The organism is Pseudoalteromonas porphyrae (assembly GCF_001298125.1).
Lineage (GTDB): Bacteria > Pseudomonadota > Gammaproteobacteria > Enterobacterales > Alteromonadaceae > Pseudoalteromonas > Pseudoalteromonas neustonica.
This window is the reverse complement of sequence record NZ_LHPH01000010.1, coordinates 1-115,343: the sequence shown is the minus strand read 5'-3', so window position 1 is coordinate 115,343 and position 115,343 is coordinate 1. Positions and strand designations below refer to the sequence as shown.

General features: G+C 40.2%; 85 protein-coding genes, 1 rRNA gene, 1 pseudogene and 1 riboswitch. Of the genes and pseudogenes, 46 read left to right on the top strand and 41 right to left on the bottom strand.

All coding sequences use genetic code 11. The features are described from left to right. The first annotated feature begins 823 nt into the window (after window positions 1-823). On the top strand, window positions 824-2,287 hold the full coding sequence (locus ADS77_RS10690) for a sensor domain-containing diguanylate cyclase (RefSeq protein WP_082355667.1): 1,464 nt from the start codon (window positions 824-826) through the stop codon (window positions 2,285-2,287). Window positions 2,288-2,301: 14 nt separating this feature from the next. Here ADS77_RS10690 and ylqF read toward each other — a convergent pair whose 3' ends face one another. After that, window positions 2,302-3,246 carry a ribosome biogenesis GTPase YlqF gene (gene ylqF / locus ADS77_RS10685; RefSeq protein WP_054205870.1) on the bottom strand — a complete coding sequence of 315 codons (945 nt, stop codon included), beginning with the start codon at window positions 3,244-3,246 and terminating at the stop codon, window positions 2,302-2,304. A gap of 90 nt (window positions 3,247-3,336) precedes the next feature. On the opposite strand from ylqF, the gene ADS77_RS10680 reads away from it, so the two are divergent. Together ADS77_RS10680 and ADS77_RS10675 are read left to right on the top strand one after the other, a co-directional pair. Next, entirely contained in the window at window positions 3,337-3,873 is a 537-nt protein-coding gene (locus ADS77_RS10680; RefSeq protein ID WP_054205869.1) for a YaeQ family protein, read from the top strand. A 22-nt stretch (window positions 3,874-3,895) separates the two neighbouring features. Next, a complete protein-coding gene (locus ADS77_RS10675; RefSeq protein WP_054454354.1) occupies window positions 3,896-4,492 on the top strand; it encodes an alpha/beta fold hydrolase in 597 nt (198 codons plus the stop codon). Here ADS77_RS10675 and ADS77_RS10670 read toward each other — a convergent pair. Beyond that, window positions 4,489-4,698, bottom strand: coding sequence for a hypothetical protein (locus ADS77_RS10670; protein WP_054205867.1), 210 nt, complete (start codon window positions 4,696-4,698; stop codon window positions 4,489-4,491). The genes ADS77_RS10675 and ADS77_RS10670 overlap by 4 nt on opposite strands. A gap of 357 nt (window positions 4,699-5,055) precedes the next feature. Here ADS77_RS10670 and ADS77_RS10665 point away from each other — a divergent pair, with 357 nt between their 5' ends. Next, window positions 5,056-5,529 (top strand): Dps family protein, encoded by a 474-nt coding sequence (locus ADS77_RS10665; protein ID WP_054454351.1) that lies wholly within the window; start codon window positions 5,056-5,058, stop codon window positions 5,527-5,529. A 231-nt stretch (window positions 5,530-5,760) separates the two neighbouring features. Here ADS77_RS10665 and ADS77_RS10660 read toward each other — a convergent pair whose 3' ends face one another. Further along, the gene (locus ADS77_RS10660) at window positions 5,761-8,625 is read right to left on the bottom strand and encodes a TonB-dependent receptor domain-containing protein (protein ID WP_054205865.1); all 2,865 of its coding nucleotides are present in this window, start codon (window positions 8,623-8,625) and stop codon (window positions 5,761-5,763) included. A gap of 241 nt (window positions 8,626-8,866) precedes the next feature. Between ADS77_RS10660 and ADS77_RS10655 the strand changes: the two genes are divergently transcribed. Continuing rightward, a complete protein-coding gene (locus tag ADS77_RS10655) occupies window positions 8,867-9,613 on the top strand; it encodes a LytR/AlgR family response regulator transcription factor (protein WP_054205864.1) in 747 nt (248 codons plus the stop codon). Here ADS77_RS10655 and ADS77_RS10650 read toward each other — a convergent pair whose 3' ends face one another. From ADS77_RS10650 to ADS77_RS10630, 5 genes are all read right to left on the bottom strand, one after another. Continuing rightward, window positions 9,614-10,012 (bottom strand): hypothetical protein, encoded by a 399-nt coding sequence (locus ADS77_RS10650; protein WP_054454348.1) that lies wholly within the window; start codon window positions 10,010-10,012, stop codon window positions 9,614-9,616. It lies immediately after the preceding gene. Between the two features lie 20 nt (window positions 10,013-10,032). Further along, window positions 10,033-12,111 (bottom strand): S9 family peptidase, encoded by a 2,079-nt coding sequence (locus ADS77_RS10645; RefSeq protein ID WP_054454391.1) that lies wholly within the window; start codon window positions 12,109-12,111, stop codon window positions 10,033-10,035. 102 nt (window positions 12,112-12,213) lie between these two features. Continuing rightward, a complete protein-coding gene (locus ADS77_RS10640) occupies window positions 12,214-12,780 on the bottom strand; it encodes a hypothetical protein (protein ID WP_054205862.1) in 567 nt (188 codons plus the stop codon). Window positions 12,781-12,898: 118 nt separating this feature from the next. Next, a riboswitch (cyclic di-GMP riboswitch) is annotated at window positions 12,899-12,991 on the bottom strand. Window positions 12,992-13,176: 185 nt separating this feature from the next. Further along, entirely contained in the window at window positions 13,177-16,350 is a 3,174-nt protein-coding gene (locus ADS77_RS10635) for an efflux RND transporter permease subunit (protein WP_054205861.1), read from the bottom strand. 15 nt (window positions 16,351-16,365) lie between these two features. Then, window positions 16,366-17,544, bottom strand: coding sequence for an efflux RND transporter periplasmic adaptor subunit (locus tag ADS77_RS10630; protein ID WP_054205860.1), 1,179 nt, complete (start codon window positions 17,542-17,544; stop codon window positions 16,366-16,368). A 290-nt stretch (window positions 17,545-17,834) separates the two neighbouring features. On the opposite strand from ADS77_RS10630, the gene ADS77_RS10625 reads away from it, so the two are divergent. The 7 genes from ADS77_RS10625 (at window position 17,835) to ADS77_RS10595 (ending at window position 30,054) form a co-directional block, all read left to right on the top strand. Continuing rightward, complete coding sequence (locus tag ADS77_RS10625; protein ID WP_054454345.1) at window positions 17,835-20,351, top strand: zinc-dependent metalloprotease; 2,517 nt, start codon at window positions 17,835-17,837, stop codon at window positions 20,349-20,351. A 148-nt stretch (window positions 20,352-20,499) separates the two neighbouring features. Beyond that, complete coding sequence (locus ADS77_RS10620; protein ID WP_082355666.1) at window positions 20,500-22,776, top strand: DUF5916 domain-containing protein; 2,277 nt, start codon at window positions 20,500-20,502, stop codon at window positions 22,774-22,776. Between the two features lie 218 nt (window positions 22,777-22,994). After that, a complete protein-coding gene (locus ADS77_RS10615; protein WP_054205857.1) occupies window positions 22,995-24,251 on the top strand; it encodes an HlyD family secretion protein in 1,257 nt (418 codons plus the stop codon). A 10-nt stretch (window positions 24,252-24,261) separates the two neighbouring features. Next, entirely contained in the window at window positions 24,262-24,954 is a 693-nt protein-coding gene (locus ADS77_RS10610; RefSeq protein ID WP_054205856.1) for an ABC transporter ATP-binding protein, read from the top strand. Further along, a complete protein-coding gene (locus ADS77_RS10605) occupies window positions 24,951-27,455 on the top strand; it encodes an ABC transporter permease (RefSeq protein WP_054454339.1) in 2,505 nt (834 codons plus the stop codon). Before ADS77_RS10610 ends, ADS77_RS10605 begins: the two co-directional genes overlap by 4 nt. A 12-nt stretch (window positions 27,456-27,467) precedes the next feature. Next, window positions 27,468-28,817: a sigma-54-dependent transcriptional regulator gene (locus tag ADS77_RS10600; protein WP_231659061.1), complete on the top strand. Its 1,350-nt coding sequence runs from the start codon at window positions 27,468-27,470 to the stop codon at window positions 28,815-28,817. Then, a complete protein-coding gene (locus tag ADS77_RS10595; protein WP_054454337.1) occupies window positions 28,810-30,054 on the top strand; it encodes a sensor histidine kinase in 1,245 nt (414 codons plus the stop codon). Before ADS77_RS10600 ends, ADS77_RS10595 begins: the two co-directional genes overlap by 8 nt. 16 nt (window positions 30,055-30,070) lie before the next feature. Here ADS77_RS10595 and ADS77_RS10590 read toward each other — a convergent pair whose 3' ends face one another. The 4 genes from ADS77_RS10590 to ADS77_RS10575 all read right to left on the bottom strand — a co-directional run bounded on the left by ADS77_RS10590 (window position 30,071) and on the right by ADS77_RS10575 (window position 32,893). After that, the gene (locus ADS77_RS10590) at window positions 30,071-30,859 is read right to left on the bottom strand and encodes a PhzF family phenazine biosynthesis protein (protein WP_054454334.1); all 789 of its coding nucleotides are present in this window, start codon (window positions 30,857-30,859) and stop codon (window positions 30,071-30,073) included. Window positions 30,860-30,883: 24 nt separating this feature from the next. Beyond that, the gene (locus tag ADS77_RS10585; protein ID WP_054205852.1) at window positions 30,884-31,369 is read right to left on the bottom strand and encodes a pilin; all 486 of its coding nucleotides are present in this window, start codon (window positions 31,367-31,369) and stop codon (window positions 30,884-30,886) included. Beyond that, entirely contained in the window at window positions 31,366-32,193 is an 828-nt protein-coding gene (locus ADS77_RS10580; protein ID WP_054454332.1) for a hypothetical protein, read from the bottom strand. The genes ADS77_RS10585 and ADS77_RS10580 overlap by 4 nt, the downstream gene beginning before the upstream one ends. An 85-nt stretch (window positions 32,194-32,278) precedes the next feature. Continuing rightward, window positions 32,279-32,893: a PQ-loop domain-containing transporter gene (locus ADS77_RS10575; protein WP_054205850.1), complete on the bottom strand. Its 615-nt coding sequence runs from the start codon at window positions 32,891-32,893 to the stop codon at window positions 32,279-32,281. Window positions 32,894-33,197: 304 nt separating this feature from the next. Here ADS77_RS10575 and ADS77_RS10570 point away from each other — a divergent pair, with 304 nt between their 5' ends. Both ADS77_RS10570 and ADS77_RS10565 read left to right on the top strand, forming a co-directional pair. After that, window positions 33,198-34,355 carry a tetratricopeptide repeat protein gene (locus ADS77_RS10570; RefSeq protein WP_054205849.1) on the top strand — a complete coding sequence of 386 codons (1,158 nt, stop codon included), beginning with the start codon at window positions 33,198-33,200 and terminating at the stop codon, window positions 34,353-34,355. A gap of 524 nt (window positions 34,356-34,879) precedes the next feature. Further along, window positions 34,880-36,016 carry a PepSY-associated TM helix domain-containing protein gene (locus ADS77_RS10565; RefSeq protein ID WP_054454328.1) on the top strand — a complete coding sequence of 379 codons (1,137 nt, stop codon included), beginning with the start codon at window positions 34,880-34,882 and terminating at the stop codon, window positions 36,014-36,016. Between the two features lie 44 nt (window positions 36,017-36,060). On the opposite strand, the gene ADS77_RS10560 is transcribed toward ADS77_RS10565, so the two are convergent. The 5 genes from ADS77_RS10560 to ADS77_RS10540 all read right to left on the bottom strand — a co-directional run bounded on the left by ADS77_RS10560 (window position 36,061) and on the right by ADS77_RS10540 (window position 42,358). Beyond that, window positions 36,061-38,904, bottom strand: coding sequence for a TolB family protein (locus ADS77_RS10560; protein WP_054454324.1), 2,844 nt, complete (start codon window positions 38,902-38,904; stop codon window positions 36,061-36,063). A gap of 95 nt (window positions 38,905-38,999) precedes the next feature. Then, on the bottom strand, window positions 39,000-39,242 hold the full coding sequence (locus ADS77_RS10555) for a hypothetical protein (protein WP_054205846.1): 243 nt from the start codon (window positions 39,240-39,242) through the stop codon (window positions 39,000-39,002). A gap of 98 nt (window positions 39,243-39,340) precedes the next feature. After that, the gene (locus ADS77_RS10550) at window positions 39,341-40,876 is read right to left on the bottom strand and encodes a PH domain-containing protein (protein WP_082355665.1); all 1,536 of its coding nucleotides are present in this window, start codon (window positions 40,874-40,876) and stop codon (window positions 39,341-39,343) included. Then, window positions 40,869-41,441, bottom strand: coding sequence for a PH domain-containing protein (locus tag ADS77_RS10545; RefSeq protein WP_054205898.1), 573 nt, complete (start codon window positions 41,439-41,441; stop codon window positions 40,869-40,871). Before ADS77_RS10545 ends, ADS77_RS10550 begins: the two co-directional genes overlap by 8 nt. Window positions 41,442-41,506: 65 nt before the next feature. Then, on the bottom strand, window positions 41,507-42,358 hold the full coding sequence (locus ADS77_RS10540) for a D-hexose-6-phosphate mutarotase (protein ID WP_054454319.1): 852 nt from the start codon (window positions 42,356-42,358) through the stop codon (window positions 41,507-41,509). A 336-nt stretch (window positions 42,359-42,694) separates the two neighbouring features. Between ADS77_RS10540 and ADS77_RS10535 the strand changes: the two genes are divergently transcribed. From ADS77_RS10535 to ADS77_RS10505, 7 genes and pseudogenes are all read left to right on the top strand, one after another. Further along, a complete protein-coding gene (locus tag ADS77_RS10535) occupies window positions 42,695-43,198 on the top strand; it encodes a MarR family winged helix-turn-helix transcriptional regulator (RefSeq protein ID WP_054205843.1) in 504 nt (167 codons plus the stop codon). A gap of 97 nt (window positions 43,199-43,295) precedes the next feature. Next, window positions 43,296-44,594: a porin gene (locus ADS77_RS10530; RefSeq protein WP_054205842.1), complete on the top strand. Its 1,299-nt coding sequence runs from the start codon at window positions 43,296-43,298 to the stop codon at window positions 44,592-44,594. Between the two features lie 190 nt (window positions 44,595-44,784). Continuing rightward, window positions 44,785-45,252, top strand: a complete 468-nt coding sequence (locus ADS77_RS10525; RefSeq protein WP_054205841.1) for an RNA polymerase sigma factor — start codon at window positions 44,785-44,787, stop codon at window positions 45,250-45,252. 16 nt (window positions 45,253-45,268) lie between these two features. Beyond that, window positions 45,269-46,213: a FecR family protein gene (locus ADS77_RS10520; RefSeq protein WP_054454317.1), complete on the top strand. Its 945-nt coding sequence runs from the start codon at window positions 45,269-45,271 to the stop codon at window positions 46,211-46,213. Between the two features lie 91 nt (window positions 46,214-46,304). Beyond that, window positions 46,305-48,932 carry a TonB-dependent receptor gene (locus ADS77_RS10515; protein ID WP_054454315.1) on the top strand — a complete coding sequence of 876 codons (2,628 nt, stop codon included), beginning with the start codon at window positions 46,305-46,307 and terminating at the stop codon, window positions 48,930-48,932. Window positions 48,933-49,023: 91 nt separating this feature from the next. Then, window positions 49,024-49,611, top strand: coding sequence for a biliverdin-producing heme oxygenase (locus tag ADS77_RS10510; protein ID WP_054205839.1), 588 nt, complete (start codon window positions 49,024-49,026; stop codon window positions 49,609-49,611). Continuing rightward, a pseudogene (locus ADS77_RS10505) lies at window positions 49,608-49,991 on the top strand (YbaN family protein); the annotation flags it as partial. The gene ADS77_RS10510 and the pseudogene ADS77_RS10505, both read left to right, overlap by 4 nt. 181 nt (window positions 49,992-50,172) lie before the next feature. Here ADS77_RS10505 and ADS77_RS10500 read toward each other — a convergent pair. Further along, the gene (locus tag ADS77_RS10500) at window positions 50,173-50,931 is read right to left on the bottom strand and encodes a transporter substrate-binding domain-containing protein (protein WP_054205838.1); all 759 of its coding nucleotides are present in this window, start codon (window positions 50,929-50,931) and stop codon (window positions 50,173-50,175) included. Window positions 50,932-51,113: 182 nt separating this feature from the next. Here ADS77_RS10500 and ADS77_RS10495 point away from each other — a divergent pair, with 182 nt between their 5' ends. The 8 genes from ADS77_RS10495 to ADS77_RS10460 all read left to right on the top strand — a co-directional run bounded on the left by ADS77_RS10495 (window position 51,114) and on the right by ADS77_RS10460 (window position 59,717). Continuing rightward, entirely contained in the window at window positions 51,114-51,746 is a 633-nt protein-coding gene (locus ADS77_RS10495) for a PepSY-associated TM helix domain-containing protein (protein ID WP_054205837.1), read from the top strand. Continuing rightward, window positions 51,746-52,255, top strand: a complete 510-nt coding sequence (locus ADS77_RS10490) for a DUF2271 domain-containing protein (RefSeq protein ID WP_054205836.1) — start codon at window positions 51,746-51,748, stop codon at window positions 52,253-52,255. Before ADS77_RS10495 ends, ADS77_RS10490 begins: the two co-directional genes overlap by 1 nt. Before the next feature lie 43 nt (window positions 52,256-52,298). Further along, window positions 52,299-53,141, top strand: a complete 843-nt coding sequence (locus ADS77_RS10485) for a DUF4198 domain-containing protein (RefSeq protein ID WP_054454313.1) — start codon at window positions 52,299-52,301, stop codon at window positions 53,139-53,141. 441 nt (window positions 53,142-53,582) lie between these two features. Continuing rightward, window positions 53,583-55,988, top strand: coding sequence for a PKD domain-containing protein (locus ADS77_RS10480; protein WP_054454311.1), 2,406 nt, complete (start codon window positions 53,583-53,585; stop codon window positions 55,986-55,988). Window positions 55,989-56,217: 229 nt separating this feature from the next. Continuing rightward, window positions 56,218-57,108 (top strand): DUF4097 family beta strand repeat protein, encoded by an 891-nt coding sequence (locus tag ADS77_RS10475; protein WP_054454309.1) that lies wholly within the window; start codon window positions 56,218-56,220, stop codon window positions 57,106-57,108. A 433-nt stretch (window positions 57,109-57,541) separates the two neighbouring features. Next, window positions 57,542-58,660 carry a serine hydrolase domain-containing protein gene (locus ADS77_RS10470; RefSeq protein WP_054205832.1) on the top strand — a complete coding sequence of 373 codons (1,119 nt, stop codon included), beginning with the start codon at window positions 57,542-57,544 and terminating at the stop codon, window positions 58,658-58,660. 251 nt (window positions 58,661-58,911) lie between these two features. Continuing rightward, on the top strand, window positions 58,912-59,355 hold the full coding sequence (gene nudB / locus ADS77_RS10465) for a dihydroneopterin triphosphate diphosphatase (RefSeq protein ID WP_054454306.1): 444 nt from the start codon (window positions 58,912-58,914) through the stop codon (window positions 59,353-59,355). A 116-nt stretch (window positions 59,356-59,471) separates the two neighbouring features. Continuing rightward, the gene (locus ADS77_RS10460) at window positions 59,472-59,717 is read left to right on the top strand and encodes a DUF3297 family protein (RefSeq protein WP_054205830.1); all 246 of its coding nucleotides are present in this window, start codon (window positions 59,472-59,474) and stop codon (window positions 59,715-59,717) included. Window positions 59,718-59,794: 77 nt separating this feature from the next. Here the strand turns inward: ADS77_RS10460 and ADS77_RS10455 are convergent, their stop codons facing one another. Next, entirely contained in the window at window positions 59,795-60,286 is a 492-nt protein-coding gene (locus ADS77_RS10455; RefSeq protein WP_235575761.1) for a fatty acid desaturase, read from the bottom strand. Window positions 60,287-60,477: 191 nt separating this feature from the next. Between ADS77_RS10455 and ADS77_RS10450 the strand changes: the two genes are divergently transcribed. After that, window positions 60,478-61,275: a response regulator gene (locus ADS77_RS10450; protein WP_054205829.1), complete on the top strand. Its 798-nt coding sequence runs from the start codon at window positions 60,478-60,480 to the stop codon at window positions 61,273-61,275. A 108-nt stretch (window positions 61,276-61,383) separates the two neighbouring features. Here the strand turns inward: ADS77_RS10450 and folE2 are convergent, their stop codons facing one another. Genes folE2 through ADS77_RS10430 form a run of 4 tightly spaced genes read right to left on the bottom strand, consistent with a single transcriptional unit; the run spans window position 61,384 to window position 64,559 of the window. Continuing rightward, window positions 61,384-62,298, bottom strand: a complete 915-nt coding sequence (gene folE2 / locus ADS77_RS10445) for a GTP cyclohydrolase FolE2 (RefSeq protein WP_054205828.1) — start codon at window positions 62,296-62,298, stop codon at window positions 61,384-61,386. A gap of 20 nt (window positions 62,299-62,318) precedes the next feature. Beyond that, window positions 62,319-63,647, bottom strand: a complete 1,329-nt coding sequence (locus ADS77_RS10440; protein WP_054205827.1) for a dihydroorotase — start codon at window positions 63,645-63,647, stop codon at window positions 62,319-62,321. Next, window positions 63,644-64,072 (bottom strand): MerC domain-containing protein, encoded by a 429-nt coding sequence (locus tag ADS77_RS10435; protein ID WP_054205826.1) that lies wholly within the window; start codon window positions 64,070-64,072, stop codon window positions 63,644-63,646. The genes ADS77_RS10440 and ADS77_RS10435 overlap by 4 nt, the downstream gene beginning before the upstream one ends. Before the next feature lie 10 nt (window positions 64,073-64,082). Then, window positions 64,083-64,559 (bottom strand): Fur family transcriptional regulator, encoded by a 477-nt coding sequence (locus tag ADS77_RS10430; protein WP_054205896.1) that lies wholly within the window; start codon window positions 64,557-64,559, stop codon window positions 64,083-64,085. A 178-nt stretch (window positions 64,560-64,737) separates the two neighbouring features. Between ADS77_RS10430 and ADS77_RS10425 the strand changes: the two genes are divergently transcribed. The 4 genes from ADS77_RS10425 (at window position 64,738) to ADS77_RS10410 (ending at window position 71,034) form a co-directional block, all read left to right on the top strand. Next, window positions 64,738-67,152 carry a TonB-dependent receptor gene (locus ADS77_RS10425; protein ID WP_054454304.1) on the top strand — a complete coding sequence of 805 codons (2,415 nt, stop codon included), beginning with the start codon at window positions 64,738-64,740 and terminating at the stop codon, window positions 67,150-67,152. A 36-nt stretch (window positions 67,153-67,188) separates the two neighbouring features. Continuing rightward, complete coding sequence (locus ADS77_RS10420; RefSeq protein WP_054454302.1) at window positions 67,189-68,586, top strand: hypothetical protein; 1,398 nt, start codon at window positions 67,189-67,191, stop codon at window positions 68,584-68,586. A gap of 203 nt (window positions 68,587-68,789) precedes the next feature. Continuing rightward, window positions 68,790-69,812 carry an AraC family transcriptional regulator gene (locus ADS77_RS10415; protein ID WP_054454300.1) on the top strand — a complete coding sequence of 341 codons (1,023 nt, stop codon included), beginning with the start codon at window positions 68,790-68,792 and terminating at the stop codon, window positions 69,810-69,812. A gap of 88 nt (window positions 69,813-69,900) precedes the next feature. Next, the gene (locus ADS77_RS10410) at window positions 69,901-71,034 is read left to right on the top strand and encodes a nuclear transport factor 2 family protein (RefSeq protein WP_054454298.1); all 1,134 of its coding nucleotides are present in this window, start codon (window positions 69,901-69,903) and stop codon (window positions 71,032-71,034) included. 67 nt (window positions 71,035-71,101) lie between these two features. Here the strand turns inward: ADS77_RS10410 and ADS77_RS10405 are convergent, their stop codons facing one another. The 3 genes from ADS77_RS10405 to ADS77_RS10395 form a co-directional block, all read right to left on the bottom strand. Then, on the bottom strand, window positions 71,102-72,406 hold the full coding sequence (locus tag ADS77_RS10405) for a DEAD/DEAH box helicase (RefSeq protein ID WP_054454296.1): 1,305 nt from the start codon (window positions 72,404-72,406) through the stop codon (window positions 71,102-71,104). Window positions 72,407-72,564: 158 nt separating this feature from the next. Continuing rightward, on the bottom strand, window positions 72,565-73,167 hold the full coding sequence (locus ADS77_RS10400) for a hypothetical protein (protein ID WP_054454293.1): 603 nt from the start codon (window positions 73,165-73,167) through the stop codon (window positions 72,565-72,567). A gap of 361 nt (window positions 73,168-73,528) precedes the next feature. Then, a complete protein-coding gene (locus ADS77_RS10395; RefSeq protein WP_054454291.1) occupies window positions 73,529-74,233 on the bottom strand; it encodes a type 1 glutamine amidotransferase in 705 nt (234 codons plus the stop codon). Window positions 74,234-74,330: 97 nt separating this feature from the next. Between ADS77_RS10395 and ADS77_RS10390 the strand changes: the two genes are divergently transcribed. Further along, window positions 74,331-75,125: a helix-turn-helix transcriptional regulator gene (locus ADS77_RS10390; protein ID WP_054205818.1), complete on the top strand. Its 795-nt coding sequence runs from the start codon at window positions 74,331-74,333 to the stop codon at window positions 75,123-75,125. Window positions 75,126-75,202: 77 nt separating this feature from the next. Here the strand turns inward: ADS77_RS10390 and ADS77_RS10385 are convergent, their stop codons facing one another. From ADS77_RS10385 to ADS77_RS10370, 4 genes are all read right to left on the bottom strand, one after another. Further along, window positions 75,203-76,393 (bottom strand): alpha/beta hydrolase-fold protein, encoded by a 1,191-nt coding sequence (locus ADS77_RS10385; protein WP_054454289.1) that lies wholly within the window; start codon window positions 76,391-76,393, stop codon window positions 75,203-75,205. Window positions 76,394-76,505: 112 nt separating this feature from the next. Next, a complete protein-coding gene (gene glmS, locus ADS77_RS10380) occupies window positions 76,506-78,326 on the bottom strand; it encodes a glutamine--fructose-6-phosphate transaminase (isomerizing) (protein WP_054454287.1) in 1,821 nt (606 codons plus the stop codon). 123 nt (window positions 78,327-78,449) lie between these two features. Further along, a complete protein-coding gene (locus ADS77_RS10375) occupies window positions 78,450-79,220 on the bottom strand; it encodes a DeoR/GlpR family DNA-binding transcription regulator (protein ID WP_054205815.1) in 771 nt (256 codons plus the stop codon). Window positions 79,221-79,376: 156 nt separating this feature from the next. Then, on the bottom strand, window positions 79,377-81,431 hold the full coding sequence (locus ADS77_RS10370) for a winged helix-turn-helix domain-containing protein (protein WP_054454285.1): 2,055 nt from the start codon (window positions 81,429-81,431) through the stop codon (window positions 79,377-79,379). A gap of 189 nt (window positions 81,432-81,620) precedes the next feature. Here ADS77_RS10370 and ADS77_RS10365 point away from each other — a divergent pair, with 189 nt between their 5' ends. From ADS77_RS10365 to ADS77_RS10350, 4 genes are all read left to right on the top strand, one after another. After that, window positions 81,621-82,847 carry an efflux RND transporter periplasmic adaptor subunit gene (locus ADS77_RS10365; protein ID WP_054454283.1) on the top strand — a complete coding sequence of 409 codons (1,227 nt, stop codon included), beginning with the start codon at window positions 81,621-81,623 and terminating at the stop codon, window positions 82,845-82,847. Between the two features lie 8 nt (window positions 82,848-82,855). After that, entirely contained in the window at window positions 82,856-83,560 is a 705-nt protein-coding gene (locus tag ADS77_RS10360; RefSeq protein ID WP_054454281.1) for an ABC transporter ATP-binding protein, read from the top strand. Next, on the top strand, window positions 83,554-85,947 hold the full coding sequence (locus ADS77_RS10355; protein WP_054454279.1) for an ABC transporter permease: 2,394 nt from the start codon (window positions 83,554-83,556) through the stop codon (window positions 85,945-85,947). The genes ADS77_RS10360 and ADS77_RS10355 overlap by 7 nt, the downstream gene beginning before the upstream one ends. 194 nt (window positions 85,948-86,141) lie before the next feature. Then, on the top strand, window positions 86,142-86,678 hold the full coding sequence (locus tag ADS77_RS10350; RefSeq protein ID WP_054454277.1) for a sugar O-acetyltransferase: 537 nt from the start codon (window positions 86,142-86,144) through the stop codon (window positions 86,676-86,678). Between the two features lie 180 nt (window positions 86,679-86,858). On the opposite strand, the gene ADS77_RS10345 is transcribed toward ADS77_RS10350, so the two are convergent. The 5 genes from ADS77_RS10345 to ADS77_RS10325 all read right to left on the bottom strand — a co-directional run bounded on the left by ADS77_RS10345 (window position 86,859) and on the right by ADS77_RS10325 (window position 96,216). After that, window positions 86,859-89,270 carry an ABC transporter permease gene (locus tag ADS77_RS10345; protein ID WP_054454275.1) on the bottom strand — a complete coding sequence of 804 codons (2,412 nt, stop codon included), beginning with the start codon at window positions 89,268-89,270 and terminating at the stop codon, window positions 86,859-86,861. Window positions 89,271-89,358: 88 nt separating this feature from the next. Then, complete coding sequence (locus tag ADS77_RS10340; protein WP_054454274.1) at window positions 89,359-91,755, bottom strand: ABC transporter permease; 2,397 nt, start codon at window positions 91,753-91,755, stop codon at window positions 89,359-89,361. A 93-nt stretch (window positions 91,756-91,848) separates the two neighbouring features. After that, complete coding sequence (locus ADS77_RS10335) at window positions 91,849-94,245, bottom strand: ABC transporter permease (RefSeq protein ID WP_054454273.1); 2,397 nt, start codon at window positions 94,243-94,245, stop codon at window positions 91,849-91,851. Between the two features lies 1 nt (window position 94,246). Further along, the gene (locus ADS77_RS10330; RefSeq protein WP_054454271.1) at window positions 94,247-94,951 is read right to left on the bottom strand and encodes an ABC transporter ATP-binding protein; all 705 of its coding nucleotides are present in this window, start codon (window positions 94,949-94,951) and stop codon (window positions 94,247-94,249) included. An 11-nt stretch (window positions 94,952-94,962) separates the two neighbouring features. Next, a complete protein-coding gene (locus ADS77_RS10325) occupies window positions 94,963-96,216 on the bottom strand; it encodes an efflux RND transporter periplasmic adaptor subunit (protein WP_054454268.1) in 1,254 nt (417 codons plus the stop codon). Window positions 96,217-96,443: 227 nt separating this feature from the next. Between ADS77_RS10325 and ADS77_RS10320 the strand changes: the two genes are divergently transcribed. The 5 genes from ADS77_RS10320 to ADS77_RS10295 all read left to right on the top strand — a co-directional run bounded on the left by ADS77_RS10320 (window position 96,444) and on the right by ADS77_RS10295 (window position 104,416). Further along, a complete protein-coding gene (locus ADS77_RS10320) occupies window positions 96,444-97,850 on the top strand; it encodes a sigma-54-dependent transcriptional regulator (protein WP_054454266.1) in 1,407 nt (468 codons plus the stop codon). A 2-nt stretch (window positions 97,851-97,852) separates the two neighbouring features. Continuing rightward, window positions 97,853-99,172, top strand: coding sequence for a sensor histidine kinase (locus ADS77_RS10315; protein ID WP_054454264.1), 1,320 nt, complete (start codon window positions 97,853-97,855; stop codon window positions 99,170-99,172). Window positions 99,173-99,438: 266 nt separating this feature from the next. After that, window positions 99,439-101,799: a TonB-dependent receptor gene (locus tag ADS77_RS10310; RefSeq protein WP_054454262.1), complete on the top strand. Its 2,361-nt coding sequence runs from the start codon at window positions 99,439-99,441 to the stop codon at window positions 101,797-101,799. A 773-nt stretch (window positions 101,800-102,572) separates the two neighbouring features. Next, window positions 102,573-102,842 (top strand): hypothetical protein, encoded by a 270-nt coding sequence (locus ADS77_RS10300; protein ID WP_054205799.1) that lies wholly within the window; start codon window positions 102,573-102,575, stop codon window positions 102,840-102,842. After that, window positions 102,839-104,416 (top strand): PepSY-associated TM helix domain-containing protein, encoded by a 1,578-nt coding sequence (locus ADS77_RS10295; RefSeq protein ID WP_054454260.1) that lies wholly within the window; start codon window positions 102,839-102,841, stop codon window positions 104,414-104,416. Before ADS77_RS10300 ends, ADS77_RS10295 begins: the two co-directional genes overlap by 4 nt. A 390-nt stretch (window positions 104,417-104,806) precedes the next feature. Here ADS77_RS10295 and ADS77_RS10290 read toward each other — a convergent pair whose 3' ends face one another. Continuing rightward, window positions 104,807-106,627 (bottom strand): choice-of-anchor I family protein, encoded by a 1,821-nt coding sequence (locus ADS77_RS10290; protein ID WP_054454258.1) that lies wholly within the window; start codon window positions 106,625-106,627, stop codon window positions 104,807-104,809. Between the two features lie 152 nt (window positions 106,628-106,779). Continuing rightward, window positions 106,780-108,057, bottom strand: a complete 1,278-nt coding sequence (locus tag ADS77_RS10285) for an acyltransferase family protein (RefSeq protein ID WP_082355661.1) — start codon at window positions 108,055-108,057, stop codon at window positions 106,780-106,782. Between the two features lie 197 nt (window positions 108,058-108,254). Between ADS77_RS10285 and ADS77_RS10280 the strand changes: the two genes are divergently transcribed. Together ADS77_RS10280 and ADS77_RS10275 are read left to right on the top strand one after the other, a co-directional pair. Further along, window positions 108,255-109,124 carry a LytR/AlgR family response regulator transcription factor gene (locus ADS77_RS10280; protein WP_054454256.1) on the top strand — a complete coding sequence of 290 codons (870 nt, stop codon included), beginning with the start codon at window positions 108,255-108,257 and terminating at the stop codon, window positions 109,122-109,124. Between the two features lie 431 nt (window positions 109,125-109,555). Further along, complete coding sequence (locus ADS77_RS10275) at window positions 109,556-110,827, top strand: LysM peptidoglycan-binding domain-containing protein (protein ID WP_054454253.1); 1,272 nt, start codon at window positions 109,556-109,558, stop codon at window positions 110,825-110,827. Between the two features lie 74 nt (window positions 110,828-110,901). On the opposite strand, the gene creD is transcribed toward ADS77_RS10275, so the two are convergent. From creD to rrf, 4 genes are all read right to left on the bottom strand, one after another. After that, window positions 110,902-112,209 carry a cell envelope integrity protein CreD gene (gene creD, locus ADS77_RS10270; protein WP_054205794.1) on the bottom strand — a complete coding sequence of 436 codons (1,308 nt, stop codon included), beginning with the start codon at window positions 112,207-112,209 and terminating at the stop codon, window positions 110,902-110,904. A 340-nt stretch (window positions 112,210-112,549) separates the two neighbouring features. Then, the gene (gene creC / locus ADS77_RS10265; protein ID WP_054205793.1) at window positions 112,550-114,031 is read right to left on the bottom strand and encodes a two-component system sensor histidine kinase CreC; all 1,482 of its coding nucleotides are present in this window, start codon (window positions 114,029-114,031) and stop codon (window positions 112,550-112,552) included. Then, on the bottom strand, window positions 114,018-114,698 hold the full coding sequence (locus ADS77_RS10260) for a response regulator (protein ID WP_054205792.1): 681 nt from the start codon (window positions 114,696-114,698) through the stop codon (window positions 114,018-114,020). The genes creC and ADS77_RS10260 overlap by 14 nt, the downstream gene beginning before the upstream one ends. 461 nt (window positions 114,699-115,159) lie before the next feature. Next, a 5S ribosomal RNA gene (gene rrf / locus ADS77_RS10255) occupies window positions 115,160-115,274 on the bottom strand. Between the last annotated feature and the right edge of the window lie 69 nt (window positions 115,275-115,343).

Below are 115,343 nucleotides of genomic sequence, written 5' to 3'. Positions count from 1 at the left end.
TTTATAGATCTAACTGATAATCAATATCAACAAGACGGCAAAGTACTACGACTTGTACGGAATAAACTGATTTGTTTCTCGACCCTGAAACACGTGTGGCGCACGTAAACAGCCAAGGTTACCTGTTGCTAACCGCAACGCCCCTTGATGTTGACGACAGATAACCGCCCTACTATTTTACTTGCTACATTGCTCATATCGGTGACGGTAGATATGATACTAAAAAGCCCTTACGGGCTTTTTTTATGCCTGAAATTCAACAGCAGCACAGCACCATAAACTCCCCGAAAACCTTCTTTTTTAATGTTAATTAAAATACCAACATGATAATGAGAATAATTTTCAATTAGGTGTTGACACTCATTTAAATCTAACTGATAATCAATATCAACAAGACGACAACGCACAACGACTTGTACAGAATAAACTGATTTGTTTCTCGACCCTGAAACACGTGTGGCGCACGTAAACAGCTAAGGTTATCTGTCACTAACCGCAACGCCCCTTGATGTTGGTGACAGATAACCGCCCTACTATTTTACTTGCTACATTGCTCATATCGGTGACGGTAGATATGATACTAAAAAAGCCCTAACGGGCTTTTTTTATGCCTGTTAATTAATAGCTTATTATCACAAAAGGTCGACACGCCCTAATAGCTTATTCAGCTTTGAATAATAAAATAAGCAAAATTATTTCTCGTTCTTCACTCCAATACTAAAATGGAGTAAACTCTGCCGCTATTGTTATTCATGGCGCTTATTACATTGAATAAATGAATTATTTAATTCGCTAAAATAGTCATATTCTAAATAGAATTAGTATGATTATCGACTCTAAGGTATGGATGCTTTTTATGTTACTGATGCGCAAAAAATACAATACCATCTTGCTCGGCTTCCTACTTTGCGGCTTTATACTTACCAGTTGGTTAAGTTTTAACCTCGCCCATAACTCAATTAGTAAAGAGACAGTCAACCCACTCTCCCTGACTCAAGATACTGTCTACTCTGAAATACAAGAAGATTTAATGCAGCCCATTTACGCTGCTAAAAATATGGCTAACAATACTTTTTTAAGGCGCTGGGCAGTCCAAGGGGAATCTAAACCTGAACTCTTAATTGAATACCTTAAGTACATAAAACAAGATATAAATATCGACATCAGCTTTTTTGCATCAAGCCAATCTGGGGTTTTTTATCATGATGGTGATGGTGTTATCAGTGGCTCTGAAAATTTCACTCAGCAACAATGGTTTATTGCCGCCATTAACTCCCCCCATGATTACGTTATTAACATTGATCAACATCATTTAACGCCCTCAAAATATACTTTGTTTATAAATTACAAAGTGGTTGATGCACACGAAAATATAATTGGTATTGCAGGCGTTGGGATCACACTTTCAAAACTAAAAAAAATCATTACCCAGTATCAGCGTCACTATCATCGTAAAATCTATTTTATTGATGAGCAAGGCTCTATAACACTCCAAGCGAGCTCTGAGCCGACAAAACTCAACAACATACATCAAAATGATGAGTTATTACCTTATCTAGATAATATATTTTTAAAGCAACAAACTGCATTTGAATTTGAATACAATTCACAGCCAGCCATTTTACATAGCCGCTGGGTGGAGCAATTAGGATGGTATTTAATTATAGAGCACCATAACAAAGGTACGTCGTCATTGGTAAGCCAAGAGATACTCTCCAGCTTATTACTAAGTGGGTCCCTCATTTTACTCGTGCTATGTTACGCCCATCGCACATTTGATAAGTATCAGCGACAAATAGAAGCGATAGCATCCTTTGACAAGCTTTCTAACGCACTAAATCGCCAAGCTTTTGATCCATTATTGACTCAACACGTCATACAAGCCCAACAAAAACAACAACGCCTAAGTTTAATACTGCTAGACATTGACCACTTTAAACATATTAATGATAGTTACGGACATTTAGCAGGAGATAAAATAATTCAGCAAGTTGCCCTTACTTGTCAACAAGTAGCGCAAGATAATGATGTGGTTTGTCGATGGGGTGGTGAAGAGTTTATTGTACTCCTACCGCACAGTGATCTCGCTAAAGCACAGCAAACAGCTGAGCAAATAAAACACCAGCTAAAAAACATGGTTCAAGTACAAGAAATTGCAGTGACAGTCAGCTTTGGTGTAGCGCAATATCAAATAAAGGAATCTGACGAGTCTTTTATTTCTCGTGCTGATAACGCCCTACTCCAAGCTAAAAGACTAGGGCGAAACCGTATTACGTTAGCAAGCTAACGCTTAACAACTAGTTAACGGCGATTTTTACGCGCACGCGCTCGACGTTGTTTTTTCTCTTCTTCTTTAGCCGCTTTTTTAGCTTCAGCTGCTGCACGCAAGCCTGCAACCATTATTTCTTCTTCTTCACGCATGGCTGGCGTTTCCATAGTGATACGACCAATAATGCCATCACGTAATTCATTAATTAGAATTTCAGACATCTTATAAGTATCTATTTGATTACCACCACGAATACAACCACGCTTTTTGCCAGCCATTTCAACAAATTCCCAATCACTCTCTGGTAATTCATCAATTTTATAGCGTGCTTTTAAAAGTGCCGGGTAAGCACGTAACAAGTACTCAGCCGTATAACTTGCCACTTCTTCATACTCAATCGCGGTATCACGAATAGCGCCAGTTGCGCCCAAACGGTAGCCCGAGTTTTCGTTTTCTACTTTTGGCCACAACATGCCTGGCGTGTCGTAAAGCATAATGCCATCTTCAAGCTTAATACGTTGCTGGGCTTTAGTAACTGCAGGCTCGTTACCTGTTTTTGCTACAATTCGACCTGCTAACACATTGATCAAGGTAGACTTACCAACGTTAGGTATACCCATAATCATGGCTTTAATTTGCTTATCAGCACCCACTTTATGCGGTACTAACTTTTTACACAGCTCGTTAATACGATGAACCTCAGCCGCTTTATCGTTACCAAACGCAATAGCCTTTACGCCATTTTCCTGCTCAAAATAATCCTTCCAAATTTGCGTCATTTTAGGATCTGCTAAATCGGCTTTGTTCAATATTTTGATAACCGGCTTGCCTTCACGCAACGTCGCCACCATCGGGTTTTCACTGCTGTAAGGAATGCGCGCATCAAGCACTTCAATGATCACATCCATTTGTGGCATTATTTCTTTAATTTCATTACGGGCTTTATTCATATGCCCAGGGAACCACTGGATAGCCATTTTAAACTCCTACAGATAATTTAGTGCTATTTTAACTGGCTCGGCGAGTAATTGCGCTATACTGGCGCAAATTTTTTCAAATAAACTGTTATGGCTCTTAAATCTACGATTATTAAAGCGCAATTATCGCTTAGCGATATGGACCGCCACCTTTACCAAGATTTTAATTTAACCTTGGCGCAGCACCCTTCTGAAAACGATCAACGCTTGATGGTTCGCTTACTTGCGTACGCACTTAATGCGTGTGATGGCCTTGAATTTACCAAGGGGCTATCGGCTGACGATGAGCCAGAAGTGTGGCATAAAAACTACAGTGACGAGATTGAGCTGTGGATTGAGCTCGGTTTACCTGATGAAAAACGCCTTAAAAAAGCCTGTAATAAAGCTAAAAAAGTGGTGCTGTATACATATGGTGAAAATAACCAAGCAATTTGGTGGCAAAAACACCAACCTAAGTTGTATGATTTTAAAAATTTAAGTATTTTTAGTTTAGATTTTACTGCCACGCAGGCGCTTGCAGCATTAGTTGATCGTAACATTTCGCTGACAATGACTGTTCAAGATGGCGAAGTATGGGTAAGTACCGATAATACAAATATCGAGATAAAACCACAGCAATTAATGTAAGCATTATTAAATAAGGGCGTATATGGCAATTCAACAAGTTGTAGTATTACATGGTTTGTACATGTCAGGCTTTGTAATGCGCCCGCTGTGCTCTCGTTTAAAAAAGTCAGGCCTAGATATTCTTAACCTGTCTTATAATACGCTCAGCCCTGATCGCGATGCTATTTTTGCTCAAATTGATACTTTTATAGATAATAAAAATACGGCACTGGTGTGCCATTCAATGGGTGGGTTAGTGGCGCGCGCTTATCTTGAAGCAAATTCGCACCAAAGCCAAAATGTGAAGAAGGTTATTACGCTGGGAACCCCGCATAAAGGCAGCCATATTGCAGAGCAAATGCAGCAAAAAGGGTTTGAAGCATTTTTAAAAAACAGCGTTGAGTTTTTACTCTCTAAAAATGGTGATTGGCCGTTTAATGCTAAACTTTATAGTATTGCTGGCGATCTGCCTATTGGGTTAATGCCGCTTATTGCTAAGGGCAGCCAATCAGATGGTACTGTATTGCTTGATGAAACTAAGCTCAATGGCATGGCAGAACATAAGGTGTTTCACTTAAGTCACACCGGTATGATCTACTCACGCCAAGTAATGAAATACATTGTTGGGTTGCTCATTTAATCTTCTGCACTCGCTGCTACTTTGTAAGCAACAAATGCGATAATCCCTAAAATCAACGGTGTTGGTGCTGCGATATAACCAAATGTATCAAAATTAGCAAAGCTAGCACCCGCTAAGTGGCCTACCACCCCGACAACAAATGCCAGTAAAGCGATACCCACAACAACCAATTCCATTTTGCTTTCTTTTTGTGTTTTAGCCTGCATGTGAAATCTCCTAGTAATTAATCTAGTTTGATTATGCGCCGACTGTAAATGCCGATTTTGACCTAAATCAAACTATTTACCTGCCTTATTACTCAGCAATATAAAGCTTGTTCTAGATCATCTTTTTGAGTTTATTTTAACCAATAAACGACTATTTAACTCCTGGGGTAGTTTTTCTTAAATAAGCCCCCAGTTCATTAATTAGGGTCGCTTTTATTGAATTTTCAATCAGCGCCACATTAATAGGTAAAAACTATCAACATTATCGATTTTAACCATTTTACAGATTACAAAAAATGGCTGATACTCTTTATCAACAGCTCGAAAGTATCTTATTAATTTGTTCAGGAGAAAAATATGTCACAGGTAAATGCTATTGGCCTTAACAGTGCAAAAAGTGAAGATATCGTAACGTCACTTAATACACTGCTAAGTAGTTACCAAATTCAGTATATGAATGCGCGTGGTTTTCACTGGAATATTAAAGGTCGTAATTTCTTTGAACTACATGTGAAATTTGAAGAAATTTATAATCTATTACTTTTAAAAGTAGACGAAATTGCAGAGCGTATTTTAACGCTTGATGGCGCACCACTTCATGCGTTTTCTGACTACCTTAAAATTAGTGAAATTAAAGAAGCTAAAAACATCAGTGATGGAGTAGCCGCGGTAGAAAACCTGCTAGCAGGTTACAGCACACTGATTAAAATGCAGCGCGATATATTAATCCAAGCTGGTGATGCTGGCGATGAAGGGACAGCGTCACTAATGGGCGATTACATTACCGAGCAAGAGAAACTTGTTTGGATGTTAAAAGCTTACTTAAATTAAGCCTTTTGCGGATGATAGATAAAAGCCCTCGTTAGAGGGCTCAAGTAGGGATAAATCGTTAAATAATAAGCGATTCAATTTGTATACTACCCTTTAACTAAATAACAACAACGCCACTGTTACCAGTGGCGTTTTTTTAGGTTTAAACGGCAAGCGTGTACGTAACCACTTATTCATAAATAACAAAAAGCCTCACAATAGTGAGGCTTTAGCTAAATCTTAAAAGTTAAATTAAAAGTCCTGTTTATAGTTCAAAAACCATGTTCCACCAGGAATATCATGAGCAGAATAGAATGAGTTAGCAAATGGATTTAAGGCAATTGGAGGCTCTTTTCTAAAGACATTACGCATACCTACACGCACACTTGCTTGCCAAGGTAGTGTATAGCTCGCTGATAAATCATGGTAAACAACACTTCCTATACGATTGAACCCAGCTTCATTTTCATCACCAGGATTGCCACGTTGATTACAAAGCTCCCGCGTTGCCAAGCCATCATCAACAAAATTATCAGGTATAGTGCAAGATTCTATCAAGTTACTGGTATATCGCATACCCCAAGTAACTGTTAAATCATCGTAACTCCATGTGGTATTAAAGGTACCACGCCAGCGTAAAATATCACTATTAATTGATGCAACTCGGTTATTAGCACTATTGATGTTTTCACCTACGCCTGCTGAGCGGTATTTATCTGTATATGAGCCATTTAAGCGAAACACAAAATTACCTAAATCTTGCGTATCAAAGCGGTAGTTAGCATTAAAGTCATACCCTTCAACTTCTAATTGATCTAAGTTAAATTGTGATGTGCGTACAGTCGCTATTCGGCCATCTTCACGGCGCTCAATGAAGCCACAAAACTCTTCTTCACCTTGAACATAACAGCGATCAAGCATTCCCCCTGCTGATATAGATGAGAGTGCGTCCTCTAACTCTATTTTGTAATAGTCGATAGTCATATCAAAACCATCAAGCCAACTTGGGTTATAAACAATACCGAATGTTTTAGTATTACCCTCTTCTGGTTTAAGTTCAGGGTTACCACCATTTAAAGCACGTAACTGGCCTGTAGGTTGAGTTGAACCTCCACTTGGTACATTATCCGCTAAGCAACGTGCTTGAACATCTGGTAACTGCAGCCCAAATTGCGTTGTATTACATGGATCTTGAACTGATGGAAAACCTTCGCCGCCACCTGCAAATAAGTTATCTACTGAAGGAGCTCTAAATGTATCTGAATAGTTACCGCGTAACATCAGATCATCATAGATCCGCCATGTAAAACCAACTTTAAAACTTTCGTTATCAAAATTTGAAGTTACTGGGTCAACACCTACAAACCCGCTATTTTCAAAATCAGCAAAACGCCCTGCAAGGCTAATATCCAGCTGTTGTACGCCAGGTAAATCAGCTAATAATGGTACTGCAAATTCAAAATAGGCTTCTTCAGCTGTTTGACTACCGTTGGTTGGTTCTCTGAAATTACTTGAACTTAAACCCGCAGCGATTAATGCATCAGGACTATCAACGAAAGTATTTGTACGTTTTTCTACTCCCGCTGCAAACCCTAACCAACCTGCTGGTAACTCAAATAACTCACCACTAATATTTGCAGCAAAGTTAGTCGTGCCAGTATTCACTTGATCATTCAATTCATAACCAATGTAATTAGCCATTTCGCTTGTAAAACCAGTTTCCCCATTAAAAATATTCAATGGTACACAACCCGCAATTGTATTATCAGCGGTACCGCACTGTGCAACACCATCTGCAATAAACGAGGGTCCCACTGCATTTCTTAAATTTTGTAAATTTACGTAGTTTTGACCTTTTACACTGCGGCTTGAGTCACCTCTGGACATTGACACATCCCAAAGCAATACTCGATCTGCAACTTCAAACTCACCTTCAAAACCGCCCGTAATAAAGTATGTATCGTAGTCTTGAATATTTGTACGCGGGCCAATTGGGAGCGTTCTAAAACCAAAGGACGCTAAATCTTCACCGAATGGGTTATAGATACTATCTTTGCTGAAAGGTATTTCCCACTGTGGCCCTGAAAAACCTGCGGTAAGCGGCACTGCTGCAATTTGCGTTACAGATTTTCGTTGGTTATATGTAAAATCAACAAAAGCTCTCAGCGAGTCTGAAAACTCGTGGTTAACCTTTGCGAAAACGTTAAACCTATCAGAAGGGGTTTTTAAATAGTTAGTTGGTGCAAAATTATAACGGTGCTTTGTCCCAAATGGTTCGAAATCATCGGCGGTGCGAATACCATCACCTTCTTTTGCTGGATCTAAAGATAAGTTTCCGTCTGAAGTACCAAAAATACCATAAAGACCAAAAGCACTACCAAAGCGCTCTGGTATATAAGCAACAGGATATTGTGATATTTCTCTATCGCCAGCGCCTATTTCTTTTTCTTCTGATTTTGAGATATTCAAAAATAACGAGGTATTACCTTTTATTGTACCAATCGAAATACCCGCTTGCTTGTATTCCCCATCACCTTCAAAGTTTGCACCTATGCTTGCATCTAAGCTAACACCTTCAAATCCATCTTTAGTAATTATATTTACTACACCTGCGATTGCATCAGTGCCATATACTGCAGACGCACCATCAGCCAAAATATCAACACGCTCTACAATCGCTATTGGGATTTGTGAAATATCGACTTGCCCACCACCTAAAGCTAAAAATCGACGACCATCGACTAAAACGAGTGTTCGGTTATCCCCTAGGTTTCGTAATGAAATAGTTTGCGAGCCATCATTACCATTAGTGTTATTCGTTAATTGTGTTAGTCCTGATAGATCGGCCTGAGCAACTGTTTGTAATAATTCACCAATGTTCTGAACCCCTGAAGACTCAATAGCTAAACGACCAATCGACGTAACTGGTGATGATCCTTCAATGTCCGCTCTTTTAATACGGGAGCCTGTAACCTCGATACGCTCGACTTTTTCAGCGGTCCTTGCCTCGGCCGCCACACCTTGAAATGATAAACCGCTAAATAAGGCTGCACTTAGCCCGATTGTTAATGACGATTTTTTAAATGCAACCGCATGAGCTTTGTTTGTTATTTTCATATTAATTCCCCTGAATTATCGTTTTTCTAAGTAACGAAAATGTTACTAAGCGATAACACTAAGGAAATAAAAAAATTCACTCTATCGTTATTACGTCAATCGCATAGTTGGTGGTGCAACAGGCGGGTTTGATGTGATCGAGCAATAAAACACATACAATAAAATTAACATTTTAAATTTAATATGAATGAAATTGGGATAATTCAGGTCTTCTTTGTTAAATATATAATGAGAATATCAAATGTTTACTGCTTACTTTAATGCCTTAACACTCGTTAACGATGAAGAATTCAATGCTCTGCTTGATATACAGCTTGATGGCAACAGGCATTTTTATTCCCATACATCAACAACCTTAGAGCAATTAGAGAAACTTGATACAAGCCAATTTAATGTAATATTGCTGCAACTATCCGAGGCACCACAACCGACCCTACTGATCCAACTTGTTGACCTGAGTAAAAACGCTAAATTAGTTATTATTGCTGACGATCCAAAGCTCGCGACTTTAGCTTTTGAGATAGGTGCCGTCGATTTTATTACTACACATAGCCCTATTTCACGGCTAAATAAGTGTTTTGAAAAACTTATCCATCTATGCCCTTTAGCAAGTGCGATGGAGCAAGCACATCAACTTACAAAACCATTGCTAAATTCACACCTAATAGTTAAAGATGTTGGGAAAGTGAGGCTCATTGAAATAGACGACATTATTTGGATTAATGGCGCAGGAAATTATGTCGAGCTGCATTTTTGGCAACAAGATGCCGCTGTATTACACCGTGAAACGATGAAAAATATTGAGCAACAGCTCGCCCCTGCGGGGTTTATCAGAGTTCATCGTTCAACACTGGTAAAGCAAGCTGTTATTTCTGAGCTGACAGCCACCGATAGTGGTGACTATAAGCTAAAACTAAAAAATGGCGTGCAACTCAATCTCTCAAGGCGTTATAAAAATAGCTTAGCGACGATATTACAAACCGCTTAATTAAAGCCAGTTTTTTACATAAATATGCTCTGGATATTGCTGCGTATATTGTTGCAAGCTAGCGTGATACCGTACATCCATACCACTTTCACGCCAAATGTTCTCAAGCAGGCTTTGAGCTATTAAGTTTGGTTGAATATAATCAACTTGCTTATAGCCTCGCGCTTTTACACCATGAAAATACGCCTGGGCGACCTCCAAGCTATCGGCCGTTACTAATTCAAAGTCTGCTAAATTAATGACGGCATGCTCTATTGAATTAGGTGGTAACTTGGCTAGGTCATCAAACACTTCTTTAGTGAACGCAATCACACCTTCACGATTAAAGCATCCACTGATTTTAATATAAATCATTGGAGGTTCAATGGAGTATTGCCAATTACCATGCGCGCCAAACATTTTAGTACCTCATATGGTAGTTAAATTTTAGCTAAGCTAATAAAAAATGCCATTTCCAGCGCTTTTTCTTCTAAGCTTTTAAAGCGTCCAGATGCACCACCATGGCCTGCATCCATATCCGTTTTAAATACTAAAATATTATCATCTGTTTTGTATTCTCGCATTTTAGCCACCCACTTCATTGGCTCCCAGTATTGAACCTGAGAATCATGCAATCCTGTCGTGACCAATATGTTTGGGTATGCTTGTGCCTTTATATTGTCATACGGTGAGTATTTATCAATCACATTATAATAGTCAAGGTCATTTGGATTTCCCCATTCATCGTATTCGTTGGTGGTCAAAGGGATTGATTCGTCAAGCATCGTTGTCAGCACATCTAAAAATGGCACGTGGCAACCAACCCCTAAGTAAAGCTCTGGTGCTTGATTAACGACGGATCCCATTAATAAACCACCTGCACTACCACCTGAGGCAAAAACCTTATCTTGTGCTCCATAACCTTGAGCTACCAATGCGTTAGTTGCATCAACAAAGTCATTAAAACTATTTTGCTTATGCTCTTTTTTACCTTGTTCATACCAATCTCGCCCCAGCATTTCGCTGCCACGCACATGGGCTATTGCATATACAAATCCACGATCTAGCAAACTAAGTGAAGTGCTCGAAAAGCTAGGATCTATGGTGTAACCATACGCACCATAACCATATTGAAAAAGTGGATTGGTTCCATCTTTATTAAATGTGTCTTTACGATACACTAGAGATATGGGTACTTTTACGCCATCACGTGCTGTTATCATTAATCGTTCTGAGGCGTAATTTTCAGGATCGAAGTCACCTAAAACTTGCTGTTGTTTTAATAAGGCCTTTTTACCGTTATTTAAATCGACTTCATACAGCGAACCCGGTGTTGTCAGGCTTGAATAATAAATACGTGCCACGTGCGAATCATGCTCTGGGTTCATTGCGATAGCGGCATAGTAACAAGGGTCATCAAATTCTAACGTCATTCGTTGCTGTTGTTTATTAATAACAATAAAACGCGTTTGTCCTTGCTCGCGCTCAGTCAGCACTAAAAAATCGTTAAATATTTCAACACCTTCTAAAAGTACCTCTGCACGATGGGGCGTGTGCTCAAGCCACTGCATCTTATCCGCAATAGTGGTGGCGGTTGCCGTCATTAAACGAAAGTTTTTTGCCTGCCAATTAGTAACAATATAAAATGTGTCATCAAGTTTATCGATATCAAATTCATGACTTTCTTCACGCGGCATCAACTGAGCAAATTCGCCCCAAGGCTGATTAGCATCTAACACCCACATATCATTAGTTTCAGTGGTCGCTAAATCAATAATAATTAAGCTTTCATCGCGGCTTTTACCTAACCCCATAAAAAAGCTGCGATCTTGTTCTTCATACACTAATACGTCGTCAGATTGTGGTGTACCTAATACATGGCGATAAACCTGATACCCCAACAGGGTTTTAAGATCTTTTTTAACATAAAAAACCGTCTTATTGTCGTTCGCCCAAACAACTTGGCCTTCGGTGTTTTCTAATACATCCTCAAGCAAACCATCGCTATCAATTTTTTTAAATTTAACCACATAAATACGACGACCATCGGTATCTTCAGAGTAAGCAAGTAGTTGTTCATTTGGGCTAATCGCCACCTCGCCTAACTCGTAAAATTCAAAACCTTCAGCAAGTAGGTTTACATCTAATAGCAATTGTTTATCTGCCGTAGTCATTGAACGACTACGGTAATGGCGAGAGTATTCGTCATCGCCACGTACTTCACTGTGGTACCAATACTCGCCATCTTTTACCGGGTAGGTATTGTCATCTTTAACAATTCGCCCTTTTAGCTCCTCAAACAATTGTGTTTGAAAAGGCTTAATTTTTGCGAGTTGCTGATCGCAATAATTATTTTCGGCTTCTAAATGTTTAAGTATCGCAGGCTCAGAGCGATCATCATCACGCATCCAATAGTAATCATCAATTCGTGTTTTTTGATGTGTTGTTAAAGTATGCGGCTGCTTATGTGCAACCGGCGCATTTGAAAGTACAGACAACGATAAGTTTGATTGAGCCACAGAAAAACCAATAAAAAATTTTGAGAATCTGAGTCTACCATAATTTTTAAATGCGCATAAAAAAGCCCACTCAATGAGTGGGCCAAAAAATGCCAAATAGCATTAGGGGGAAACTTGCTGCCAAGCTAAATTCCAACTTTGGCCAACACCAGGCTCATAAAGTGGGTTATTTTCTTCTTTAACTTTGCAAAATTGACTGAAAGGCCAAGGCTTACATTTATAAATTAAACCTGTTTTTGGCTGTAATACTTTAACGCCGGCATTATAGTCATTACTTTTTTCTGGGTAAACATAATCATATGCTGGTTTGTCTGTTTTTATGTCATCGCACTTTGCAATGCAATGAAACGTTATTTCAGCACGTTCAATTCCACACCCCTCAAGGGCGTAAATTTGATTTGACCGATAGGCAACGATTAGCCCTTGTTCGGTCATTTTACCTGCTTCAACTAGCGGTATATGTGTATTAATGTATTCGGCAATAAAACGCGGCCAACTGTGTGGCTCACCCTGCTCAGCGCTGGTGATTTGGTAGTTAAATGATAAACCGACTAGCTCTCCTTGCATGTCAAAAAAGGTTACCGTCACCCTATCACCCACAAATAATTGGGTATGGTGATTTAAGCAACCAATTGGCATCCATTTTCCGCAAGCCAATGACGTATGCATAAACAAAGCAACACCTTAAGAATCACTAATAGGTACTATCCATCATTTGACGGATAAAATAAATACTTTTTTATTACTTTTAGGACAAATGGCACACAGTGAGGGTGTAATAACGCCGTGCGACGGCTCCGCTATCTTAGTTTTAGCACGCTAAAACCTTAGACCGGAAACTTTGCGTCCTAACCTTTCGATTAGTTTGCCAATACAGGTGGATTATAAAGTGAGCTGCATCACAAATCAAACAAAAGAATGTAATCAAAATAAAAAACCAACCCTTAACACCTATAAAAATTAAAAACCGACTGTTAAAGGTGGCCTGAGTATCGATTTAAAAAGCAAAAAGCCAGTGCGTAATGCACTGGCTTTTATAACTCATTAGATTTGAGTTGTTTTTCTTTAGGCAAGTTGTTTCCTACGTGAAAATAGGCCTTTTATTTTTCTAAATAGGCCTCTAAATACGCCACCTACGTCACTCATTATAATGTACAAACACGGTACTAATAAGAGTGTAATCAGGGTTGCAAACATAACAGCAAAACCAAGAGCAACCGCCATTGGTATTACGAATTTAGCCTGTAAACTGGTTTCAAACATAATCGGTAATACACCAGCAAACGTAGTAATTGAAGTAAGTAAAATAGGCCTAAAGCGCGCACAACCCGCTTCAATTACAGCATCTTTAATACTCACTCCAGCACGACGCGCTTGGTTTACAAAGTCAGTCATAACCAATGAATCATTGATCACAACACCTGCGGCAGCAATTAAGCCAAAACCTGACATTAAGCTAATATCTAAACCAAACCAGTAATGACCCCAAATTGCTCCCGTTAAACTAAACGGAATAACCGACATTACGATAAGAGGCTGTGCGTAACTTTTTAGTGGAACCGCTAACAAAATATAAACTAAAAACATGCCTCCAATAAAGAACATGATCTGCTCATTAGCTTGTGCTTGTTGTTCCTCTATAGCACCACCTAGCTCAGACTTAACACTTGGGTATTCTTCTTTAAGCTGCGGTAGTAGGTTTTCTTTCACTTGCTTAACCACTTCGTTTGGCTCTATCACTTCTTCGTCGATGCTGCCATATATGTATACTGTACGGTAACCACCTTCGCGGCGAATATAGCTGATACCTGGCTTTTCTGTAAGCTCAACCACATCACCAAGTAATACTTCTCGGCCTTGCGGAGTTGTGATCACTGCATGCTTAAGCGATGAAAAAGCTTCACGAGTGAGTTTTGGGTAACGCACCATTACACGTACTTCTTCACCACCGCGAATAACACGCTGCGCTTCACCACCATAAAAACTCGCCCCAACCTGATTAGCAATCGATGCTAAATCCAAGCCTAAATCATAGGCAACTGGCTTTAAGCTCATTTGCACTTCTTTGCTCGCAGGGTCAATGGTTGAGCTGATATCAAACAATCCCTCTTGTTGTTGCAATAATTGAATAAAGCGACGCCCAGCTTCATTAAGAGTGTTGATATCAGAACCAAATAATAGATAACCAAACTCACCATCACCACCGCCACCATTAACGTCATCTTGGATTGTGAGTGATTTTACACCGGCAATATTTGGCATAGCATCACGCCAGCGACGTGAAAGCTCAAACGCATTGTATGGGCGTAAATCTTCTTCAACCAACGGTGCAAGTAACTGGGCTTCAGTACGACCTTGATTAAATACTAATACGTCACGAACAATCTTTTGGCCAAACTCACGCTCAGTTTGTTTATCAACTTCAAGTACCATGGCTTCGATTTCACGAATAGCAGTAATCGTTTGAATATCAGAAGCGTTATCGTTCATCTCTAGGTTAATTTGTGGAAAATCGTGCGGTACTTTTGGTGTAGGAACCATGCGTACTTGGTTTGATGAAATTAATCCAAAGGTAAAAATTAACATCCCGATAAAACCAAACAGTACCACCCAACGCCACTCAACACAGCGCACAACAAAGCGCTTATAAGGGCCATTTACAAAACCAAAAAAGCGATTATTAAAACGCGCTCGCCAACCATTCGGATCGATAGGCGGAAAGTTCGTGTGTGCAATATGCGCTGGCAATATTAGCTTTGATTCGATCAAACTAAATATTAAACATAAAATCACAATGACGGCGATACCATAAAAGAAAGCACTCTCAGGACCACTTGATAACGTAAACGGGGCAAATACTGCAATGGTTGTTAAAACGCCAAAAGTTGCAGGGGTCGCCACACGTTTTGCGCCGTTGACTACATTAACTACACCACCACCTTTTTTCTCTATTTCAGTGTAGGCACTTTCACCGATGACAATGGCGTCGTCCACCACAATCCCTAGCACCATTATAAAGGCAAAGAGTGAAATAATATTTATGGTCACACCAAATAATGGCATCATCATCATCGCGCCAAGGAAGCAAACTGGCAAACCAATCATTACCCATAACGCCAATTTAAAGCGCAAAAATATTGATAACATAATCGCGACCAATACCGCTCCTTGCAATAAATTGGATAGCATCATGTCTAGGCGGGCATTTAGGTAGTAGGTCATATCCATTAACGGTTCTAGTCGAACACCTAATGGAAGATTTTTATTTTTTTGATCAATATACGCTTTTACAGACTCTGCAACTGGGATCATATTTTGATCTTCGGTTGCCTTTACTGATAAGTAAACTGCATTTTCACCGTTAAACTTAAAGTAACGTTCGCCTTCAGTAAATTGGTCTTTTATTACTGCAATATCTTGCAGTAATACTTTAGCACCATTTTCACCTATTTTAACGGGGATCTGACGGAACTCTTCACCTGAATAAAATTGGTTTTCAACTCGTACTGAAATAACACCCGAGTCTGTTTTTAACTGCCCAGCTGAAAAATTAGCTGAATAACGACGTATCGCACCTGCGACGTCAGTTAACGTTAAATTATACTGGCGCAATGTGTCAGGTTCGATTTCAATCGCAATTTCATCAAGCGGTACATCATTAACAACCAACGACACATTTGATAACTGCAGTAATTCGCTTTCAATACGATTGGCAATCGGCTTAAGCTCGCTCAATGGTAAGTCAGCAACTAAAGTCATACCAATCACATCTTGGCGGAATTCTATTTGACTTATGGTGACCGGTTCCATTCCTGCAGGAAAAGTTGCAATACCATCTACGCGCAACTTAACTTTATCAAGCACCTCACTTAATTCAGCATCAGTATTTATTTCTAATTGCGCGCTACCGCCATTACGAAATGAGCGATAGACACCTTTTTTGATTTCGGTAATATCCTTTAAAGACTCTTCAATCTTAATTAAGATACTTTCTTCCATTTCCTGAGGTGACGCCCCCGGGTAATTAGCATTAATAGAAATATAATTGATTTCAACGTTTGGGAACATCTGGCGTTGCATCGTAAAAAAGCTTATAACACCCATCAAAATGATAAAAAACATCATTAAATTTGCCGCAACGGAGTTATTCGCAAAGTAGGCAATTATACCTGTTTGCTTCTCTTTGCTTACAGGATCAACACTTGGTTGATCTGAGCTGGGTAATTCAGTGTTATTCATAACGCAGTCACCCTTTTATAATTTTTCTGTGGCTGCACTATCTAGCGCATCACTTTTTTTAACGTCTGGAACACCCGCAACTTTTACTGCCATACCCTTTTGTGGGTACTCAGGTAAAGTAACAACAAGTTGATCATCCGCTTCTAATCCATCGCTGATATAAAAGTATTCACCCTCTTCGCGAATTACTTTCACTGTACGTGACTCTAATTGCTGCTCTTCATTTACAATCCATACAGTTTGATTATTAACCAGCTCTTGCGGTAAACGATAAATATTCTGCAACATCGTCCCTGCAAAATTTACTTGTACATAACTGCCAAATTTAATTGCTGGTTGTTTATTTGTAAGGCCATATGGGTCATCAATACGCACCACTAAACTACTCATACGCGTTGCGTTATCAATCACACCAAGATCTCGATCTATTACTGCTTGGCGAGTAAAACCATGTAAACCTGTTTTAATCACTGTTGCTGTAATACCTTTTACGCGCTCAGGTAAAAATACATTATCAAAACCAGCGATAGGAATGATGATTTCTGCTTGTTCGATATTATTTAATTCTCCAATTTGAGAACCCATATTAATATATTGGCCAACACCAATATCACGGCTAACAATAAGTGCGTCATAAGGGGCTGTTACATCACAATTATCTAAATCACGTTGCGCTCGCTTTAAACGAGCTTGAGCTGATTTAACAGATGCTTGGGCACTTAATACTTGTGGTTCACGTAAAAATAATGCGGTACGCACTTTACCAGGGAAACGCTTTGCTTCATCGCCAGCAACCTGAGCTTGCGCCTGCTCTTCAATTAGTTTCGATTGCGCTTGGGCCAGCTCTGCTTCAGCCTGTAATAAGGCTGCTTCGTAGTTATCTTTTTCGATACTAAACAATGTTTCACCGCGGGCAACTATGCCACCTGCAACAAAGTTTGGATGCCAACTCACCACTTCACCCGACACTTGTGCAGAAAGGCGTGTGCTTTCAAGTGGCTTAACTTCGCCATAGCTATTAATAACCACTTGGTGATTGTTAGCCGAGACAGGCTCAACTTTTACAGTGGGTCGTGTATCTACGATTTCTTTCTTATCTGGCTCTTGTGCGATTGCATTTATTCCCACAAAGCCGACAATACCTATGCCTAGTGCGACAAAAGGAAGTATCCATTTCAATATACCTGTACGCATTATTATTATTCCCCTTAAAATTTCACTGACAGTATAATAACAGAGCTAAATGAAACATTAACGTGACATTTGTAAGCAACTGTTACAATTTATGTACCAAAACAGGAACACTTATATTTTACTCTGTTTATCTTTTAGAAATCATTTTTTGAACATTTTGTTACAATAAAATAAATATTAAAATCAACACATTACATTGAACGCAACAGCATTCATCGCGGTTCTCTTTTTTCATTAATTTTATTCGGTACTATTACCTAAATTTTTTACAAGCTGAATGAAATATAAAAATGAAATTAACTACACTCACATTAGCACTGAGCTTAGCATTAGCAACCAGCGGCCACACATTAGCTGCCGATAAAAAAGATGACAAAAAAAGTAAAACTATTGCTGAATTAATTAAAAACAAAACTGAATTCGCTGGTATTTTTAGCTTATACCAAGACGAAAAAACTGGCGATCACTTAATGGTGATTAACGAGTCGCAACTTGATACGCCATTTGTGTATTTTGCACATACTGTTGATGGCGTGACTGATGCTGGGCATTTTCGTGGCGCATACCGTGAAACCAAGCTAATTGAATTTAGAAAGTACTTTGACCGTATTGATATTATTAGTAAAACACCGCGTTACCAGTTTGATGAAAACAGCGCAATTGCAAAAGCAGCCGATGCCAATATCAGTGAAGCGGTACTCGCTAGTATTAAAATTGAAAAACAAGAAGAAGGCAAAATCGCTTTTAATGTAGATAAGCTTTTTCTAAGCGAAGCGCTACATAAAGTATCGCCATGGCCAAACCCAAACGACAAAAACGCTAAAAAACGTTTTAAAGTCGGCAAATTAAGTGATAAAAAATCGCGCATTATAAAACAACGCCCTTATGCTAATAACTTAGATGTTGTTGTAGATTATGTATTTGAAAATGCTAACCCAAGTGTTCGTGGCTCAAGCGCCGTTAGCGACCCTCGCAATGTATCTGTAAAAGTACAACATTCATTTGTAGCTTTACCTGACAATAACTATCAACCGCGTATTGATGATGCTCGCATTGGTTACTTTACTAACCAATTTGATCAAATGACTTCGCCAGATTGGGCACCGTATAAAGATGTGATAAAACGCTGGGATTTACAGAAAAAAGATCCAAGCGCCGCATTATCAGAGCCAGTAAAACCGATCACATGGTGGATTGAAAATACCACACCAGTTGAATGGCGTGACACCATTGCAAAGGCAACGCTTGCATGGAATACATCGTTTGAAAAAGCGGGAATTAAAAATGCCATCGTAGTAAAAATACAACCAGATGATGCTGATTGGGATGCGGGCGATATAAATTATAACGTACTACGTTGGACTTCATCACCTAAGCCTCCATTTGGTGGTTACGGCCCTGCACTTGCAAACCCGTTAACCGGCGAAATCCTCGGCTCAGACATCATGCTTGAGTTTGTGTTTATGAAAAACCGCTGGATTTACGACACGCTCTTTACTCAAGGCACTATGAACCACAGTAATGAACATGCAAATACCGGTGAACTAAACTGCTCTCTTGGTCATGAAATTCAACAAAATATGATGCTTGCAAATAGCCTATCAACAGGTGCCAGCATTGAAGATAAAGAAATTTTGCGCCAGGGTCTTACACAGTTAGTTTTACATGAAGTCGGCCACACACTGGGCCTTAACCACAACATGAAGTCATCTATATTGTGGAATGAAAAAGACGTACATGACAAAACAAAAACGCAAGGGATCGTGACGGGTTCTGTTATGGATTATGCCCCAGCTAATATCGCACCAATTGGCATGACACAAGGTGACATTTTCCAAACTAAGCCTGGTCCTTACGATGATTGGGCCATAGAATTTGGTTACAGCCAAGCTAAACCAGACAATACTGCTGAACAACAACGTCTAGAAGCCATCTTAGCCCGTTCAACAGAACACAAACTTGCCTTTGGTAATGATGCTGATGATATGCGTGCGCCAGGTCGCCATATTGACCCACGCGTTATGATTGGTGATATGTCGTCTAATCCTGCAGCATATGGCGCAGACAGAATGGCACTAATCAATAAGCTGTTTACTGAACTTAAAGATAAAGCCCGTATTGAAGGTGAATCGCATCAACAACTGCTAATCTCGGCAAACAGCTTGTTTGGTCAATACAGAACACAAGCTAATGTGATTTCTCGTCAAATTGGTGGTGTGTATGTAGAGCGTGCTGTAGTAGGTGGGAATGAGGCGGTTGCACCTTATACACCAGTGCCACTTGAACGCCAACAGCAAGCGATGCAAATTTTAGCTAAAAACGTATTTGCACCGGACGTGCTAACTAGCATGAAGCCACTTTATAGCTACATGCAACAGCAGCGTCGTGGTTTTAATCATTACGGTAAAAATGAAGATCCTAAACCGCATAAAATGATTTTAGGCATGCAAAAATCAGTGTTATCGCAGCTGCTACACCCTGCTGTAATGCAGCGTATTTCAGACACCGCACTTTATGGTAACCAATACAGCCTTAGTCAATTTATGGAAGAGTTAACAGCCAGCATTTTTGTCGATAGTAAACGAGCGAACTCAATCAGCCACAATTTACAAATTGAATATGTAAATCAGCTAATTGCTATTGCCGGACTGGGCAAGACAAGCAAGCACGATAACCTAGCTAAAACAGCCGCACTTTATCAACTAACCCAAATTGCTGATCTCAGCACTGCGTGGGGAGCAGATACGGCAACTAAAGCACATAAAAAGTATATAGACCGCTTAATTAGTAAAGCACTAGAAGCATAAGTCGTTAGACCGTACTTTTATTATATGATCGTCTTGATCAATATAAAAAAGTACGGTCTTTTTATAACACCAAATTATTGCTATTTATGCGTAAATTAACCTAACAACATTACTTTCACTTACGCGCCAGTAAATACTCGGTAATTAAATGACAGGAATAGTTATGACTGGTTTGTCTCGGTTCCCCCAAACTTGGTTGCAAAAAAATAAAATTCATTTTAGCCTCGCCCCCTTAGCACTCGCCTGCTCTATTAGCCTTTTTTCTCAACACACTAGCGCAATGGAAGTTGACGGCCAATTAAATGAAGTGCAGTGGCAAACAGCGCACACATTAGTATTAGATAAAACAATTAGACCTTTTAGTCTTGCGGCTGCGCCAGTTGCCTCTGAAGTGAAATACTTTACGAGTGAAGAAGGCATTCACGTTGCAGTTATTGCTCAGCAACCTAAAACACAGCAAACAGCCATGCGTACAGCCCGCGATAGCAATCTTGAAAGTGACTATATTGAACTCATCATTGATTTTGACAACAGTAAAAATACCGCTTATGGCTTTATTCTTGGCAACGGCGGCTCAATGCGTGATGGCATTTGGCAAAACAATAATAGCTTTAAAAGCGACTGGGACGGTACGTGGTTTGGTAAAACCACACAAACTGATAACAGCTGGACTGCTGAATATTTAATCCCTTGGTCAGTTGCCCCCATGGCACAAGCAAGCAGCGCACAACGTCAGCTTGGCCTTTTTGTCCGTCGTCACGACGTCAAATCTGACAGTAGCTACAGCCAAGTGCCTACATCTCGTGAGCAACCTGATTTTATCCGCGAGTTTGGTACTGTTAGCGTTGATAATTTTGCCAGTTCATCACTGGAAATATTCGGCTCCGCAATGTATCAACGAGATATGTTGAACAGCAAAAATAGCAGCAATCTGAGTCTTGATATATTTTGGCGACCAGATGCGAGCCAGCAATTAAGCGTGGCGCTAAACCCTGATTTTGGCCAAGTTGAATCTGATAACCTCGTCGTTAACTTTTCACCATTTGAAACATTCTTTGCCGAACGTCGCTCTTTCTTCACTGAAAACCAGTCACTGTTCGACTTGCAAGGTAATGCAGGGTTGCGATTAGTGCATACACGGCGCATTGGTGTTGATGGCGATATTGATGCTGCAGTAAAATACACCCGCAATGGTCAAAACATAGATTTTGGCGCCATGATGGTTATCGAAGACGATACTCACAGCGGTTTAGACGCAAGTCGTTTTGCTACAGCCAGAGGTCAATATAAGTTCGCAAAAGCACAAGTTGGTTATTTAGCCACTTACGCAGATAGAGCCAGCGAAGGGCGAGAAGCGCAAGTACACACTATTGATTTTAGAACAGATGTCAGTGACAGCATACAAATACAAGGTCAGCTAAGCGGCAGTTTTATTGATAATGAACACGCGCAAGAGCCTGACACACAAGGCCAAGGCGCATGGTTTAATGTAGTGCATAAATTTAATGATAACTGGCAGCAACGACTTAATTTAACGCGCTACACTGATGATTATGACGTTAACGATCTAGGCTTTTTATCGCGCAATGATTTACAGCGTATTTACTACTCTAATGAGCGTTATTTTACAGACTTTAGTGCCGATGATTCATTAAAGCAGCGCCGTGTTGAACTTGCTGCGCGAGTTGATTACAACAGCCAAGGCGATCATCTAAAAAGCTTTATATTTCTCAGCGGTAATGAAGAATACAAAGATACCTCATTTTTGTTTTGGCGCGCTGAATATATCACCTCAGGTAAAGATGACCGTACTAGTCGTGGCAATGGTATATTCAATACCGAGTCAGGTTACGAATTTTTTACTGAATATAACTTTGGTAATCAAAACAAGTTTCGCCACCATATTGGTTTAGGGTATGAAGACACTTTTTCTGACGGTCAAGCCACCAGCTTACATTACCATCCCAGTTATTACTTCACTGATAATTATCGTATATCGTGGAGCTTGTGGGCAGAACAGGAAAAAGACAGTTTACTGTGGATAGATAATCAACTGGCTCGCTATAACTTTAAAGAGCTTAATAACAGCATTGATTTTGATGCCACTATTGATGATAAACAAGAACTAAGAGTACGCTTTCAGTGGATCAGTGCCACAGGTACAGATGGCCAAGCACAGCGTATTAATAGTAACGGCGACTTATACGCTAGCAATGCGGTAGCCAATGACTTCTCGCGCTCTACCACTCGCCTGCAAATTCGCTATCGTTATGAGCTGTCGCCACTATCAAATATATTTTTAGTCTACAGCCGAGGCGGACGTTCGGTGAATGACTTAAATCAGGCTAACTTGGAGTTATTTAGTGAAGGTTGGGGAGAGCGCACTGGCGATAATTTTGTCGCAAAAATCCGCTACCGCTTTTAAGCCTACTTAACTGACACTCTGATTACTCACCCCAAGCCTGTTAACTAAGCCTGGGGTGAGTAACGCGTATTCAAAACCGAACACAGCCGCGTTCGATATCGAACACACATCTACTAAAAAACACCATAAAAACAACCAAACCATTGAAATATAAATAAATTTAATTTTGGCATCAAACTTTCATTAACTACAGTATCAACCAAGATGATGAGTAGATAATGAATATCAATATTGACCAAAAAACAAAACCGAACACATTAAAAGTTGTGCTAATTATTGCAGCGCTTGTGGCTGTCACATGTATCGGTTATTTCACTATTAAACCGACCACACCACAGCTTAGCGCTAACACGCTCAATGTAGTTACTGTACAGCAAGGCGATATTGATATTATGACGCCAGTGTATGGTCAATACGCATCGCGCTATGAACGCCTGATCAGCGCACCAGCAACAGGGCAAGTGGGTGAGATTTATTTACGAGCAGGTGCTGATGTAGAAGCAACAACTATTATCGCGAAGTTAGTTAATCCTGATTTACAACAGCAATTGTTTGAATCACAGGCCAAACTTGAGCGTATGCATTCTGAATTTGCCTCATTTAAATTTCAAAAACAAAACGAGCAATTAACCTTCCAAGCCGAATTGGCTGATATTGATAGTCAGATACAAGGGGCTAAGTTAGATGTTGACGTAAACCAGCGCCTATCGGATCAAGGTATTGCTGCCAAAATTGATTTAGAGCGTGCCATTCTTAAACACAATCAACTTAAGAAACGCCTAGAATTTGCAAATTACCGCTTTGAAAAACAAAAAGAAATGCACAAGTTAGAACTTGAGCAACAGAAAATTCTATTAACACAGCAACAAAAACAAGTCGATTTAGTCAGCAACAAAGTTGCGGCATTAACTATCACCGCAGGGATTGCAGGCACCCTACAACGTTTAGATATTGAACTTGGAGAGCGGGTAAACCAAGGGCAAGCAATGGCGCGCGTTGGTTCAAAAACACAATTAATGGCAAGACTGAATATCCCACAACGTATTGCTGAACGTATTCAACTTGGTGCTACGGTTGAATTAAAGCATCCCAATGGCACGCTAAAAGGCACAGTTAAACAGCTGGCATCTGTAGTCGAAAATGGCTTTATTGTAGCCGAAGTACATCTGAGCGAACCACTACCTTCAAACCTACGCCCAGCACAACCAGTCAATGCATTGGTATTCGTTGAGCGCAAAGAGAATGCATTATATGTGAGCCAGCAACCCGGTTTAAAACCACTTGGCGCACAACGACTATACAAACAAATTCCCAACCAACCACAACTACAACAACAGCAAATCACCTTTGGCGAATTAACAGGCTCTGAGCTGTTAATTACCACCGGGGCTATTGCGGGTGAAAAAATTATCACAAATGATTTAAGCCAATGGCATACTTACACCCACTTGGCCCTAGATACTTCAAAACTTTAAGGAAAACCTCATGACAGCACTCGTAACAATTAACAATATCAATAAAGTGTACAGTAAAGGCCAAGTAAAAACACATGCCCTACAAGATGTATCTTTAACTATCAATAAAGGTGAATTCATCGCTATCTCAGGGGCTTCAGGTTGTGGAAAGTCAACCTTGCTCAGTATATTAGGCCTGCTAGATACGCCAACTGATGGCCATTATCAATTAGCCAATATTGATACACATAGCCTTAAAGTTGATCAACGCTCTAGCGTACGTAACAAGCATATTGGCTATGTATTTCAGTCATTCAATTTAATTGATAGCCTCACTGTATTTGAAAACGTGGCATTGCCATTGGAGCACCGCGGCACATCTAGCAAAGAAATAAAAACCGCAGTGGAGAAACAGCTAGCGGCGGTAAACATGAGTGCACGCTTAGATCATAAACCAAACCAGTTATCTGGCGGACAGCAGCAGCGCGTTGCAATCGCTCGCGCATTAGTAGGCAACCCTGACTTACTGCTAGTAGATGAACCAACCGGTAACTTAGATAGCCAAAACGGCGATGCTGTAATGCAACTGTTACTTGATTTAAACAAGCAAGGTGCCACCGTTGTTATGGTGACGCATGATGAACGTTACAGTCAAATGGCACAGCGTCAAATCCGTTTATTTGATGGTAAAGTATTGGTTGAACATCAGGAGGCCGTTGCATGAGTTTTTATCTACGCGCATTACGTCACGGTGTTTTACGGCTATTTACATTGCCACGCTTGTCACTGCCAATTCTACTTACGTTAAGTTTAACGTTGGCAGCGGTGCTTGCTGTTGTCGCCATGAGTAGCCATCTTATTTTTAAACCTTTACCTGATATAAAAGACGAAAACAGCCTGTATGTCATTAACCGTACCATGGCGGTTTCACAAGACATGCGTGTTTCTATGTTTACCGCTAAGCGCTTGGCACTATTAGCTGAGCAATACAAAAGATACGGCCGGTTTGCTGCATACCAAGCTGACGAAAGTGCGGTAAAAGTGCATGAAACGAATTACCCAGTGTCACGTTTTGATGCCAGTAATAACTTTATGACCATGGTCGGAGGAACCCTGCTACTAGGTGAACAACCAAACAAAGTAAATACTCAAAACTCTGTGTGGATCTCTGAGAGTTTATGGCAAAGCGCATTTCAAAAAAACGTAAATGCAATAGGTCAAACATTACAAATAGACGCCACATCGGTGCAAATTCGCGGAGTGGTCAGTGACTTTTCATCGTTTAATTCCGATAACGATGAAAAATATACTCAACAAGTTTGGCGTTATTATGATTTAGCCGAAAAAGCAGCAATGCCTACACAAATGACGATAGATGGCAGCCTGCAGCCCCTATTTCGCCAAACCGAACGTGCATTTACGGCCGATGACATGGAGAGTTTTTGGCAGCAGTATTATCTTGACCAAGGTGAACAGCTTGGCCCTATGAAACAAATGTTTGAGAGCATGGCCCCAGAAAGCACGGCAACCTTATATCGCGATAACCTGATGGAAGATCAGCAAACCATGCTGTTGTTTTTATTAGCAACTGTGGTCATCTTACTCGTAATGGCAAGCCTCAACCTACTAAACCTATTTATTGCCCATTACCAACAACGCGAACAAGAATTTGCCACACAGTTATGTATGGGCGCATCACGCAACAAATTATTAGTAATGAGCTTTTTAGAAAACCTGAGCACCTTTTTACTCGCCGCAGTATTAGGTTTGTTAGGTGCCGCTTGGCTGATTAGGCTATTACCTATCATCAGCGGTGGTAATATCGCGATGCTTGAACTAGTGCAAATTGATGCAATAACTATTGCTGTTGCGGTTGCAATTGTGCTGACGATAAATTTATTTTTTGCATTTTTATCAACCCGTCAGTTTGATCAAACACAACTAATTAGCAACCTTAATAACGGTAATAAGGGTGTCAATGCAGGTAAAGTGACCCGTCTTAGTCAAGTGTTATTTATTGCACAGTTAAGCTCCGCTGCGGTTATTTTAACGGGCACCGCTATGCTGGCAAATACCGCCTACGATAAGCTAAATATTCACTTAGGTTTTGAGCCAGGAAATACACTAATAGCCAATGTACGTCTACAAAGTAACGATGATCCGATTTTAGACAGTGCTGAAATTGAGGAAAAAGTAGCGCAAGTCGCACAAGATCCTGAGGCCGCAGAGCAAAAAACTAAGCAACACTATCAGGGGGCGCTCGAAATAAAAAATCAACTTGAGCAAGCAATCCTCCAAGTGCAGCCAAATATCACCCCACTACAAAGCCAAGGCGAACCCTTTAGTTTTAATACCGTCATAAATATGACTGAGGATGAGCAAACACAAGAGCGCTTTACCTATATGACGATTAATATTGCGCCTGATTATTTACAGACCTATAAGCTCAATTTGCTAGCAGGGCAGAATATGACTCAAACGCAGTATCTAAATTTAGAGCCTGTGGCATTGATCAACGAAACCTTTGCCAAGCAATTGTCCACAGATGGCACGATTGAATCGGTAATAGGTAAAAAAGTTTCTAATCGTCAAGTTATTGGAGTAATCGCAGACAATTACACCATGATGGCAAAAGATCAGGGCTATCCAACTATGCTTTACAGTTATTCGCACGATAATGCTAATTTTGGGATCAATATTGCTATGCAGCTACCACCAGGGCAGAGCTTTGACAAACATGCCATTATGCAAGCGATTCAATATGCTCACCCACAAGTGATTGAAGTAGATGCACGCACACTTGATGAGCGCTGGGCAGAACAAACAATGCCGCAGCGCGTACAGTTTTATTTTATCAGTGCGTTATCTCTATTAACTTTGCTACTTGCAGCCGTAGGTAGTAATGGTATGGCGATGAGCTTTACAGAATTAAAACGCTTTGAACTTGCAATACGCATGGCAACCGGCGCAAGCCGTATTAACCTAATGAAGCGAACATTAAAAAGTTTTAATGGCTTACTACTGAGTGCGCTAGCTATTGCTATTACCCTCGCCTGCGGTCTTTATTTAGCGCTACAAAAAGCAATTCCTATGTTGCCAGCATTTTCTTGGCAAGCACTAACAATATTCACTAGTTTATTGATTGCTATCGTCTTTATTGCCATTGTTTTGGTAGTATGGCGTATTATTAATGCTGACCCTATGCGTGCGCTTAGAGAGCAATAAACTTTTAAGGAGATGGCAGCATACGCTGCCATTACAACCACAATGACCCCACACACTATTTTAGTTGTTGATGACGACGATGACATTCGCTTTGCCTTATCACTACTTTTAGAGCAGGCAGGCTATCGTGTGGTTGAAGCTGATGGACCAAGCCAATGCATGCAATTGCTCTGTCGGTTAACGCCTGCGCTGGTGTTACTGGACATGAACTTCACCCGTGATACAACTTCAGGAAAGGAAGGTCTTGCACTACTAGAGCAAATCACGCCATTGGATATTCCCGTTATGCTAATGACTGCATGGGCAAATATTGAACTTGCAGTAACCGGGTTACAAACTGGCGCTAAAGATTTTATTGAAAAACCATGGCGAAAAGAAAAATTACTCAGCCAAATAGCTAATCACATTAAGCCTATTACTACGCAGCCGACACAAAGTGATTGGATAGCATACTCCAGCGCGATGCAATCGCTCAATACCCTAATAACACAGCTTGCACCAACCGATGCTAACTTATTAATTTTAGGAGAAAACGGCACGGGTAAATCACAACTAGCCAAGCGTATCCACCAATTAAGCGCACGCAGTGAAGCCCCCTTTGTGAGCCTAAATATGGGTGCTGTTGCAGAGTCTTTATTTGAAAGTGAGCTATTCGGTCATCATAAAGGCGCGTTTACCGACGCTAAGCAAGACCGCACTGGTGCGTTTAGCCGCGCCAAAAATGGCACCTTATTTATGGATGAAATAGGCACTTTACCGTTTCATTTACAGCCTAAATTATTGCAAGTACTCGAAACCGGTGAATTTACACCACTGGGCGCAAACAACAGTGAGCAGGTTAACGTACGCCTAATTGCAGCAACCAATCAAGACTTAGCCAGCGCGATTACAAACGGGCAATTTCGCCAAGATTTATATTATCGCTTAAACACCTTTGTGATCACGCTCCCAGCTCTGCGTGAACGAAAAGACGATATATTGCCACTCGCCGCACATTTTATTAATCAGTTTGCTGGTAAATATAACAAGTCGCCTTGCACATTATCCCAAAGCGTTGAAGAGCTGCTATGCAACCATAGCTGGCCCGGTAATATTCGTGAGCTAAGCCATGTAATAGAACGCGCTATGTTGATTTGCACGCAGAGTGTCATCGAATTAGCCCATATAATGCTGGATAGCCAAACAAGTAAAAGCCAATTAATTCCACAACTCACACTTGAAGAGCTTGAAAAACAAAGAATCACTGACGTACTACAACAGCATAACCAACAAATAACTGCGGCGGCAAAAAGTTTAGGTATTTCACGTAATGCGCTGTACCGACGGATGGAAAAATACCAACTAGAGGGGTTTGATGAGTAACTTTAAAGTGAGCCATAAAGCCAAGGTAATTAGCACGTTCACTGGTATTTTTTGCGCTATTATTGTGCCAAGTACAGGCTGGATTTACCAATTCAGCCAAGACGTACTGCTAACTACCACTTTGGCTATTTGCCTTAGTTATCTGCTTATTATGTGTATCTACAGGCTATTTAACGCTTATTTTTCGCCTGTTGCTCAGCTGCAAGCCTACATTGATGCAAAACAGCAAGGGCAAAGTAACCTTAGCTTAGGTTACAAAGATCCAAGCTCACCATGGACGGCTCTCGGTGCACAAATTGAAACGCTATTTAACAAGCCTGCACCACAATCAACGCATTTGATCGACGGGCTATTTCAACACTGGCCCCACCCAGTAGCCCTATTTAACGAGCAAGAGCAGCTTATTTTCTTCAATCATCCGATGTATCAGCAACTTAAAACGCCGCTACTACGGGGTATGAGTATGGCTGAATGCGGTTTTACAGTTAAAGATAAACAATGTAGTCATGCTAAATTAAATCAAAATTGGCAAGTGCAACGTATTGCGCTCAATGATACAAAACAAACACTTATTACCGCCAGTTATATTGGTCATCAACTGCAAGATGCAAAACGTCAATCCCAAGCTGATTTAATTCGTATTTTATCGCATGAGTTAAATAACTCGCTGACCCCCATGGCATCTATGACAGATACACTACTAAGCACAGAAACACTAAATGAAAAACAAACAAGACAAGTATTAACGCGAGTAAAATCACGCAGTGAATCACTGCTGCAGTTTATAAAAGCCTACTCAGAATTAAGCCGCTTGCCTGCAGCAAAGCCACACTACTTTGATTTACAAACCTTAGCAACACTCAACGCAGCCGAGCAAAACATTCAACTTAATTTTGCGGGCGAGTCGCAATGCTTTGCTGATAAGCTACTTATTGAGCAACTGTTAATTAATGTATTTAAAAATACATTTGAGGCCACTCACAGTCCTGCATGTATAACCTTACGTTGCTTTCACCAAGCCGGTATACAAATACTGCAACTGACCGACAACGGCCCAGGCTTTGCTAATCTAGAGCACGCAATCCAGCCTTTATACACCACTAAAAAAACCGGCAACGGGCTTGGACTCGCACTATGTAACGATATAATACAAAAGCACAACGGCCAGCTACAGTTAGCAAATACCGAACATGGCGCGCAAATCACCATTAAACTTCCGCAAGGCAGCACCAAATAGCAGTTATAAATATCAGTTATAAATAAATCGTGCCTTGCATATAGCGTACAGCCCGCCCTGTTAAAGTCACTGTATGATCACCTACATCACATTGCATATGTCCACCCCGGCTTGAAGCTTGATACGCGCTGAGTGACTTTTTACCTAATTGCTGCGCCCAGTAAGGCGCAAGACCCGTATGAATTGAGCCAGTTACAAAGTCTTCATCGCCACCACTTGCAGGCCAAAAATAACGTGAGATAAAATCATATTCTGTACTTTTAGCCGTCGCAACTACATCTAACGGATATAAGGTTTTGAGCAAACTAGAGTCTGTTTTAAGGTGAACGACATCTTCCTCATTTTCATAAATAACAAAGTAAGCCTGCTGATTTTTCAACACCTTAATTGGTTGTATAGACAAGCCATCAAACAACTCTGAAGGTATATTCTCAGCCTCACTCGGTGCTTGCTTCGGGAAGGTCATAGCAAAGCTAGCATCATTATTTTTATTGATAATTAGCTCACCTACCGCAGGTGCATGAAACGTTACTTGCTTTACATCATGCTGTTCACACAACACAAAAGCGGCGGCAAGTGTGGCATGGCCGCAAAAATCAATTTCCATTAATGGTGAAAACCAACGTATTGCAAAGCTTCCATCGGCTTGTTTGCACGTAAACGCGGTTTCAGACACATTATTCTCAGCGCCTATTTGTAGCATAAGCTCATCACTGAGCCACGCTTCAACATCGATTACCGCAGCATAGTTACCTTTAAATAATTCACTGGTGAATGCATCAATTTGATGAATCGTTAATTGCATCTGCTTTCCTAATTAATGAGGTATTTATAACTTAATGTTTAAACACGAAGAGGGCAAAATATCTTTAGGGACTGTGGTTTTATTCTCCCCTATCGCTTGCATACCAGTAACAGGTTTATCAAACCCACACAGCCAAGCAATCGGGCTTGTTGGGCTCCCCATCACAACCGCAGGACGAAATGTAAGTACCGTATTTTGTAAAGGCGCAGAAGCTTTGTTACCTAAGCTAATATGAATGGCGCCGCCATCTACGCTGATCCCAGTAACGCGATTACCAATTAAAAATTCACTCGCGGGTACGCCTGCCTGTTCATTATTTGCAGGAAATCGCCCTTGCTCTAAATAAAAAGCAGTGACGTCTTCGCGAATTGCAGCCGCCATTGCCAAGGGGTCAACCAATTCACTGCGTTGTAAGTATTTACTATATTGCGGCAATGCAATAGACGCCAAAATACCTATAATAGCCACAACGACCATTAACTCAATGAGTGTAAATCCTTTATGCCTCATACTATTTCTCCAATAATAAAAATAGGTTTGTACGCTTGTTGTAAAAACAAATAAATAACTAAAACCAAAATGGCGCTAAATAGGTAAATAAGTTTGTTGATCTGTTTTTTTGCTGCATCATTTAATAACCGTAATTTTTGCTCAACTAAATATGCAAACTCGTCGCCCAGAGCAAGGCCATGCAACTGGCAGCTTTGTAGGTGCATTATTTCAGGTAAGGTCGCCTTGTTTTTCGAGTCTTGCTCAAAAAAGCCAAAAATTGCCATCAGTATGGCGTATTGCTGCTTGATCTGCTTTGGTATGATGACACCAAACATCCCTGTAAATGGCTCTGTAGACGCTAAGTTGCAGGCATCGCGAAGTTTAAGAATAGTGATACACACAATGGTAAATAACATAGCCAACAACACAATAGCAACATACCAATACTGCGCGTATTGATTTAAAGAATGTGGCAAATTGATATTATGAGTGCCGAGTATTTCTATAAACGCGGGGATCACAAACACTTGATAAATAGCGCTAATAACAATGAAAATACCGAATAAAACCGCTAAATAGCCGAGTTTATTTTTATAATCAAATGAAGGCGATGTAATGATGCTCGGCAGCTTTGCATAGCACGTTGAAAGTTGTTTTTGCTGACTCGGATTTGGATTATCGACCAGCTGCTTAGCCAACTTTGTTGCAAGCTGGCTTTGCGGTTGACCCTGTTTATAAATATTTAAGTGCGTCGCGGAGCGTAATTGATTTTGCTCCGAGTCACTAATTTCATTTGCAGATGAATATATTCGGCATAAATAACCGAGCTGATCCCAATTCATTCTCTATCCTTGTTTCATTGAAGATAGGATAATTTGCCATACAATCAGCTGGTTTGGAATTAATTGTTGACTATTCAAGCACATTTTAGATTATTGCAGGGCGCATTTTATAGTATTGAATACAGCCCAGTTGTGCGGCATTAGTAAGTAGTATCATCACAAATGTTAAGATATGCGAAGTGCTTGGTACAACCATCGCCAATTCTGCAAATAAACCACACACACCCGCTAAAAATTGCAGGCTAAAGTAACGCGCACTTAAGTTACTTATATCGCCACTGCGTAGTGTTTTATAAGTTTGTGGCATTACCCTTACCGAACTCATAATTAGCCCTACAAACGTTAACCACGTCAGCACTTTTGCAATCTCAAGCTCAGGGTTTAGTAAGAGTAAAAATGGTAAAAGTGAGAAGCCAAGCATCGCTGCTAATTGAATTCGCTCCTCTCGCTTTGCGTTATAACGGGCAAAATAGTACAAAATCAAGCCGCTTAAACCACCAGTCACTACAAACGGTAACACCATGTAATACCGCTCAAAGTACAAATTAAAAGTAATAAAGTAGACACTTTGCGCAACACCAAATGTCATCATCAATAACGATAACCCTGACACACTGCGATTTTTACGTATTTTATTAAGTAACGGTAAAAAACTAAATACTAGAATAAATGATGATAATATCGGCAGATAATGCGCCAAAATAAACCTCGCTCGTTATTAATTGGTTAATAAGTTATCAGACTTTAAACAAAACAAATTAAATTTGTAAATCACTGTTTTTATTTGTTTTATGTAAGGCGCGGCATTGTATATAACTTATTTTCGCAAGCAACTATTGATGAAAAAAAAGACAAGCTTTGTTGGCAAGTTTACATTACAGTATAAACGGCTTTTACACATGTTTAGCATCAAATTGAGTAAGGAAGAGATGGCAACCCAGGCTGATTTTCTTGCTTGATTATAAAGTGCGCTTCAGCGTAATTTAAGAATAAGCGGAGAGATTATGAAGTTTTCTTTTATATTTTTTTTAGGTTTACTGGCGGGGTGCGCCTCAACTACAACACCCAAAGCCCCCTCAACTCAGGAGCCCCCCTCACTAACGCAGCTGATTAATCATTCGCTATTCACACTTGAATTCGTGCCTGCTCAGCAGCAACTTTTTCAACTTCCACAGCAAGAACAGCAAAAATTTATTGCTTACGTAAAGGCGAACCGCTTACTAGGCGAATCTGACGAACTCATTTTATATAATTACATTGAAAGCAGTTTAGACGGGTTTACTTACCATGGTGATACGTTAACGGCTTCGCAAGCGCTCGAGAAAGCCCACGGCAATTGTATAAGCCTAGCCATTGTGACTCAAGCATATGCCAATGTTATTGGGCTTGAAACAGCCTTTCAAGAAATGACCAGTGAGCCTGTTTACGCCAAAGAAGGTAATTTGGTATTTATCGCAAATCATTTTAGAACAAAGCTGTATAAACCACTTAAAAAGCAAGAAGGTAAAATCGCTTTTATCCGCCCTGGTGTCATCGTTGATTACTTTCCATCAAGAGGGAGTTTTTACTCTGGTAGTGCAGACATTAACGATCTCATTGCAAAGTATTACAGTAATCTCGCAGCAGAAGCGCTGTTGCAAGAAAACTACAATTTAGCTTATAGCTTATTAACGAAAGCCAATACGTTCACGCCTGATGACCCTGAGTTGTTCAATTTAGCCGCTATTCTTCACAAACGCGTGAATGATCAAGCAACAACTCATCGTATTTACCAAAGTGCATTTGACCATCAACTAGAAAGCTTAAACTTATTAAGCAATTACAAATCATTGGCTGAAGATATTGGCAATGAGATGCTGGTTGAACAGATTAACCAAAAATTAGATCTAACGGAGAAAGATCCTTATCAGCTAATTGTGTTAGGTGAAACTGAGGCATTAAGCGGGCAATATCTGCCTGCTAAAAAATATATCAATCAAGCCATAGATAAAGCCCCTTACTTATCAGAGCCCTATGTAGCATTAGCAAAAATTCGCTATCAACAAGGTCATTTAGGTGCCACTAGAAGGCTGTTGGAGCAAGCTATAAAGCTTGAGCGAGATGAGACGCAGCGCAGTGTATATGCTGCAAAGCTGGCGTCAGTTTTTACTAAAAAGAAATGAGCCCAACCCAAACAAATTCAGCAAGAGTATCGGCGGTTTGAAGTCGGTTAAGTAAAATGCCTTGAAGTACATCAAGGCATTAGCGTAATAAAGGAGAGTAATAAAAACCTAACCATCCTCTTAGCTCACCCTCGAAGCTATCGCCTTCTACTTTTTACCAAACCAAAATCAACATGAAGATCATTGATACCCGCACTTGCTAGGCCAAAGCCAATTGAGTCTTACCATTTAATGCCATAGCTCTGTGCGAACACTTCACTGTCAACTTGATGCTAACGATAACCCTGACACGCTGTGATTTTTATTAAGTAACGGTAAAAAACTAAATACCAGAATAAATGATGATAATACCTGCAGATAATGCGCCAAAATAAACTCACTCGTCAACTGGCAAGTTACCATTACAGTTCCTGTTATCTCCCGCTGGTTTACTGCTGTAAATGTTAAAAAACAATAACAGCAATTGAAATAACATTGCGAATTGTTATCATACGTCATTATTTACTGTTGTGATTACTGGGTTTATGAGAAAAACACTGTTTAAAGTTCATAGTTGGTTTGCTCTTTGTGCATTGATCCCACTGATTGTGATCAGCATTACTGGCAGCATATTAGTATTTAAAAGTGAAATAGACGGTTTACTCATGCCTGACAGCCACTTTGTTGTGCCGTCGTCCTCTGAGCGAAAGCCAATCGATAGCTTAATTACCATTACCGAAAATGCATTCCCACGATTCGTGATCGGGAGCTGGGAAATATTTAGTGATGATACTGCTGATCGGGTTTATTTAGTTGAACGCGGAACGGGGATTTGGCATAAATTTCATTTAAATCAATATACAGGTGACATTCTCTCTCAACCGGTAGGCACTAGTCACTATTTCACTGATTGGTTTTTAGAACTACATTACACTTTTTTACTCAACGACATAAAAGCACTGCCAGGGCAAACGGGCACTGTTTTAGGATTTTTCTTCGCATTGTTTTTACTTGTACTAGGTATTACAGGGTTAATTATTTATCGTAAATTTTGGCAGCGTTTATTCTCAGTGCGCTGGCGTGCAACGTTACAAATAGTGCTGAGTGACATTCACAAAATGACAGGTGTGCTTGGCTCGCCGATTATTTTAATTTTAGCGATCACGGGGGGTTATTTTAACTGGGCTGTGTGGTATCACGAGGTGATTGAACATGCAGAAGAAGAACACTTTGTACTGACCAAAAACCTGCACAGCGATGCCATTAATTTTCAAGCTATTCTTGATGATAGTAAAAAGCAAATGCCAACGTTTAATACCACTTTTTTAGTTATGCCATTAGAGCCTGATGAAAATATTACCTTATTTGGTGAAGTTGATAGCAACAACCCATTAGCCAGTGAATACGCAAATACTGTTACTTACAACAAGTTAACCGGAAAACACATGGCTAACTGGGATATTCGCGAAGTAGCCGTAGGCTGGAAAGTTATTGATAGTTTTAGAAAATTACACTTTGGCTACTTTGCAGGGTTAATCAGTAAAATTCTATGGTGCGTGATTGGTTTAAGCCCTGTATGGCTTGCAGGTACTGGCTTTTACCTATGGTTTAGCCGCAGAAAACGTAAAAAACAATCGCAAAAAAACCGACAGCAAAAGCAACAACACCCATTAAACACATAACGAATAGATAAGCTGAAAGAGGCCTTTAAAAGCCTCTTTCACTATTAAAGAGAATAATAAAACCCTAACCAACCTCTAAGCTCATCTTCAAAGCTGTCACCTTCAACCCTGACTAAACCAAAATCAAAATTAAGATCACTTAGGCCCGCAGGGCCTAAGCCAAAATTGAAAGGGCCTTGCCACTTCAATCCATAGCTTTGTGCGTATACTTGGCTATCCACCTGGTGCTGTTTATAGTAAAGCCATGGCATTCCCTCTTCCAAGCTAATACCGCCGCCATACCCCTGATAACGTTGACCTACAGTGCTATAAAAGGGAAGCTCGGGTGAAAATACAATGTCACTGTGCGTTTTAGCTGAAATCAGCGATGAACTAAAGCCACCTATTACAAGGTGTGTATCATCACGATATTGCTGCTGATAACTAACGTACATTGGTACATCATAGGCTTGTCCAAACACCTTCGCAGCTAAATCATAACCTTGCCAACTCTTTGCTTGTGCTTTGCCTGTGTACCATCGGGCATTAACCTCCTGGCCAATAGCAAATACTTGCTGATCATAATGCCATGATTGCTTCACACCTGCTCGTAACCATTGGCTAGCATTATCTTTAAGGGATTTATCTGCATACTCATAATCGGTGTAGTTATATGCCAACTCCGGCTCTAGCTTAAATTCGCCAAAGCGTAGTGGCAGATTTGCAGACAGATAACCCCCAGTTGCAACATAATGCGCACTTAAGGCTGTTTGATACTGCTTTTCGGCATTAAGGTCATACGAAAATAACTCGGCATTAATTTTAACGGGGAGGGCACTGTATCGCACTTGCCCAAACGCCCCTTTAAGTGCAGAGTCATGTAGATCAATACTGTATCCTGCTTGCCAATCTAACTGCTTAAGTAAGTCACTGCCTTTTACACTTAGACTAAATAACGATGCTGACGCTGAGTTATATTGCTCCCCCAGTGCTAAAGTGGCTTTTTGTTGCCAAATATCATAATTAGTTTGCTCACCTATCGGCTGCATATAAACTTTAGCATCAGGCAAAGTATGCTCATCAACAACCAACTTTGGGGCTATACTATTTGGCGCAAAATCAGTGACCAGCTCTGCATTATCACCGACTCTTAGTTGCATCACATCGGGGCCATCGCTGCCAATAGAAAAATACAGCACTGAGTCATCCAGCATAGCAAGTGGGTTAGCAACAGCCTGCTGCCCTTGAGTTAATTTGTGTAAGCTTTCATCGGCTAAATTGTAGCGATAAATATCTGTAGCACCATTTAATCCAGCAACAAAAAGTACCGAAGTTCCATCACTGCTCCAACTCGGCTGAGAAAGATATTGATAACCTACGGGCATGGGCACCGCGACCGTTTTAGCACCATGCAAATCTTGTATATACAACTGCCAATTATGATTAAACTCGGTTTTTATAAACGCTAACTGCTGCTGATCTGGACTAAGGACTGGATAGTCATAAACAACTGCTAAATCTTTCTCAAATAATGCGTGACTTACACCTGTTTGGACATCAAATCGAACTAATTCAGAATAGCCACCACGCACTTGCTCTGCATAGAGTGTTTGGCCATTATCAGTAATACTAAAACGTCTAATACCTGCCAAGTTAGTCAGTTTCTCAATGTCACCGGTTTGCGTATTCCAGCTAAAAATATCTGCAACTCGGTTGTTAGCGCCCTCCTCCTCAGTACTAAAAGCGCCAAAATAAATTACCTCATCATTTAACCATTGTGGATTTTGAATACCCGCATGATTAATCTGGTTAAGAATGTGCTTTTGCTTACGCTTAAATACACTTGGCGCAGTATCTATAATATCGTTTGGATCGTCAGCTAATAGCGCTTGCTGCTGCTTATTAAACCTCTTTGATGCCTCTTCGTTATCTTGCGTGCTATAAACTTTAAGTTGAGTTTTACCATCACGGTCGCGTTCAACCACAGCTAACTGTTGATTGTTTGGTGATAATGCAGGGTTACTCGCGTATAAATCTAATTCAAGCCACAGCTTACTTGTAAGCGCCTGTTCTTCTTGCTCTTTGCTCATAGCTTGAAAAGTATATTCAGCAACAAAACGTCGATAAAGTTTGCTCGGTGAATCACCAAAAACGCCCGTAAACGCCTCTTCAAATTCACGGTTTTTAACGCCTTGCATCCGCGTCCATACTGCATCGAGCGTTTGCTGCGAATAATTAATCTCGAGCCAATTCAAATAGCGCACACCCATTAAATACGCCATTGAGCCAGCCATAAAGCCACCTTCAGTGCTACTTAACTGTCCATAAGTTGGTAATGCGCCTTGCTGTGCAAACTCAATCAGGATTGCTTCGCTATAATTATCAAAGAGCCGCCCGCGCCCGGTCATTTTAGATTCAAGCAAAGTTGCATACCCTTCAGCTGCCCAACGCGGTATTTCGCTATGCGCGATATCATATACATCCCATATATCGCGCAATTCTTGGCGCCAATGACTTCGCGTTGGCTGCGCTAAATGAACTAAATGAATATATTCATGCAAAACAAGAAGCTGTTGCCAACCACTACTATTTGAAATAACGGTATCTGACTGCGGGGGGGTGGTAAAAAGCGCCATCAATGGTTTATTAGATACTGGTAATGCAAAACCATTGGCGGCATTAAGAGGATCAAACACCACCACATCGACGGTTTCGTCAAGCGCCCGGTTTTGTTGTTTGAGTACTTTACTACGAACAATTTCGAGTTCATTGGCTGCTGAGCGAGCCCAATCAGCACTTTCGGGGCTAAAGTGAACATTAAAATGCTCAGTATGAATAGTTTGCCATTGCACAGCACCCTGTGCGTTAGTAGCAACTAATAGCGCTGCGGCAAGTAAGGTCTTTTTCATCATGATCCCTGAATCTTTATATTGGCGTTATTATGGCCATAACCAAGATAAAAAGAGAGCATTAAAATGTAAGAAAGCGTGTGCTACTTTTACAACTAATCAAGCTCCAGCGGTCGCACTAAACTGACCAGCATACTGACGATAAAAATTGAGATAACAAACACAAATACGGTACGTAATACCCCTAATCCTGCGCTATACATGGCTAAAGTGATCAAGCCTCCAATAACGAACACGCCACAACGGGCACATAATTGTGATTTTTTACTCTCGCAACGCACATTACACATTAGTACCAGCACACAGCAAAAAGCAATTAAACAAAGCGTTAATGCCATCATAACCTCCAATGAATGAGATAAGGTGGCATTAAGTATAGTGAGAATTAAAAATAGATCAATGCAATTGATAACTATTTGCAATTGGGTTTATTTAACTACATCCAACTGCGTTGATCTGATTCAGCTTGAAATAAAGTAAAGTCAATTATCTCATTTGCTACATCTGCCTTGAGGTATGGCATTGAAACAGTGCCTGCCGCAAGTTGTATATACATGCTTTTCAAGCCGCTTTTACGCATAAAATAAGTGCTTACACTATACGTACTTTGTGCTTTGTATAATTCAAACACACGGTATTGAACACCGATCATACCACTGCGAAATACACCGTAATAGCGACCTTTATATTGATAGAAATAGTAGCCATAACGCTTATAAGATAAATAAACTAACATGCTGAGTAGGGTAAAACTAAGCGCACTATAAAAGGGGTTTATTACTTCATTAAAGTAACCAAATATAGCAAAGATCAAACTCGGCAAAAATGCATATAAGAATAGATTTTTAATCAATAACGCCTTTTCGACTCCTTTAAAATTCAACGTTTTAAAATCAAATCCCTCGGTATTAATCCAAGGATGCACCCATTGGCAAGCTTGCTTTACCTGCTCCAGTGTTAGCACCGGCATGACTAAGCTTTGCTTACTTTTAGCGCCCGCAGTAAACCCACCGCTGGTTGCTTGCAAGCATTGCACTGTATAGCGCTTTAATAAACGTGCGACAAGGTTTTGTTTAATAAGCATAGATTGAACTTTATCAAGACTCACTGATAACTGGTGACGCTCTAATAGCCCAGATATACGCTTAAATTTTCCACCATGAAAGTACAGCTCATAATTATAAAAGCGGATCAACGACATTAACACCGACAGTAATACTGCGATTAGCACAATAAATACGAATAATGAAAAAACAGCGAGTGCAGCTGCATTTACCAGCATGCCTACTTCTTGTTGATAAAAAGACTCAAGACGGTTAATGACTGCTTTTTCTAAAAACTCAAATACAACATTCATAAAAGGCGCAAGCGCTGCCAGCGCTAAAATCGCCATGTTCGACATCAGACCAAACTTTGCGACTTCTTTATTGCTTAATGTAAGGCACTGGTGTGGTTCACTTGCATCTAAATCATCCGCCTCTGGCGCAGTGGCATCTGGTTGTTGCGTTTGTTTGTAAGCCAGTACACGCTCACGCATCTGCTCTGCATAATTAACGGTAACGCCAGGCAAAACGGCCTCTTGGCTGGTACTCCCTGCGGCATCAAAAATGCAATTAACTAAGCCTAGCGGTTTAAAATAAAATGGTTCAGCGATATTAACGTTTTGTACGCGCAAAAAATTAAGAGTCAGGCGCTCTTTTTTAAATACACCTTTGTTGAGTAAGATTTCGTGATCATCAGAAATGCAATATCGAAAATTTATATAATAAGCAAACGAATAAACGAGTAATCCTACAACAGCCACCGCTCCCGCTATTTGACCCCAAAACAATTTGTCCTGTACCTGTGTGACAAATACAATGCCAATAGGCAAAAGGTTAAATATACCGTCTTTTACAAAACGAAAAGCAAAGTGCAGCACAAAATAAACCAGCGCCCAAGGCGATACTCGCTGCCATTTTAGATTACCCATTTGACTGCTCATTACCAGTGTCGATAACTTTTTCAATCACTAAATCTTCACTTTCGGTCGCTTGCCTGTCTTCGGTGTATTTTTGGATAAACTGACGGATATCTTTACAATCATCATGGCTTAACCCGCTAATATTTAAATCAGCGCTCATGCCACCTGCACTGTATAAACGTAAACTCGCAAGCCCTAGCCTTCGCTCCAACGGGCCCCTGTGAATTTCTGTGTGCTGTATGCGAGAAAGCGGTAAAATTGTTACTTGCTGCCAAATAACCCCTTTTTGATAAGCAATATCATGAGTACGTACTGCCACGCCCCTCAATCGCACACTTATCACATTGTAAGCTAACGAGATCAGTAAAATAATCGGTAAGCCAATCAATAAAGGCGTTTGTGCAAAATTAGAAAAATCGTCATTAAACACACATACACCAGCCAATACAGCCATAACTGGTACATAAAAAAGCAACCAACTAAGTTGTGTATAAAGTAATGCTTTGTCTGCAAGGGGTTTAAAGTCAATAATATGGTGTTTTGGTAAAGTATCTAGCTGATGGTTTTCGAACACAGTGGTTAAATCCTTAAAAAGCCAACCCACATAGTGAGTTGGCTTAAATGAGGTGAGTAAATAGACTATACCCAGCTAATTGTCGTAGCTAGGGTGTGACTTTCACCGGGCGCAACAACCGCGCTGTCATTCATTACATTTGCGGCTTCTAAACAAAGCATTGTGTGATACTCATCGTCAGCAAAATTAGATAAGCGCTTTGATTTATCAATCCATGGATTCCACAATACACAAGAGCTTGAGTTCTCACGGCCGACTTCAATAATGCCATCTGGCGTGATAATACGCTGTGTTTCTGGTGCTTGGGTATAAACCATGTCTGTTTCACGAGCAAAACCAACTAGTTCATTTTGATCAAATGGCCCTTCGTCAAACTCTATATACTTCGAACCTTGCAAGCCATCAACCTTAGTATCAACAATTGAAGGGGTGGGGAAATAAGTGTGTAATGCTTGGGTAAAGGTAATGGTTTCGCTGCTCAAATTTGTAGTCGTCAAACGCACTTCAAGTTTTGACGTTAAGATAAACTCAACTTTTAATTTAGATTTATGCGGCCAATAAGTTTCATCCACCTGTGCCATTGGTAAAGTTAAGCTCACTTTAATTTCATCATCTTGCTCAGCCACTTCATCCGCACGCCAAAGACTAGTGCGCGCAACACCATGAATCGGCCATTCTGGGTTAGGGTTTACGCCAAACCATGGCCAACAAATTGGAATGCCACCTCTAATGCCTTTACCTTCTTGGTAATCTTCCTCACTCGACACCCAAATTAATGGCTTTTTGCCGCTAGGTGTAAATTCAGTGAGTTGCGCACCTTGCAAGAAGATTTTAGCACTGCAAAACTCGCTTGCTACATTGATATATTCTAAGCCTGAATCAGTTTGTTCTATGCTTACAGATGGAGATAACTTCATAATACGTCCCATAAAAATGAAAAGCCTGTCACACCTTACCCAATACCTAACCAGTTAGTAAATATTATTTAGTGAGTTTTTATGTCAAATTTACAATTTCTCACTCTGTCACTCTCTTTTAGCAAGATGAGTACTCTAAACAATTAATTAAAATGCATTGAAATGAAGTAATTTTGATTTCAACTCAAATTAAATAAAAAGCAATCATAGACCACTGTAAAGCTATTAATACGCCATTAATCACCTACATCTATTTGAACTCTATTTATTAGATGTGTAATATTTATTGATTGCGCTCGTACCTTGGCCGTAAATCACCTTCTAATGAGATAAAAAATGCAAAAATATGACGAGTTACTAGTTTCTTTACGCAAAGTGATCCGTGCGATTGACCTTCATTCTAAACAATTAAATAAAACATCAGGCCTCACCGGACCACAATTATTGATCATGACTGAAGTGGCGCAAACAGATGGCATTACGGCAAGTCGCATCGCTCAAAATGTAAATTTAAGCCCTGCCACGGTTACCAATATTTTAGATCGCTTAGAAAACCGAGATTTAGTCAGCCGTGTACGTAGTCAGCTAGATAAGCGCAGAGTAAGCCTCTACCTTACCGAAAGTGGTGAAACTATTTTGCAAGCCGCACCGCAACCGCTACAAGAGCATTTTATTGAGCAGTTTTCCGCACTTGAAGAATGGGAGCAAAGTCAGCTACTCTCATCAATGCAACGAATTGCAACCATGATGGACGCCCAAAGTCTCGATGCAGCCCCCCTGTTAGAAGTTGGAATAATAACTCGCCCAGCTGAAGGTAAGAGCTCAACTCAAACTAGTTAAAACAGCAACTTAAGATTATTCGATAAATTGAGATGTTTGGGTTAAATTAAGAAATAGTTTATTCTATATATACTCATTTCGAATTTAGCGATTTATCATGCTTAAACTCTCACAGTTAGCCCTCGCGACCATGCTAGGCGCAACAACTAGCACTGCAAATGCATCTGATATCGATGCCATGCAAGCTCAGCTTAATCTGTTACAACAACAAATGCAGCAATTACAACAGCAACTTGCTGCTGAAAAAGCGAAACAAGCAAAGGTTAATCAACAGCTTGAAGAGCAAAATATAACCATCGCCAAGCAAGCTGAGAACAACACCGAAGCAGCCCAATCAGGTGTTAAATTTGGCGGCGCAATTCGTACTAATTACAGCCATACATCGTACAGTGATGGAAATAAAAATCGCGGCGGCGATTTTGACTTTGATATTTTCCGTTTAAATGTATCTGGCGAGGTTGGCGGTGTATTAATTGGCGGTGAAATTCGCTTTTTTGATTATATGACCGCAATTAAATCTGCATGGGCTGGTTATCAATTTGCTGATGATTGGCAAGTACAAGCTGGTATTACCAAAGTCCCATTTGGTAATGACCCTTATAACTCACATAACTACTTTTTTAGTACCAATTACTACATTGGTTTAGAAGACGATCATGATTTAGGCGTTATATTTAAACGCCAAGTCGCAGACAATTGGCAGCTTGACTTAGGTTTTTTCAAAAATGATGAACTTGGTGGGGTTGATGGTTATGTTGAAGATCGTAGTCACCGCTATTCATATGATATTGTAGGGAGCCGTCCTGTTGACGAGGGCATTTACGCACAGCCAACAAAAGAGCTTGGTGAATACAATACCTTTACAGGCCGCTATGCCTATTATTTTGACCATGGCGAAGGCATGACCACCGAAGTGGGTCTCTCAGCTCTAGCGGGTGGTTTACATGACGGCCAAGATCGCGCGGGCAGCTACAACGCTTGGGCGTTACACCTTAATAGCACCATTAATAAGTGGAATATTCAGCTACAACATGGCGAATACGACTATAACCTAGATGAAACCAACCGCATTGCTGTTGGTTCGTATGCGTTTTATGACTCGATTGCCGCCAGCGCAACCACGAGCACATTCAACGTAGCGTATAGCGTGCCTGTTCAATGGGGACCGGTCAGTAACCTGCAATTTTATAATGATTACGGCATGATTTACAACAAGTCTGATGAGAGTGCAAACACCTGGATGAATGTAACGGGTGTATCTGTCGCCGCTGGTGGCTTATTTACTTACTTTGATTTAGTGCACGCACGTAATCAGCCATTTGTTGGTGGTTCTAGTGCTGGCGACAGCGATGAAACAGAACGCCGCTTTAATATCAATATTGGTTACTATTTCTAAACCTCACTTTACTTAAACACCCAGTATGCATACATACTGGGTGTTCACTTAACTTTTTTTAATACGTTATAAACTACAACTATAAGCCCTTTGCTTTGTGTGTACTTGAACACGCAAACGATAACAATTGTCATTACTGATATAAACTGCTAGCATCCACCTCCTTTTTTAGAAACAAAACAGGTGTGAATTGGAACGATATTACGCTGAGGTCTTAAGCTTTATTTCTCGTTCAGTAGGCTGTCGAGATAAAGCGGAGAACATAGTTCAAGAGGCTTACACTCGCCTACTCAGCAACCGTACTAATAAACAAAGCCAAGACGATAACCATCAACGGGCGTTATTTTTTACTACCGCCAAAAATATTGTTATTGATCACTATAGACGTAGCAAAAAATTTGCAGAACCTGTTGAGATTGAACTGATCGCACCTACTGATTTTGAGCCTGAAGCAAAATTAGCCAGCCAGCAACAACTCAATTTACTTTATACTTGTATTGATCAGCTGCCACTTAAAACTAAACAAGCATTTGTGCTTTATAAATTTAAAAATTTGAGTTATCAACAAGTCGCTGATCAAATGGGTATTTCTGTCAGTATGGTCGAAAAACATTTGGCAATCGCCATGCTGGCATGTCGCGATACACTAAAAAAATAATTACGAGAAAATGAAAATGGATCGTCATCAAACACAGTTGCAACTTCAGCAGCAAGCAAACGCTTGGCTTGAACAACAAAAAACTGGGCTTAGTAAAAACCAACAGCACGCATTTTTAACATGGCTTAATACCAACCCCGAGCACCTGGCGGCATATCAACAAAGCCAGCAAGTAGATCAGTTATTAACACAATTTTCTGATAGTGATATTACACAACTTAATATATCAACCACCAAGCGTGTATCGCCATTGTGGGCGATTGCTGCGTGTGTGGCATTATTTATGGTCAGCATAACTAGTTATCAATTTTGGCCGCAAAATGACACCAGTGCACATTACAGCGCACAGTATCAATCAGCCCGAAGTGAGCAATTTGATGTTGCGCTACCTGATGGTTCGCAATTAAGCCTTGATGCGCAAACTCACCTGACATTAGCTTTCGATGCTAATCAACGGGTAAATAACCTCATCCAAGGCCGCGCGTTATTTGATGTTACCAGCGATCCACAACGCCCTTTTATTGTCATCGCTGATAACACAAAAATAACCGTACTTGGGACACGCTTTAGTGTTGATAAAAAACAAAATAGCACACGAATCAGTGTCGAACACGGGCGTGTCAAAGTGCAAAACAAGCAACATTTAATTGAGTTAGTACAAGGCCAGCAAGTACTATTTAATGAGCAAGGTATGGCTGTACAAAACGTAAACCCACATCTTGTTGCTGCGTGGCGTGATGGGCGCTTAATATTTAATAACGCACCTTTGGATGAAGTGTTTGCTGAGTTTAATCGTTATCATGATACTCATTTTGAATTTACTGATAGCACGGTAAGCAATATGATGTTGTCGGGGACTTTTAGCGCAACAGATCTCGATAACTTTTTAAATTTACTCCCTCACGTTTTACCTGTTGAAATTAAAAATACTAATAATCATATAGTTATTAGTAAAATTTAATTAATTTTATATTTTTATAACTTTTCATTGAGGGATTCTCATTATCATTCGTTTTCATATAAACCAATTTGTTTTATATGGAACGATTACAATGCCAAAATACCAGCCTTACCATGCTAAGTTAACCCCGCTTGCCTTCGCATTGGGACTTGCTTTGAGCCTACCAACAATGGCTCAAAGCTCATCAACTATTGTAACCTTCAATATTGCGCAGCAGCCATTAAGTCAGGCACTCAATCAATTAGCAAAGCAAGCAGATATGAGCCTAATTGCTGATGCCGCTATTTTGCGAAATTTACAAGCACCTGCAGTGTATGGCCAAAGAACAATTCATGATGCGTTATCACATGCATTGCAAAATACAGGCATTAACGCGCAAATTATAGATAACACCATTATCATCAAAGCCGATATCGCGGCTGATACATCATCTCAAACACCTGATTTAAGTAAGACCCAGATCAATGAAAAAACGACAATAACAGACGATCAAAATATTGAAGTAATCGTGATCAATGGCGATAAAATAAACCTCAATCGCCATGAGCTTGACCGCAACAAAGGGAGCTCTAATTCAGACATATTTTCAACATTTACCGGTATTGATGCTAATAATTTACGCAATGAAGCTGGCGCATTAGATATAGGTATTCGTGGTGTGCAAGGCGAAGGTCGGGTACCCATTTTTATTGATGGTAGCTTGCAATCAACCCATACCAATCGCGGCTATATGGGCACTTCAGATCGCACTTATATCGATTCAGACCTGATCAGCACTGTTGCCGTAGAGAAAGGTTCGGCCATTAAAGGCGCTGCATTTAGTGCTGGTGCTATTGGCGGAACGGTTAATATTACCACCTTAAATACGAGTGATATTCTAAAGCCTAACGCCGATGCTGGCGCATTAATAAAGCTCAAAACATACAACAATAATCACACACCAACCGTCAGTGATGATGCCAACCAGCAGCTGTATTATCAGGTCCGTAACCACAATAGCGCCAGTGATTTTGATAATGGCGGTATTCTACTCGCGGGTGCATTTAAAACGGATCAATTAAATGCAGTGCTTGCCTATAGTGATAAAAAAACTGGTAACTACTTTGCTGGTAAGCACGGTTATGAAAATTTTGTTGAAACGTATCAGTGGGGGCAAAGATTGCCACCAGTAAATCAAAATGGTGAAGTAGTAAACACCAGTTTTGAAAGTGAGTCTTATCTTGCAAAAATACAATATGCTTTTAACGACGAACATAATATTGAGCTAAATACACGTCATCACCAACAAGAAGCGGGTGAAATGCTTGCATCATACTGGTTCAAACAACGCGAAGGGGATTTCTGGATACTGCCTGATGGTGAATATGGCACTATCCCTGTTGGCATCGAAACTATGCCACAGTGGCAGCCGGGGTCTGCACTCGTAAATAGCGCAAACTTACTCTATCGTTTTTTGCCAACTAACAATCCATTAATTGATTTGAAAGTCAATGTATGGACAACCAACGCAAAATTACGACAATATAACGCCTTGGCCAGTAATTTGGGCCCTAATGCACTGCAATACTTTCATGAATACAGTAACCAGCGCCATGGCTTAGGTGCTTATAATACCTCTGCTTTTAATGTCATTTCAGTGCCAACTACATTGATGTATGGCGTTTCTTTACAAAACGAAATCCTTAAACCTAAAGAAGGGTCCCTAAAGTACTTTTACGGAGATAAAACCACCTCTCGTGATGGCAAACAAACAATCCGTAGCTTATTCGTGAATGCACAGTTTGATTTAGATCCAATTGAGTTAACCGTGAACCTTAACCACCATGACTCACAGACTAAAGATAACCAAAGTGAACTGGCGCTAAATTTCGATCCAAAAACAGATTTTACAGCGCAGCTTTATTACAGCTTATTTGATAATACAGCACTAAAAGCGAAGTACAGCAAAGCGTACCGCATGCCAAACATATACGAAACGACCGTTTCAAATGAAGTGTTTTCATATTCGCCTGACTACCCTGTCACGCCCGAAAACAGCAACACGTTTGAGCTAGGAATTGAAAGCCACTTTAGTGACACGTTAATTAAAGGGGATCGTCTAACGCTATCAGCTAACTATTTTGATACCCGAATTGAAAACATGTTGGCAACAGCGCAATTGCCAAACAAAGATCCTAATGCTCAACCATGGCAAGTAAAATATACCTTTACCAACTACGACAGTTTTGAATTACCGGGTATTGAACTTAACCTTAATTATAAAAGTGATTTATTTTACAGTACTATTTCATACACCAATTACACAAATATCAAAATATGTTCAGCGCTCATTGCAGGTATTGAAGGGGTTAATAACTGTAACAATCAAGGTTTTTCGGGCAGCTTAACGCCTCTTCGTATTCCACCAAAAAGAAACATCGTCGCCACGATTGGTACGTCATTTATCAATAATCGCTTCGATATCGGCTTTACTTATAAAGGGCACTCCGAAAAACACCACCCAGCTGGATTCTTAAGTGGAACTGGCGCAAAAGCTATCAGCAAAATTCCTGCTAGCTACCAGCTTGATTTTTTTGCTAATTATAAATTTAACAACACATTTAGTGGCTATACCACTATCACTAATCTAACTGATAGATACACGGTGTCATCAGGCTCAATTGTTGCTATGCCTGAGCCAGGACGCACTATCACAATCGGCCTCGAGATCAAGCTATAACCCAATGATGGCGGCTAGTTAGCCGCCACTTTGTACTTCACATTTCCAAATAAATATTTATAAACCGTCAATCCCATTAAGGAATCAAACAATGACAGCAGTAAGCGCTCCATCTAGGGCACTAAAACTTCGCCAACACACCGCTGATTTACATGACAATATCGATAAAAGTATTATGGAAAAAGACCCATTCGCTAGCGTAGATAACTACGTGCAGTTTTTATCATTGCAATATCACTTTTTAAAAGATGTAGCGGCTTTATATGAACACAGTGAATTAAGTGAACATATTGATGACTTGGTAGCACGTCGTCGCTTAAGTTTATTAGAGCAAGACTTTATTGATTTAAGGCGTAAATTGCCAACTATTACACTCAATCCTTTAGTTGATAACACTACAGATTTGGCAACCGCACTTGGTTGGTTATATGTTGTTGAAGGCTCAAAAGTAGGCGCAGCAATGTTAGGAAAACAAGTGCAAGTTCGTCTACAATATAACGGAGACTTTGCTGCTCGCTACTTAGCAGGACCAGGTGCTGGGCGTGGTAGTGCGTGGCGTCATCTAGTACAATTAATAGATAACATTGAGCTAAGCGATAAACAAGAGCAGGCACTTATCAACGGTGCTCGTCAAGCGTTCAGCCGCTTTCAACTATATCAGGCACACGTCTATTCATGAGCTTAAAGGTAACGTTAGTCGCGTATAAAAATGCTGGATACCAACTTCTCGGCTTAGCCCTAGTTGGGCTGGGGATCATTGGGATTGTTTTACCCGTTATGCCCACCACTATTTTCTTTATCTTGGCGCTGGCTTGCTTTACACGCTCATCACCTAAACTTACGGCATGGTTACTTAATCATCCAAGATATGGCGCAACACTGCGCCATTGGCAAGAACATAAAGTTGTGCCTATAAAGGCCAAATGGTTTGCAGGTATTGGCATGTTGTGTGGCTTCGTCTTATTGGCTATGTCATCACCATCGGGTTGGGTTCTCTACATGGTTGCCGTAATTGAGTCGTCAGTCATGATTTACTTATTGTCTCGACCATCCCGCCCAAGTCAACCCAAAGAAAAACAAATATCACAACAACAAGTTAAAATATTAGCCGCTTCAATTGCAATGCTAATTCATGCTGTCGTATTAACTGTTTTTATACATCAAGCAACTTCAGTGTAATTTTATAGTAAACCCACATCGGCACTGCATAGCTAGCTTGGCATGCTTCTTCAGTGCCGCTTTATAGTTCGCTAGCAGCCTGTGCCAAATATTGCCAAAATAACTCTACCTGCTGCGTGTTTTCCTGATAAAACACTTTATTAATTGGTAGATACAATTTTATTTCCATCATGTTGTGTTTAGTTATTGTCAGTTGCTCAGTTAAATTCAATTTTTGGATGTAATGCTGAGCAACCTCACGCTCAAAAATGTACCCATCTAACTTATCTACAGCGACCAATTGCAAGCCACGTTCAAGCGTGAGCTGTGAATCAGCAAGTAAGCCCGCTTGTTGGAATGACTCATATGATAAATAGCCAAAAGGTGCTGATAACCCAAAACGCATATTAGCTCGATATAATAATTCGTTAAGTCCCTGCTTATTTACCAAAGGAGTGACTAAATGATCCCGATCAAATACACCGCCTTTTTTAACAATCAGCGGGTAGCTAGCTTTGGCTAAATAGGCTGCAACAGGTGGAAATTGATACTCGCGCGCGCGCTCATCCGTGCGCGCCATTGAAAATAATCCTTGGGACTTATTTTGGCTTACATTTTGCTGACATTTTAACCATGAGCTACGTTGGTATTGTACTTTTAAATTGGCGTGTTTAGCGGCGGCATTAATATTATCAATAATACTGCCTGTGGGTCTTTTCTCTATATTTTGCCCTAAAACATAAGGCGAAAAATCTTTTGCCTCTAGGCATAGCTGCATCAATGGTTTGGCGGCCACTGCAGGTATAAATAAAGCACATGCTACTAGTAAATAATACTTCATCACTAAGCCTCTAGAATATTATCTCTACCATTATAACATCTTACTTCCTTGGATTTGATAAGCCTCTAGATGGATTTTTAATCACTATCCTAGTAAACAGTGTAAAGTTCGTAAATAATGTTGTGATAGCTAATGCAAATCATTACCATGTAGATAATATTGCCTTAACTACTTAATTATTTATGCCGTTAATAAATAAACGAACCTTATACAGCACTAGCCGTGCGTTACATATTTATCTATCTACAGCGTTGCTATTTTTACTTATTCTATTTTGTGTCAGCGGCATTGTGCTTAACCATGTTGATTGGCTCGAAGGCGATAAAAGTGATGGGCAATTAAATACGCCAATTCCCACGGATTTACTCGACAAAGCACAGCAAAATTTAACAACCTTACCTGCTTTATACCCTGAGATAGAAGCCTATCTAGCAGCGCAATATGGGTTAACAAAAGTGAAGAGTATTGAGTGGGAAAAAGAAGATGCATTAGTCATGCTCGACTACCCTCTCCCCGCAGGTTTTGCCTTTGCTGAGCTCGACTTTACCAGTGGCGAATTGAACTTAGAATACCAAACGGGTGGAATTTTAAGCCTAATAGGTGATTTACACAAAGGTCGCCACACCGGCGAGGCGTGGAGCTGGGTTATTGATATCTCAGCGGTATTGATGATCTTATTTTCCATCACTGGAATGATTATTTTATTTCAAAATAGAAAAAAACGCTTAGTAGGAATATGGCTAACAGTGCTTGGGGTCGCAACACCTGCCGTCATTTATTTATGCTGGGTACCGCAACTAAAAGGAGTGTCTTAATGCAAAAACTTAACACCTTAATTAGCGCCGTAATCTTATTTACAGCGGCTTTGTTTCTACCTCATGTTACTGCTGCGCAGGCTGAGCTTGAAATTGAAATAACTCTACCTGATTTAGACGTACAGCCATACCACCGCCCTTATGTGGCTGTTTGGTTAGAAACCCCTGAGCGAAAGCATGTAACAACACTCGCATTGTGGGTAGAAAAAGCAGAGTGGTTTAAAGATTTACGTCAATGGTGGCGTAAAGCTGGTAAAAGCGACGCCAACTTTGACGGCATAACAGGCGCTACAAAACGCCCCGGCACTTACACCATTAATTGGCACGGCAAAGATTTGGCTAACAATGCAGTTAAACCAGGTAAATACTTGCTAAACCTAGAAGTTGTTCGTGAAGAAGGCGGCCGTGATTATACCCGCGTTGCAATCGATCTAACAAAAGATGGCAAAATAACCATTGATGGTACTAATGAATATTCACAAAGTTTCGTCACTATTATTGCTAAGTAATACGTAAGCAAAGCAGCTACAACAATTTAAATAAGGAAAGATTATGAAAATCAATTTACTTAAAAGCGCACTAATTGGTGCACTTACTTTCACTGCTCTTGCATCAAGCTACGCCAGCGCACATGCACAATGGTTAGTGCCATCGCACACCTCTTTATCAGGCGATAAAGCGCATTACGTAATGGTAGATGCGAGTATTTCAAATGAAATTTTTGCACCAGATAAAGCATATCGTCCAAAAGAAAAAGGCGCTGAATATGACGATAACTTAATTATGGCGATTGGCCCTGACGGTAAACCTGTTAGTGACAAAATTCGTGCTTATTACCTAAAGCGCAAAAACTCAGCAGCTGTGAAGCTTGATGGCGAAGGGACTTACCACATTGCCATGACTCAAAAACCACGCTTAATGACATTCTATAAGAATAAAGATGGCGACCGTCGTCGTGTATTTGCTGGTAAAGACAGCAAGGATATTCCAGCCGATGCAACCGATATCAAAACAACGAAAGCAATCTCTACCGTTGATACCTTTGTAAGTCGTAACGGCACATCAAAACCTGCTCTGCTCGGTAAAGGTTTAGAGATAAGTGGTCCAACGCACCCTAATGATTTATTTGTTGGTGAACAAGCGCGTTTTCAACTATTAAAAGCAGGAAAACCTGCGGCTAACGTAGAACTCGCAATCTTAAAAGGCGATACACGCTATCGTAACGAACGTAATGAAGTAAAAATAACCACCGATAAAGAGGGATTTTTTAGCACAACGTGGCAACACCCTGGCTTATACCTAATTGAAGCCAGTATCAGTGAAGAATCGACTGAAAAAGGCATTGATAGCGTACGCTATTCGTTATTCACGACACTTGATGTAGCGCCAGAGTAACCTCTTTTTATAACGCAAAAAATAAGGTCAAGCTGTTTGCTTGGCCTTTTATTTGCTGTGCTCGCACCAACAATTTTCTATATTTATACACCGAACCATAAAACTAAACCTTTTGATTTTAAATCAAAAAACACTAATCAACGCCAAATCATTTATTCCTAAAAAAAACAACAATTACTATAACCTAGTTGTGTTAAGTTTTTTGTGACGAAAAAAAATACAGTTAATTAACGCAATCCACTTGCTTACTTGTATTTTTAGGTACATATTAAATACCAGTTTTGAATAATTACTTTAAACTATATTTAACGGATATAAATAGTATGGAAATTGGATTTCATTCCTGCATGAACAATGTAATTACTTACCCCATAATAATTATATCCACCCCACATCCTTAAAATAAATTTACACAACAATATTACCGATAAGGAAATTGATATGACGTGGAAGATCTTAATTCCGTGTGCTTTGGCATTTACACTCACTGCATGTGGCGGCGGCTCCGGTTCACCGACAGGCAATACAAACCCAGGTAAAACAGCACCAACAAACACCAAACCAACCGCCATGATTAATGCCCCGGCAGGTGAAATGCGTGTAAATACAACACTCATATTTAGTGGCACAAACAGTAGCGACCCTGAGAACGATACTTTAACTTACCAATGGCGCTTAACCAGTGTTGACGAACAAACTGAATTTGCCATTGCTGTAAACAATCAAAGTAAAGTCGAAATATCCGTAACTGAAGCACAAAGCTATAAGCTCACTTTAATCGTCAATGATGGCAAGCTTTCGAGCACACCGGTTGATAAATTAATTGAAATTAAAACCGCTCCCACGCAATTAATAGCCAGAGCAGGACAGCCTCAAACAGTAAAACAAGGTGATGTAGTTTTATTAGATGGCGCACTAAGCAGCACCTCAAACGGTGTGATCAATCAATACAAATGGCAATTTAATACCAAACCACTTAGCAGTAGTGCAACAATAGAAAACAATAATAGCGTTAAAAGTCAATTCATTGCAGATAAAAGTGGGAGTTATGCAGTAAAGCTAACAATTACTAATTCATTAGGCGAAACAGCAAGTAATGAGGTATTGATACAAAGCGAACCGCTCGATGATAATTCAGCTCCTCAAGCTGTTATTAAAGTGCAAAATAAAACCATCGCACCTAACAGCATAGCCACACTTGATGGCACGCAAAGTAGCGACCCTGATCAAGGTGATACCCTGAGCTATTTATGGGCCATTACCTCACAACCTGCCAATAGTAACCCAGCACTAACGGATAACTTAACCCACACAGCTGGATTCTCTTCCTCAGTACTTGGCCAGTACACGCTTTCATTAACAGTTAAAGATCAACACGGTGAAGCAAGTACAGCCTCAGTAACGTTAGCGGTAGAGGCGACTAATCAAGCCCCAATTGCGCAGCTTGTAGCTGAAAGAAGCATCATGTTAAATGACTTAGTCACGCTACAGTGCGCGCAGTGTAACGATCCTGAAGGGCAACCTTTAAGCTACCTTTGGAAATTACAAGGCAAACCAGGAAACAGTATCGCGCAACTAATCCAGCACACAACAGCAACACCTTCGCTTAGCGCTGATATTGAAGGTGATTATGTGATCACATTAATCGTATCAGATGGACAACTTAGCTCTGAGCAAGCTACAACCGTGTTACACGCGCAAGCTAATGAAAAACCAACAGCCATTATTAGTGATGTACCATCTATTTTAGTCGATGAGGAAATTCAACTTGATGGCTCACAAAGTACAGACCCTGAAGGCAAAGACCTTACCTATGAGTGGGAAATTGTATCACCGATAGGTCGTGCTACGCTTTCTAACACCGATGTTGCTAAGCCTTTATTTAAAGCATCAATGGCGGGAGAGTTTGTTGTTTCGCTACGTACCAACGATGGCGCTAAATACTCTGATACGCAAACTATTACTATCACAGTTAATCGAAATGCGCCGCCAGTGCTTATTTTTGAAGGACTGCAAACCCGCATAGCTGTTGTTGGCAACCCCGTTACGTTTGATGTTAGCCAAAGTTACGATCCAGAAGGTACCGCGCTTAATTATACTTGGGTACTTATTAAGCCTGATGGTTCAAATGCAGCTTTAACAACTACAGATCAAAGCACCACACAATTTACACCTGATATTGCTGGCATCTACAGCAGCGCTATTGTTATTGAGGATGCTGATGGTAATTCGAAAAATATGCTTTTCATCACCTCAGCAACAGACACGGCAATACTTACAGGTACTGTAAAAGGGCAAATTACTGATACCCAAAAAATAGGTATAGCTAATGCTAAGTTGCTAATTAATGGAGTAGAGCATACAACTGATGCTAGCGGCGTGTTTGATACAGTAACGGCGTTAGAAGAAGGCGCAAAAACCACAATTACAATTGCAGATGAAAGGTTAGCAAGCGGCGAATATAAGTCGGTAGCAATTACACAAAATGACTTTACCTTAAATTTAGGCCAATCAAGCTTACCGACAGTGCAAGATGTTGAAGTATCTGTATTCGTATGCCCAGAGTTTACTGGTCCTGATACAGTAAATTTACGCTTTAAAATGGTTGATACTATTTTAACTTCAAGCAGCTTTGAGTTTCAGTTTGACGAAACAAAATCTTTGGTATTGCCAAAAAGTAATGGCACCTACCTAGATGCCACCTTGAATATTGCACTTCCTAGCAGCGCAATTTATGAGGTAACGGTCACTGAGGATACTGTGAGTAATACAACTGGTGCAAACACAACTATTTACTACTCTCAAGCCACACCAAACCTAGCAATAATAAGTATTTGTAATATCTAAAATAATCATCTAAGCCACTTTAACCCTTGTTGAAGTGGCTTATAAGCCTTCTCTATCGACCCCACAATATTAATAACCACTCGAATTTAGTCCATTTGACCAATTATTCGTTATGCTTATCAGCAATGAAAAATTAAAATTAATAAAAACAGCTTGTTAAACTTTGGCTTTATTTTTGCTATTAAAATCATAAGCTGTAAATCTAATTAAAAAAATGAGAACCAATATAATGATCAACAAACGTCTCTCTTCGCTAACTAAAGCCCTTCCTATTGCCGCTAGCCTATTATTGCTCAGTGGCTGTATTGTGCATATTTCAACCTCAGGCTCCAATGTACAACAGCAACAACAACTCTCACTGTCAGCAGCGCAGTTACAGCAACTTTCTATTGATGCTGAATCGGGGTCATTGCAAATAATTGGCTCAAGCACCGCCACTGAAATCACCGTAGATGCGACTATTTATACAGCAAAGATAGATGACGCTTACACACTCACTCTAGAACAAGTAGGCAACAAAGCAGTATTAATTGCAAAAGACTACAACCCAACAGGCATGGTTGTATACCAAGGTAATTCGCCAAGTATCGATTTAGTTGTGACTGTACCAAGTGCATTTAACCTTGATATAGATGATGACTCTGGCGATATTAATATAGCTAGTGTGCAAGGCAATATCGAAATAGACGATGACTCAGGCAGCATCACTATTAATCAAGGGCACAATGTTACGATTGATGATGATTCTGGGGATCTCGATTTGCAGAATATCACCGGTAATATTGAAATCAGTGACGACTCAGGCAGCATCAATATTCGAGATGTACGTGGTAACCTGGTTATCGAAGATGACTCTGGCGATATCACCCTGACCAACATCACCGGCAGTGTCGATATTGACGATAACTCTGGCAGTATTAATGCCAAAACTCTAGGCAATTACATCACAATTGAAGATGAATCTGGCGACATTTATGTTGAACACGTTAATGGCCTAGTCACGATTGAAGACGGCTCAGGCAGTATTCGCGTCAATGACAGTAAAGGCCTAACTATTATTGAAGCTGGCTCAGGCGATTTAAGCATTGATAATATCAACGGCCCAGTCAAACTAAATTAATACTAAGTTTTTATAGCCGGTGCTTCGAATATTACAAAACGAAGAATTGGCTAACTTTAGCCTATAATTACCTGTTTTTAGATTTTAATATTACCCACTAATGCCCAGCATACGATTGCTTCCGCCCTTATTGCACCCAGTATCACTTTTTCAGAATACGAATTAGCATGATGTCTAAGGCAGCCTCAGCACAACCCTATTTATAGCCCCTTAGAATAAAACTAACCCTAATCATTTTGAGGTTGAAGATTGAAGAAGAAACAAATATTCTTTGGATGTTTTTCCTACTTTTTTATTACACATTAACAAGTAGCAATTACTTTATAGCGCTTTACCTCTTAATGCATAGAATCAAAATACTCGCCTTTGTGCTGATAGATCGTTCAATTTTAATTAATTGAGTAAATAATAAAATATAATATTAAGGAATAATATGATTAAAAGAACAGTTGTTCATTTAGCTTTATTGGTATCTTCAAATAGCGTATTCGCTCAAACTCAACCTTCATATGCTGAACAAATAGACGCACTTTTTAGTGACATATCTGACAATATCCCTGGTTGTACCGTTGGCGCTATTAAACAAGGAGAGCTCATACATCAAGCTGGCTATGGGTCAGCAAACCTTGAACTAAATGTACCTTTAGATGGCAATCATATTCATCGTATCGCCTCTGTATCAAAACAATTCACAGCAATGGCCGTATTACTTTTGGCTGATGAAGGAAAAATAAAATTAGAGGACGACATTCGTGAACACTTGCCCGAATTACGTGATTATAAAAACAAAGTAACAATTAACTCGATGCTTGGGCATTTCTCGGGCATGGGTGATTACGACTTTGTGGATGACCTAACAGATGAAAAGGCAATGGATTTACGCTCTTCCGCGGGAGGGCCATTTAGGCTTGGCAATCAAGATTACCTGAGTATTAAAGAGTTTTACGATTATGTAAAAACAGTGCCATTAAGAAGAGCACCCGATCAACAATGGGAATATAGCAACTACGCGTATTTTTTACTTTCGATGCTGGTCGAAAAAGTTTCAGGGGAATCATTAAGAACATATTCCGATAAACGTATATTTAAACCTCTTGGTATGAAGCATACCTTTTTTAGTGATGATAGCACTGAGATAGTCGCTAATAGAGCCAGTGGGTACAGTAAAAACAAAAGTGGTGAATACTTTACAAATATGACCAATTTATTTTGGGTCGGCGATGGTGGCTTACATACAAATATTGAGGATATGCTGCTATGGGATCACTATTTTTATAGCCCTACTTTAGGCAAACAGCCGCATGCTTTACTTAAGCATTTTAATACGCCTAATAGCCAACATTTAACAAGAGGCTCTTTGTATGCAAACGGGCAAGGGGTTGAAGAAAAAGACAACGGTAAAGTTTTTTCCCACGGCGGTGGCTGGCTAGGTGTAGCAACGCACTATCAACGCATCCCTGACAAGCAACTCTCCGCAATAGTTTTTTGCAACGATGACACGCTTAACCCTACTGAATATAGTAAAAAGATTATAGAAATTATTTCTAATTAACCATTAAATGAAGCACAAGCGACCTAAAGTTAAGACCTTATGTCGCTTGTTTAACCAACTCTCAGGGCTTATTCTGCGCTTCCTACCCAAGCCCTCGAATAGCAGCTCAAAGTAATCAATGCGCTGAATTCTACATACTGGGTGGTTTAAGCACTTAGTTAAGAGCCACACCAAACAAGTGACACTTCACGCTAGTTTCTTAGTTTTTACTGCGCTAAACTAGCGATAACTAAGTAGAATGAGCGCTTATTTTGTCAGCAAACTTACCACTTCGTCAGCCCTTTTCTGTGCTGGTGGTTATTTATAAAAACAATAAAGACTGTTTATTGATTCAACGCACTGACGACGCTAATTTTTGGCAATCAGTCACAGGTGGCATCGATGAAGGCGAAAGCCCTACAACAACCGCCTACCGCGAATTACTTGAAGAAACCGGCATTGATGCACGGTCATTAGGTTTAACCATTCGCAATCACCAAAAGACCAACCAATATACTATCCGCGAAAACTGGCGTCATCGTTATCATGCCAACGCGCTTATTAATACCGAGCATGTGTTTAGTGTTTGCGTCCCAGATGATATCGTCATCATACTCGATCCTAAAGAACACACTGACTACGAATGGCTACCGCAACAACAAGCCGCAAACAAAGCATGGTCACCGAGCAACCGCGACGAGATATTGGCTCTATAAGCTCCTATCTCTTAGCTATTTTAGCGGTAATCGTTCATATTTATCACAGCCACTATTGAGCCTAAAGCGTGTATTGCCTACAATAGCGCACAATCTATTCTTTGCAGATCACAATTATGACTGACACAAATAAACCTGAACTACCTGATCAACTTTCGATCAACCCTCGTAGCCCACATTATGTGGAAGCCGTTTTTGATCACGACATTGGTATTCGCCACAATGGCAAAGAACGTTCAGACGTTGAAGAATACTGCATCAGCGAAGGCTGGATCAAAGTGGCAGCACCAAAAGCGTTAGATCGCCGCGGCCAACCACTTTTAATTAAAGTAAAAGGCACTGTTGAAGCGTTTTATCGTTAATACCTAACGGTAAACAAAAGCTCAACGTTGCAGCTTACGATGAATATTAACGTATCCGTCGTAAGCACAACACCATATTAGCGATCTATTCGTACTAACTCGTCACGTTGTGCTAAATGCTGCGGCAATACTAAACCCCACACCAAACCGATCGCGAACAACCCTTTTAACACCCACCAGCCAATATCCAATTGCCCTTTTTCTAAAGCAAAATTTGCAGAGCCAGGAAATGCATGATGATTGTTATGATAACTTTCGCCCATAGTTAATAATGCAGCAAAAGGCACGTTATAGCCTTGAACATATGCTTGCTCAACATGCCAATCCCTTTGCCCATGATTATGTGCAAAATAACCAATTAACCAATGCCCAACCACAGATACACTCACTCTAAGGCATACACCCCACACCACCCAAGAGACACCGCCCAGCCAAAATAATAGCAGCGCTAAAGGGAGTTGTTGCAGCATCCATGTTCTTTGCATCCATAAATACACGCGACTATTGGCCACACTCGATTCAATATTAAAGCTTGGTGGATCGGCAAGTTTTATATCGCAAAAGAGCAAAAAAAGACTACAGATTAACCTTCACACTCTGTCATTGGTCGTTCATAGGCCTTTTTACTCTTTGTTTTACATGCTTTTTAATACTTTTAGTTACAAAAATGCAAAGTTTTGTCCTGCTAGGGCATATTGTTGATCTATAATACCGATCTAAGAAAAAGCTTTCGTATAACAACAACACTGAAGAGATATAAATGAGTGATTTAACCGCAATAGCCAATTTATCAATACTGTTAGTTGAGCCTTCCGATGTGCAACAAAAGTTGATAATAAAATCACTGACTCAGAGCGGTGTAACTCAAGTTGAAACAGCTAACACACAAGCCCAAGCTTTAGCGTTGCTTGATAGCTATCAGCCTGATTTAGTGATCAGTAGCATGTATTTTTCTGACGGCACCGCTGATTCACTTTTACAGAAAATACGCTCAACACCACAAACTGAGCATCAAGCGTTTATGTTGGTATCAAGCGAGCGCAACAAAAAATATTTAGAGCAACTAAGGCAATCTGGGGTATTAGCTATTCTACCCAAGCCATTTAGCGCCGAAGCAATTACCCGTGCGCTTAAAGCAACATTAGATATTATTAGTGAAGAAGAAGTTGAATTAGAGCATTTTGATGTCACTTTGCTGCGCGTGCTTGTTGTTGATGATAGCCGTTTTGCGCGTAAGCATATTATAAGGGTGCTTGCAGGTATGGGGATCCCTGCACCTGTTGAAGCAGAAGATGGAAAAAAAGCTGTAGAACTGCTTAATGAACAGTCGTTCGATTTAATTGTAACCGACTACAACATGCCTGAAATGGATGGCAAAGAACTGACCGAAACAGTAAGAAGCTCAGCAACCTATTCGCATATTCCGGTTCTAATGGTAAGTTCGGAAGCCAACGAAACTCATTTAGCAAACATTGCCCAAGCGGGTGTAGATGCCATTTGTGACAAGCCATTTGAACCCGCAACAGTAAGAGAGCTGCTGTTTAAAATTATGTCTTAATATACCCATAGCATTAAATTAATGACCTGTTATTACAGCTTAATAACAGGGAAATAACTCATACGGTTAGTGAGTCATTTCACCGATAAAATTCTCCATTTTGGGTCTTTAAAGCTTTTCGTAACCATGTGAAGATTTATGATCAATAACCACCGCATTATGAGCATGTAAACTTTCTTGATGCTCAACCTTAAACCAGTAGTCGATGACTTGCCCATTATTTTCTAGCGCTAGTTTTAAACGTCTTGCTGCGTCTTCACAGAACATGAGGTTTTCAGCATTTAATTTTGCAAACGCTTGTTCGTCTTCGCGTTTTACTGCGGTTTGCACAGGTGTGCCTATCACTTCTTCTAAGTTTTTAATCAACGTTTCAAGGTTCGGCAACGCATTATTTTGCAGGCGTAATTTTAAATAGGCATATGAACGCTGACTATGTGGTGTTGCAACTGAACCTTGCTGCGAGGTAACCCAATCTAAAAGCTGCTCTTTAGATATAAGATCCTGACTAAACTGTGAAGTAATGGCATCACTCATTGCCTGCCTTGATAAAGCCGCAGAACAAGGACATGTACTTGAATAAGGAATGGTCAGTGACAACTCCATATTCATTTGTTCATTAATGTATTCACAACGAATACTCACAGGATAAGTTTGATAACCAAATTGATCACTGAGCAACGCAGGTTTGCGAATTGTTAATTCAAACGCTAATTGCAGTCGTGCAGCAAGGCTTAATCCTTGTTGAGACTCGACTAACTCTTTTAAAAGAGCAGCCAACACACCTACACTTAATTGCTCTCGCGCCAAAATATCTTTTACCCTTAGATACAACCGCGACATATGTATGCCTTTCGCGTCAGCTTTATCTAAACTTACAAATACATCCGCTTTTGCTGCAATTGATGAGCTGGGTTGTTCAATAATATTTAAAGGAATGGCAATGCCTTCCATACCAACCCATTTTAATGGTAAGGCTGCCCCGGCGCGCTGCCCAGATGCAATATCAGGTAATTGTAATTTCATATTTTAACTACTATTCACTTTTAACGATTAAATAACAAAGGCATTGCAATGCCAGTCGTGTCTATTAGCTGCTGGCCATCAAATACTTGTTTACCATTAACCCACGTGGCCATAATTTTTGCCGGGAATCGATGACCGTCAAAGGGGGTCCATTCACAGTGGTAGCGGGTGCTTGTATGATTGACTAAGGTTTGCTGATTTGTATCAACTAAAACCAGATCGGCAAAATAGCCTTCACGAATAAAACCACGATCTATTATGTGGTAACGCAATGCAGGATTATGGGCTGTTTTTTCAACGACCTGCTCTAGTGTTAAGCGCTGTTGCTCTACGTGTTCAAGCAAAGTTAATAATGCATGTTCAACCAAAGGCAGGCCTGCTGGTGCTTGACTATAAGGAACCTGTTTTTCACTCCAAGTATGTGGAGCATGATCGGTTGCAATAATATCAATTTGACCATTTATAACTGCATTGAGTAGCGCATCGCGGTCGCTTTTTGCTTTGATTGCTGGATTACATTTAATCAAATTACCTTGCTTTGCATAATCCTCTGCACTGAACCACAAATGATGGACACAGGCCTCAGCAGTTATATGTTTATTACGAATATCACCTGCTGAAAACAAGCTAAGCTCTTTTTCTGTGGTGATATGCAATACATGTAATTGCGACTGATACTTTTTAGCCAATGCAACAGCATAAGACGATGAGGCATAGCAAGCCTGCGTATCTCGGATAATAGGGTGATCGTGTATGTCTAAGGTTTTCCCCTGCAACTTACCAAGGTTTTTTTCAATAACACGACCATCTTCACAGTGGGTCACAATTAAAATTGGGCTCTCTTTAAAAATTGCATCTAACGCATCAGGGTGCTCAACAAGTAAATCCCCTGTGGATGCCCCCATAAAAACTTTTACGCCACAATGGCGAGTTGGATCAAGCCTTTTAATTTGCTCTAAATTATTTTCAGTAGCACCTAAATAAAAGCTATAGTTTGCCAATGAGCTGTCGCGACCTAGCGCAAACTTATGCTCCAGTGCCTCAATCGTGGTCGTTGACGGGCTTACATTTGGCATTTCCATAAAACTAGTGATGCCACCTGCAACGGCTGCGCGCGATTCACTGCCAATATTGCCTTTATGAGTTAAACCAGGTTCGCGAAAGTGCACCTGATCATCAATCATTCCAGGTAATAAATAACACCCATTTGCTGCAACTACATGGTCATTCGCTTGTGCGGGTATATCCGCCGCTATTTTATCGATACGCCCACCAACAATGCGCACATCAAGAACCTGCGACTTACCCTCATTGACTACACAAGCATGTTTAATTAATGTGGCTTTCAATTTACTTGCTCTGACATGCTAGCTGAACACGGACAGTCTTCATTATTTTTGGCTATACACTGACGAAAATTAAACCAATGGGCAACAGCAATAAAAGCCGCACCTAATAGCGTAAACCCTTTCTCGCCTAACTCACCGAATAACGCCTCACCAGCGGTCACTGCGAGTACCATTAAAATCACACCAACAAGCCCTGACACCATATAGCGAAAACGTTTATGCTTTTTACAACCTAAACTTAATGCAAGTATGCTTGTAGGTATTACAGCTGCCAATATCCATAAATGGAACTGTTCATTGTCAAGTTGTAAGGCAGCAAAGCTAGGTAAAAGTGTTAGTAAAATAGGTGTTGCAAAACAATGAACTGTGCATACCATTGAAAGACCTATAGCAAGCTTATCCATTACACTTTGTGTCGATTTCATTCTATTTCCTCTAATTGGACTGCGGCAATTTTGGCTTGCATTGGCAACATAATCCCGAAATCTCTAACTGCGAACCCGCCGGCGAAAAACCTGTAAGCTCCAAATGTTCAAACAAAGCCTTCACCTTGTCATTATCATCATTCATCTCGGTCACTTTGTTACATGAAGCACAAATTAAAAACATAGATAACTGATGCTGGCATCCATCATTGGCATGACTGCATGCCATAAATTTATTCTCTGATTTTAATCTATGTACCAAGTTGACCGACTCTAAAACATCTAAAATCCGATAAACTGACATAGCCAAAATCGGCACATCCATCACCTTATTGAATTGGTCAGTAAGTTCATAAGCCGATAAAGGCTTATTTGCATGGAGTAAAATTTCGAGTACCTGCTGACGTTTTTCAGTCAGTTTTTTTCCTGATGTTTCGCACTTAATATTTGCAAAACGAATCGCTTTTTTAACTTGCCGTTGATTCACTTTGACCACACTAACTCAGGCTTACTCAACTCAAACTTTGCCATTCCTTGCCCCTTATCATGATTCCATTTCGTGTAAACCTGTTCCATTTGCGCCAAACATTAATTAATTTTTCTATTGATACAATATAACATTTCAAGCACAATTGATATAGTATAACATTCACTAAGGTAGTCAAATGAAACGAAGATCTCAATTAGCTGTGTTGATAGCGGCTTTATTACCCGCAAGTGTGCTTGCAAAATCCATTGAAGGCGTTGTGTTAAACAAGCAAGGTAACGTTGTTGCCAACGCAACAGTAGAAGTTGAAGGCTCAGACATAAAAGTTACAACGGATGCAAACGGCAAATTTGTAATAACGGGCTTAAAAGACGGTTTAAAAGAACTTCACGTTGTTGCCCCAGGTTATGCTCACCTTCATCGCGATATCACGCTCAATACCAGTGATAGCCAATCGGTTGCTTTTAATTTAGAGCGCTCACCAATTGAAGTTATTGACATTGAAGCAACCCCAATTCATATGTCAGCAATGGAATCAGCCTCTCCGGTGAGTGTTTTATCCGGTGAAAAATTAAGACGCGAACAAGCCGCAACACTCGGTGACAGCTTGGAAAGACTGCCAGGTGTTAATACTAATTTTCACGCCAAAGTCGCCAGCACCCCAATTATTCGTGGCTTAAGTGGACCTCGAGTTCTGATCACTCAAAATGGCCTTGATGTGAGTGATGTGTCAAGAGTGGGTCCAGATCATTCAGTTGCTTCAGAGGCGTCAACTGCACAACAAATAGAGGTATTACGCGGCCCTGCAACGTTATTTTACGGCAGTGGTGCAATTGGCGGGGTAGTCAATGTGGTAGATAACCGCGTACCAACCGACAGTTCAACTCGTGGTGAATGGAATGTAGAGCACAACTCGGTTGATGATCAAACCGTTGCTTCTTTTAATGCGACCACAGGCACTGATTCGTTTGCTTTTTATGCTGATGCATTTTGGCGAGAAGCGAATGACTATGAAATACCCGTCGCTGCTGAATTAGCACATGACGATCATGACCATGCAGAACACCATAGTGATTATGTTGTAAAAAACAGCAACGAAGAGTCTGACGGCTTTACTGTTGGCGCCAGCTATTTATTCGATCAAGGCTTTATTGGTTTAGCCATCGAGCAATTTAATCGTCAATACGGCATTCCGGGTCACTCTCACGGTGGTGAAGACGAGCACAGTGATGAAGAAGAAAGCGTATTTGCCGATTTAGAACAAACTAAAGTGCAACTATTAGGTGAATACAACCTAGATAGTAAATGGCTTAATAAAATCAACCTACGTGCAGGTTTTACAGATTACGAACACGCAGAAATTGAACATGGCTCAGTTGGTACCACATTTAAAAATGAAACCAACGAATTACGCGTAGACATTTTGCATAATCAATTTAATGAGTGGAATGGCGGCATTAGCTTTCATTACAAACAAAGTGATGATGAAGCACAAGGCTCAGAAGCGTTTACCCCTCCTTCACAAACACAAAGCTATGCCATTGCACTAATGGAAGAAAGACACTTTGGTGATTTTTTAGTGCAATTAGGTGGCCGCGCCGAACGCGTAACTATCGATGCAGATAACGTATTACTACCTAGTATTGATGCCCACGCGCACGACGACGTAGGTGGACATGACGACCATGATCACGGCCATGATGAACACAGCAACGCAACTCGCGTATTTGACGCAAAGCATGAATTTACCCCTGTTAGCTTATCTGCTGGCGTAGTCTGGGACTTTGCTCCTAGCTATAATTTAGGCTTGTCATTGTCGCGTTCAGAGCGTGCACCATCAGCATCAGAGTTATTGTCGTTCGGCCCTCATATTGGTACTGCAACCTATGAAGTCGGCGCATTGTTTGATATTCATGAAGACGGCCATTTAGGCTTATCTGATCACACCATTGATTTAGAAACCGCCAATAATATTGACTTAACCTTTCGTAAAACCCAAGGCGATATAGGCTTCATTTTTAATGCCTTCTATAACCAAGTAGACAACTATTATTATCAAGTTGAAACTGGCTTATACGCTGAAAGTGGCCACGACCACGGGGATGACCATGATCACGGTGACGAGCATGATCATTCATCTGAATTACCTGTTTATTTATTCAAGACGGACGATGTAACTTTACACGGTTTTGAAGCGCAAGTTGCATGGCAGTTAACCGACGAGTTCAAGCTTGAGCTATTTTCAGATTACGTGCGCGCTCGCCTTGACTCAGGTGGCAACCTACCGCGTACGCCGCCACTGCGTTTCGGTACAGAGTTTAGCTACCAAACCGAAAAACTCAGTGCCCACATTCATGCCACTCGCTACCAAGAGCAAGACCGTACCGCTCCTGAAGAAACTGCTACCGATGGTTACACCTTGGTCAATGCCAGTATTTCTTATGATTTATCGGTACTCAATCAAGACCTTTCTTTGTACCTACGAGGCACAAATTTAACGAACACAGAAGCCCGTGTGCATAGCTCATTCTTAAAGAATATTGCGCCACGCCCAGGCCGTAGCTTTGCATTAGGCATTCGTGGCTATTTCTAAGCCATAAAAATTATAAATAAATTAAAGGAAACTAACATGACCAAACTATTCAAACTAAAACTTATTGCACTTGCAATTAGCAGTACATTAATTACAGCCTGCGGCGATGCAGAAACCAACATTGTTGAAAAAGATCCAATTGCAGTGCCTGATGACGGCCATGATCACGGTGATGGTGGCGACCACGGCGATGGCTATACAATCGACTCATTAGGAAGACTCGCTGTACTTGCCGCTGATAGCAACGCAGCCAGCTTTTTTGACTTAGACGACAATAAACTGCTTGAAACATTCACCCTAACACATGATTCAAATACGCTGTCAGTGTCTCCTGATTTTCGTTATGCACTTATTGCAAGTCGCAGCCAAGATTACCTTGGCTTTATTGATGGTGGCTTATGGCGTGAAGATCACGGTGCACACCTACATGACTACGAACAAAGCCCTGTACTTAGCAGTTATGAACTAACCAGCGGCAGCCGCCCTACCCACCTCGTTAATCACGATGGTAAATTAGCTATATTTTATGATGGTGATACAGACTCAGGCACAACCGCCTCAGTAGCGGTTCTAACCGACAACGATATTACAAACGCAACAGCGGCATTACCAAGCATTAGCTACAATATAAATATGCACGGTGTAGCGCAGCCACGCGGCGAGCACGTATTATCAACAATTCGTCGCGATGATGCACAGAGTACATCAAACGCTAAGATTCTGCCTGATCAAGTCGGTGTTTACCACCTTCACGATGGCGAATACGAACTAGAGCAAACACTTGAACTTACTTGCCCAGATTTACACGGTGCAGCACAAAACCACGACACCATCGCATTTGGTTGTAGTGACGGCGTGCTATTAGCGCATCAACATAATGACGAGTACGAAGCTGTAAAAGTGGCCAACATTGATGCTGTAGGCGATCTACGAATTGGTCGACTATACGGCCACGAAAAAAGCGATACCTTTATTGGTATAGCTTCGGGTCATGGCGGCGGCGCTGCTGTGCTGTTAAGTATCAACCCAAGCGACGCTGAAATGGAAGCGCTAGAATGGCAACTAGCCGATGGCGCAAGTGCGGTATCTTACTCTTTCTCAGCCAATGGCGAGCACTTTTTAGTACTAGACAGCCTAGGCTTTTTAAATGTACTTGAGGCACATGCGCACGACGGTCACACGCACTGGGAACTAGCAGGTCAAGTTGATATCACTGAACAAGACGTAACAACCATGCCTGAGGGTATGAAGTTTAGTATGACAGTAACACAAAACGGTCATTTCGCTTATGTAGCCGACCCTATTGCTCAGCACGTTGTGCAAGTACACCTTGAAGATTTAGAAATTGAAGGTGAACTAGAACTTACATTCCCACCAGCGGCTATTACTTGGTTAGGTATAGCACAAGAAGAAGAGCACGCTCACGAACACTAGGTTTATGAGCGTACATAACATCGTGAATGCTGATAGAACGCCTATAGTATGAGACGCTAATACCGAACAATACTGTAAATTGTTCGGTATTTTTACTTATTTAATAAAGCGCTTTATGACTCCAAGAATTAAGCGTACCAATAGATTTGCGATTTAAAGGTTAATTTGGGATAGTTAACACAAATTAATGGACTTAACTTTTTATGAAAGCTTATTCATACCTATTGTTTTTCTTTTCTTCATTAGGCGCATTTAATGGCGTTATATTAGCACTATGGCTATTTGTTCGTAAAAATAAACAACCGTCAGACACATGGTTAGCTGTCCTACTGTTACTAATCAGTGTTCGTATTGCTAAGTCAGTCGCTTTTTATTTTATACCCACACTCGATAAAAGTATTTTACAAATAGGGCTGACCGCATGCTGCCTACTTGGTCCCTGCTTAGTTGTCTACACCTATACGAAATCAAAATCAGTCACTGTAAATAACTTCCCTAGTCGGCTATTTATTTGTCTGGTCGGAATTGTTTTTACTATCGGGATGATTTACCCCTACAATGAAAATCTTGAATTATGGCAATATTGGCTGTATCGAGGTTCAAGCTATGTATGGTTTGTCTGCCTTATAATCGCAAGCTACCTCTACTATTCTCGTTTTAAAGAGGTAGCAGGTAATTGGAAGCAGCTTCTTTCTGAGCAAACATTTATAACTATCGTAGGGTGTAGTTTAATTTGGCTGGCGTATTTTACTGCCTCATATACTTCTTATATTATGGGGGCGATCAGCTTTTCGGTCGTCTTATATTTATCGTCAATAATACTGTTAAAACCACCTTCGCCTTCATCGAATAAAATAGATAAATATGCCAATAATAAATTGTCTAAAGAACAGGCAGAACACTACTCTATTTTGCTAAATCAGTTGATGGCTAAAGATCAGCTATATATCGATCCACAGTTAACTTTGCCTCGCTTGGCTAAGCGGTTATCAACATCGCATACTGTTTTATCGCAACTGCTCAATAAGCACTATCAAATGAACTTTAAACAATACGTCAATAGTTTGCGCGTGGCATGTGCAAAAGGGCTATTGCTTGAACACCCAAACACCAGTATTGATGATATTGCAGAGCAAAGCGGTTTTAGCGCACCATCCACATTTTATAATGCGTTTAAACAACAAACTGGGTTGACTCCAAATAAGTTTAGAACTCTCAATTTATAATTTGAGACTCCTAAAATATAAACTAATTCATTGTTTTAATTATATTTAGCTTAAATTTAAAGCCACATTAAATTAAGAGCTTATAACTGTGAAAACAATCATTAAATTTTTTATATTACTACTGGCAATCACTCAGTTTTCAACCTTAGCCAATAACTCAGAGCAACAGCAAGCTGTGCATGTAGTCATTCAAAAATACATAGACGGCACCAGCAACGCAGATCCAAACTTAATAACCTCAGCATTTCACCCTAAAGCAAGCCTAATTCTGAGCCACCCTAATAAACCATTTTGGCAAGTTACGGCAAAGGAATTTGCAAGCTGGTTTAAAACAAAAAAAGTAACGCGAACAGGTGCCATTCTTTCAATAACAGTTGATAACGATATAGCCACGGCTCGTGCAAAAATAACGACCGCCTCACCCGTAAAACAATACATCGATCAGTTCTTACTAAAACGCTTTTCTGACGGCTGGAAAATTGTTAGTAAAACAGCCAGCCAACTGGATATTACGCAATCAGAACAGTTTTTAGCTGCGATGGATAAACGTGTGTTATTTATAGTATCGAGTGCCGACTTTCATGGGGACTCAGCCCTAGCTACAGGCACTAGCTTTTCTGAATTAGTAGAAGCTTATGACGTGTTCATAAATGCAGGGTATCAGGTTGATGTTGTAAGTAGCAAAGGGGGTACCTTACCACTTGCCTATATTAATACTTCAGATAAAACACATCGCCAATACATTTATAATCAAGACTTTATGTACAAGTTAGCGTACACATTAGCACCTGAACAAGTCGACCCTGAAAAGTATTTAGCTGTTCACTATGTTGGTGGCGGTAATGCGATGTATCAGGTCGCGGAAAACAAAAACATTCAAGCAATTTCTATGCATGTTTACGAACAAAATAAAGGGATAATTTCGGCTGTTTGCCATGGCACCGCAGGTATCGTTAATCTCAAACTGGCTAGTGGCGAGTACTTAGTCGCAGGGCGTAAAATTACAGGCTACCCAACAGCCTTTGAAAAAACAGACGCCGCTTATTATCAACAATTTCCCTTTGCGATAGACAACCTCATTAAACAACGCGGTGGAATATTCAATTATGGGCAACGAAACCAATCATTTATTGAAGTTGACGGACGGATTATTACCGGTACAAATTATCAATCTTCACGAGAGGTAGCCCAAGCGATGATTAAACAACTAAATACCATGTAATTTAACTTTAAACATGTTTTTAACTTCCCAATAAAAAAGCCGACGTATGTCGGCTTTTTTGTGTCTATTAATTGCGCCCTCTCCAGCCACTCCATACATCATCTATATCATCGGTTTTATTTTTTTTCTTTTTCTTACCTGTGCCTTCAGGTTTTGCCATTGGCTTATCATTTTTAAGCGCCTGTGCTGCATCAAGGTTGGCTTGGTTTACAGCAAAGCCTGTAACCTCTTCGCGCTCTAAACGTAGTTTGTTTTTCTTCTCGATGATTCTAAAGTGATGAAAGTCTTCGTAATCAATTAGTGATAACGCTAAACCTACTTCACCAGCACGGCCACTTCGGCCAATACGGTGCATGTAATCAGCAGGGCTGCGCGGTAAGTTAAAGTTTATTACCACTGGCAGCTTTTCAATATCTAAACCACGGGCGGCAATATCGGTTGCAATAAGCACTTCGATTTCGCCCGCTTTAAATTTTTCTATTACGCGAGTTCGCTCACTTTGGCCTTTATCACCGTGGAATACTTGCGCATTAACACCGCGTTTTTCAAGTTTGCTGGCTAAGTGCTCACAGTCTTTTTTGGCGTTCACAAAAATCAGTGCTTGGCGCCATTTATGAGTTTTAATTAAATGCGCTAAAACCGTGGTTTTCTCGCCTTTGTTAACACTAAACACGCGCTGTACAAGTGTGCTCTCTTCTTTGTTTTGTACTTGTATTTCAACTGGATTATTTAGCAGCTCTTGCGTTAATTGTGTTACTTGCTCAGGAAAGGTCGCTGAGAACAACATAGTTTGTTTTTTAGCAGGCATTAACGCTAATAGCTCAGCAAGTTCTTCAGTAAAGCCAAGGCTTAGCATACGGTCAGCTTCATCAAGCACAAGCGTGGTTACATTATCGAGCTTAATCGCATTGCTTGAGATTAAATCAAGTAAACGACCTGGTGTTGCCACAATAATATCAGCGCCACCACGAAGTGCCTGCATTTGGGTATTAACCGACACACCACCAAACACAGCTACTGTTTTAATCGCGCCATTAAAGTTTGCAGAGTATGATTTAACGCTATCGGCCACTTGCGTAGCAAGCTCACGAGTCGGCACTAAAATAAGCCCTGTTACAAAGTTACCCTTACTTGCAGTACTTTTAGCGCCCTGCTCTAGGAAAGCTTTTTGCAACATAGGTAATGCAAACGTTGCTGTTTTACCTGAGCCGGTATTCGCCCCAGCAATTAAGTCACTTCCCGCCAAGATACTTGGAATTGCTTTAGCCTGAATCGACGTAGGTTGCGTGTATTCAAGATCAGACAATCGAGCAATTAGCTCTGGAATAAGGCCAAGTTCGTTGAAATTACTAGGGTTTGCGGCTGAGGTCATAAAAAGTGCGGCTCATTACTAAAAATAGCCTGCAATTTTAGCGTATTTATTGCCCGTTAAGTAGGGATAAGTGATTTTAATGTGTTTTAGGTAATGGCACGTGTGGTGGTGTGCGCTACGAATACCGCGAAAATTAATCTATTCATGCGCAGGCTTAACTAAGCCTGCGTTTTTATCAATGGGGTATCTTGGCTTTTTAAGAACTCAACGGCCTTAGCTTGATATTCTTTAATAAAAGATTCTGAGGTTAATTTTTCTACCGTTGATAAAGCAGACTGCGCATATCCAACAACTTTACTAAAAGAGCGAGGGTGCTCTTTTCGCATTTGTTGTGCTTCCTTAACACCAAGTTCAAAAAATGCTGTTATATCGATTTTATCACTTGAAGAAAAACCTCTGTTCTGGAAGTTGATCCCTTCAAGAGAGCCCTTTACATCCATAACATCCCCCCAAAATGCTCCTCTGAGGCTTTCTGTGTTACCGCTTGCTCTTTGTGTATCCGACTCAAGTTTTCTCACCGCATCGACTATCCCTTTGAATTCATTGATCGACATATTACTAAAGTCAAAGCCTTCAGGATTAAGCAGCGCACTATAGGGTGAGCTTTTTTGTGCTTCGCCAGTAAATGCAGCAATCGCTTCTGCTTCTGGTTCTACCTCTTTTTTAGCATCTGCCACTTGCTGCTGAGGAGCTATCGGCGCTTTGGGTTGATTTGTAGTAGTAAGACTTACCGCTTGATGGATATTAAAATTAATAGTCATAAAAGTTCCTTTTTAGTTGTTCTGCATTCAAGTATTTCTGTATCGGCTGACTTACTTATTAGTTTAGGACTTGTTTTGGGTACTTTACCTAAATCATTTTGCTAGACAGATATCGCCATATATACATTGTAGCCATGACGAAAAAAGCCTGTATTTCTGGCACGTTTATTAGCTACTCTGTAGGGATTAGTGGTTTTAATAATGGCTTTGATGAAAATATTCGACCCACTAGTTAAAACGAAGCGACGTTGTTCATTGATTTAACTAAATAAAAACCATAGCACGACGGCTAAAGTAACTCTATCTGACTTCAGGTTAGAGAAAAACGATAGAAACAGGCAGCGCAGCACATACTTTTGAGCTAATAGGTATTTACTAATTTATCTAAAAATAAATAGATCTTTTGGTTTAGTACATCATAGTCATGAGCAAGTAATACTTCTGGCTCCTCAACAAAGCGGTATTTTGCAGTTTCACTAAGATCATCATGCTCAATTAGCAAGGCTACAACCTCTTTAGTTAGCTCCATATGACATTGAAAACCAAATACTCGCTCATTATAAGCAACGATTTGCCTTGGGCAGCCCTCGCTATATGCGATGATCTTTGCATCAGGTGTCAGCCCCGGCATATCATTGTGCCAATGACCGACTTCTAACACTTTATCGAAGTGCTCAAACAAGGGGTGCACTAAACCTGCTGGTGTTAAAGTAATTGGAAATTTACCAATCTCACGCTCAGGACTATGTTCATAATGAGCACCTAATGCTTCGCCAATCAACTGAGCCCCTAAACAAACGCCAAGTACAATTTTCCCAGCCGCAATCGCTTTTAAGATTAGGGCTTGCTCACCTTTTGCATCAAAATAAGGGCATTGTTCAATTGTTGTATTAGGACTTTGAGGGCCACCCATTACAATTAAAATATCAATATCTTTAATCGCATCTAACAGAGGGCTACCTTCATACACCTTAGAATAACTAATAGTATAACCCTGCATTCTAGCCCAAGTTTCGTATGCACCTGGCGCTTCAAAATACTCATGGATAATAAAGTGAATATGCATTTTTTTACCTTTTAAATAACAGAGGCTCACGATGATATACCAAATCAGAGCTATGCGTTTTATACTAACAGACACAAAACATCGATAAACCGTCACCATGCAAGCTAACGAGCTAATCCAAAGTTATACTCATAAACAGCTAATAACAAAAACAATTCATATGCCTGCTGGTTACGTTGATGATTTTCACTCACACCCATGGCATCAAATAGTATTCCCATTTAAAGGTTTACTACAATCAAGCATTGGTGGTAAAAGCATAATCGTGCCTCACAATGCAATGCTATACATACCCGCAAACACGTCTCATAAATCTGTAGCAGTTACGAATACTGAGTTTTTAGCCATTTATCTTAATCCTGATGTATGGGTAGAGTATGCAAGTGAAGCTAAATCCTGCCTTGTAACTCCATTCATTAAACAGCTCATATTGCTCTTGTTTGAAAATGAAATGAGCCAACAATCAGAATCCAATACTACTCATTTATTACTAGTGCTCAGAGATCAAACTGTCATGGCTAATAGTTATGACATCCCATTATTACTGCCAACCGATAAACGCCTGCTAGCAATTTTCAAACAACTTAAGCAACAACCTGATTTGTCATTCACGCTAAAAGAATGGGCTAAAAAAGTAGGGGCATCAGAACGCACTTTATCGAGAGTTTGCGCAAAAGAATTTAATCAATCTTTCTCATTGTGGCGGCAAAATATAAGACTCGTTTTATCTTTACAACTTTTGGATTCAAAGGGCTCGATTCAAGATATTGCATTAGAGTTAGGCTATACCTCTGATTCAGCTTACATTTACGCATTTAAAAAATTATTTAATCAGACCCCGAGTAAATATCGTCGCGATAGCTTAGCTCATAACTTAACGTTGAAAATTTAAAAAATCATTTAGAACTACTGGATGCATAATAGGACTTTTTATCGATAAAATATCGAAAAATTAAGTACCTGCTTATATTACAGGTTTTTATTAAGCTGAGCTTCTAGCCGAATGCGTGTATCTTGTAAGTAATCTACATAAGGATATGAGTCATCTGCAATCGCTAAAGCAGATTCCATCTGTGCAAGCGCTTGGCGAGTATCACCCTGCATTTCATAACCATAAGATAAGGCTGAAAGCGCATCGACTGATTTTGGGTGGTTTTTTAAATTGTACTTAAACACCTCAATAGCACGGGTAAACTGCTTGCTGCCCGTTAGGTTATAACCGAGTGATCTAACAGCGCGATCTGGTGGCGCAATCTGCTCGCCCCATTGTTGAGATAAGCTTTGGTAATAAGCATCAATAGAGGCTACATCGTCAGTTAAAGCACTGATTGGCATTTGTTTAGGTAAAAATAAGTTGTAATAGGCATTAAATACGCCAGCAGCAGTGGTTAAGCCATGCGAGATACCATCAAACGCATCATTAAAAAAGCGTAACCCCCGCACTTTAGGCGATTGTAGTGATTGCTGTAGTTCATCATACCTTTCACGCATTATGCCGGCTTCTTCGCCAATATTGATGTAAACGTAGCTGTTAAGCTCTTTGTTTTTAGTTATAAACGATTTTGTGCTTTTTACCATTGCGCCATAATTCCACCAAACCGCAGGGCTATAAGCAATATGCGCTTGAAACAGTTCAGGATTTGCCTGCAACGCATATAGCGCAAATACACCACCAGCAGATGCGCCAGAAATAACCTTATAATTATGCGTACGATAATTTTTATTAACTAAAGGAATGAGTTCTTGTTCAAAGAACGCTAAAAATTTTGCTGCGCCGCCTCCTTCACCGACAGGACCTTGCGGCTCTTTATTCACTGTAGGATACATATCTCTAAGTCGATTAGTGTTTTCAATAGCGACAATAATAACCTCAGGCGCACGATTATCATTTTGTAAACGCTCAATAATAGCACTAGCAAGCGGTATATTACCCGCTCCATCTAAGCGATAAATAACTGGATACACCTTATTTGGCTCAGCTTGATAGCTTTTAGGCAACTGAACTACAACGGTGCGCTGTTCGTTTAATACAGCCGATTTAATCGTGTGCGTGTGCACAGAGTAATCAGCGGTTTGTTGTTTAGTATCAGGTTGTGCAAAGGCACTGTGTGAACTAAAAATACAAAAACTAACAAAGTACAGAGCGGTGAGTAAACGCATAACTAATCCCTTAGAGAATAATGAGTTACTTAAGCTAGCAGAGTTTCAGGCACAAAAAAAGCGCGTTACGCGCTTTTTTTAAAATTAATAAAGTTTTATTAACCCATTGATTTTACTCAACAGTAACCGATTTTGCTAGGTTGCGTGGTTGGTCTACGTCAGTGCCTTTAATTACTGCTACGTAGTACGACAGCAACTGTAGTGGAATTGTATATACCACTGGGGCAATCACGTCATCTACGTGGTTTACGTTGATAACGCGCATTGTGTCGTCTGACTCAAAGTGTGAATCTTTATCCGCGAATACATAGATAATACCGCCGCGAGCACGTACTTCTTCTACGTTTGATTTAAGCTTTTCAAGCAATTCGTTGTTTGGTGCTACAACAATAATTGGCATGTCGGCGTCAATCAACGCAAGTGGGCCATGTTTTAGCTCGCCTGCTGCGTATGCTTCTGCATGAATGTATGAAATCTCTTTAAGTTTAAGCGCGCCTTCCATCGCGATTGGGTATTGTGAACCACGGCCTAAAAACAGTGAGTGGTGCTTGTCGGCAAACTCTTCAGCTAAGTCTGCAATGCCATCAGCGAGTAATAATGCTTCTTCTAATTTGTTTGGTAAGGCTTTAATCGCGTTCACAATAGTGCTTTGATCCAAGCCTTTTTCTTGCGCTATAGATGCTGTAAGCATTAACAAACCAACTAGTTGTGTAGTAAATGCTTTAGTAGAGGCTACGCCAATTTCAGCGCCTGCTTTAGTCATAAAGGCGAGATCTGATTCTCGTACAAGTGATGAGCCCGGTACGTTACAAATGGTCATTGAAGCCATGTAACCTTGCTGTTTAGCTAAACGAAGTGCCGCTAGCGTATCGGCTGTTTCACCTGATTGTGAAATTGTCACTAGTAGGCTATTTTCATGCACGAAAGACTCGCGATAGCGGAACTCAGAGGCAATCTCTACATTACAGCTTACGCCTGCAAATTGCTCAAGCCAGTAGCGGGCAACCATACCTGAATGATAAGACGTACCACAGGCAATAATTTGTACGTGTTTTACGTCTTTAAATATTTGCTGTGCGCTGTCGCCAAAGGCATCAATGGCAACGCGGTCATCATTTAAACGCCCTTCTAGTGTATTACGTACAGCAAGTGGCTGTTCGTAAATTTCTTTAAGCATGTAGTGACGGTATTCACCTTTGCCTGACGCATCTTGGGTGATGTTTGACTCAATCACTTCACGTTCAACGGCGTTGCCGTCTACATCAAAAATTTCCACGGTGTCACGAGTAATACGCGCTACATCGCCTTCTTCAAGGTAAATAAAGCTGCGTGTTACTGGTAATAATGCTAACTGGTCAGAGGCAATAAAGTTTTCGCCAAGGCCTAAGCCTATTACAAGTGGGCTGCCTGAACGCGCTACGATAATTTCGTTATCGTTGGCTTTATCAAATACCACTGTACCAAATGCGCCATCAAACTGTTTTACAGCGGCTTGAACTGCTGCAAGCAAGGTTGTGTGTTGCTGGCGAAGTTGATGAATTAAGTGCACCATTACTTCTGTGTCGGTGTCTGATAAAAACTCGTAACCGTCGCCTTTAAGCGCTTCACGCAAGCTTGCGTGGTTTTCAATAATACCGTTATGTACTAAGGCAATTTCGCTATTTGAAATGTGCGGATGCGCATTTGCTTCAGTCACGCTGCCGTGAGTAGCCCAACGTGTATGCGCGATGCCGGTAGTGCCTTTAACGCCCGCTTCATTAAGTGCGTTTTCAAGGTTTACTACTTTACCAACCGCTTTTACGGTATTTAGCGTATTGCCGTTTAAAAGTGCAACGCCAGCTGAGTCGTACCCGCGGTACTCTAGACGTTTTAAACCTTCAACTAAAATTTTATTTACTGGGCGTTCTGCAACTGCCCCAACGATTCCACACATAGTATTCTCCATTTTTGCACGTTACCCAATGTATTCACCTTGGGTTGTATGTGTTGTTAAATATTAAATGCCCATAATTGGTGTTGTCGGCCTATTATGAGCTGAAATTATTACCTTTTCAGGTCAATTTACCTCAGCGCAGATCAACTGCACGCCACATGCTTCAATTGCTTGGCGAGTATCAAGCGCCAAGTTGCTATCGGTAATTAAAGTTGTAACGCGTTGCCAAGGTAGTTCTAAATTAGGAATTCGACGACCTATTTTTTCAGACTCAACTAGCACGATTACCTCTCGAGCCGCCTCAGCCATTACTTGGCTAAGCCCTACTAACTCGTTAAAGGTGGTAGTGCCTCTTTCAACATCGATGCCATCGGCACCAATAAAAAGCTGATCAAAATCATACGAGCGCAAAACGTTTTCAGCTACTTGCCCCTGAAAGGATTCTGAATGAGGGTCCCAGGTGCCACCGGTCATCAAAAGTGTTGGTTCATTTTCTAAAGAAAGCAAACGGTTAGCTACGTTTATTGCATTGGTCATCACCACTAAACCTCGTTTTTTAGCAAGTTCAGGGATCATCGCTGCTGTAGTACGGCCGCTATCTATAATAATGCGGTTGTGATCTTTTATAAGGTTACTAGCCGCTTGTGCAATTGCCATTTTGCGAAGTGAATCGCTTTTCTCATCGCTATTTGCAACTATCTCTTGAGGTAGTGCAATTGCTCCACCGTAGCGGCGTAATAATAGTCCACTTTTTTCAAGCGCGGTGAGATCTTTACGAATCGTTACTTCAGAGGTTTGAAATTGTTCAGCCAATGCTTCAACAGCAACTTCTCCTAGCTCATTTACTTGGCTAAGTATTGTATGGCGACGTTGCTGAGTGTTTCGTTTGGTCATAAAGTAATTTATTAAGTTTCGTTTCGAAAGTTACAAGATTTTAAACGAAACTAATAAAATGGCAAGCCGTAGATCAAAAAAAGCGCAAAATGCGCTTTTAATTAACCCCAAAACAATGGATTTCAAACGCATTTAAAACTATTGCGTTAAATTCAATCACTGAACTTCAATTGTAATTATTTCACTAGTCCTGCTACCTAAACGTTTAACTACAACCGTATTATTGATTTTATCCACATAAAAATTTGGTCTGATCACACTAAAGTCAAACGTTGTAGAGCTTAGGCTAGAGCCATCAACATCATCTATATCGATTTCATTGAATGTTGTATTTATTAAGTTATGGCTGCTCCAGAAAATTTTACCATTTACAACATCCCAGTTAGTGTTTTTTTCTTTTGAAACAGTTATCTGCAATGGGGTCATTGTTTTTAAATTAACATTAAAACGAGACAACTTGCCTGTATTATCACCTAATATATAACCGTCTTTAAATTGACGGACGAAACGATACCCCTCAAAAAGAATGGATTGTGCTTCTTCCTTAATAGAGTATTCAAAAACCAACCATTCACCATTACTTTTTTTGGTGTACAAAATCGACTTTTCATCTTCTGAGAAAGCAGCATCGCCAATCATTTCATCCACTTTAGATATATAAGTTAGATTATTATTAAGCGTATTTAGCACAGTAATACGACCGTGGAGTTTAAGTAGTACATATTGCCCCGACAGAGATGGAGCTATCAACTCAAGTGATTTTTCCGTACTTAAAAACACCACCTTTTCCTTTGGTTTTTGTTTTTTATAAAAAGCTAAATCGCTTACACCTTTAAGCTTCTCGATCATCCAAACCTTATCTCCTAATGGTTGATAATCTACAATACGACGTTGCCCTGCTTGCTCACCATGAATCAATTCGATATTTTTAAAATTACTTAACGGCAATTTTTTCTCAGCAATTGTACTGATTCCATAGGTGTCTTTAATAGCAAACAGCATGCTTGGGCTCACCACATCAAGTGAGATAATACCTTGACCTGTAGTGGCTATTTCATCTAAACGCCCAGTTTTAACATTTATTTTAGCTAGCTTTTTATCATCTAATAAAATGATATGGTCATCATCAAGCCAATGAACATCATAAATAACCTCATTTTGATCATACTGAAAAAGAACACTGCTCGCCTTTAAATCTAAAACTCGAATAAAATTACGCTTACTATCCATATAAACGCGAAGTACAACCAACTTGCCTGAATTTGGTGAAATATCTGCTCGGCTATCATGTTCTCCTTTTTGAGAGACCGAGGTCACTTTTTCTACCAAACCAGCGTCAATATTGAATTTATAGATAAGCATTGCGCTTTCTCTACTTTTTTGTGCTGAAAAATAAATAACCTTACTTTCATTTTTATCGATAAAAACATCAGAGATAAAATAAAAATGTGTCACTAAAACATCTATTTTATATTCTTTATTTGTAAGGCCTACCCGCTTTAATGATGCTGCATCACCAACACTATCAGAGAAGAATAAGTAATTTCCATCACGTGAGAAAGCTAAGCCCCTAGGTAACCTTGTATCATCAACTAGCACTTTTATTGTTTGACTATCTTGATCTTTTAAATAAATTTGATAGTTATTTCCACGGCTTAATTTACTTGTAAATGCGATAAACCGACCATCATTCGAAACTTCCAGCACTTTTTTATCAGAGATAATCGAGCCAATAACTTTTGTAATGACATGTGATTCGTCATCAATATTTTCATATATAAAATAGGCTAACGAAATCAATAAAGCTATAATTGCAAAAAGCAGAAAAGTTTTCGTTTTTTTTGTGTTGTTACTTTCTGTGGAGCTCAGTTTTTTACTGTCTTCTGAGACTGACAATGTAGAAAATTTAGAGACAGGACAAATTAATTTATAGCCGCGCTTAGAAAGTGATTGTAGGTATTTAGGATTTTTGTGATCATCATTCAACACTATGCGAATTTTGCTTATAATCCGTCTTACCGCAGCATCTGATACACAGCGGTCTTTCCATAAATTTTCATGCAATTCATCTATTGATATATAACGCTCATGATGCTCAATAAAATACATCAATACAGCAAAAACTTTTGGTTCTAGCACAACAGATTGCTCATTAACTCGAAGAGACATTTCGTCTGTGTCTAAATAATACTCACCTAATTGAATCAACATACGTCCATTGCAGCTTTTAACGACCCATTGTTTTTACTTAGCCCAATCATAACCTATGCAATTTTTCATTACTACAACCCTTTAACCTATTGATTTAAAACATAGTCACAACTTAGTTACAGTAAAATTATTTATGTATTATTGCCTAATTAATTTGTTGGAGTATTTTCGTTGAAAAAAGGAATAACTATGAAACTTACATCTAAACTAATCTATCAAGGGTTGATAGGTTTATCTGCCGTTATGCTTATCTCTGGCTGGCAATTAGGATTTGCAGATAATGCCGAAGTTATATCAAAAGACTCTGTCACTATTGCGAAGGTTGAGCGTGGTGATTTTTCAATTAAAGTTGATGGCTACGGGTCATTGCAATCAATCAATAAACGACTCCTCACTGCAACTAGCAATGCTGTGGTTGACGAAATAAAACTCAAAGCAGGTGCTGTGGTTAACCATGACACGGTGATCCTCACTTTAAATAACCCCGAACTAGAAAGTAAGCTGCGCTTGGCATTAGCAAAACTTAAAAATGCCAAAACCCAAAAGCGGCAAACCGTATTACTACAACAGCGTGAGATGCTAAATAACGAATCAAGCGTATCTGAGCTAAAAGCACAATCTGAAATAGCCATGCTGCAAGTTGAAGCAGAGCGCACATTGGCTAAATCAGGCATTGTTTCCGGGATCAGCGCCAAGAAAAATGAGCTGGAAGCCAAACAGTTAATAAAGCGTATTGAGCTTGAGGAATCAAAACTTGATAAGTTAACACTGATGCAAAAAGAAGCCCTATCGATTCAAGATGACTTAATAGCCCAGGCGCAGGACGAATTTGATGTCGCAAAATTAATGGTAGAGCAACTTTCTGTTAAAGCGGGGATGAGTGGTGTTATTCAGCGCTTACCTTTAAGTTTAGGGCAAAGCGTCGCTGCGGGTTCTGAACTGGCGCTAATAGGTAGCCTTTCTCCTTTGGTTGGTGAAATAAAAGTGCCGCAAATTCAAGCTCATTTAATTCAAATAGGTATGACGGCCCAAATTAGTACGTTGAATGATCAAGTACGCGGTCAAGTGGTGCGTGTAGATCCTGTGATCAGCGACGGTGCTGTTCAAATTGATATTGAACTTGAAGCTTCAGAATCAGACACCATGAAGCCCATGCAACAAGTAGATGCGACTATTTTTGCCAATGTACAAAAAAATGTGAATTATATTAAGCAACCAACCGATGCAAGCGAAGGCAGCTATGGCTCATTGTTTAAACTCACACTGGATAACAAAGCAGTTAAAGTTGACGTGCAATACGGCAAAGCATCTGGCCAACTGATCCAAGTGTTGTCAGGGCTAGAGCCTGGCGAACAGGTTATTATTTCTACATTAGATATCCCCGCAGAAACAACAACAATAAAAATTGCTGGTTAAGGAAAAACATGAATACTGAAATTTTAAGAGTTAATAACTTAAGTAAGTCTTTTGCGAACGGTGAGCAAGTAAGTCAAATTTTAAAAGGAATTAGCTTTACCGTATATGACGGCGAGTTTATCTCTATTTCTGGGCCTTCGGGTTGTGGTAAATCAACACTGCTTAACATTATGGGCCTGCTTGACACTCCTCAAAGCGGTGAATATTACATTGACGGTTTATTGGTCTCTGATATGGACTCAAACCAACGTGCGAAAGTACGCGGTAATCGCATTGGTTTTGTGTTTCAATCGTTTAACTTAATTGACGAAATGACCGTACTTGAAAATGTTGCGCTGCCACTAAAATATCGTGGTGATTCTTTGTCAACACGCCACGCAAGAGCGTTAGATTGTCTTGAAAAGGTGGGTTTGGCTGATAAAGCTGATTTACACCCAAATCAAATTTCTGGTGGTCAGCAACAACGCGTATCAATTGCACGCGCACTAGCTGGTGATTCTGGCATCATGCTGGTCGACGAGCCGACAGGTAACTTGGACTCAAAAAATGGCGATGCAATCATGGCGTTAATAAAAGACCTTAATCAGCAAGGTACAACGATTGTATTGGTTACCCATGATCCGCGTTATGCCGACATGGCTACGCGGAGTATTCAGCTAAAAGATGGCACTGTGGTTACTGCAAATGTAGAACAGGTTGCTCAGTCATGTTAAAAACTGCCTACAATACCTTTAAACGTGCCAAACAATATTATTTTACTACTGTATTTACACTGGCATTAACGCTCTCTATGGTGCTTAGTTCATTTAGCTTGGTTGATCTAGTGTTTTTCTCACCGTTGCCTTATCAACAAAGTGATAACTTATATTTACTTGAAGGCACCATTAACTCTAAAGGCTATTCAGGCCCTGCTAGTAATTCAAAGGTAATGAGCTACATTGAAAACGAAAACACCGTTTTTACCGATGTTGCTACTTATCATAAATGGACTGACTATAAGCTACTAGATAAACCAACAAGACCTGCTGTGGACGTAATACTCGCTTCACATAATTTATTTGATCTACTCGGTGTACAACCCAAACTTGGTCGGTTATTTAACAAATCAGAAGCACTCGGCACTCAGCAAATGTCGGTCGTATTAGGTTATCGTGCTTGGCAAACTCACTATAAAAGTGACCCTAATATTGTTGGTAAAAAAATACAACTTAATCAACGCCGCTTCACGGTTATTGGCGTCGCTCCCGATAACCTTGTACTACCTGATTACAGCAAGATAAATAACGCAATTTGGTTACCAATTGATGCTGACGAAGCCTTCAACCCTAAAACATCTAACGGTTTTATGGGCGCATACAAAAACGTTGTTAGATTAAAACCCGCAACCTCAGAGCAAGAAATTAGTAAACAACTAAGTAATTTATCGCTCAAAGGGGCGCAGTTGCACGCGCCTAATATTTTAAAAGACTTTACTGTGGATGCACGTGTTACTGCATTTAATGATGCACTTAGGGGCGACAGCGGAAAGATTGTATTAATGCTGTTATTGGGTGTGTGCTTATTAATGCTCATTGCACTTATCAACCTGTCTAGCATGCAGCTTGCAAAAGCTATTACACGTATCAAACCACTTGCAATCAGCTTTGCTTTTGGTGCCAGTAAAAAACAGCTCATTATTGAAACACTCAAACATAATGTTTTACTCATTAGTATTGCGGTGTTATTGGCTCTAACATTTACTCAAATCGGTTTTATGGTTATTCAAAACCTAGCAGCCGATGCCATTCAACGCTTAGATACTCTGTCTTTAAGCATTAATACATTGCTGTTTTCAGCATTTCTAATTATCAGCATTGCCTCACTTTACTCCTTCATAGAGCTCAGTGTTGTTAAAGAAAAAAACCTAATGAACAGCCTACAAAGCAGCGGTAAAGGCACCGGTAAACAAATGAGTTCTGCCACCAGCCACTTACTTGTTGGTTTGCAAATTTTGTTTTCGTTTTTAGTATTAACCACCGCCAGTCACGTCGTGCTCGTTACACTATCAGAAGCACTTAGAGATAACGGCATTAACACTCAAGGCAAGTACTCACTAACCGTTAATTACAGCAATATTGATAAATCCAGCGAACGCATTAATTTACACAAAGCAATTAGTCAGAGGTTGCTGGCGCTTAATAATGTGAGCAGCTTAGCTGTTTCGTCCGAAATGAGGCTACCAAAAACGGTTAACGTCAATCAAATATATAACGAAGCCGGACAGTATATTGCCCAAGCACGGAATAGCTTAGTAACTGCCAATTACTTTACTGAACTTAACTTCACGATAACGGGTAAAGGCTTTGCCAAGGGGGATGAACAATTCGAAAACCCACCGATCATTATTAACCAACGCCTTGCGGACTTACTTAATAAAAACAGTAATGATGTACTAAACAGTAAAGTGAGTTTTGATAATAAAAAGTATTACTCAATCATAGGTATTGTCAGCAACACCTATGTACCGGGCAGCCCTGAAAGTGAAGACTTTGAAGTTTTTACACCTAAAGATTACCCTGGCTGGCAACAATTTACGTATTTAATTACTGTTGCAGATGAAAGTAATGCAATTGCCCATATTCAACAAGCGGTATTAGAAGTAGACCAACGATTAGACATTAATAACATCGCCTCTTTAACAAGTCTGTTTGATGGTAAAAGACAACGTCATTTAAATGCAGCATGGCTGGCTATTGTATTGGCATCAACATCGCTACTGATGGTGTGTATTGGCATAAACGGTATTGTTAGCTATTTAGTTAAAGTTCGCAGATATAGCTTAGGCGTAAAACTTTCTATGGGGGCTGACAATTATAGGCTCCTAAAAGAAAGCTTATTAGAGCTTATGCAACCTATAACAATGAGCTTGGTATTAGCTTTCTCGTTGGCATTTTTAATTATAGGCTATTGTATGTCATTACCTGGGGTTGACCTGCCTATAAACTGGTGGTTAACAATGGCCATTTGGTTAGGGTTATTAGCTATATCAGTACTTGCCAGCTTTTTTCCGATCAACCAAACGTTACAGCAAGATCCAATAAAGGCGTTACGAAATGAATGAAAATAAGACTCAAGCGCTTTATATCCATAAATAAAGCTATAAATAGGCACCCGACTTTAATCTATTTTGCGTAAAGTCGGGTTTCATTGAATCACTCACTGTCAACAACAACAACAACAACAACAGGTAGTCCCGTTTGGTTAGCAGCCAATTTTGCTTTATCATCAATGCATACTCATTAACTGCCTAAAACGATGACTCATCTAACTCAATTCAATAGCCTAGCAAAACCACTGTTTGAAGAGCGCAAAGCCGCTCATGAAATCTGCCGCTTATTTAACAAAAGCCCAAGTAAAGGTAATTTAAAGCGTATTAAAGGGCTGTTTGCGCAGTGCGGGGAGGGTGTAATTATTGAAGCTGGGTTTCATTGTGATTACGGCTCGCAAATGCAAATTGGTGATCGTACTTTTATAAACATTAATTGCACTGTGTTAGATGCACCAATTGTTGAGGGGGTCATTACCATTGGCAGTGATTGTTTAATTGGCCCAAATGTTCAGCTATTAGCGGTATCTCATGCAGTTGAGCCTAAACAAAGGCTACAAAAAGAAAACTTTGCAGCGCCAATAACGATAGGCAATAACGTGTGGATTGGCGCAGGGGTTATAGTCTTGGCGGGCATCACCATCGGCGATAACGCTGTAGTAGGCGCAGGGTCTGTCGTCACCAAAAATATTGCCGAAAATACAGTAGTTGCAGGTAATCCCGCAGTAAAAATTAGAGATATTTAAACTGTTATATTGTAGGTCGTCATTTATGGCGACACAACATATACAGCCAAATTCACCTTGACGCGCTAAAGCACGTCCTACAGGTAGGTCGTCATTTATGGTGACAAGAATATAAAAGGCCTCCCGATAAACAGAAAGACCTTGGTGAGAGATTGTAACTAATTTTATGTAACTACTTATCTATTCATCACGCAAAATAAGCGATGGCCTTGTGCTTGCCGCTTTAAATGCAATACTTGCTACCGTAAGCCAAGTGATCGCAGCAACGCTTAGTGCAGCAATTAAGTAAACCCACATAGCTTGATCAATACGTTCATTAAAGTTGGCTAACCAATCGCCCACCAGCCAATAAGTAAGCGGATACGCTATGGCTACACTCACCACCACCAAAATCAAAAACTCTTTCGCCAATAGGTTCATAATCCTAATGCGTGATGCACCGAGCACTTTGCGTACTGCAACTTCTTTTTGTCTGCGCAAAGTAGCAAAGGACGCTAAACCAAAAGTCCCTAAAATCGTTAAAAAAATCGCAAGAGGGCTGAACACTGCTAATATATTTAACGTTTTTTGCTCGTGTTTATGGGATGCCATAAATTCATCAATCAACCAACGCAACTCTATATCATTGCGCTGCAAGTGTTTTTGCAGCACTGCATTAACCTGCTTAATTAATGCATCTGCTTGCTTACCATCCGTTTTTAAAACAATATTCGCGATATCTGTATCAGCAAAACCCAAAATGAAAGATGTTGGTAGTTCGGGCTTATTCACCGACCCTAAGCGAATATCATCTACCACACCAACCACTGTTGCTGTAAAATTACGTCTTGGTACTGTAACTTTAACTCCAATGACCTCTTCAAGATTGTCATAGCCCGCCATTAAGGCTTTTTGCTTGGTGATGATAATGCCAAATTCAGCGCTGCTATCATCATTGGAATGATACCAATCGCTTGAAAAATCACGTTTAAAACCGCGTCCAGCCAGTAGTTTTAAGCCTAAAGTTTCAACTACATCAAACCCCACTCGAATAGATGGAAACATGCCATCGTAAGTCTCACCATTTGGCCAGGTATAATGCATACCGCCATTCATATCTGTTGCGTAGTCTGTATCGCTTAAGGTGATATTTTCTATCCCATTTAGCCCAGCCAGTTCATCTAATAATGCATTGCTGTATTTATTGAACAATAACGCTGAAGGTAACTCACGAATAACCAACCGATTCTCTTTTTCATAGCCTACATCTGTACTGTTAACCAACACCATTTGCTGGTAAACCATAACAACAGCTGCAATTAAGCTTATAGCGACCACCCCCTGTATACACAAAGTAAGTTTGCGAATGTAGGCTGATGACTTACCACGACTTAAGTCACCACTTAGTACGCGTTTGGCGCTAAATGACGATATAAATAAGGCGGGGTATAATCCAGCCAACACACCAATGATGATAAACATACTAATAACACCCAGCATAAAAGCAGAGCGATAATCAAACCACAATTGACTCTCAGTGAGTATATTAAAAGCGGGTAAACTGAGCTCAACCAATGCGAATGCAATGACCCCAGCCAACAAGACCAATAGCAAAGACTCCATTAAAAACTGGCTTACAAGCTGCCATTTGCTTGCACCAAGTGATTTGCGTACCCCAACCTCTTTAGCACGCTTTGCAGCCCCTGCAATATTAAAATTAATGAAATTAACACTCGCAATAATCAGTAATAATACACTCAAGGCTAGACTCACTTGCAGTGCTAGATATGACCCACCTTGTTTCATTTCCCATTGACCACTGGTATTAAAGTGCAATTCAGTCAAAGGGATAAATACAAAGCTTACATCACTAAAGTTAGGGTTATTAGCACGCTTAACTTGCTCATTTGTCATTTCTTGTGCAAGAGCAGCCGCATTAGCACCTTCCATTAATTTTACATAAACATGGCTACCAAAAGGACCTTGCTCAACCTTGGGCATTTTTGCTAGTACATCAAAGGAGAAATGGGTGTTATTGCCTAAATCGTCGAATACAGCGGCAATTTGATACTTACCACCATCATAGTTGAGCGACTCTCCAACAACATTATTACGGCCAAATAGCCGCATCGCTTCTGACTTACTCAGAGCAATGAGACCCTGCTGTTGCAAAGTGCGATTTAAATCGCCATACATCACATTGATGTCAGCAAATTCAGGCAGATTTTCGGTAGCAATATAGAAATTACGTAAACGAAATTGCTGATCCTCCACGGTCACCACATCGGCAAATGGATGACCACTAAATTGCAAAAAGAAGCTGTTCGCTATTAAAAGCATGTCTTCTATTTGAGCATGGTCACGCATGAGTAATGGCATCTTAGGATTAATTGCACCATCAACTTGTAGCCCCACAGAACGCATATCTTGATGGATACGATAAACTCTTTCTGCATCGGCTTGATGCTTGTCGATAGTGAGCTGGTGCTGTGCAAATAGCGCCACTAATATGGTCGCGGCAATACCGATACTAAACCCTAAAATATTGAGTGCCGTGTGTATTTTCTGCTGTTTTAACACTCTAAATGCGGTTGCGATGTATGACAAAAACATACTCTCTCCTTGCCCTTGTGATTATTTTTGAATATGAAAAACAGCGACCTAATTATCTTAGATCGCCGACTTTTTAAGTTTATTGTTATTACTCATACCGTAAAATTAAAGACGGGCGTGTGCTGACCGCTTTAAGCGCAAGGCTTGCTACGGTTAGCCAGGTAATGACTGTAACGGTAATTCCAGCAAATAAATAAACCCAAAGTGGCTGAGTGATTCTATCGTTGAAATTATTCAACCAGTTATCCGTTAGCCAATACGCTAAAGGCATACTTAATAAAAAGCTAAGTGATACGAGTTTTAAATAAGACAAACTCAACCCTGTTACTAATTGCATGATGGGTGCGCCCAACACCTTTTTAATGGCCAAATCTTTTTGTTGCGAGAGTACAGTTTGAGAAACTAATACCGCAAGACTTATAAGGGTTAGCACAGTACTCAAAATTAATAACCATTTTGATAACGTAATTATTCGATACTCATTTTTGTAATTTTTTGCATAATCATCTGCAAGCGTGCTTACTTCTATATCAAGGATTGAAAAACGCGATTTTAATACATCCGCAATTTGCGTTTTTAAATCTGTATGTGAAGCTGCGTCAGTTACTTTAATGACAATATTGCCATTAGGAATGTAATTACGTGCAAGGTTAAAAGACAGGGGTATCATTTCTTGCTTAGCTGAACCTACCTTAACATCTGCGACAACGCCGACAATAGTCGCATTTAAATTTGAATCAGCATTGGTAAGCGTCATGCCGATCACGTCCTGCAATGATTTGTAACCCGCTAAATGAACCATCGACTCAGTAACAATTAACGCCACTTGCTCAGAGCCATCAGGCATTTTTTGATACCAATCACTTTGAAATTCTTCACTAAAGCCTCTGCCTGCTAACAAGTGAAGGCCTAATGCTTCAACAACATTAAAGCTAGTTACAACGGAAGGCGCGACACCTTCAATTACCTGACCATTTGGCCAAGTTAATTGAACTCCTCCTCGTACTTGCTCTGTAATATTAATGTCGGTTGCAGTAACTGAATCAACGCCTGGTAAATCAGCAATTGCTGATATTAGTTGTGTTTTATCTTTTTCAAATAGTTGTGTGGCTGGTACATTTTTAACTATGAGTCTATTTTTAGTTTGATAACCCACATCCATGTTAGCAACAAACTCCAGCTGTAACTGGGCAATTATAAAGACGATAAAGATCAATATCGCCAAGCCTGCTTGAAAACTCAGTACTCCCTTCACTAGCAAACTTAAATGGTACTGATAATGTGTTCTTACTAATAATTTCACATCAACATTCGCAACAACTACCCCTGCATATACACCATTGAGTAATCCTATTACTAAGGTAACTAAAACAGCCATCAGCACCATACTCTTGCTGAGTACGAACAATATATGTGTCTCGACTAACTGATTAAAGTAACCATAAGTCAGCTCAACAAATGCCAAAGACAACACCACCGCACAACCTGTCATCAAAATAGATTCATAGATAAATAAACGAAAAAGTTGACCTCGGCTTGCCCCTATTGCCTTTTTAATCGCAATTTGTTTTGCCGCTCTACCAACACTGACTAAATTAAAGTTGATAAAATTACAGGTTATTTGCAAAAAAAGAATGAAAATCAGCCCGCACGCAATGGTAACTGCGAGGATCGACCCAGGCGCTTTCATTTCATAAGTTGAGCGACCTTTTAAATAAATATCAGTGATATTAATCAATTTATATTGTACCGTTTTGTGCTCTTCTGACTTTGTTTTTAAATATTCTTTAAATAACTTAGTTTCAAGTTCAGCAATATCTGTATTTACAGCTGTTTTTATATAAACGTAACCATGGGGTTGCTTTTCAATTGTGTTAGGGAAGGCTGTTAGCACACTGAACTGAAAATGAGTATGCGTTGGTAAGTCCTTAAATACCGCGCCAATTATATAGGCTTGATTTTTTGTCGTTAACCGTCTTCCAATTACATTAGCGTTAGCAAATAGTCTGATCGCTTCTGATTCACTGATAGCAAGTTGATTAGGCGTGTTCAAAACCAGATCTAAATTGCCAAAAATAATGTCTAGGTTAATAAATCGATCTAAATTATTTGACGCAAAATAGACATCTTTTAACTTAACATTGGTTTCGCCATTATGTGCGTCTAAATTAAAATGGTGATCAACATATCCCATAAACTCGGCAGGTATTAAACTAAATATTTCTTCAATGTCGCTATCATTTTTAAGTGCTAGTGCCACAGCTAAATCGCGCATCGGCATAAGCGTGTCAAAGCCAAAGCTTTTATAATCTACATGTGCCCTATATACCCGCTGTTTATCCGGTTGGTTACTATCATAAGAAAGCTCATGTTTTACAAATAGAGCCAACAAGATAACAGCTGCTAACCCAGCGCTATAACTAATAAAATGGAGCCAAAATAATCGAGTCGCTTTTGTTCTTATTGAAATAATTAATTGTCCCAAAGTGGTCATCCTTTTCAACTAGCTTTGCGCTGCCAAAATTTAACTCGATACTTTGGCAGCGTTAACATTTTTGTCTAAAACATCACTTTTTTATTATTCATAGCGTAAAGTAAGCGATGGCCGTGCGCTCGCGGCTTTGAAAGCAATAGTTGCTACCGTAAGCCAAGTTATTACTGCCACAACCAATGCAGCCACGCCATACACCCATAACGCTTGATCAACCCGCTCATTAAAGTTTGCGAGCCAGTCACCCACCAGCCAATAAGTTAGCGGGTATGCGATTGCTACACTGCCAAGCACTAAAATTAAAAACTCTTTTGCCAGTAGATTCATAATACTGATGCGTGATGCGCCAAGCACTTTGCGTACAGCGACTTCTTTTTGGCGACGAATCGTGGCAAATGAAGCTAAACCAAAAGTACCTAAGCAAGTTAAGAACACTGCAAGGCCAGTAAATATAAGTACGACAAGAGAAACACGCTCATCACCTTTTAATACCGCTTTATAGTTTTCAGCTAGTAGGTTTATTTTTGGCTCATAAATATTAGACACTTCAGCTAAAGCTGTGATCACTGCTTGTTTTATAGCAGGGAGGTTTTGCACGTTCACGGTTAAAATTACTTCAGATACTGGTGTTAAATAGTTATAACCACATAAAAACATAATGTTAGAATTCGCATCTTGTGCATTACCAACCTTTACATCTTTTACAACACCAACAACTTGCATATCCACATTACGCCCTGTGTCTTTAATTTTTTGTCCAACAATATCAGCCACATTGCTATAACCAGCCTGCTTGGCAACGGTTTCTGTAATAATTGTACCTACTGTTGTAACCCCGTTTGCTCGCGTCGCCCAGTCTGAGGAAAACTCACGGCTAAAGTCTCTACCAGCAATAAGCGTAAGGCCTAGCCCTTTTACAACATCAAAACCAGAACCTATCACAGGGGTTATTCCACCTGAAAATTCACCATTGGGCCAAGTAGGCTGTAATGTATTATTAATTGAAACGGTTAAACGAGTATCAATAATCGTTGCTTGCTCTACACCATCTATAGCCGTCAAGCGATTAATTAGTGCGCTAGGCTGCTGCGTAAATACCGATTGCACCGGCAACTCTGAAACCACTAAGCGTTGCTGCGTTTGATAGCCTAAAGGAAGACTTTGTAAGTGAGATAATTGTTTTAACAACGTAACCGATGCAATGATCAAACCGATTGCTAATGAAGCTTGCAAGGTCAATAAACATTTACGTACCCAAATGGCCGTATTACCGCGTTGTAAATCGCCACTTAACACTCGTTTTGCGCTAAATGATGAGATAAACAATGCCGGGTACAAACCTGCAAGTATGCCTACAGCAATAACAACAGCCATAATGCCCAAACCAAAGGCTGAAAAATAACTCACTATCAGTTCACGATCGACCAGCTGGTTAAAACTTGGCAATAACAGCTCCACTAACACACAGGCAATAATCATCGACAATAGAGCAACCAAAGTAGACTCAGCTAAAAACTGTGTTACTAACTGCAGCTTACTTGCGCCAAGTGCTTTGCGCACCCCTACTTCTTTGGCGCGCTTTGCAGACTGTGCCACCGTCATATTGATAAAGTTAAAGCCAGCAATCAAAATAAGTAACACGCTCAACCCTGCACAAATCGTTACAACTTGCTTTGCGCCGCCTGCTTTCATTTCAAATGGCGATTTTGCTGTTAAATGTAAGTCTAGTAATGGGTGTAACTCAATGGCAACTTGACCCGCCATTTGCCCATTGAAGTACTGTTTAGACAGTGTATCAGCGAGTGCTTTTGGATCTGCTTGCGGCGCCAAGCGCATATAAACATAACTGCTATTAACCATCAGGTTATTTGGATCATGTTTTACATATACGAGGTTTTTAAATGCAAAGTGAGTATTGCTTGGTAAATCTGCAAACACCGCCCGTACAGTATATTGCCCTTGCTCGTGCTGTAGCGTGTTACCAATAACATTTATTGTACCGAAAATTCGCAGTGCTTCAGATTCACTTAGAGCCAAGCTCTCAGGTGTACTCATTGCATTTTTTAAATCCCCTGCCAATGTGTTTATATTGATAAAGTTCTCAATATTTGGCGTTGCCCCATACAAGTCATTAAGTTTAAAACCCTGATCCCGGTACTGCACGTCAACCATAGCTTCTCGAGTCAGCGATACCATCGTCAAACCAAACACTTCTTCTACTTGGCTATATTCAGTGGCTTTTGCCGCTTGAGAATAATTGAAAATAGGAATAACTGATAACCCTAACTTTGAGTAATCTTGGCCTACACGGTAAACACGTTCAGCGTGAGGTTGCTGACTATCGTATGACAACTCGTTTTGTGCAAACAGTGCCACTAAAATTGCCGCAGCTAAGCCGATACTTAGCCCTAAAAGGTTTAGGATAAAATGCTGTTTTTGTTGCTTAAATGATCTTAAAGCAGTGACTAAATAATTAATAAACATATTAAGCAACCTCAACAACGGCTTGCTGCGCAATATTTGCTTTATCAAGCATCACTTGGCCATCCAATAGGCGCACTAAGCGATCAGCATAGGCACCCTCTTTTTCTGAGTGAGTCACCATAATAACCGTGGTGCCCTCGCGGTTTAATTCGCGTAGCATCGCCATCACTTCATCACCGTTTTTAGAATCGAGGTTACCAGTTGGCTCATCGGCTAAAATTAGCTTGGGATTAATCACTAATGCACGCGCAACGGCTACCCGCTGCTGCTGACCACCCGACAGTTGCTGTGGTAGATGCTCGCCGCGGTGATCAATACCCACGCGCTTTAAAATGGTTTCTACGCGTTGCTTACGCTCACTTTTTGATATTTTTTGATACTGCAATGGCAACTCTACGTTTTCATAAACTGTTAGCTCATCAATCAAGTTAAAGCTTTGAAATACAAAGCCAATTGATTCTTTACGTAGCTCTGCTAGTTGCTTTTCGCTATAGCCTGCAATGTCAGTTCCCGCAAAATCAAAGTTGCCTGAGGTCGGTGAATCAAGCATACCCAAAATAGAAAGCAGCGTTGACTTACCACAGCCAGATGGCCCCATTATCGCTAAAAAATCGCCTTCGTTTACAGTTAAGTTGATATTGCTTAGCGCTGTTGTTTCAACATCTTGAGTACGAAATACGCGGCTTAAATTAGTTAGTTTGATCATTGTTATTATCCTTAAAATTGTAATTGCTGTGCTTTGTCAAAGTTGCTGTAGCTTGAGGTAATCACTTGATCCCCAGCGTTTAGCCCTTCAAGCACTTCAAAATAGTGTTGATTCTTTTTGCCTAGGCGGATATCACGGCGCACTGCTTTATCACCGCCTTGTTCGATTACATAAACCCAGTTACCGCCCGAGTTAGTAAAAAAAGCCCCGCGTTTAAGCAGTAAGGCATTGTTATTGTCACCCCCTAGCATTAACTCAATATCAATGCTCTGCCCACGTTTAATACTTTTTGTCGCACTGGGTAAATCAACCTCGATTTGAAATTGTGACTGCTGTACGCGGCTATCAATTTTGCTCACTTTGGCGGTAATCTCGCCATCATCAAGCTCAATCATCACTGTCATATCGCGCTGAACTTGATTTAAATAAAACTCATCAAGACGCACCACTAATTTATATTCGTTAGGAATATCAATTTGACCGAGTCGTGCACCGCTACTTTTTGACTCACCAATTTCTACATCAAGCTCGCTTAAATAGCCTGACACGGGCGCTTTTACCAATAAGTTGTCGAGGTTTCGACGGGCAAACTGGAGGTTTTTCTCTAGCATTTTAGCGCTATCTGAAAGCTGAGCCACTTGCACCTCTCGTATTGAGTTTTCTTGTTTTTGGCGCTCTAGGGTGAGCTCTTTACGGGCTTGGTAATAATTTAAATCTTCTTCAAGCTCTGCTAATTGCTCTTGCGCCAACACCCCGCTTTTAACCAAGGGCTTAGTTTGTTTTAAGCGGCGTGTTAAATGAGTGATTTTTAATTCGATTTCTAATAGGTCACGGCGTAAATTTAAGCGGCTGGTTTCCATCATCATCTGCGTATTACGTAAAAAGTTAAGCTGCTCTGTTACTTGTGCCTCACGGCTCATAACATCCAGCTGTAAGTTAGTATTGCTTAAGCGCACCAGTGGCTGGCCTTTTTCTACAAACTCTCCTTGCTCTATCAAACGCTCTTCAACTTGACCGCCAGCGATAGTATCAAGGTAAATACTGGTTTTTGGCACAACTTGACCGCGTAAGCTTAAGGCATCTTTAAAGGCACCTTGTTTAACCGTGCTAACCGTTAAACCACTACGCTCGATATTTTGGCTACGGCCTGTATCACTGCTTTGCGTAAAACCGTATGCAGCCGCTGCAACACCTAAAGTAAGTGCTGCAAAAGTAAATTTTTTTAAATATTTTTGCGTAAATGAGCGTTCTATTTTTTTGTCCATGTCGGCTACCTTGATACAGGTTTAATTAATCTAATTACCCATAGGTATAACAAAGTGCATGCCAACTTTTATTTTTATTAAATTACAATGACTTAAATTTAAATTTTGCCCAGCGGATACTCTAAGTGTCCGCTAATAGAACACTTAGTAACTTATTAAGCGTCCATTTATGGACACTGTACCGTTTTTGTTTTAGGCTAAATAAAACCTTATAAAAAATAATAATTATGAAACATTCAGGTTCGATTTTAATTGTTGACGATAACCCCGATATTCTCATTGCGGCGCGTTTATTATTAAAGCAACACTATCAACGCGTTAAAACTACTGATAACCCATTTGATATTGCTGGCATTATTAACGAACAGCGCAATAGCGATCAGCCCATTGACGTTATTTTATTAGATATGAACTTTAGCCAAGATTCCATTAGCGGCAAGGAAGGCTTTTATTGGCTAAAAAAAATCATCGAACAAGACGCCAACATCGTGGTGTTACTGATGACCGCCTACAGTGATATTCAACTTGCTGTTGATGCCATTAAAGCGGGTGCCTCTGATTTTATTGCTAAACCATGGCAAAACGAGCAACTACTCGGTGCAGTCGCCGCTGCGTTCTCACACGCTAAAGACAAACAACAAGTCGGTAAGCTCACTCGTCAAAAGCACGGCCTAAACCAAGCACTAAATACGCCTTCGTTTGAATTTTTAGGACAAAGCACAGCGATGCAGCAGGTGTTTAATACCATTGAAAAAGCCGCAAAAACCGACGCAAATATATTAATCACTGGCGAAAGTGGCACAGGTAAAGAGCTCACCGCTCACGCAATTCATCAAGCAAGTATGCGTAGCGAACACACCTTTTTGAGCTTAGATATGGGCGCAGTGGCGCAAAACCTATTTGAAAGTGAGTTATTCGGCCATAAAAAAGGCGCGTTTACTGACGCTAAAGCTGATCGAATTGGTAAATTTGAACTTGCCCAAGGCGGCAGTTTATTTTTAGATGAGTTAGGTAACTTACCTCTTGAACACCAAGCTAAGTTACTCGCCGCATTGCAAAACCGCCAAGTAACTCCGATCGGCGGCAGTAAAACAATTGATATTGATATTCGCCTCATTTGCGCCACTAACGACAACCTTGAGCAAGCGGTCGCTGAAGGTCGTTTTCGTCAAGACTTACTGTATCGTATTAATACCGTTGAAATTAGATTACCTGCCTTACGTGAGCGCAGTGATGACATTCCATTACTTGCTGATTACTACCTCAATCATTTTGCACAAAAATATAAACGCAACTTAACCATAACCACGCATGATATGGCATCGCTTTGCCATTACTCATGGCCGGGTAATGTACGTGAGCTCGCCCACGCCATAGAGCGTGCGGTAATATTAAGCGAAGGCGAAAATCTTGATGTGAGTTCAGTGGTTGGCAATATTACAAGTAACGTCAACAGCACTAATAACCCAATTGAAAATAATAATGCGTACGATACTTTTGATTTAGATATACTCGAACAACGCACAGTGCGCGCAGCCCTTACTCACTATCAAGGTAATGTGAGCCACGCAGCTAAAGCGCTTGGTTTAACCCGCGGTGCGATGTATCGCCGCCTTGAAAAGTATGGCTTATAAATATGCGCCCTTATTTTTTACTCGGCTTTAACCTAGCCGCATTAACCAGCTGCAGTGCACTATTATGCTACCTGTTTATTAATAAAGGCTTTTCGGCAACGCTGCTATCAGTTGTCTTAATAAGTATTGCGCTGATCGGCCATCTATTTACACTATTTACTCGCCAGCAAAAACAAGCCGAAATGGTTATTCGCGCACTCGCTAATGGCGATAGTACCTTAGGCCTTAGCCAGTATCATCCAATGCGTAAGCAGTTCGATCAAGTCAAAGAGCAAATGCAAACCGCACGCTTTAATGCCGAGCAACAAGCACAGTTTTTACAAGCATTATTAATTCATGTCGACTTGGCTGTATTAGTCTCTGATGACAGCGGCCAAGTTATTGAGTCAAACCCTGCTGTAAATAAGCTTTTAGGCAAAAGCTTTAAGCACTTAACTGAATTAGGCGCGGTGGGTGAGCTACTTTTACAAGCCGACCAAAACGTACGTAGCACCCTACACTGGCAAACAGGTGAACAACACGATACATTGTCAATTCAACTAAGTATCGCCGAAATTCAGGGTAAAGTTCGCCGTGTTGTCAGCATACAATCGATTCATGATCAATTGCAGTTAAAAGAACAGCAAGCCTATAAGCGCTTAACTAAAGTACTAACGCACGAAATAGCAAATTCTATCACGCCACTTTCATCTCTAGCTCATACGTGTACAACCTTATTACCGCAAGAACTGTGTTTTGATGATATTGAAGATAAGCAAGACTTACAGCTTGCACTAAGCACGTTAGCGTCACGTACTGGGCATTTAGGCGAATTTATAGCACGTTTTCGTCAAGTTAGTAGCTTACCCAAACCTAATTTAGCACCATACAATTTAGCTAATATACTTGAACAAATAGTCGCGCTGCACCAACAGCAAGCACTCAGCCAAGGCACAACTTTTGAGCTTGCGATTCGTAGCCAGCAACTGGTGATGCTCGATAATAGCCAAATAGAGCAAGTGCTGGTTAACTTAGTAAAAAATGCACTTGAAGTACTTGCTATGGATCAGCAACAAAACGCACAGCACTCAAACAAAACACCCATAATTCAACTCACCCTCGCGCAAAATAGCGCCCAACAGCTTTACATTGAAATCAGTGATAACGGCCCAGGTATTGCTGAACACGTTATAGATATGATTTTTGTGCCCTTCTTTACCACAAAGCAACAAGGTTCTGGTATTGGCCTAAGCCTATCAAGGCAGATTATGCTCAACCACGGCGGTGATTTAGTTTATGTGCAAAAGCCACAAGGCGCATGCTTTAGGTGTGTGTTTGGATGATAGGCCGTCATTTATGGCGGTAATTCATTTATGACGGTAATTAGAATTTATACTTTTCGCTAAAACACAACTTACTACCACATTTCTCTCATCTTGCCACAGCTCATCACTATACGTGTACTAATTTTATAGTGTGATTATTGCCCAATATGGTTATTCCTTCTTTACAAAACCCGAACAAAAGGCAATGCAAATGATAGTGATTTGCAAAACCACATGTTACCATTGTGAACACAAGATGAAATGTTGTAAAAAAGAAGGACTCTATGAAACGCTCGTTAGTTTCTGTTGCATTAAACATGGCTCTATTGCCAGCAGTAATACTCTCTCATACTACTCATGCCGAACAAGTGACACCTGATAGCGATAAAAAAATCGAAACTATTATGGTAACAGGCCAAAAAATAGCCCGCTCTTTACAAGAAACAACAACCAGTGTAGCGGTCTTAACGCCTGAACAACTTGAGCAACAACAGATAAACAGCTTTGATGATGTAATGATTAATATTGCAAATACGCATAGTGACAATAATCGCAGCTTTAGCATTCGCGGTATTGATGGCTTTAATGTTTCAGGCGGTGGTAATAGCTTTTTAGCCAGTATTTATGTTGATGGTGCGCCCCTACCTGCTGACTTAGTTAGAGCCGGTGCTTTTTCAACTTGGGACGCGCAACAAATTGAAGTTTTACGCGGTCCGCAATCAACACTACAAGGCAGAAATGCATTAGCGGGTGCTGTAATTTTAAATACACAAAACCCAACCTATGACTGGCAAGGCAAGTATAAACTTACCGTAGGATCCCATGGCCACCAGGATGTAGGTGTTGCTATTGGAGGTGGTATTGTTGATGAGCAACTTGCATTTCGCTTTAGTGCAGAAGAAACCAGCGATGACGGCACCGTAAAAAATACATTTGATAATTCAGATGCCAGTGCCTCTGATGAACACACATACCGCCTTAAGTTTTTATATGAACCCACAAATTTAGAAGGGTTCTCTGCCCAATTAAGTCTAATGAATGCTGAGCGATCGTACGGTACGACTACACTAGCAATTGCCGAAGGTCAAAACCCTTTTGAAAATCGCGTAACCGTTTTTAATGATCCCCGTAGACGAAAAACCAGCTCTGATCTTGCCTCTTTAACGTTGCAATACGATATTGACGATCACTTATCGATTGCGTCTTATACTACCTATTCAACTGTAGACACTTCCTTTGTCTGGGACTCTGATTATGTGGCTAAAAGGGGTATAGAGCCAACAGTCGATACTGGCAGCACTCGCAGTAATGACTCTAATATTGATACGTTAAGTCAGGAACTTCGCTTAACGTTTGATTATGATAGCTTTAGCGGTGTGTTAGGTGGTTACTATTTTAACGCTGACAGCGAGAGTACTAGCACTGGCTTAAATCATTATCAGTTATCCAGGTTTGGTTTATCTAGCGATGGCTTGCAAGCGCAGTTTAAATTGCCAAAAAATATTGCTGACTTAGTTTACAGCCAATACGATGCATTTAACCCCGCAACAACAGAAATTTATACGCAGCTAAGCAGCGAAGTAACCAGTTATGCACTGTTTGCCGATGGTGTATGGCATTTAAATAATCAATGGGATTTACTTGCCGGTATCCGCTTCGATAAAGAAAAACAAAGCAACGCTAATGACGCTAAGTACACTATTTTAAATCAAGACAAAATGCCTAACCCAGCCAATTACTCAGGCACTCCTCTTGAAGGTATTACCCCCCTTATTACGGGTATAAACAATAAACTGTTGGCCTTTGCTGCACAAGCATCAAAAACAGCGCCAATGGTAGACGCATCATTTAACACTCTATTACCTAAAATTGGTGCCAGCTATCACATTAATGATAATGCGACAGCGAGTTTCACTTACCAAAAAGGCTACCGTTCTGGTGGCGTAGGTGTAAACCAAGCAACTAGTAAAATTTTTGAGTATGATGCTGAATATACAGACAATTATGAACTTTCATACCGCTCAACTTGGCTTGATAATAAGTTAACGGTAAATGCCAATCTGTTCTACATTGATTGGAAAGATCAACAAGTTGATGTGCAGCTATCTACAAATACCTATGATAGAGAAACAAAAAATGCCGGAAGCTCAAAAGTCCAAGGCTTTGAGCTAGAGCTGAATTATTTAGTAAGCAACAACCTGACGGCATATGCGGCCATTGGCTACTCTGGCACTGAGTTTACTAATTTTAAAATAAGCATCCCGGTTGCTGATGGCTTTAAAGAAACCGATTTATCTGGGCGTCGCTTTATGGCTCCACAAAGAACCCATAATTTAGGTTTAACCTATCAAGCTGATAATGGCTTTTTTACCAACCTAAACCTTAATTATGCAAGCAATGCACCTACTGCTATCAACCCTGAACGTAATGGCGATAAGCCGGGTGACCCTTATTATGATCTACACAATGATGCACGTACTTTAGTGAACTTACAAATCGGCTATGAGTGGGAATCTGTAGGCGTTTACCTCATTGGCAAAAACCTGCTGGATGAAGAATATTTCACTTCAAACGGAGTCAGAAATCCTGATTTAGGAAAACCAAGAGAGTTTGCACTTAATATTCGTGGTGTATTTGATTTGTAAGTAAAAATTACCTAAGCCTTGTATACCCAAGCCACCTCAAGATGCAGCATTCAGCGTTTCACAGGGGCTTAATATCAAGGCGTTACTTTGCAATAATGGCAATCCCTTTTAAGAAGTAACAACGATGAGAGTGAGTCCCTGTGAAGCGCCCTGCGGGTTGGTTTTAAAGCGATTTATACTACGTTATTGATTTTAACAATAGAACCACTATTACTTGCAATCAATGCCTTGCCTAAATCGCTTTAAATTCCAACTGAAACTCACATCTTGAGGTCGCTTGGGTATAAATGCATGATTCAGCGCTTCACAGGGTCAGAACCTAGGCGCTTTGCAGAGAGTAAGCCTCTGCAAAGCGCCAGATAGTTGGTTTAAAAAGATGTCAGTTCAGCTGGCGTCTTTTTGTCGTTTAAACAATATAAAAATAATATTTAAAGGAATAGAAATGAGCTACTTTTTTTTGCTACCAGCTTATTGGCTGTGTGGCATTTTGTTATATGGGGCAAGCCCTAGGCAAAAATTTATAAACCCCAATCAGCGTGTACCGCCAAAATGGTTAACCTTGTTGTTTACGACCGGTTTATTAATTTTAACTGTATCGCTGATGCTTATTGCTAATACAGGCATTTTTATTGCGCTTCTTTACGTATTCATTTTATTTATGTTTTTTATTCCTGCCCCTGTTTTTTTACTCTCGCACAGACCTAAATGGGCTTGGCCAAGCGTTGGTTTTTTTTGCTGCCTCGCGGCGGTATTTCACTTATTAGGAGCAACTCATGTGGCATAAAACATTTGCCGGAATGTTAAGTGGCTTAATTGTAATGATACTGGTGCCAAGCATCATTAGCTTAATATTCCCTCAACTAGTCGGGCTTATTTTAGCGCTTGGATTGGTATTCGCTTTATCAGCATGGGCTGGCGTGATGACTTGGTGCTATGGTGCAAATACAAATAAACAAGCATGGTTAAGAGCTGCTAAGGCGGCCATTCCAACCATTATTATCTTCATTGGCGTATTTTTAACTGCTACGGGGCCAACAGTATGAATAAAGAGACCTTAAAAAACCTTACACATGCTCATGCGTGGCTTGGGTTAATTATCTCTGGCGTATTAATGATTGTATTTGTGTGCGGCTCAATTTCGTTTTTCCGCCATAATATTACACAGTGGGATAGCCAGTATCATGCTCCTGCGGCCGCTTCGGGTGAAGTGGTGCCTGTATCAACAATTCTAGATAATATCGCAGCTCAAAATTTTGCTATTCCTGCCCATCATAATTTATTAATTGCACTACCATCAGCAGAGCAACCTTATTATTACACCGCGTTCGAAACTGAAACTGCGGATGGTCATCATGTTGACCACCAGCTAAATTTTGATGCTGTTACAGGGCAGCAGCTACCATTTGATCTTGATACCTTTTATTTGAGTGACATGCTCTATAATTTACATATCAGCTTATTACTCCCTTATGGCACTGAAATAGTGGGTGTAATTACCTTGCTCTTTTTTGTGATGGTGATGTCTGGTTTATGTATGGTATTGAAAAAAATGATCAGTCATTTTTATCAATACCGTACAAATCGTAATAAAGATACTTACCTTGATGGGCATACTTTAATTGGTGTTTCATCACTGCCATTTACCTTTGTTTTTGCACTGACTGGGGTTATGTTTAATTTAAGTATTGTGCTACAAGCAGGTTTTGGTTTTGCTGTTTTTAAAGGTGATATACCTGCTTTAATACAAACGGCAGGCTTTTTTCAATTCCCTCAAGTGGAATATTCTGGCAATGCTGTAAACAATAGCCAAGTTGATGTCATCCTCAAAAAAACCCAAACACAGTACCCAAACCAAGCTATTAAAATAATAAACATTTATGGTGCAGGAGACGAAAATGGCGAGGTAGAAGTTAGGCTACATGAGCAAAACAGTTTAGTGCCCACAACATACCTTACTTATAAGCTTAAAGATGCCTCGTTTATTGATGAGTATAATTCAAAGCAAGCGCCTACAGCAGCCACTTACACTGTACTAAGTAATCTACATTTTGGCGAGTTTGGTGGGATCACGCTTAAGTTTGTGTACTTTATTTTAGGGTTTAGTTGTTGTTATTTAATTTTATCCGGCAACCTTATTTGGCTAGAAAAGCGAGAAAATAACCGCCAACAAAGTAAGCGAGGATTAGCTTTTGTAAAAGCCATGACCTTAGCTCTTTCAACAGGAACATTAATCGCCGTAGCCTGCAGCTTTATTGGCGCACGGCTTACTCCTATTAGCTGGGATCGAACCGAACTACTGCCTACCTTGTTCTTTTGTGCTATTGGAGTCAGTTTATTACATGCAATATTTAATAGTATGCAGCGCCAGCGCGTTCGTTTAGCGATGGTACAACAGTTATTTGTTGCAGCATTACTATTTACAATTTGCCCTATTTACGACCTTATAAATACTATTTTTGGACACACCACGCACAGTTACCAATTATTAGATGTGGTTTTAGTCAATGCGATGTTGTTAGTTGTAGCGGGGTTTTGTTTTACTTTAGCGCAATACAAACGCCGAGGTTTGGTGAAAAATAGTGCATTTGACGATACGCCAAAACCAATTTTGGAATAACTCAACCACATAATAAAATGGCGCACTGTTTAGTACGCCATTACATTGTAGGTCGTCATTTATGGCGACAACCTAAAGTATAACCCTACAGTAAACACCTTTACGCGCTAAAGCACGCCCTACATTGTAGGTCGTCATTTATGGCGACACAGCATAAACAGCCAAATTCACCTTTACGCGCTAAAGCACGTCCTACATTGTAGGTCGTCATTTATGGCGACAATCCAAAGTATAACCCTACAGCAAACACCTTTTCGCGCTAAAGCACGCCCTACATTGTAGGTCGTCATTTATGGCGACAACCTAAAATATAACCCTACAGTAAACACCTTTACGCGCTAGAAAATAAAAGGACGCACTGTGTATGTGCGCCATTTTTAAGTTAAATAATTACTTAAGTGCAATTTCCCATACTGCTATTGAACCTGATATTTCATTACCTACAATCAGCAATGCTTTGCCTGTCGCACTTTGCTCAGCTGGTACAAATGCCATGCCCTCTGGCGCTAAATCGCCAGTGATATCTGCCCCTTCTGTCGTGCCACGGTTATAAAAATAATCAGTGTATTTAACGTCAAATGGGTTGGTGATGTCGTATACCATAATGCCACCCATACGCTCTAATCCAACAAACGCAAATAAACGCTCGCCAACTTTACCAAGCGCTAATGCTTCAGGCTCCGGCCCTTTAGCATCTGAGCGGGTATCGCCTTCATTGGTATCTTCATCGTTATTAAACGCGCTGCCATGGATAGATGCGGTAATGCGCTCAATTTGATCCCCAGAATCAAATACCACTAAGCCATTGCTATCCCAAATAGTGAATGAGCGTGCACCGTAAGTATAAAGCTGCTCATATTGCCCATCGTTATCTGCATCGCCTTTCACTGTGGTTACTTTTAAACGGCCAATATCGTCATTGTCGTTATTCAGATAAGAGAAGTTCGCCGCGAGCGTTAAATCTTTTGCGCGTGACTCATCAATGTACGCCAAGCAGCCGTCTTTATCGTCAAAATCAAGACCGCCTTTTGCTGTACAGTCTGCGGCATTGGCTGCATCAAAAAAGTACTCTCGGCCATCACCTTCGTTTGCACTGACAATGAAGTTTGCCCCTTTGTAGCTAAAGCTGGAAATAGTATCTGGCTGATACATACCAAATAAACCTGGGTACTTCTGAAAATTAACTTTGCCGTCTTTATCTGACGCATCCATGGTCAAGTTAGACCAATCTTTAAAACCAAGCCCCATCAACTTTAGGCTGTTGTCTGTTAAATCAACCACAGCCAAGCCGTTATTTTCTTGAATAGACACGTACGCGTAGCGGTTATCTTTGGAGATACTGACATACTCAGGCTCTAAATCCATTGCCACCGTTGTATTAATAACCTTGCCATTAATCGTTCGCCCTGTGGGATTGGCAAATACAAAACCTTGTGCCTCTAGCTCTGTTTGTTTGTCGTTATAGGCTGTAAAATCAAGCATTGTAGCTGCATCTGCAATCGCCCCGTTATTAACACTGATAATGCTAATACTGCCAAGTGGATCTACACTGTAATCGCCTGCAGGCTCACCTTCATTTGCAACCACTACCTTGCTACCGTCATGGGTGAATGTCACCATATCTGGCAATGCACCAACCATTACATTTTTAATAAAAACAGGGACATCGCCTGCGATGTTATAAAAGGCAATGTAACCTGCTTCACCAACCGTTTTAGATGCCATTGCCACAGCAAGGATCTGGTTATTCTCATCAATTGCAATACTGTTTGCATCACCGGTGGTGTGATCATTTAAAGTAATGGTGATCGCGCTTGTTAAATTAGTTGCCGTAACAATGCCTTCATTATTTTTTACCATGGCGGCGCTATCAAGGCTTTGTGCTGGCAAAATATTTACAACGGCAACATCACCGGAGCTGTTAATTGCATAAATCCACTTTTTTGAAGCCTGGTAAGCAACAATTTCAGCTGCCCCTTCAGGGCTTTGTGCATTTAGTACCGCGCGACCAACTAAGTTAATATCTAAAAGTCGATTCGCGTCTTGACCATTTTCACCATTAGCGCCATCGCCCCCATCAACTCCATTTTGACCATCAACACCGGCAGCTCCTTGCTCTCCCTGCGGACCAGTTAAACCGTCGTCGCCATCAAGCGAGCACCCTGTTAAAGCACAAAGTAATGAAATTGCGAGCAATGAACGTTTTAGCATGAAAAAACCCTTTTAATTTTTTGGATAATTAATTGGGGCATAGTGCATCACATGTGTATGACTAATGGGCTACTGTTTTATGGTTTTTTTATGACAACTAATAATGCAGGGCAACTCTTAACTCAGCCCTAAATCACTTCTTAAATCACTTTCTAAATAAGTAATACCAACATCAACGGGCTAATAATCCCAAATCCAATCAACCGCGCATAAAAGCGAAGTTTTCTGCTGTATTGCCCGCTAGGCTTTATACCAAACAACGGGCAAAGAACATCGAATCCGCTAATCACTTCATAGAAAAACCAACAAATCATAAAAGTAAGACTGATGATAGCAAGAGGCTCAATGATTACTCCCAATTGCATTGGCGTAAACCAAAACGCCAAGGCGATGATCACGCTTTGATGTAAAATATAAAATGGGAAAACGGCGCCATTAAGCTTGCTAAGTATCGGATGGTTGCGATTCAAAAAACGCTGTGCGAGGGCTAACATCAGTACTACACCAAGTAAACGCTGGGTGGTATAAAGCATGTCCATGCTAGTGATTTGCCATTGGCTAGATGCAGGGTTTTGCCAAATAATATGATAGCCCGCAACAACTAATAGATAACCGACAATAAATAGCCCTAGCAACACCCGCCAACAGCGCAGTAATTGGTTATAAAATACTGGCTGCCACGCAAGCAAATAACCATAAAGTAAAAACAACGCGCCCATGGGATAACGAAACGTATCACTCGGCCAGCTCAATTTTAGCGCGCAAAGCGGCAACAGTAATACAATGAAAATAATAAGCAGTGACTGCTCACACAAGTACGTAATTAAAGCCTGAACTTTAGAAAGATGTAGTAAAGGTAAAATCAGCACAAGCAACAAGGTAAATTGCCATAATGAGCGTAAATACCAAAGGTGATTTACATCAACATGGGGCCAAATACCGGCACTATAATTTTTAAAAATCGGGTGTGATAAATCAAAAAATGCCTGATAAAACTGCCAATAATTCAGCGTTAAACCACTTTCTTGTGACATTTGCGCATACAGCTGTACCGGAACTACAAACCAGATCCCAACAAGCAAGGGCAATAATATGAGTATACTGCGACTAACTAAAAAATCCCAAAAAGACAAACGCGCCGCAATGAAGCGCAGTGCAACGCCAGAGATAAACCAAATCAGTCCCATTCGCCAGGGCGATAGTAATAGCATGGCATTTTCAACACCGCTGCTTAGATATTGGCTTTTGAAATGAAAACCCCAGCTTTGGCTGTACAGCATACCTGTGTGATAAAAAATAAGTAAACCAAATGCCAACACTCTTAGCCAATCGAGCTCATAGCGCCGCGGTAAACTTTCACAAGAGTGATTAAACACATTTCGCCAAGGTGAAAAAACACTCCCTAGCCCATTTTTTAGTTGTTTGACCATGACTTACATCCATACCTTAATATGTGTATTAATGTAGTGAAGATAATCTTAATTCCCAGTATAAAAGGCTGATAAAACAATACGTAGGGATAAACGGTGGCTCACAGGGACGGTAGCCGATGAAAAGTATTGCCTATTATTACCTGCTTGCTATGCTCAAGCTTATTGGAATAATTTTTGCGATAACTCTGTAAAGTATGCACACATTAAATAGCGCTCAACTACACCACTTTCAACACTACCAAAAATGGTATGCCGCTATTTCTCTAGCATTGTATGTGTTTATTAACAACAGTATTAACGCCACCTCTCAAATTATGGAAGCGCAGCGCGATGGCGCATTACCATTTCTGTTGTGGGAGCCTTTTGTGTGGGAATACACGAGCGCTGTTAGTACCTTATTACTCATACCAGCTCTTTTATACTTGCTAAAACACCATCCTTTTAATTGGCAAGCAGTGAACCGCTCAATCGCTTTATATTTTGCAGCATCTGTACTTTATTGTGTGCTGCACGTTGGGGTGATGATTGGATTGCGCAAGCTTATCTATTGGCTACAAGCGCGCGCTTATGACTTTGGCCTGAATTGGTTTGAGCTGTTATATGAATACCGCAAAGATCTGTGGGCGTTTTTGTTTTTTATCGTCGTTATTAAAGTATTTAGTTATGTTTTCGCTCAAATCATAGGGGAAGCGACCACTTTGGCAAATAATGAAGAAGAGCTTATCCCCACCCAATTCGATCGTTTTTTAGTAAAAAAGCTCGGTAAAGAGTTTATCGTTAAAGTGAACAACATAGACTGGTTAGAATCATCTGGGAATTATGTAAACCTGCACTGCGCAGAACGTATTTACCCACTTCGCGCTACATTAACTCAGCTTAGCAGTAATTTAGAATCTCAAGGGTTTTGCCGTATTCATCGCTCTCATGCAATTCGCTTAGATGCAGTTGAATCGATCACACCATTATCTAGCGGCGATAGTGAAATAAAACTAACCACGGGTAAGGTACTTAATTTATCCCGACGTTATAAAGATCAATTTAAAACTCACTTAAATATTAATTAACCCCAACTTTGGTTAAGATGCTAATTAACATAGTAATATTAGGGCGTGTTGACCTTTCGTGATTGATTTTGCAGCAGACTGTTTGGTATTTAGGCAAGGCAGCGCCTATGGTGTGTGGTTGTTCCCCATAAATAGGCGATAACGCAGTATAAATGCCAAACATGCGCTGCCCAAAGGGTTCTTCCTAGGGGCGATTGACTCTTTGTTACCTACACGGATGTAGGTAAGGGGCGTGAGCAGGACGCGGAAGCTTTGCTCGGTTTTTGCTTAGCCCGCTAGGTTACAAACCTCGCGCCGCGATTAAATCGCCCCTAGATTGAACAAACTTCAATCCACAAAGGTCAACACGCCCTAGTGTTGTTAGTACTCTCCAGCTAGCGTTCGTTTTTAGCTAGGCTGACCTCATCGACATTTTAGGAGTGATTTCATACGTGTTTTCTAATCGATATATCGGTATTTTTCCGCTCATTTTTGTTTTATCTGGCTGTGAAACCACATCTGAAAAGCCAACCCCTCAAACAGTTATTACAGCACAGCCAAGCTCCGTTATTAGTCAGCAAAGTGAAGCGATTGAGCAGGTAGCGCCTTTAGCCCCTCAAACGCTAGATGATGTTTGGCAACGTATTCGCGTACAGTTAAGCTTTGCTAATTCAAGCCACCCAGATGTACAGCAACGCATAGCGTGGTATTTATCTCACCCAAACTATATGGATGAAATTAGCCGCCGAGCCGAACCTTACCTTTACTATATTGTAAACGAAGTCGAAAAACGCGGGTTACCCATTGAATTGGCATTAATGCCGCTGATTGAAAGTGACTTTGATGCAAGTGCCTATTCACATAAACATGCTTCAGGGTTATGGCAACTGACTCCCGCAATTGCCAAGCACTTTAAAGTGCACATATCTCCTTGGTACGATGGGCGTCAGGATGTTATAGATAGTACCCGCGCAGCGCTCGATTTTATGGAGTATTTATATCTACGTTTTGACGGTGATTGGTATCATACTGTTGCGGCCTATAATCTAGGCGAAGGACGTGTATTGAGGGCAATTCGTAACAATAAAAAACAGGGTAAACCGACCGATTTTTTTAGTTTAAAGTTACCAAAACAAACAAGTCAGTACGTACCTAAATTACTTGCTGCGGCGCAATTATTAAAAAGCCAGAAAATGGCATTTCCAGTAATTCCAAATAAAAATGCTATTGCTGTGGTGCCTGTATCGGGATCGGTTATTTTAGATAACAAAGATAAATGGCAACAACTAGAATCATTAAATAATGGCGTGATCCGCTTTCCTGCTATTATTGATGCACCGCACATCGTTGTCCCTATAGATAAACAAGCCGCATTTAAAAGCATGCTCGCAAGTCAAAAAAGTAACGATTTCAGTCAATGGCAGCATTATACAATTCAATCTGGTGACAGTCTCAGTGTGATAGCTAAACGCTATGCGATCAGTGTGAATCAATTAAAAGCATTTAATAACCTAACGAGTAACCGCATTCGCGCGGGGAGTAAATTGATCCTCCCTATACTTGCCGATCAAGAAATTGAGCATAAAGTAAAATCGGGAGAAAGCTTATGGAAAATCGCGAAGCATTACAAAGTCAGTATAAATAAACTAAAACAATGGAATAATCTCTCAAGCGACCATTTAAAAATAGGCGAAAAGCTAACTGTATTTTTGTCTAATAGTTAATAAACCTGAACTCTGAATAATCATAAAAGGGCCGATAAAATTATCAGCCCTTTTATTATTTGAGCGAAGGTTACTTAAGTAACCTCGTTATCAGCTTGCGGCTTTGTGCTATACCAGTTTACGGTTCGAGTGAGCATCATAATCAAACTGAGTACTGCAAACACCAATACACTGCCCATCAATAATGCATAATCTTCCGCACTTAATAAGCCAAATAATAAACCATATAAAAACACAACACCGAGGAAGAAAAACCCACCATGTTTACTATTTTTAAGCATGCCCGCAACATAGATACTGAGTAAAAATGCGGATGAAAGAGCTGATAAAAGATACGCCAGATTAAACCCTAAATGCTCACTTAAAGAAATCAACAGTAAATAAAAAACAGCTAGAGCAAGTCCGACAAAACCATATTGTACAGGGTGTATTGGCTCACCACGCAATACCTCAAGTAAAAAGAAACTAGCAAACACCAGTAAGATCACGAGTAAAGCATAATTACTTGCGCGATAACTTTTAAGATAATGATTTACGCCATCAACTAAATTAACCCCCATGCTGCGCTGCTTAAATTGCGCACATTCATTTTGAAATAAACAATGGTTAAATAACTCCTGCAGGTTCGTGGCAAAATAATTTGTTTGCCAACTTGCTGAGAAGCTTTGCTGTGAAATATTCGATTCAATTGGGAGGTAGTCGCCGACAAAACTTGGATGAGGCCAATCAGCTTGCATCGTTAATGAGGTTTCTTTGCCAACAGGCGCTAAAGCAAGTTTGCGCATACCTTGCAAATTTAAGTCAATTTGGTACGGTAAAATAGGCGCTTCCATGATGCTTGCATAATCAAGTTCAATACGAACCCCTTCTGGTAATTGTGCGATTTGCGTACCCGGTAACAATTTGTAGGTGTGATCATTCATACTTATTTGAGAGCCTTGCCCAATCCCTCGGATATCAGCAATGGCCATAACAAGATTAAGCCGCTTTATTTTTTTGCCTGCTAATGGTTTTAATGACGTTGTATCAAACACACCATCAAACCTATTTTTTGAACGATATAGAAGAGCTTTATAAATGCCCCGGTATTTTTCGAATGTTGATAATGTGCTGTCTATATTCAGTGATTCAGGCAATAGCAAAACACTTACGGCATGATCTATCGTTTTACCATCTCGAGTGCTGGTTTCAATATATTCAGCATGAATAAAAGGACCAATAATTTGTTGCTCAGCACTACTACTTTTTGCAATATCTGCTTGAACTTGATCTTGCAGATCAGCTCGCTCATCTATTAAATTTTGGATCATAAAAATTGGGATAAGTAGCAGGACAATTAAACCTATGATTATCAACAATTTTGTTTCTATTTTTTGTTTCATCTATATTCGCTCCATGTATTATTTAAATATACCCAAGCCACCTCAAGATGCGAGTTTCAGTTGGAATTTAAAGCGATTTAGGCAAGGCATTGATTGCAAGTAATAGTGGTTCTATTGTTAAAATCAATAACGTAGTATAAATCGCTTTAAAACCAACCCGCAGGGCGCTTCACAGGGACTTACTCTCATCGTTGTTCCTTCTTAAAAGGGATTGCCATTGTTTCAAAGTAACGCCTTGATATTAAGCCCCTGTGAAACGCTGAATTCTGCATCTTGAGGTGGCTTGGGTATACATGGTAACGAAGCTATGTGGAGTTATGGTGGGTCTTAAGTGGAGCTTTTATGGAGTTGGTACTGTGATCTCAACCAACACCCCTTGTTCAATATTACTTATAGTGAGTTCCCCTTTATGTAATTTAATGACTTGCTCTACAAAATTTAAACCTAAGCCTGTGCTTTTATTACCGTTAGCACGAGGCAGTGAGTAAAAGCGCTCTGTAATGCGCAACAGCGCATAATCAGGAATACAAGAGCCCGTATTACTAATTTTAATACTCACCATGCGCTGACGTAATTCTACGAAGATATTGATTTGACCGCTTTCGAATAAAAAGTCGAACGCATTATCAACAATGTTATAAAAAGCCTGCTGTATTAAAAAGCGGTCTCCCATTAACTGCATACTAGAGTCACATTGAATTGTTATTAGGGCATTTTTATTAGTGGCTTTAGCTATAAAAGAACCCTTTATTGCCTCAAGTAATGGGGCTATAAAAATAACTTCTCGCTTTTCAAGTTCAGGAAGTTGCTCTAGTTTCGTTAATGCTAATAACTTATCTATCAACTTTTGCATTCGTGCTGTTTCTGATTCAATATTACTAGCAAATAACTGCTGTTTATCATTACTTAGCGGGGTTTGTAGGATCTCACTCGCGCCTTTAATCGCTGATAATGGACTTTTCAATTCATGTGTTAGAGTTTGCACATAGTTTTCTACATAGCTTTTACCATCTAGTTGACGGCGCATTTTCTCAAGTGCATCACTGAGTAACCCATATTCATAAAATACTCTAAAAGTCGGTTTATTGGCCTTTTCACCCCGGCCTATTTTGTCGGCATAATTAGCTAGCTTATACAAAGCGCTATTGATCCGCCAAGCGATCAAAGCCCCTACTATTAATGCCAATATACTCATCACCGCTAGCCAACTTAATACACGGTACTTAGACATATTAATAAATGGTTGCACCGATCGGTTTGCTTTAGCTACCGTGACAGCGCCAATGATTTTTTCATTATGGATAATCGGCGCAGCTACATGCATCACAGTAGAAAGGGGATCACTTGAATCCAAGGCTGTAGAGCGTGCACCATATTCTCCTCGTAATGTCAGATACACATCATTCCAGCGCGAAAAATCTTTACCTATATCTTGCTGCCAAGAATCAAGGACAACAACTCCATCAGCATTAGTAATATAAATACGGTGATTAATTGCAGGCTTGCTAATCCCCCAAATGGCCGCATTAGGCTCTCGCATACCGTATGAATTAATCTGTTTAGCGAACTTACCTTCTACCAATGTACCCTGAACAAGATCTTCTCGGGCCATGACAGCGAGTAAATTAGCCATATCAACGAGAGTTTCTTCACTTACTTGACGCACCGTTGGTTTTATTTCGCGCATTACAGTAGAGCTAACCAAGTAAGTTGTTAATATAACGAGTACAAAATAGAGTAAAAATAATCTAAACCCCAGAGGGATTTTAGGCCAGCGCTTAAATCGAGATAACCCTTGAGTAATCTGTTTAAACGGGCTCATAAAAGTACCCAAAGCCACGCTTTGTATGAATCAATTCATCTGTACCTGCTGTGCGTAACTTGTTTCTAATCGCTTTAATATGACTATCAATATTACGAGCATACATACTCTCTTGGCATAGTTCAGCTGATGATAATAATTGCTCGCGAGAAAATACCTGCCGTGGTTGTGAGACTAGTTTATCGAGTACCTTAAACTCCAAAGCAGTTAGACCAAGCGATTGCTTTGCATAATAATAATCGTAGTTTTCACTATAAAGCACAGGTTTACTTTGAAAGGAATCTAACAGTGGCGCCGAAACACGATGTGGTTTTAAACGAAGTTTCACGCGAGCTAGCATTTCTCTAGGGCTAAACGGCTTAGTAACGTAGTCATCACCACCTATCTCTAAACCAACTACACGATCTATTTCATCATTGCGGGCTGTTAAAAAAATAATAGGTAATGATGAAAACTCTCGGATCTGCTTACATAACTCAAAACCGTTAGCATCGGGTAAACCAATATCCAAAATGAGTAAATCAGTACTAATTGCTTTTAAATGTTCAAGCCCCGCGCCAGCAGTTGAAAACCAGGCGACTTTAAATCCATCCATTTCGAGTGTATGAATTAACGTATCAGCAATCGCTTTCTCATCCTCAATAATTACAACCTGTATACAAGACATATCGACCACTTCCCTTAACAACCTCATTAGCAGGCATAATAGTTACAGTTAGTTATAGCCCAGTCAATAAAGATAATAATTTGCACAAGTTGCTGTTCACTTATGGAGTTTGTATTTACTGTTCAAGAGACCAAGCTATCCTGAAAAAATATAGTCCCTTGCTGTCAACCTATTGTAGATCGTGATTTATCGTGACATGAAAATGCGTTGCGAAGAGAGTATATGGGGCTCTGGGGAATACTGTATATGCCTTCAAGCTAAAGCCTGACCTACAATAAAATACCTGCAAGTTGATTGTAAAACCGTCGGTCGTGATTTATCGCGACAACCGATATATGAGGGTATATCGCTTTCAGATGAACGCCTGAGCGACATTGACCACCTTGCACCTTGCTCACTTTTTCACTTTCCTGCAGACGTAAAAAAGCCCGACTCTATGAGTCGGGCTTTCTTTATTTGGAGCCTGGCGATGACCTACTTTCACATAACAAATGCTACACTATCATCGGCGCTGTTTCGTTTCACTACTGAGTTCGGCATGGGATCAGGTGGGTCCAAAACGCTATTGTCACCAAGCAAATTTGGTGTCAGTTCGTATCTCTACGCACTAACTAAAATTTGAAAATGCTGATAATTGTCTTCTTA

Coding starts and splice junctions, on each gene's coding strand:
- ADS77_RS10590 (WP_054454334.1), bottom strand. CDS start 30,859: ATGCAATTAACGATTCATCAAATTGATGCATTCACCAGTGAATTATTT.
- ADS77_RS10355 (WP_054454279.1), top strand. CDS start 83,554: ATGTTAAAAACTGCCTACAATACCTTTAAACGTGCCAAACAATATTAT.
- ADS77_RS10335 (WP_054454273.1), bottom strand. CDS start 94,245: ATGTTTATTAATTATTTAGTCACTGCTTTAAGATCATTTAAGCAACAA.
- ADS77_RS10550 (WP_082355665.1), bottom strand. CDS start 40,876: ATGGGTAATCTAAAATGGCAGCGAGTATCGCCTTGGGCGCTGGTTTAT.
- ADS77_RS10615 (WP_054205857.1), top strand. CDS start 22,995: ATGAATATCAATATTGACCAAAAAACAAAACCGAACACATTAAAAGTT.
- ADS77_RS10350 (WP_054454277.1), top strand. CDS start 86,142: ATGACTCATCTAACTCAATTCAATAGCCTAGCAAAACCACTGTTTGAA.
- ADS77_RS10290 (WP_054454258.1), bottom strand. CDS start 106,627: ATGCTAAAACGTTCATTGCTCGCAATTTCATTACTTTGTGCTTTAACA.
- ADS77_RS10680 (WP_054205869.1), top strand. CDS start 3,337: ATGGCTCTTAAATCTACGATTATTAAAGCGCAATTATCGCTTAGCGAT.
- ADS77_RS10295 (WP_054454260.1), top strand. CDS start 102,839: ATGAATAAAGAGACCTTAAAAAACCTTACACATGCTCATGCGTGGCTT.
- ADS77_RS10325 (WP_054454268.1), bottom strand. CDS start 96,216: ATGGACAAAAAAATAGAACGCTCATTTACGCAAAAATATTTAAAAAAA.
- ADS77_RS10620 (WP_082355666.1), top strand. CDS start 20,500: ATGACAGGAATAGTTATGACTGGTTTGTCTCGGTTCCCCCAAACTTGG.
- ADS77_RS10635 (WP_054205861.1), bottom strand. CDS start 16,350: ATGAATAACACTGAATTACCCAGCTCAGATCAACCAAGTGTTGATCCT.
- ADS77_RS10475 (WP_054454309.1), top strand. CDS start 56,218: ATGATCAACAAACGTCTCTCTTCGCTAACTAAAGCCCTTCCTATTGCC.
- ADS77_RS10600 (WP_231659061.1), top strand. CDS start 27,468: ATGGCAGCATACGCTGCCATTACAACCACAATGACCCCACACACTATT.
- ADS77_RS10580 (WP_054454332.1), bottom strand. CDS start 32,193: ATGAATTGGGATCAGCTCGGTTATTTATGCCGAATATATTCATCTGCA.
- ADS77_RS10280 (WP_054454256.1), top strand. CDS start 108,255: ATGCACACATTAAATAGCGCTCAACTACACCACTTTCAACACTACCAA.
- ADS77_RS10385 (WP_054454289.1), bottom strand. CDS start 76,393: ATGCGTTTACTCACCGCTCTGTACTTTGTTAGTTTTTGTATTTTTAGT.
- ADS77_RS10515 (WP_054454315.1), top strand. CDS start 46,305: ATGCCAAAATACCAGCCTTACCATGCTAAGTTAACCCCGCTTGCCTTC.
- ADS77_RS10320 (WP_054454266.1), top strand. CDS start 96,444: ATGAAACATTCAGGTTCGATTTTAATTGTTGACGATAACCCCGATATT.
- ADS77_RS10285 (WP_082355661.1), bottom strand. CDS start 108,057: ATGGTCAAACAACTAAAAAATGGGCTAGGGAGTGTTTTTTCACCTTGG.
- ADS77_RS10650 (WP_054454348.1), bottom strand. CDS start 10,012: ATGTTTGGCGCGCATGGTAATTGGCAATACTCCATTGAACCTCCAATG.
- ADS77_RS10610 (WP_054205856.1), top strand. CDS start 24,262: ATGACAGCACTCGTAACAATTAACAATATCAATAAAGTGTACAGTAAA.
- ADS77_RS10360 (WP_054454281.1), top strand. CDS start 82,856: ATGAATACTGAAATTTTAAGAGTTAATAACTTAAGTAAGTCTTTTGCG.
- ADS77_RS10630 (WP_054205860.1), bottom strand. CDS start 17,544: ATGCGTACAGGTATATTGAAATGGATACTTCCTTTTGTCGCACTAGGC.
- ADS77_RS10415 (WP_054454300.1), top strand. CDS start 68,790: ATGAAAGCTTATTCATACCTATTGTTTTTCTTTTCTTCATTAGGCGCA.
- ADS77_RS10420 (WP_054454302.1), top strand. CDS start 67,189: ATGACCAAACTATTCAAACTAAAACTTATTGCACTTGCAATTAGCAGT.
- ADS77_RS10345 (WP_054454275.1), bottom strand. CDS start 89,270: ATGTTTTTGTCATACATCGCAACCGCATTTAGAGTGTTAAAACAGCAG.
- ADS77_RS10535 (WP_054205843.1), top strand. CDS start 42,695: ATGCAAAAATATGACGAGTTACTAGTTTCTTTACGCAAAGTGATCCGT.
- ADS77_RS10675 (WP_054454354.1), top strand. CDS start 3,896: ATGGCAATTCAACAAGTTGTAGTATTACATGGTTTGTACATGTCAGGC.
- ADS77_RS10660 (WP_054205865.1), bottom strand. CDS start 8,625: ATGAAAATAACAAACAAAGCTCATGCGGTTGCATTTAAAAAATCGTCA.
- ADS77_RS10520 (WP_054454317.1), top strand. CDS start 45,269: ATGGATCGTCATCAAACACAGTTGCAACTTCAGCAGCAAGCAAACGCT.
- ADS77_RS10405 (WP_054454296.1), bottom strand. CDS start 72,406: ATGACCTCAGCCGCAAACCCTAGTAATTTCAACGAACTTGGCCTTATT.
- ADS77_RS10560 (WP_054454324.1), bottom strand. CDS start 38,904: ATGAAAAAGACCTTACTTGCCGCAGCGCTATTAGTTGCTACTAACGCA.
- ADS77_RS10330 (WP_054454271.1), bottom strand. CDS start 94,951: ATGATCAAACTAACTAATTTAAGCCGCGTATTTCGTACTCAAGATGTT.
- ADS77_RS10370 (WP_054454285.1), bottom strand. CDS start 81,431: ATGTTGATTCAATTAGGTGAGTATTATTTAGACACAGACGAAATGTCT.
- ADS77_RS10485 (WP_054454313.1), top strand. CDS start 52,299: ATGAAAATCAATTTACTTAAAAGCGCACTAATTGGTGCACTTACTTTC.
- ADS77_RS10375 (WP_054205815.1), bottom strand. CDS start 79,220: ATGACCAAACGAAACACTCAGCAACGTCGCCATACAATACTTAGCCAA.
- ADS77_RS10585 (WP_054205852.1), bottom strand. CDS start 31,369: ATGAGGCATAAAGGATTTACACTCATTGAGTTAATGGTCGTTGTGGCT.
- ADS77_RS10625 (WP_054454345.1), top strand. CDS start 17,835: ATGAAATTAACTACACTCACATTAGCACTGAGCTTAGCATTAGCAACC.
- ADS77_RS10300 (WP_054205799.1), top strand. CDS start 102,573: ATGTGGCATAAAACATTTGCCGGAATGTTAAGTGGCTTAATTGTAATG.
- ADS77_RS10490 (WP_054205836.1), top strand. CDS start 51,746: ATGCAAAAACTTAACACCTTAATTAGCGCCGTAATCTTATTTACAGCG.
- folE2 (WP_054205828.1), bottom strand. CDS start 62,298: ATGAAATTACAATTACCTGATATTGCATCTGGGCAGCGCGCCGGGGCA.
- ADS77_RS10460 (WP_054205830.1), top strand. CDS start 59,472: ATGACTGACACAAATAAACCTGAACTACCTGATCAACTTTCGATCAAC.
- ADS77_RS10670 (WP_054205867.1), bottom strand. CDS start 4,698: ATGCAGGCTAAAACACAAAAAGAAAGCAAAATGGAATTGGTTGTTGTG.
- ADS77_RS10500 (WP_054205838.1), bottom strand. CDS start 50,931: ATGAAGTATTATTTACTAGTAGCATGTGCTTTATTTATACCTGCAGTG.
- ADS77_RS10470 (WP_054205832.1), top strand. CDS start 57,542: ATGATTAAAAGAACAGTTGTTCATTTAGCTTTATTGGTATCTTCAAAT.
- ADS77_RS10390 (WP_054205818.1), top strand. CDS start 74,331: ATGCAAGCTAACGAGCTAATCCAAAGTTATACTCATAAACAGCTAATA.
- ADS77_RS10565 (WP_054454328.1), top strand. CDS start 34,880: ATGAGAAAAACACTGTTTAAAGTTCATAGTTGGTTTGCTCTTTGTGCA.
- ADS77_RS10540 (WP_054454319.1), bottom strand. CDS start 42,358: ATGAAGTTATCTCCATCTGTAAGCATAGAACAAACTGATTCAGGCTTA.
- ADS77_RS10480 (WP_054454311.1), top strand. CDS start 53,583: ATGACGTGGAAGATCTTAATTCCGTGTGCTTTGGCATTTACACTCACT.
- ylqF (WP_054205870.1), bottom strand. CDS start 3,246: ATGGCTATCCAGTGGTTCCCTGGGCATATGAATAAAGCCCGTAATGAA.
- ADS77_RS10365 (WP_054454283.1), top strand. CDS start 81,621: ATGAAACTTACATCTAAACTAATCTATCAAGGGTTGATAGGTTTATCT.
- ADS77_RS10395 (WP_054454291.1), bottom strand. CDS start 74,233: ATGCATATTCACTTTATTATCCATGAGTATTTTGAAGCGCCAGGTGCA.
- ADS77_RS10605 (WP_054454339.1), top strand. CDS start 24,951: ATGAGTTTTTATCTACGCGCATTACGTCACGGTGTTTTACGGCTATTT.
- creC (WP_054205793.1), bottom strand. CDS start 114,031: ATGAGCCCGTTTAAACAGATTACTCAAGGGTTATCTCGATTTAAGCGC.
- ADS77_RS10425 (WP_054454304.1), top strand. CDS start 64,738: ATGAAACGAAGATCTCAATTAGCTGTGTTGATAGCGGCTTTATTACCC.
- ADS77_RS10400 (WP_054454293.1), bottom strand. CDS start 73,167: ATGACTATTAATTTTAATATCCATCAAGCGGTAAGTCTTACTACTACA.
- creD (WP_054205794.1), bottom strand. CDS start 112,209: ATGAAACAAAAAATAGAAACAAAATTGTTGATAATCATAGGTTTAATT.
- glmS (WP_054454287.1), bottom strand. CDS start 78,326: ATGTGTGGAATCGTTGGGGCAGTTGCAGAACGCCCAGTAAATAAAATT.
- ADS77_RS10310 (WP_054454262.1), top strand. CDS start 99,439: ATGAAACGCTCGTTAGTTTCTGTTGCATTAAACATGGCTCTATTGCCA.
- ADS77_RS10665 (WP_054454351.1), top strand. CDS start 5,056: ATGTCACAGGTAAATGCTATTGGCCTTAACAGTGCAAAAAGTGAAGAT.
- ADS77_RS10555 (WP_054205846.1), bottom strand. CDS start 39,242: ATGGCATTAACGCTTTGTTTAATTGCTTTTTGCTGTGTGCTGGTACTA.
- ADS77_RS10260 (WP_054205792.1), bottom strand. CDS start 114,698: ATGTCTTGTATACAGGTTGTAATTATTGAGGATGAGAAAGCGATTGCT.
- ADS77_RS10640 (WP_054205862.1), bottom strand. CDS start 12,780: ATGCATACGTCATTGGCTTGCGGAAAATGGATGCCAATTGGTTGCTTA.
- ADS77_RS10570 (WP_054205849.1), top strand. CDS start 33,198: ATGAAGTTTTCTTTTATATTTTTTTTAGGTTTACTGGCGGGGTGCGCC.
- ADS77_RS10655 (WP_054205864.1), top strand. CDS start 8,867: ATGTTTACTGCTTACTTTAATGCCTTAACACTCGTTAACGATGAAGAA.
- ADS77_RS10435 (WP_054205826.1), bottom strand. CDS start 64,072: ATGAAATCGACACAAAGTGTAATGGATAAGCTTGCTATAGGTCTTTCA.
- ADS77_RS10315 (WP_054454264.1), top strand. CDS start 97,853: ATGCGCCCTTATTTTTTACTCGGCTTTAACCTAGCCGCATTAACCAGC.
- ADS77_RS10510 (WP_054205839.1), top strand. CDS start 49,024: ATGACAGCAGTAAGCGCTCCATCTAGGGCACTAAAACTTCGCCAACAC.
- ADS77_RS10595 (WP_054454337.1), top strand. CDS start 28,810: ATGAGTAACTTTAAAGTGAGCCATAAAGCCAAGGTAATTAGCACGTTC.
- ADS77_RS10450 (WP_054205829.1), top strand. CDS start 60,478: ATGAGTGATTTAACCGCAATAGCCAATTTATCAATACTGTTAGTTGAG.
- ADS77_RS10495 (WP_054205837.1), top strand. CDS start 51,114: ATGCCGTTAATAAATAAACGAACCTTATACAGCACTAGCCGTGCGTTA.
- ADS77_RS10530 (WP_054205842.1), top strand. CDS start 43,296: ATGCTTAAACTCTCACAGTTAGCCCTCGCGACCATGCTAGGCGCAACA.
- ADS77_RS10690 (WP_082355667.1), top strand. CDS start 824: ATGATTATCGACTCTAAGGTATGGATGCTTTTTATGTTACTGATGCGC.